Source organism: Oscillibacter hominis, from assembly GCF_014334055.1.
Classification (GTDB): Bacteria; Bacillota; Clostridia; order Oscillospirales; family Oscillospiraceae; genus Oscillibacter; species Oscillibacter hominis.
The window spans coordinates 55,119-167,795 of record NZ_CP060490.1 but is presented as its reverse complement, the minus strand read 5'-3'; the positions used below and the strand labels follow the sequence as shown (position 1 = coordinate 167,795).

At 56.6% G+C, this 112,677-nt stretch carries 115 protein-coding genes and 2 tRNA genes (2 of these 117 running past the window's edge); 61 read left to right on the top strand and 56 right to left on the bottom strand.

Features of this window, described 5'->3' with window-relative positions; all coding sequences use genetic code 11:
- The 6 genes from H8790_RS00865 to H8790_RS00840 all read right to left on the bottom strand — a co-directional run.
- Positions 1–443: the beginning of an MmgE/PrpD family protein gene (locus H8790_RS00865; protein WP_187333225.1), read on the bottom strand. It extends 931 nt beyond the left edge of the window; the window shows 443 of its 1,374 coding nt (coding positions 1–443); its start codon is at positions 441–443; its stop codon lies beyond the left edge, outside the window.
- A gap of 10 nt (positions 444–453) precedes the next feature.
- The gene (locus H8790_RS00860; RefSeq protein WP_187333224.1) at positions 454–1,107 is read right to left on the bottom strand and encodes an RraA family protein; all 654 of its coding nucleotides are present in this window, start codon (positions 1,105–1,107) and stop codon (positions 454–456) included.
- A gap of 11 nt (positions 1,108–1,118) precedes the next feature.
- The gene (locus H8790_RS00855; protein ID WP_187333223.1) at positions 1,119–1,787 is read right to left on the bottom strand and encodes an RraA family protein; all 669 of its coding nucleotides are present in this window, start codon (positions 1,785–1,787) and stop codon (positions 1,119–1,121) included.
- 14 nt (positions 1,788–1,801) lie between these two features.
- The gene (locus H8790_RS00850) at positions 1,802–2,473 is read right to left on the bottom strand and encodes a 4-carboxy-4-hydroxy-2-oxoadipate aldolase/oxaloacetate decarboxylase (RefSeq protein WP_187333222.1); all 672 of its coding nucleotides are present in this window, start codon (positions 2,471–2,473) and stop codon (positions 1,802–1,804) included.
- Positions 2,474–2,571: 98 nt separating this feature from the next.
- Entirely contained in the window at positions 2,572–3,144 is a 573-nt protein-coding gene (locus H8790_RS00845) for a GntR family transcriptional regulator (protein WP_187333221.1), read from the bottom strand.
- Between the two features lie 255 nt (positions 3,145–3,399).
- Positions 3,400–4,584, bottom strand: a complete 1,185-nt coding sequence (locus tag H8790_RS00840) for an MFS transporter (RefSeq protein WP_187333220.1) — start codon at positions 4,582–4,584, stop codon at positions 3,400–3,402.
- A gap of 174 nt (positions 4,585–4,758) precedes the next feature.
- On the opposite strand from H8790_RS00840, the gene H8790_RS00835 reads away from it, so the two are divergent.
- The gene (locus H8790_RS00835; RefSeq protein WP_187333219.1) at positions 4,759–5,631 is read left to right on the top strand and encodes a LysR family transcriptional regulator; all 873 of its coding nucleotides are present in this window, start codon (positions 4,759–4,761) and stop codon (positions 5,629–5,631) included.
- Positions 5,632–5,739: 108 nt separating this feature from the next.
- Entirely contained in the window at positions 5,740–6,279 is a 540-nt protein-coding gene (locus H8790_RS00830) for a stage V sporulation T C-terminal domain-containing protein (RefSeq protein ID WP_187333218.1), read from the top strand.
- A gap of 56 nt (positions 6,280–6,335) precedes the next feature.
- Here H8790_RS00830 and H8790_RS00825 read toward each other — a convergent pair whose 3' ends face one another.
- The gene (locus H8790_RS00825; RefSeq protein ID WP_187333217.1) at positions 6,336–7,448 is read right to left on the bottom strand and encodes a TPM domain-containing protein; all 1,113 of its coding nucleotides are present in this window, start codon (positions 7,446–7,448) and stop codon (positions 6,336–6,338) included.
- The gene (locus H8790_RS00820; RefSeq protein ID WP_187333216.1) at positions 7,445–7,687 is read right to left on the bottom strand and encodes a helix-turn-helix domain-containing protein; all 243 of its coding nucleotides are present in this window, start codon (positions 7,685–7,687) and stop codon (positions 7,445–7,447) included. The genes H8790_RS00825 and H8790_RS00820 overlap by 4 nt, the downstream gene beginning before the upstream one ends.
- Before the next feature lie 69 nt (positions 7,688–7,756).
- Between H8790_RS00820 and H8790_RS00815 the strand changes: the two genes are divergently transcribed.
- Entirely contained in the window at positions 7,757–8,014 is a 258-nt protein-coding gene (locus H8790_RS00815) for a DUF6809 family protein (RefSeq protein WP_187333215.1), read from the top strand.
- Here H8790_RS00815 and H8790_RS00810 read toward each other — a convergent pair.
- The 17 genes from H8790_RS00810 to H8790_RS00730 all read right to left on the bottom strand — a co-directional run bounded on the left by H8790_RS00810 (position 8,011) and on the right by H8790_RS00730 (position 25,496).
- On the bottom strand, positions 8,011–9,189 hold the full coding sequence (locus tag H8790_RS00810; protein WP_187333214.1) for a toxic anion resistance protein: 1,179 nt from the start codon (positions 9,187–9,189) through the stop codon (positions 8,011–8,013). The genes H8790_RS00815 and H8790_RS00810 overlap by 4 nt on opposite strands.
- Positions 9,190–9,224: 35 nt before the next feature.
- The gene (locus tag H8790_RS00805) at positions 9,225–9,920 is read right to left on the bottom strand and encodes a 5-bromo-4-chloroindolyl phosphate hydrolysis family protein (RefSeq protein WP_187333213.1); all 696 of its coding nucleotides are present in this window, start codon (positions 9,918–9,920) and stop codon (positions 9,225–9,227) included.
- 107 nt (positions 9,921–10,027) lie between these two features.
- Positions 10,028–10,567 (bottom strand): DUF6512 family protein, encoded by a 540-nt coding sequence (locus H8790_RS00800; protein ID WP_187333212.1) that lies wholly within the window; start codon positions 10,565–10,567, stop codon positions 10,028–10,030.
- Positions 10,568–10,633: 66 nt separating this feature from the next.
- Positions 10,634–11,281 (bottom strand): MBL fold metallo-hydrolase, encoded by a 648-nt coding sequence (locus H8790_RS00795; protein ID WP_243208529.1) that lies wholly within the window; start codon positions 11,279–11,281, stop codon positions 10,634–10,636.
- A gap of 10 nt (positions 11,282–11,291) precedes the next feature.
- Entirely contained in the window at positions 11,292–12,197 is a 906-nt protein-coding gene (locus H8790_RS00790; protein ID WP_187333211.1) for a DUF4349 domain-containing protein, read from the bottom strand.
- 213 nt (positions 12,198–12,410) lie between these two features.
- Complete coding sequence (locus H8790_RS00785; RefSeq protein WP_187333210.1) at positions 12,411–13,703, bottom strand: MFS transporter; 1,293 nt, start codon at positions 13,701–13,703, stop codon at positions 12,411–12,413.
- A gap of 75 nt (positions 13,704–13,778) precedes the next feature.
- The gene (locus H8790_RS00780; protein ID WP_187333209.1) at positions 13,779–14,549 is read right to left on the bottom strand and encodes an acetoacetate decarboxylase family protein; all 771 of its coding nucleotides are present in this window, start codon (positions 14,547–14,549) and stop codon (positions 13,779–13,781) included.
- Complete coding sequence (locus H8790_RS00775; protein WP_187333208.1) at positions 14,540–15,343, bottom strand: acetoacetate decarboxylase family protein; 804 nt, start codon at positions 15,341–15,343, stop codon at positions 14,540–14,542. The genes H8790_RS00780 and H8790_RS00775 overlap by 10 nt, the downstream gene beginning before the upstream one ends.
- Positions 15,344–15,393: 50 nt before the next feature.
- The gene (locus H8790_RS00770) at positions 15,394–16,152 is read right to left on the bottom strand and encodes an acetoacetate decarboxylase family protein (RefSeq protein WP_187333207.1); all 759 of its coding nucleotides are present in this window, start codon (positions 16,150–16,152) and stop codon (positions 15,394–15,396) included.
- A 10-nt stretch (positions 16,153–16,162) separates the two neighbouring features.
- On the bottom strand, positions 16,163–16,960 hold the full coding sequence (locus tag H8790_RS00765) for a hypothetical protein (protein ID WP_187333206.1): 798 nt from the start codon (positions 16,958–16,960) through the stop codon (positions 16,163–16,165).
- 34 nt (positions 16,961–16,994) lie between these two features.
- A complete protein-coding gene (locus H8790_RS00760; protein WP_187333205.1) occupies positions 16,995–19,007 on the bottom strand; it encodes a TRAP transporter permease in 2,013 nt (670 codons plus the stop codon).
- Between the two features lie 98 nt (positions 19,008–19,105).
- A complete protein-coding gene (locus H8790_RS00755; RefSeq protein ID WP_187333204.1) occupies positions 19,106–20,368 on the bottom strand; it encodes a TAXI family TRAP transporter solute-binding subunit in 1,263 nt (420 codons plus the stop codon).
- Between the two features lie 64 nt (positions 20,369–20,432).
- Positions 20,433–21,860 (bottom strand): dihydroorotase, encoded by a 1,428-nt coding sequence (locus H8790_RS00750; protein ID WP_187333203.1) that lies wholly within the window; start codon positions 21,858–21,860, stop codon positions 20,433–20,435.
- Between the two features lie 83 nt (positions 21,861–21,943).
- Positions 21,944–22,840, bottom strand: a complete 897-nt coding sequence (locus tag H8790_RS00745; RefSeq protein ID WP_187333202.1) for an isocitrate lyase/PEP mutase family protein — start codon at positions 22,838–22,840, stop codon at positions 21,944–21,946.
- A gap of 32 nt (positions 22,841–22,872) precedes the next feature.
- The gene (locus tag H8790_RS00740) at positions 22,873–23,355 is read right to left on the bottom strand and encodes a 3-isopropylmalate dehydratase small subunit (protein WP_187333201.1); all 483 of its coding nucleotides are present in this window, start codon (positions 23,353–23,355) and stop codon (positions 22,873–22,875) included.
- 1 nt (position 23,356) lies between these two features.
- Positions 23,357–24,574, bottom strand: coding sequence for an aconitase/3-isopropylmalate dehydratase large subunit family protein (locus H8790_RS00735; RefSeq protein WP_187333200.1), 1,218 nt, complete (start codon positions 24,572–24,574; stop codon positions 23,357–23,359).
- A gap of 109 nt (positions 24,575–24,683) precedes the next feature.
- Complete coding sequence (locus tag H8790_RS00730) at positions 24,684–25,496, bottom strand: IclR family transcriptional regulator (protein ID WP_187333199.1); 813 nt, start codon at positions 25,494–25,496, stop codon at positions 24,684–24,686.
- Between the two features lie 410 nt (positions 25,497–25,906).
- Between H8790_RS00730 and H8790_RS00725 the strand changes: the two genes are divergently transcribed.
- Positions 25,907–26,926, top strand: coding sequence for an alpha-hydroxy-acid oxidizing protein (locus H8790_RS00725; protein WP_187333198.1), 1,020 nt, complete (start codon positions 25,907–25,909; stop codon positions 26,924–26,926).
- Between the two features lie 57 nt (positions 26,927–26,983).
- Here H8790_RS00725 and H8790_RS00720 read toward each other — a convergent pair whose 3' ends face one another.
- From H8790_RS00720 to mtaB, 4 genes are all read right to left on the bottom strand, one after another.
- Entirely contained in the window at positions 26,984–28,342 is a 1,359-nt protein-coding gene (locus tag H8790_RS00720) for an APC family permease (protein ID WP_187333197.1), read from the bottom strand.
- A gap of 71 nt (positions 28,343–28,413) precedes the next feature.
- Positions 28,414–29,130, bottom strand: coding sequence for a cysteine hydrolase family protein (locus H8790_RS00715; RefSeq protein WP_243208528.1), 717 nt, complete (start codon positions 29,128–29,130; stop codon positions 28,414–28,416).
- Between the two features lie 263 nt (positions 29,131–29,393).
- On the bottom strand, positions 29,394–29,969 hold the full coding sequence (yfbR, locus tag H8790_RS00710) for a 5'-deoxynucleotidase (protein ID WP_187333196.1): 576 nt from the start codon (positions 29,967–29,969) through the stop codon (positions 29,394–29,396).
- Positions 29,966–31,252: a tRNA (N(6)-L-threonylcarbamoyladenosine(37)-C(2))-methylthiotransferase MtaB gene (gene mtaB, locus H8790_RS00705; RefSeq protein WP_187333195.1), complete on the bottom strand. Its 1,287-nt coding sequence runs from the start codon at positions 31,250–31,252 to the stop codon at positions 29,966–29,968. The genes yfbR and mtaB overlap by 4 nt, the downstream gene beginning before the upstream one ends.
- A 248-nt stretch (positions 31,253–31,500) precedes the next feature.
- On the opposite strand from mtaB, the gene H8790_RS00700 reads away from it, so the two are divergent.
- From H8790_RS00700 to H8790_RS00690, 3 genes are read left to right on the top strand one after another with little or no spacing between them, the layout of a single operon-like run.
- Complete coding sequence (locus H8790_RS00700) at positions 31,501–32,634, top strand: cysteine desulfurase family protein (RefSeq protein ID WP_187333194.1); 1,134 nt, start codon at positions 31,501–31,503, stop codon at positions 32,632–32,634.
- 43 nt (positions 32,635–32,677) lie between these two features.
- Complete coding sequence (locus H8790_RS00695) at positions 32,678–34,066, top strand: MATE family efflux transporter (RefSeq protein WP_187333193.1); 1,389 nt, start codon at positions 32,678–32,680, stop codon at positions 34,064–34,066.
- Positions 34,063–34,884 (top strand): putative RNA methyltransferase, encoded by an 822-nt coding sequence (locus tag H8790_RS00690; RefSeq protein ID WP_187333192.1) that lies wholly within the window; start codon positions 34,063–34,065, stop codon positions 34,882–34,884. Before H8790_RS00695 ends, H8790_RS00690 begins: the two co-directional genes overlap by 4 nt.
- Positions 34,885–34,931: 47 nt before the next feature.
- On the opposite strand, the gene H8790_RS00685 is transcribed toward H8790_RS00690, so the two are convergent.
- The 4 genes from H8790_RS00685 to H8790_RS00670 form a co-directional block, all read right to left on the bottom strand.
- On the bottom strand, positions 34,932–35,645 hold the full coding sequence (locus H8790_RS00685; RefSeq protein WP_187333191.1) for an SGNH/GDSL hydrolase family protein: 714 nt from the start codon (positions 35,643–35,645) through the stop codon (positions 34,932–34,934).
- A 108-nt stretch (positions 35,646–35,753) separates the two neighbouring features.
- Positions 35,754–37,583, bottom strand: a complete 1,830-nt coding sequence (gene typA, locus H8790_RS00680; RefSeq protein ID WP_187333190.1) for a translational GTPase TypA — start codon at positions 37,581–37,583, stop codon at positions 35,754–35,756.
- A 227-nt stretch (positions 37,584–37,810) separates the two neighbouring features.
- Positions 37,811–38,071, bottom strand: coding sequence for an HU family DNA-binding protein (locus H8790_RS00675; RefSeq protein WP_187333189.1), 261 nt, complete (start codon positions 38,069–38,071; stop codon positions 37,811–37,813).
- A gap of 164 nt (positions 38,072–38,235) precedes the next feature.
- Complete coding sequence (locus tag H8790_RS00670) at positions 38,236–39,066, bottom strand: response regulator (RefSeq protein ID WP_187333188.1); 831 nt, start codon at positions 39,064–39,066, stop codon at positions 38,236–38,238.
- A 291-nt stretch (positions 39,067–39,357) separates the two neighbouring features.
- Between H8790_RS00670 and H8790_RS00665 the strand changes: the two genes are divergently transcribed.
- Positions 39,358–39,434: transfer RNA gene (locus tag H8790_RS00665), tRNA-Arg, on the top strand.
- Positions 39,435–39,675: 241 nt separating this feature from the next.
- Positions 39,676–40,560 (top strand): MurR/RpiR family transcriptional regulator, encoded by an 885-nt coding sequence (locus H8790_RS00660; protein WP_187333187.1) that lies wholly within the window; start codon positions 39,676–39,678, stop codon positions 40,558–40,560.
- Between the two features lie 149 nt (positions 40,561–40,709).
- On the opposite strand, the gene H8790_RS00655 is transcribed toward H8790_RS00660, so the two are convergent.
- The 8 genes from H8790_RS00655 to htpG form a co-directional block, all read right to left on the bottom strand.
- Positions 40,710–41,810 carry a glycerol dehydrogenase gene (locus H8790_RS00655; protein WP_187333186.1) on the bottom strand — a complete coding sequence of 367 codons (1,101 nt, stop codon included), beginning with the start codon at positions 41,808–41,810 and terminating at the stop codon, positions 40,710–40,712.
- A 100-nt stretch (positions 41,811–41,910) separates the two neighbouring features.
- Positions 41,911–43,407: a Na+/H+ antiporter NhaC gene (nhaC, locus tag H8790_RS00650; protein ID WP_187333185.1), complete on the bottom strand. Its 1,497-nt coding sequence runs from the start codon at positions 43,405–43,407 to the stop codon at positions 41,911–41,913.
- Between the two features lie 46 nt (positions 43,408–43,453).
- Entirely contained in the window at positions 43,454–44,575 is a 1,122-nt protein-coding gene (locus H8790_RS00645) for an ATP-NAD kinase family protein (protein WP_187333184.1), read from the bottom strand.
- A gap of 2 nt (positions 44,576–44,577) precedes the next feature.
- Positions 44,578–46,140 (bottom strand): aminomethyl-transferring glycine dehydrogenase subunit GcvPB, encoded by a 1,563-nt coding sequence (gcvPB, locus tag H8790_RS00640; protein WP_243208527.1) that lies wholly within the window; start codon positions 46,138–46,140, stop codon positions 44,578–44,580.
- A 1-nt stretch (position 46,141) separates the two neighbouring features.
- Positions 46,142–47,530 (bottom strand): aminomethyl-transferring glycine dehydrogenase subunit GcvPA, encoded by a 1,389-nt coding sequence (gene gcvPA, locus H8790_RS00635; protein WP_187333183.1) that lies wholly within the window; start codon positions 47,528–47,530, stop codon positions 46,142–46,144.
- A 76-nt stretch (positions 47,531–47,606) separates the two neighbouring features.
- The gene (locus H8790_RS00630) at positions 47,607–48,014 is read right to left on the bottom strand and encodes a Tim17/Tim22/Tim23/Pmp24 domain-containing protein (protein WP_187333182.1); all 408 of its coding nucleotides are present in this window, start codon (positions 48,012–48,014) and stop codon (positions 47,607–47,609) included.
- Between the two features lie 81 nt (positions 48,015–48,095).
- A complete protein-coding gene (locus H8790_RS00625) occupies positions 48,096–49,094 on the bottom strand; it encodes an aminopeptidase (protein ID WP_187333181.1) in 999 nt (332 codons plus the stop codon).
- Between the two features lie 478 nt (positions 49,095–49,572).
- Positions 49,573–51,456, bottom strand: coding sequence for a molecular chaperone HtpG (htpG, locus tag H8790_RS00620; RefSeq protein WP_187333180.1), 1,884 nt, complete (start codon positions 51,454–51,456; stop codon positions 49,573–49,575).
- 161 nt (positions 51,457–51,617) lie between these two features.
- On the opposite strand from htpG, the gene H8790_RS00615 reads away from it, so the two are divergent.
- From H8790_RS00615 to H8790_RS00585, 7 genes are all read left to right on the top strand, one after another.
- Positions 51,618–52,028: a hypothetical protein gene (locus H8790_RS00615; RefSeq protein ID WP_187333179.1), complete on the top strand. Its 411-nt coding sequence runs from the start codon at positions 51,618–51,620 to the stop codon at positions 52,026–52,028.
- A 456-nt stretch (positions 52,029–52,484) separates the two neighbouring features.
- Positions 52,485–53,924, top strand: a complete 1,440-nt coding sequence (locus H8790_RS00610; protein WP_187333178.1) for an aldehyde dehydrogenase family protein — start codon at positions 52,485–52,487, stop codon at positions 53,922–53,924.
- A 201-nt stretch (positions 53,925–54,125) separates the two neighbouring features.
- Complete coding sequence (locus H8790_RS00605; RefSeq protein ID WP_187333177.1) at positions 54,126–55,775, top strand: sodium:solute symporter family protein; 1,650 nt, start codon at positions 54,126–54,128, stop codon at positions 55,773–55,775.
- Between the two features lie 87 nt (positions 55,776–55,862).
- The gene (locus H8790_RS00600) at positions 55,863–57,287 is read left to right on the top strand and encodes an FAD-dependent oxidoreductase (protein ID WP_187334189.1); all 1,425 of its coding nucleotides are present in this window, start codon (positions 55,863–55,865) and stop codon (positions 57,285–57,287) included.
- Positions 57,280–57,729, top strand: a complete 450-nt coding sequence (locus tag H8790_RS00595; RefSeq protein ID WP_187333176.1) for a 4Fe-4S binding protein — start codon at positions 57,280–57,282, stop codon at positions 57,727–57,729. The genes H8790_RS00600 and H8790_RS00595 overlap by 8 nt, the downstream gene beginning before the upstream one ends.
- Positions 57,730–57,749: 20 nt before the next feature.
- A complete protein-coding gene (locus H8790_RS00590) occupies positions 57,750–58,031 on the top strand; it encodes a (2Fe-2S)-binding protein (protein WP_207724194.1) in 282 nt (93 codons plus the stop codon).
- Entirely contained in the window at positions 58,028–59,176 is a 1,149-nt protein-coding gene (locus tag H8790_RS00585; RefSeq protein ID WP_187333174.1) for an NAD(P)/FAD-dependent oxidoreductase, read from the top strand. The genes H8790_RS00590 and H8790_RS00585 overlap by 4 nt, the downstream gene beginning before the upstream one ends.
- Before the next feature lie 736 nt (positions 59,177–59,912).
- Here H8790_RS00585 and H8790_RS00580 read toward each other — a convergent pair.
- The 3 genes from H8790_RS00580 to H8790_RS00570 form a co-directional block, all read right to left on the bottom strand.
- Entirely contained in the window at positions 59,913–60,116 is a 204-nt protein-coding gene (locus tag H8790_RS00580) for a helix-turn-helix domain-containing protein (protein WP_187333173.1), read from the bottom strand.
- Complete coding sequence (locus H8790_RS00575) at positions 60,088–60,546, bottom strand: RNA polymerase sigma factor (RefSeq protein WP_187334188.1); 459 nt, start codon at positions 60,544–60,546, stop codon at positions 60,088–60,090. The genes H8790_RS00580 and H8790_RS00575 overlap by 29 nt, the downstream gene beginning before the upstream one ends.
- Before the next feature lie 252 nt (positions 60,547–60,798).
- Positions 60,799–61,659 carry an SDR family oxidoreductase gene (locus H8790_RS00570; RefSeq protein WP_187333172.1) on the bottom strand — a complete coding sequence of 287 codons (861 nt, stop codon included), beginning with the start codon at positions 61,657–61,659 and terminating at the stop codon, positions 60,799–60,801.
- 120 nt (positions 61,660–61,779) lie between these two features.
- Here H8790_RS00570 and H8790_RS00565 point away from each other — a divergent pair, with 120 nt between their 5' ends.
- The 23 genes from H8790_RS00565 to H8790_RS00455 all read left to right on the top strand — a co-directional run bounded on the left by H8790_RS00565 (position 61,780) and on the right by H8790_RS00455 (position 80,816).
- Positions 61,780–62,196, top strand: a complete 417-nt coding sequence (locus H8790_RS00565) for a MerR family transcriptional regulator (RefSeq protein WP_187333171.1) — start codon at positions 61,780–61,782, stop codon at positions 62,194–62,196.
- A gap of 493 nt (positions 62,197–62,689) precedes the next feature.
- Positions 62,690–64,138 carry a ParB/RepB/Spo0J family partition protein gene (locus H8790_RS00560; protein WP_187333170.1) on the top strand — a complete coding sequence of 483 codons (1,449 nt, stop codon included), beginning with the start codon at positions 62,690–62,692 and terminating at the stop codon, positions 64,136–64,138.
- 283 nt (positions 64,139–64,421) lie between these two features.
- Positions 64,422–64,763, top strand: a complete 342-nt coding sequence (locus H8790_RS00555) for a DUF7768 domain-containing protein (protein WP_118533151.1) — start codon at positions 64,422–64,424, stop codon at positions 64,761–64,763.
- Positions 64,763–65,476, top strand: a complete 714-nt coding sequence (locus H8790_RS00550; RefSeq protein WP_014080243.1) for an antirestriction protein ArdA — start codon at positions 64,763–64,765, stop codon at positions 65,474–65,476. Before H8790_RS00555 ends, H8790_RS00550 begins: the two co-directional genes overlap by 1 nt.
- 43 nt (positions 65,477–65,519) lie before the next feature.
- The gene (locus H8790_RS00545) at positions 65,520–65,999 is read left to right on the top strand and encodes a PcfB family protein (RefSeq protein ID WP_404821723.1); all 480 of its coding nucleotides are present in this window, start codon (positions 65,520–65,522) and stop codon (positions 65,997–65,999) included.
- Positions 65,986–67,821, top strand: coding sequence for a VirD4-like conjugal transfer protein, CD1115 family (locus H8790_RS00540; protein WP_187333168.1), 1,836 nt, complete (start codon positions 65,986–65,988; stop codon positions 67,819–67,821). The genes H8790_RS00545 and H8790_RS00540 overlap by 14 nt, the downstream gene beginning before the upstream one ends.
- Positions 67,822–67,916: 95 nt before the next feature.
- Positions 67,917–68,129 (top strand): Maff2 family mobile element protein, encoded by a 213-nt coding sequence (locus H8790_RS00535; protein ID WP_044963257.1) that lies wholly within the window; start codon positions 67,917–67,919, stop codon positions 68,127–68,129.
- 11 nt (positions 68,130–68,140) lie between these two features.
- Positions 68,141–69,007: a VirB6/TrbL-like conjugal transfer protein, CD1112 family gene (locus H8790_RS00530; RefSeq protein WP_055228200.1), complete on the top strand. Its 867-nt coding sequence runs from the start codon at positions 68,141–68,143 to the stop codon at positions 69,005–69,007.
- A gap of 15 nt (positions 69,008–69,022) precedes the next feature.
- Complete coding sequence (locus H8790_RS00525; RefSeq protein ID WP_187333167.1) at positions 69,023–69,754, top strand: septation protein SpoVG family protein; 732 nt, start codon at positions 69,023–69,025, stop codon at positions 69,752–69,754.
- Positions 69,744–70,523 (top strand): DNA-methyltransferase, encoded by a 780-nt coding sequence (locus H8790_RS00520; protein WP_187333166.1) that lies wholly within the window; start codon positions 69,744–69,746, stop codon positions 70,521–70,523. The genes H8790_RS00525 and H8790_RS00520 overlap by 11 nt, the downstream gene beginning before the upstream one ends.
- 17 nt (positions 70,524–70,540) lie before the next feature.
- Positions 70,541–71,095: an MT-A70 family methyltransferase gene (locus tag H8790_RS00515; RefSeq protein ID WP_118544540.1), complete on the top strand. Its 555-nt coding sequence runs from the start codon at positions 70,541–70,543 to the stop codon at positions 71,093–71,095.
- Positions 71,096–71,098: 3 nt separating this feature from the next.
- Positions 71,099–71,488 (top strand): PrgI family protein, encoded by a 390-nt coding sequence (locus tag H8790_RS00510; RefSeq protein WP_187333165.1) that lies wholly within the window; start codon positions 71,099–71,101, stop codon positions 71,486–71,488.
- Positions 71,445–73,805 (top strand): VirB4-like conjugal transfer ATPase, CD1110 family, encoded by a 2,361-nt coding sequence (locus tag H8790_RS00505; RefSeq protein ID WP_173765246.1) that lies wholly within the window; start codon positions 71,445–71,447, stop codon positions 73,803–73,805. Before H8790_RS00510 ends, H8790_RS00505 begins: the two co-directional genes overlap by 44 nt.
- On the top strand, positions 73,786–75,504 hold the full coding sequence (locus H8790_RS00500) for a C40 family peptidase (protein ID WP_187333164.1): 1,719 nt from the start codon (positions 73,786–73,788) through the stop codon (positions 75,502–75,504). The genes H8790_RS00505 and H8790_RS00500 overlap by 20 nt, the downstream gene beginning before the upstream one ends.
- Positions 75,505–75,518: 14 nt before the next feature.
- Positions 75,519–75,770 (top strand): DUF4315 family protein, encoded by a 252-nt coding sequence (locus H8790_RS00495; protein ID WP_015563850.1) that lies wholly within the window; start codon positions 75,519–75,521, stop codon positions 75,768–75,770.
- A 2-nt stretch (positions 75,771–75,772) separates the two neighbouring features.
- Entirely contained in the window at positions 75,773–76,522 is a 750-nt protein-coding gene (locus H8790_RS00490) for a DUF4366 domain-containing protein (protein WP_187333163.1), read from the top strand.
- 29 nt (positions 76,523–76,551) lie between these two features.
- Positions 76,552–76,695: a hypothetical protein gene (locus tag H8790_RS00485; protein ID WP_187016090.1), complete on the top strand. Its 144-nt coding sequence runs from the start codon at positions 76,552–76,554 to the stop codon at positions 76,693–76,695.
- 4 nt (positions 76,696–76,699) lie between these two features.
- Complete coding sequence (locus tag H8790_RS00480) at positions 76,700–77,053, top strand: cysteine-rich VLP domain-containing protein (protein WP_055228207.1); 354 nt, start codon at positions 76,700–76,702, stop codon at positions 77,051–77,053.
- A gap of 179 nt (positions 77,054–77,232) precedes the next feature.
- On the top strand, positions 77,233–78,192 hold the full coding sequence (locus H8790_RS00475; protein ID WP_187333162.1) for a hypothetical protein: 960 nt from the start codon (positions 77,233–77,235) through the stop codon (positions 78,190–78,192).
- A gap of 13 nt (positions 78,193–78,205) precedes the next feature.
- Complete coding sequence (locus H8790_RS00470) at positions 78,206–78,790, top strand: defense against restriction DarA-related protein (protein WP_187333161.1); 585 nt, start codon at positions 78,206–78,208, stop codon at positions 78,788–78,790.
- A 12-nt stretch (positions 78,791–78,802) separates the two neighbouring features.
- Positions 78,803–78,967 (top strand): hypothetical protein, encoded by a 165-nt coding sequence (locus H8790_RS00465; RefSeq protein ID WP_182437657.1) that lies wholly within the window; start codon positions 78,803–78,805, stop codon positions 78,965–78,967.
- A complete protein-coding gene (locus H8790_RS00460; RefSeq protein WP_119246116.1) occupies positions 78,964–79,311 on the top strand; it encodes a plasmid mobilization protein in 348 nt (115 codons plus the stop codon). The genes H8790_RS00465 and H8790_RS00460 overlap by 4 nt, the downstream gene beginning before the upstream one ends.
- 158 nt (positions 79,312–79,469) lie before the next feature.
- Positions 79,470–80,816 carry a relaxase/mobilization nuclease domain-containing protein gene (locus tag H8790_RS00455; protein ID WP_187333160.1) on the top strand — a complete coding sequence of 449 codons (1,347 nt, stop codon included), beginning with the start codon at positions 79,470–79,472 and terminating at the stop codon, positions 80,814–80,816.
- A gap of 201 nt (positions 80,817–81,017) precedes the next feature.
- Here the strand turns inward: H8790_RS00455 and H8790_RS00450 are convergent, their stop codons facing one another.
- Positions 81,018–81,377 carry a helix-turn-helix domain-containing protein gene (locus tag H8790_RS00450; protein WP_054754179.1) on the bottom strand — a complete coding sequence of 120 codons (360 nt, stop codon included), beginning with the start codon at positions 81,375–81,377 and terminating at the stop codon, positions 81,018–81,020.
- Positions 81,378–81,549: 172 nt separating this feature from the next.
- Between H8790_RS00450 and H8790_RS00445 the strand changes: the two genes are divergently transcribed.
- The 13 genes from H8790_RS00445 (at position 81,550) to H8790_RS00385 (ending at position 96,109) form a co-directional block, all read left to right on the top strand.
- Positions 81,550–82,515 (top strand): helix-turn-helix domain-containing protein, encoded by a 966-nt coding sequence (locus H8790_RS00445; protein WP_187333159.1) that lies wholly within the window; start codon positions 81,550–81,552, stop codon positions 82,513–82,515.
- A 146-nt stretch (positions 82,516–82,661) separates the two neighbouring features.
- Positions 82,662–83,264 carry an MptD family putative ECF transporter S component gene (locus H8790_RS00440; RefSeq protein ID WP_161128824.1) on the top strand — a complete coding sequence of 201 codons (603 nt, stop codon included), beginning with the start codon at positions 82,662–82,664 and terminating at the stop codon, positions 83,262–83,264.
- A 113-nt stretch (positions 83,265–83,377) separates the two neighbouring features.
- Entirely contained in the window at positions 83,378–84,151 is a 774-nt protein-coding gene (locus H8790_RS00435; RefSeq protein WP_187333158.1) for an energy-coupling factor transporter transmembrane component T family protein, read from the top strand.
- Positions 84,152–84,153: 2 nt separating this feature from the next.
- On the top strand, positions 84,154–85,620 hold the full coding sequence (locus H8790_RS00430) for an ABC transporter ATP-binding protein (protein ID WP_404821690.1): 1,467 nt from the start codon (positions 84,154–84,156) through the stop codon (positions 85,618–85,620).
- Between the two features lie 15 nt (positions 85,621–85,635).
- On the top strand, positions 85,636–87,420 hold the full coding sequence (locus tag H8790_RS00425; RefSeq protein WP_187333156.1) for an ABC transporter ATP-binding protein: 1,785 nt from the start codon (positions 85,636–85,638) through the stop codon (positions 87,418–87,420).
- Entirely contained in the window at positions 87,421–89,169 is a 1,749-nt protein-coding gene (locus H8790_RS00420; protein WP_187333155.1) for an ABC transporter ATP-binding protein, read from the top strand.
- 18 nt (positions 89,170–89,187) lie between these two features.
- A complete protein-coding gene (locus tag H8790_RS00415; protein ID WP_156703868.1) occupies positions 89,188–89,553 on the top strand; it encodes a metal-dependent transcriptional regulator in 366 nt (121 codons plus the stop codon).
- Between the two features lie 464 nt (positions 89,554–90,017).
- Complete coding sequence (locus H8790_RS00410) at positions 90,018–90,428, top strand: sigma-70 family RNA polymerase sigma factor (protein ID WP_015563840.1); 411 nt, start codon at positions 90,018–90,020, stop codon at positions 90,426–90,428.
- Positions 90,429–90,897: 469 nt separating this feature from the next.
- Positions 90,898–91,164 (top strand): DUF6870 family protein, encoded by a 267-nt coding sequence (locus H8790_RS00405; protein ID WP_007884026.1) that lies wholly within the window; start codon positions 90,898–90,900, stop codon positions 91,162–91,164.
- Between the two features lie 118 nt (positions 91,165–91,282).
- Positions 91,283–92,965, top strand: coding sequence for a recombinase family protein (locus H8790_RS00400; RefSeq protein WP_187333154.1), 1,683 nt, complete (start codon positions 91,283–91,285; stop codon positions 92,963–92,965).
- Between the two features lie 104 nt (positions 92,966–93,069).
- The gene (locus H8790_RS00395; protein WP_187333153.1) at positions 93,070–93,327 is read left to right on the top strand and encodes a hypothetical protein; all 258 of its coding nucleotides are present in this window, start codon (positions 93,070–93,072) and stop codon (positions 93,325–93,327) included.
- A gap of 4 nt (positions 93,328–93,331) precedes the next feature.
- Entirely contained in the window at positions 93,332–94,984 is a 1,653-nt protein-coding gene (locus tag H8790_RS00390) for a DUF4368 domain-containing protein (RefSeq protein WP_404821689.1), read from the top strand.
- A gap of 243 nt (positions 94,985–95,227) precedes the next feature.
- Entirely contained in the window at positions 95,228–96,109 is an 882-nt protein-coding gene (locus H8790_RS00385; RefSeq protein ID WP_187333152.1) for an AraC family transcriptional regulator, read from the top strand.
- A gap of 37 nt (positions 96,110–96,146) precedes the next feature.
- Here H8790_RS00385 and H8790_RS00380 read toward each other — a convergent pair whose 3' ends face one another.
- From H8790_RS00380 to H8790_RS00345, 8 genes are all read right to left on the bottom strand, one after another.
- The gene (locus tag H8790_RS00380; protein WP_187333151.1) at positions 96,147–97,061 is read right to left on the bottom strand and encodes a LysR family transcriptional regulator; all 915 of its coding nucleotides are present in this window, start codon (positions 97,059–97,061) and stop codon (positions 96,147–96,149) included.
- A 175-nt stretch (positions 97,062–97,236) separates the two neighbouring features.
- A complete protein-coding gene (locus tag H8790_RS00375) occupies positions 97,237–97,959 on the bottom strand; it encodes an amino acid ABC transporter ATP-binding protein (RefSeq protein ID WP_187333150.1) in 723 nt (240 codons plus the stop codon).
- Positions 97,946–98,707 carry an amino acid ABC transporter permease gene (locus tag H8790_RS00370; protein ID WP_187333149.1) on the bottom strand — a complete coding sequence of 254 codons (762 nt, stop codon included), beginning with the start codon at positions 98,705–98,707 and terminating at the stop codon, positions 97,946–97,948. Before H8790_RS00370 ends, H8790_RS00375 begins: the two co-directional genes overlap by 14 nt.
- Before the next feature lie 68 nt (positions 98,708–98,775).
- Entirely contained in the window at positions 98,776–99,606 is an 831-nt protein-coding gene (locus tag H8790_RS00365; RefSeq protein ID WP_187333148.1) for an ABC transporter substrate-binding protein, read from the bottom strand.
- 297 nt (positions 99,607–99,903) lie between these two features.
- Positions 99,904–101,664, bottom strand: a complete 1,761-nt coding sequence (locus H8790_RS00360) for a Na/Pi cotransporter family protein (protein ID WP_187333147.1) — start codon at positions 101,662–101,664, stop codon at positions 99,904–99,906.
- Between the two features lie 164 nt (positions 101,665–101,828).
- Positions 101,829–102,542 (bottom strand): HNH endonuclease, encoded by a 714-nt coding sequence (locus H8790_RS14025; RefSeq protein ID WP_187333146.1) that lies wholly within the window; start codon positions 102,540–102,542, stop codon positions 101,829–101,831.
- Positions 102,543–102,951: 409 nt separating this feature from the next.
- Positions 102,952–103,043 (bottom strand) — tRNA-Ser (locus tag H8790_RS00350).
- Positions 103,044–103,187: 144 nt separating this feature from the next.
- Positions 103,188–103,370: a hypothetical protein gene (locus H8790_RS00345; RefSeq protein ID WP_187333145.1), complete on the bottom strand. Its 183-nt coding sequence runs from the start codon at positions 103,368–103,370 to the stop codon at positions 103,188–103,190.
- A 200-nt stretch (positions 103,371–103,570) separates the two neighbouring features.
- On the opposite strand from H8790_RS00345, the gene H8790_RS00340 reads away from it, so the two are divergent.
- From H8790_RS00340 to H8790_RS00325, 4 genes are all read left to right on the top strand, one after another.
- The gene (locus tag H8790_RS00340) at positions 103,571–104,689 is read left to right on the top strand and encodes a bifunctional histidine phosphatase family protein/GNAT family N-acetyltransferase (RefSeq protein ID WP_187333144.1); all 1,119 of its coding nucleotides are present in this window, start codon (positions 103,571–103,573) and stop codon (positions 104,687–104,689) included.
- Between the two features lie 77 nt (positions 104,690–104,766).
- Positions 104,767–106,863: a YgiQ family radical SAM protein gene (locus H8790_RS00335; RefSeq protein ID WP_187333143.1), complete on the top strand. Its 2,097-nt coding sequence runs from the start codon at positions 104,767–104,769 to the stop codon at positions 106,861–106,863.
- Positions 106,864–107,003: 140 nt separating this feature from the next.
- Positions 107,004–107,954 (top strand): calcium/sodium antiporter, encoded by a 951-nt coding sequence (locus H8790_RS00330; RefSeq protein ID WP_187333142.1) that lies wholly within the window; start codon positions 107,004–107,006, stop codon positions 107,952–107,954.
- A 128-nt stretch (positions 107,955–108,082) separates the two neighbouring features.
- Positions 108,083–108,274 carry a hypothetical protein gene (locus H8790_RS00325; protein WP_187333141.1) on the top strand — a complete coding sequence of 64 codons (192 nt, stop codon included), beginning with the start codon at positions 108,083–108,085 and terminating at the stop codon, positions 108,272–108,274.
- A gap of 49 nt (positions 108,275–108,323) precedes the next feature.
- Here H8790_RS00325 and H8790_RS00320 read toward each other — a convergent pair whose 3' ends face one another.
- Entirely contained in the window at positions 108,324–108,767 is a 444-nt protein-coding gene (locus H8790_RS00320; RefSeq protein WP_187333140.1) for a hypothetical protein, read from the bottom strand.
- 165 nt (positions 108,768–108,932) lie between these two features.
- Between H8790_RS00320 and H8790_RS00315 the strand changes: the two genes are divergently transcribed.
- Together H8790_RS00315 and rbr are read left to right on the top strand one after the other, a co-directional pair.
- Positions 108,933–109,325 carry a Fur family transcriptional regulator gene (locus H8790_RS00315; protein WP_187333139.1) on the top strand — a complete coding sequence of 131 codons (393 nt, stop codon included), beginning with the start codon at positions 108,933–108,935 and terminating at the stop codon, positions 109,323–109,325.
- A gap of 59 nt (positions 109,326–109,384) precedes the next feature.
- Positions 109,385–109,918: a rubrerythrin gene (rbr, locus tag H8790_RS00310; protein ID WP_241426567.1), complete on the top strand. Its 534-nt coding sequence runs from the start codon at positions 109,385–109,387 to the stop codon at positions 109,916–109,918.
- A 51-nt stretch (positions 109,919–109,969) separates the two neighbouring features.
- Here rbr and H8790_RS00305 read toward each other — a convergent pair whose 3' ends face one another.
- Positions 109,970–110,794 (bottom strand): MerR family transcriptional regulator, encoded by an 825-nt coding sequence (locus tag H8790_RS00305; RefSeq protein ID WP_187333138.1) that lies wholly within the window; start codon positions 110,792–110,794, stop codon positions 109,970–109,972.
- A 161-nt stretch (positions 110,795–110,955) separates the two neighbouring features.
- Here H8790_RS00305 and udp point away from each other — a divergent pair, with 161 nt between their 5' ends.
- The 3 genes from udp to H8790_RS00290 all read left to right on the top strand — a co-directional run bounded on the left by udp (position 110,956) and on the right by H8790_RS00290 (position 112,560).
- Entirely contained in the window at positions 110,956–111,723 is a 768-nt protein-coding gene (gene udp, locus H8790_RS00300; RefSeq protein ID WP_187333137.1) for a uridine phosphorylase, read from the top strand.
- Between the two features lie 205 nt (positions 111,724–111,928).
- Positions 111,929–112,132 carry a helix-turn-helix transcriptional regulator gene (locus tag H8790_RS00295; protein ID WP_187334185.1) on the top strand — a complete coding sequence of 68 codons (204 nt, stop codon included), beginning with the start codon at positions 111,929–111,931 and terminating at the stop codon, positions 112,130–112,132.
- Positions 112,129–112,560 carry a hypothetical protein gene (locus H8790_RS00290; protein ID WP_187333136.1) on the top strand — a complete coding sequence of 144 codons (432 nt, stop codon included), beginning with the start codon at positions 112,129–112,131 and terminating at the stop codon, positions 112,558–112,560. Before H8790_RS00295 ends, H8790_RS00290 begins: the two co-directional genes overlap by 4 nt.
- Positions 112,561–112,597: 37 nt before the next feature.
- Here H8790_RS00290 and H8790_RS00285 read toward each other — a convergent pair whose 3' ends face one another.
- A protein-coding gene (locus H8790_RS00285) for a mechanosensitive ion channel family protein (protein ID WP_243208526.1) crosses the window boundary here: on the bottom strand, positions 112,598–112,677 show its 3' portion. It continues 733 nt past the right edge of the window; only the last 80 of its 813 coding nucleotides appear in the window; its start codon lies beyond the right edge, outside the window; the stop codon is at positions 112,598–112,600.

The window sequence follows — 112,677 nt, the reverse complement described above, 5'->3', positions numbered from 1 at the left end:
TAGTGGGAGGGCATGACGCTCATGCCGATCCGGACCGCGATCTCAAAGCCGATCACCGCCGCCAGGATCAGGTCCTTGCCGGTGCCGCCCACCTCCTCCACAATGGCCAGGGCCGAGGCCACCACGGAGGCGCTGGTGTGGCAGAGAGACTCCTTGTGGGTGTCGTCGAAATCCAGGCCATGGGTCAGTGTGGCGTTGGCCATGGCGGCAAAGGGGGCGGGCATCTTTTTTCCGGTGACCACCGCGGTGGCCGCCGGAGCCCCGCCGTAATGCTCCACCGTGTCCCAGATGGCCCTTGCATCCTTTGGGGAGACGTGGGTGGTACCCACGGCCACGGACAGGGCATCCATGATCATGTTCTTGGCGGCCAGCACCACCTCCGGCGGCAGGTCCTCATACTTCAGGTTGTAGACAAATTGCGCGATATGTTCTGTTCTGGTCATGACGTCCTCCTTATTCCGCCGGCTTGGTCTGCAGGTGATGGTATCCGGTCAGCTGCCGGGCCTCTTTCAGTGACTTGCCCTCTTTCACCAATGCGATGATGGCCGCCTCCTTGCGGTCGATGTCCTCGGCGATGGCCGCGGCCTCCTCCGCCCGCTCCTGGGGGATCGCCACCACGCCGGTGTCATCGCCCAGCAGGATGTCGCCGGGGCAGACCTTAACGCCGCTGACGGCAACGGGGACGTTTACCGCGTCCACCTCCACCCGGTCCTTTCCGGTGGCCATGTACCAGCCCTTGGTGAACATGGGGTATCCGCTCTCCCTGACCGCCGGGATATCCCGGCACACGCCGTCGATGACGGTGCCCTCGACGCCACGGAGCTTGGCGGTGACGGCCATGATGTCGCCCCACACGGTGCAGTAGTCCCGGCCGGCGTTGTCGATCACCACCACCTGCCCGGGCTGCACATCGTCCAAAAAGTCACCCACCGTGCCCTTCACCTGGCCGCAGGGCACATAGTGCACCGTAAAGGCCCGGCCGCAGATCTTCTTGCCCGGGAGCACAGGCTTGATGTCCAACAGCGCGCAGGGTACGCCCATCTTATCCAGTGCGTCGGACACGCAGGTGGTGTCCAGGGCCCTGAGCCGCTCAACCAGTTTGTCCATACTCTTCTCCCTCACTTTTGCAGCATTTTGTTGTAGTTGTACTTTGCGTCCACCTCTAAGATATCGGCCCCGGCCTTGATCTCCGCCACCATGGCCTCCTCCTTTTCATAGAGCTGCTCCGCCTTGGCCAGCACCTCTTCCACAGCCTCCTGGGGTACGATCACAATGCCGCTGGAGTCACCCATGACGATGTCTCCGGGCCGGACCTGCACGCCGCCAAACTGGATCATCTGGTTGGTGCTCTCCTCAATGACGCGGCCCCGGGCCGTGCACACCACGGCGCCCCGGGCATAGACGGTGTAGTCCGCCTCCACACAGTCGTCCAAATCCCGGCAGCAGCCGTCGATTACCGTGCCCGACACGCCCTTGGTCTTGGCGGCGTTGGCCAGGATGCCGCCCCAGCAGGAGGTGTCCATGCGCCCGCCGTTGTCTATGACGATCACGTCGCCCGGCTTTGCCGAGGCGATGGCGTTCATGCCCAGATGGTGTTTTTGGGGCGTCTGGCCGGCGGCGGTCATGCGCATGGTGACCGCGGGGCCCACGATCTTGTTCCACCGCTCGATCATGGGACGGATGCCGCAGGTGGATCCCTTGTAGCCCAGCGCGTCCAGCGCGTCGGACACGTTGGTGGAAGAGAGCTTTTCAAAGCGTGCGCGGTACTTCTGGTCAAATTCGTTCATTTCAAATTTCCTCCTTATTCTTCCTCGCAGCCCAGTGCGTCGAATACCTTCTGATAGCCATAGATGTCAAAGAGGGACTCCCCCGCCCGCAGACGCTCCATCACCCTGGCCTCCTTGGCCGTTCTGGCGTTGGCGGCGGCCAGGGTCTTCTCCGCCTCGTCAAAGGGGATCACCACCACTCCGTCCCGGTCGCCCAGCACCACGTCGCCGGGGTATACCGTCACGCCGCCGCAGACCACCGGGTGGTTGATCGTTCCCTTGGTGGCCTTGGCGGTGCCGAACACGCTGACCCCGGCGGAGAACACCGGGAAGCCCATATGGGCAATGGCCGCAGTGTCCCGGACGGAGCAGGTCACCACCAGCCCCGCCACCTTTTTGGTCTGGCACTCCACGGCCAGCACCTCGCCGAAGGGGCCGTTGTCCACAATGGGCCCCATGTCCGCCACCACCACGTCCCCCGGCCGGGCCATGCTCACGGCCTTGATCAGCATCAGGTTGTCGCCGGGGTGGCACTTCACTGTCAGCGCCCGGCCGCACATCCGCATGGCTGGCTCCACCGGCTTGATCTCATGGGTCATGGCCCCCCGGCGCCCCATGGCCTCATGCACGGTGGCCACGTCCTGCTCCGCCAGGGCCAGTCTCAGCTCCTCGGGGAGCACGGGTCTGGCTTTTACCACATCCTTCATATTACATCACAATCCTTTCCAATTTTAGTCGACTATTAGAGTTTTAGTTGTCGACAATTTATTCTCAAAGTTATGGGTGCCCCTGCACCCATAACCTCTTATGACGAATATTTTCCGTTGACCTCGTTGTACTTTGCCGATTCGATGGCGGAGTTGGCCACCGAGCGCAGATGGGCACGCAATGCGCGCAGGCTCTTCTCCCGGTCTCCCGCCCGGATGCAGCGGATGATCTCCAGGTGCTCTTCATAGGAAAGGCTGCTGCGGTTCTTATCCAGGGCGCTGGCGGAACGGATCCGCTCGATCTGGGCATTGAGCACGCTGATAAACTCCAGCAGCCGCTTGCTCCCCGCCTTCTCCGTGATCAGGCCATGCAGGCTCCGGTCCGCCTCATGGAGCAGTTCCCAGTCGCTGCGCTCATAGCCCTGGCGGAACATCTCCTCCAGGTGGTCCAGCTCCGCAGGTGTGATGCGGGAAAAGCTTCTGCCCAGCGCCCAGACCTCCAACAGCACCCGCAACTCGTAAATCTCCTCCACATCATAGGGGGTGATGGGCGTCCGGCTCATGCCCAGCTCCTCTGAGACCGCCATTTCGGAGATCGGCGCGTTTTGCGGGTAGCGGTTGGTCACGATGGCATTTCTCAGATAGCGGTACGCTTCATCTTTTCTGCTCAAAACAATTACCTCACACCAATTGTATACAATCTGTATCCTGTTTTGAGCATAGCATTGTGCCATCGCTTTGTCAACCTTCTCCGGTTCACTTTTTGGGCTCTCAGAGAAATTTGTCTATTTTCACCATATGCGCGGCCCATCAAAACATGCCCGGGTTCTTGATAAACCGGCCCACGAGAGCAGCGGGCTATGGCGTTGAAGGAATGGTTCTCCAACACGCATCCCTCCCTTTCAGCTAAGGCGGCTTTCGGGGCATCAGCAGGCCCGCGTTCTCTCCCCCGCTCCCCGGAGCGCGTACTGGCGCTGGACGATGGCCAGGATCACCAGAGCACCCACGGCGTAAATCCCATAGGTCAGGGCATAGCTCCCGGACCAGTCCGCAAGAAGCCCAGGCAGGAAGGAGGTAAACAGATTGCCCACCACGTACAGGGTCTGAAACCGCTCCATCATGATCTCCTGCTGCTCCTTGGAGGAGAGGTCCATGGCCCAGACCGTCAATCCCACCGTGGCGGGCGGGAAGCCGAACCCCACCAGGGCAGCGCCGCCGAACATCATCCATGTGCTGCCCGCGGGCAGCAGGGCGCACACCGCCATGCCTGCCCCCATGGTAACCAGGAACAGCGCGTTGGTGCGCCGGGCGCCCCAGCGGTCCGTCAGCAGCCCGTAGACGCATTTTCCGATCATCAGCAAGCTGCCATAGGTGGAGATGGCGTAGGCGGACAGGGTGGGACTGAACCCTTTCTCCTGAAACCGGATGGCAAAGTAGGAGGGCCCATTCCCTCCCGCGCTGCCCAAAATCATCACAGCCAGGGCCATCCACCAAAATCCGGGCCCGGCAAGGGCTTCCCCGCGCCCTTCTTCCAGGGCCGCCTCCCCCGCTTCCTGGCAGTTCTCTCGGCCATCCGGTTGGGGAGCACTGCGCACCAGGAGAAAGATCAGCGCCGCAATCCCCACCGTTCCGATCCCCTCCAGGAAAAAGACGGCGTAAACGCTGTGCCGCTCCAGGAGGGAGGCCAGCAGAGGAGTAACCAGCACGGAGGCCACTCCGCTCCCTGTGGTGCAGACCCCCAGGGCAAAGCCCTGCCCCTGATCAAACCAGCGGCGGATCAGAAGGGACACCGGCACCATGGTGCCGAATCCGTAGGCCGCACCCAGCAAGATGAAGCCCACGCAGCCGCCCCAGTAGGTGGGGACCGCGGCAAAGGAGAAGAACCCGGCGGCCAGCATGAGGACGGCCAGAGTGGAACCAAGGCGCAGAGAAACCCTCTGATAGTACCGCTCCACCGCCAGCATGGAGACCGTCGAGGCCACGCACCGGACGGTGAGCAGCAGGGAAATCTGGGTGTTGGAACTGCCGTATCCCTCCCGGAGGTAGGGCAGGTACACGGAAAACCCGCTGGTGATCAACCCGTTGCAGAGCATCAGCAACAACCCGGCCAAGCAGATCACCCATTTGTACGGTATCTTTTGGATCGGAATCACCGCCCGTCGTTTTTCTCCATTATAAGCGGGCGGGAATATATTGTAAAATGAATTATTTTGCTTTATAATATAGAATAATTCTATATTTATTATCTGCAATTCCAGAGCTGGAATCAAAAGGAGGGTTATCGCATGAATATCCAGGCCATTGAGGCGTTTTTGGCCGTGATCCGCACCGGGTCCCTCACGGAGGCCGCACGGCAGCTCCATCTCACCCAGCCCACCTTGTCCCACAGGCTTCAAACCCTGGAGGCGGAGTTGGGGGCGACCCTTCTGATCCGGGGAAAGGGCCAGCGCCGCATTGAACTCACGGACGCGGGGCGGGACTTCGTGCCCCTGGCTGAGAGCTGGCGGCGGCTTTGGAGCGAGTCGCTGCGGATCACCTCCCGCCCCGTTTTCCGGGTGGCCGCCACCCAGACGCTGAGCAGCTCCATCATGCCGGAGGTCTATGCAGGCTTTGCCCGGCGGGGCCTTCCCACCGCACTGGACGTCAAGACGCTGCACTCCCAGGAGGCGTACGGCGCCGTGGAGCAGGGCGAGCTGGACGCGGCCTTCATCGCCAACACCATGTTCTCCAAGCGGGTCTCCGCCATCCCCGTCCTGGAGGAGCGCATGGTGCTGCTGTGCGGAGGGAAAAGTACTCTGGACGGCCCAGTCCGCCCCGCGGACCTTCCCGCAGAAAAAGGCGTTTTTTTGAGCTGGACCCACGAATTCACCCACTGGTATGAGTACTGGTTCGGCCTGAACCGCCATGTGCTGGAAGCGGACAACATGAGCCTGGTGGAGCCCATCCTGGCTTCCTCCGACCTCTGGGCCATCGTCCCTGCCTCCGCCGCGGTGTGGGCGTCGCGGGAGGGGCGTCTGCGCTGTCTCGAATTGGTGCAGCCCCCGCCCGACCGGGTGGTGTACCTGCTGACGCTGGAGCCGCCCAGCCCCTACACCTCGTACCTGCTGGAGGAGTTCCGCGCCGCAGCCGGCCGGATTCCCGCCCCGGCCTTTGATTGATTTTTGACTGTTACCAATGAAACCCAGCTCAAATTTTGCATATCGTTCCAAATCCTGCGGATAATAGCTTTGTCAACAAAAATTAGCACCGCAGGAGGAATTTGATATATGAAAGCCACAGGAATTGTCCGGCGCATTGACGACCTTGGACGAGTCGTCATCCCCAAGGAAATCCGCCGCACAATGCGTATCAGAGAGGGCGACCCTCTGGAAATCTACACCAGCCGCGACGGGGAGGTCATCTTCAAGAAGTATTCCCTGATGGGCGGCCTGGAGGAATTTGCATCCCAATTCTGCGACACCCTCAGCAAGAGCACCGGCCACATCTGCGCCGTCAGTGACCGGGACACAGTGATCGCTGTGGCTGGCGGCGGCAAGCGGGAGCTGATGGGAAAGTCTGTCAGCGCCGATCTGGAGCAGATCATGGAGGAGCGCAAAATCTGGCAGCACGCGGAGGGGCAGCGGGGAATCCCCGTCTCCGACAGCAGTGACAAGCTCTGTGCCACCGTGGCAGCCCCCATTTTGTCGGAGGGCGACGTGCTGGGCCTGGTTCTGTTCATCGGCGAGCCGGGCGAGGTGGCCGGCGAAACAGAATTCAAGCTGGCCCAGACCATCGCGGCCTTCCTGGGCCGCCATATGGAGAGTTGATGCTCCCCCCAGGGCAAAATAGAAAAGCAGGCAGCATTGCTGCCTGCTTTTTTTGATTACCGGCGGCCGCCGCGTCCGCCTCCAAAGGAGCCTCCGCCGCCAAAGCCACCGCCGCGGCTTCCGCCAAACCCGCCGCCGCGGGAACCACCGAAGCCACCGCCAAAGGACCCGCCACCGCCGAACCCGCCACGGCTTCCGCCAAAGGAGCCGCCGAAGCTTCCGCCAAAGGAGCCGCCGCGGGAACCGCCGGGCCGTGCGCCGCCGTGTCCGCCGTTGAAGGAGCCGCCGCCAAACCCGCCGCCGGAGGGCGGACGCGGTCCGGGGCCCCGGGGCGGACGGGGAGGCCGGGGCGGGCGGGGCCGCCTGGGCCGGCCCCAAAAAACCGGGTAATAGAGCACGGTGGGAATCCCCATGCCGGGCCGCATATACCGCCGGCGATAGCGCCTCCAGCGAAAGGCGTCCAGGATCATCCACACCACAAACAGCATGACAATCAAAGCCACCGCATTTCCGATCAGCTGTCCAGCCGTGGGCGCAAAGTAGCCGGTGGACTGGGTGTAGTACCCGCTGCCCGTCTCAAAGGTCTGGGGCACGGCGGGGATATAGTTCTCCCTGACGGTCACATCGTAAAAATCGGCAAACCACGCCATGAAGGCATCCACCGTCTCCCGAACGCCCTTGTCGTAGTTTCCGGCGGCAAAGCTGTCTTCCATGTAGGCATAGAGGATGCTGTTTAAGGAGTCCTCATAGCTGTGGAGCCCCAGCCCCGGCACCTCGGCATAGTCGCCCACCAGGCCGCCCTGGGAGATGTTGTTCAGCGCCAGCACCAGCACAATGCCGTTGTTGCGCTCCTTGTCGCCGATGCCGTACTGGTTGCCCATGCGCTCGCCGTAGGCGATGATGTCCTCTCCGCCGGTATCGTCCACTGTGACCACCATGATCTGAGCGCCGGTCTGGGCAAAGAGGGAGGCGTTCATGGCGTCGATATGCTCCATAGTGTCATCGGAGAGCACGCCGGCGTAATCGTAGGCGTAGGTATAGGTACCCACGATCTTTGTGCTGGCCTCCTGGGTGGTGTCCGGCTTTTTTGCCTGACCGATGAATAAGCCCAGTCCCACCGCCAATACCAGAACCAGGGCGGCAACGCTTCTTTTCTGGAAAAATTTCATAGATTCGATTCCTTCTTGCTCTTCCCGGTGCATTTGCCGTCCGTACGGCCCACCAGGTAGTCGATGGATACGTCAAAATAATCTGCAAGGGCGATCAGGGTCTTCAGCTTTGGCTCGCTCTGATCTGTCTCATAGCTTTGATACCCCCGCAGGGAAAGCCCCAGCAACTCCGCCATCTCTTTTTGATAGAGCCTGCGGCCCTCCCGCAGTTCCTTCAGCCGCTGTGCCAGTATCTGCATACTCCACCTCTTGACATACATTTATATTGTATGTTATAATACATTTAAAATGTTTAAGGAGTGATCCTCATGACCGATCCCCTCCAGCTCCTCTATGACGAGGCCCTTGCCACCGGCATCTGCCCCTATCTGAGCGCGGGTAGCTACCGGCGGGCGGCAGACGATGCGGAAGAAGCCCTTGACGCGCTGGAGGCTATGCTGGACCCCCAGGCCCTTAACCTGCTGGAGCAGTACCGGGAGGCCCGCTTCCAGACCCAGGGCATGGAGCTGGAGGCCATGTTCCGCTCCGCCTTCCGCATGGCCCGGGAGCTTTTCACGCAGGTCTAATTCCGCAGCTCCATCAGCTTTTGCTTGAGCTCGCCCTCGATCTTGCTCAGCTCCACCTCCGCGGCCTGGCGCTTGGCGGCGCCGTCGCGCTGGATGTTCAGCACCTCGTCCAGCGTGGAGATCAGCTGCTCGTTGGTGTGCTGGAGCGTCTCGATGTCCACGATGCTGCGCTCCGCCTCCCTGGCGGCCGCCACGGTGCCGGTCTTGAGCAGGTCCGCGTTCTTTTTCAGCAGCTCGTTGGTCATATTGGTGACAGCGCTCTGGGCGGCGGTGGCCTGACGGGCATGCTCCATGCCCAGGGCCAGCACCATCTGGCTCTTCCACAGGGGGATGGTATTGACCAGCGAGGACTGGATTTTCTCCACCATCAGCGTGTCGTTATTTTGCAGCAGCCGGGTCTGCGGCCCCATCTGGACGGAGATCATCCGGGTCAGCTCCAGGTCGTGGAGCTTCTTTTCAAACCGCTCGCACATCTGGACCATGTCGTTGTACTTCTGGGCGTCCTCCTGGGCGCCTGAAGTCTCCGCCTGCTTACGCAGCGCGGGCAGTTCATTTTCCCGTACGCCCTTCAGCTTCCTCTTGCCGGCCAGGATATACATGGTCAGCTCTTTATAGTATTTCAGGTTCAGCTCGTACATCTGGTCAAACATGGCCACGTCCTTCATCAGCGTCACCTGATGCTGCTCCAGCTCCCGGGCAATCTTGTCCACGTTGGTCTCTACCTTGGAGTACTGGGCTTTCATGACCTCCAGACGGTCCCTGCTCTTTTTGAACATGCCGAAAAGGCCCTTTTTCTCCTCCTCGCCGGCGCCGAACTGCTTCAGCTCCACCACCAGCTCGCTGAGGGCCTCGCCCACCTCGCCCAGGTCCTTGTTGCGGACGGAGCTGAGGGCGTTTTCCGAAAAGCCGGCCACATTCTTCTGGGCCGCGGCGCCATACTGTAAGATCAGGTTGGAGTCGGTGATGTCGATCTTTTTGGAGAACTCCTCCACCGCCTTCTTCTCCTCCTCGCTGAGTAGCCGTTCGTCCATCTCCACGGGGGGCGCCTCTTTCTTGGGTTCCTCCGGGGCGGCGGCCTGGGGCGCGGCCCCGTCCAGCGTCAGCTCCGGCATGGCGGCAGCCGCGGCCGCCTGGGGCTCCAGCGTCAGCTCAGGGATTTTGTTGCTCTCATCCATATCGTTCGTCCTTTCCTGCGCCTCTATCCGGACGCTTAAAGTTCCAGTTTGAAGTCCCCGTCCTCCTTGGGCACGGACTCTGCCTTCAGGGGGCTCTCCGTCAGCCCCTCCCGGGCCATCATGTTCTCCAGCACGGTGATATCGGTGGAGATGTCCAGGGCCTCGCTGCCGAAGAGGGCGTCCAGCTGCTTTTCAAAAGCGGCCACGATGGTCTTCATCATGCCCTCCACCTTGTGCAGCGTGGCGTTGATGTTTTCCCCGCTGACGCCGACGCCCGCCGCCCGGTCATAGGCGTTGAGCAGCTTCAGCGTGGTGGGCAGGTAGTAATCCATAAACTTGCGGATCTGAGGGAGCTTTTTGGGATCCTGGCGGACCTGATCGAAAATCTTCTCCGACACCTGCTCCAGACGCACAATGTCGGCGGAAATCTCCTCGTCGGCGATGTTTCCGTCCAGGCGCTTCATCTCGGCGATGGCCAGCCTGCCGTCTTTGAGCATCTTGTCCAGCTCCGGGTTGCCGGTGGGCTTCTCCTCCGCTTTTTTCTCCTCCTTCTTCTCGCTCTGCCCCACTGCGCCGCCGCGGCACAGCAGCGACGCCACGGCAAACACAGCCGCGGCAGCGGCAGCGGCAATGGCATAGTGCAGCGGCGCATACAGCGGGAAAATCAGCGCATAGAGCAAAAAGACAACCGCGGCCGCATAAAAGGGCGCCACAGGTTTGCGCTCGGTCATGGCAAGGCCTCCTTATTTTCAAAACGATCTTAATATGTCATTATACTGCATCCCGGGTGCACGGTCAAGAAAAACCGCCCCTGCGGCAGAGCCCGCAGGGGCGGTTTTCAGGGCCTCGCAATGCCATAGTGAAGGGTCACCGGATCCTGGAATACCGCGAGGTGCGGCGGGCGGAAGGTAAAGAAGATGAAGGCGAACAGCAGCCCCCACAGTACGATCACCCCCAAAAGCTGGAGGAAGGGGGAGGACAGCCTCCCACGGCGCAGCAACGCGTAGTCCAGAAGAAAGGCAGCCGCAGCAGAGAGCACAAAGACGGCGATGTCCGCCCACATCGCGTCTTTGCCCCACACGCCGGTGTAGGTGTAAAAGAGCACCGGGATCAGCGCCGTGCCCACCAGCGTGGAGAGGCCCCGCACCGCCGGCAGGTTGGGGTAGGTCTTCCAGAGGAAGATCACCTGGATCAGGGAGAAGAAAAACAGGGGGATAAACAGCAGCTTCATATGTTCCCAGGTGGATTCGTTGACTGCGGAAAAGGCAGCCGCCGCCTTGCTGCCGCCGCTCCACTCATACAGAAAATGCAGCAGCGTCCCCGCCGCCACAGTGATCAGGAAGCCCAGCAGCTCCCAACGGATCAGTTTCCTCCGCATTCCAACACCTCACAAAAAAAGGATACGGCTTACGCCGTATCCTCAGTTTATGTGGAAAATTCCGGATTATTCAGCCCGGTAACGCAGGACCAGCACGGGCGGCAGCGGCTCCGCCGTGACGGCAAAGCGGTTGGACCCGGCCCACTCCACCTCTTCTTTCCCATAGAGGGCCGCAAAGCGCTCCACGCCGTCCACCGCGCTGAGTCCATAGGGCGCGTGGCGGTAGTGCATGGGCACAATGCAGCGCGGGGCGATCTGCTCCGCCACCGCCTTGGCGGCCGGAGCGTCCACGGTATACACCCCGCCAACGGGAAGGAGCAGCACGTCGCATGGGCCGATTTCATCCACCTGCTCCGGACTCAGCAGATGGCCCAGATCGCCCAGGTGCACCACGGTGACGCCGCCGGCGGTGAAGCAGCGGATTTTGTTGGCTCCCCGGAGCGCCCCTCCCCGGTCGTCATGAAAGCTCTCAATCTCCCGGACGGTGAAGGGGTTCGCCTTTCCGCCCAGCAGCGTGACGCCGCCGGTGTAGCTGTGGTCGTCGTGACCGTGGCTGCAGTAGACCGCATGGGCCCTGGCATGGAGATCGCCGTAGCCCTCCACGCCGCGGTAAGGGTCAACCAGCGCAAGGAACCCATCCTGCTCCAGGAGGAAACAGGCGTGGCCCAGCCAGGTGATGTTCATCGACTCACGCTCCTTTTCCATTTTCTCCATGGTAGCAGATTTACTCCGGTTTGTCATCCTTCTTCTCCGGTTTTCCGGTGATTCTCCCGGCGCCGCAGCGACGTCTGCGCAGCCGCCGCAGCACTACCGCAGCCGCGGCAATGAGCACCACCACCCACACCCAGCTGTAGGCAAGGGCCACCGCCAGCGATTCCAGGAAGCCGGTAAAGTTCTTCCAGCCGGAGGAAAAGGCCGTGCCAAGCCGTCCGCCCAAGGTGGTAACCGGCTCCTCCACGCTGGAAAGGCGGTACACCTCGTCCAGGGACAGGTACACGGTGGAGTAGTCCACCAGGTAATCATAGTGCTGCAGTTCGCCGGAGAGGGACTCGATCCGGGCCTCAGTCTCGGAAATGGCCGACTCCACCGTGATGATGTCCTCCATGGTCTCCGCGCGGCTCAGCAGCTCCTGGAGCCGCTCTAACTTCACCTGCTGGGTCTTCAGCCGTCCGGAGGTATCAAAATAGACCTCTGTCACGTCTTCTGTGCTCTGGCTCTGGTAGGTCACGTGGCACAGTGTTCCCACCCGGGAGAGAAAGGTGGAGTACTGGTCCGCCGGGACGCGGACCGTGTAGCTTCCATAGCGGTAACCGGAACCGGAGCTGCTGACGCTGCTGTTTTCAAACCAGCCGCCCAACTCCTCCGCCAGCTCCGCTATCGACGACGCGGCGGAGTCAAACTCCGTGGTCTCCATCTGAACCTCGGCGGTGTAGATGCGCTTGGCATCCTCCTGCACGCTCTGCAGCGCTGCCGGCGCCATGTCGCCGCCCGCCGTACTCTCCATCTGCGTATCGTCTCTCATCTCTCCGTTTCCTGCCGCGGCGGTGGAGCCTCCGGAGCTTCCGCAGGCCGTGAGCAGCGACAGAATCATCATGCCGGACAGTGCAAGGGCAAAGAGCTTCCGTTTCATAGTCCATCCTCCCTTTGAACAGGTTTTGTATCAGGTTGGACGGAGAATTCTTCCAAGATGTTGCAGGATTATATCACCATTCCTTCATTTGAGTCCGAATCCGCCGGGTATCCGCCCATGTGACGCCGAGGCAGAGGCAATCGTCCAGGGGTTATCCGGTGCGTTCACTCCGCAGCTCCCCTGTTCACAGTGCGGTCCCGATCGGCGCGTATGTCATAAAAAATCCTCATGTTCATCCACGCCAGGGCGCGCCCTTCCCCCTGTTTTCTCCCGGAAAAAATTGGCTTCTCTCAGCATCCGGGTCATCATGACGGCAAAAGCAGCCAGCAATCCGACGGCGATGTTCATCACTGTGTCAAAGGACCCAACGGCGTTATAAAGCGTCCTGATCAAAGGCATCCCGACCAGTGAGCAGCAGCACATCAGCGTCTGGGAAAAGCCGATGTACTCGGAGAGATACCGCTTCCCAAAAAGGCTGATGGAAGCCGTGACTCCGTAGAGCACGCACATCGTCGGCCAAAAGCCCAGCAGCGCCGAAAACAAGACCGCGCCCACCGTCCCGTCCACCACGCGAATCAGGAGGAACGCCAACGCCGTCGCCCCGGCGCAGTAGAGCGTCACTATCCTGAATCCGAACCGATCGGCGATGATGCCCGCACTGGCCTTGCTGCACATGTCAACCACCGCAAAGACAGAAAGGCATGCGGCGGCCACCGCTTCCGGCACCCCCCGTTCAATCAAAATCGTCGATTGGTACAGGGAGATCATCTGGTAGACCACCGCCACAACGCTCATGCCGCCGGCAAACAGCCAGAAGGCCGGCCGTTTGATTCCCTCTCTCAGCGGGCAGCCGCCTCCCGGAGTCACAACCATTTCGCCCTTTACCGCGCCCTGGCTTTCGCCGTACGGCGCCAGCCCGACGCAGCCCGGCTCCTCCCGGAACAGCAAAGCGATCTGGACACAGACAAATACCGCCACCAACGCTCCGATGGCCACGCAGGCGGCGCGCCAGCCCAGCGCGTGGATCATCCAGCCCACAATGGGGCTTCCCACCGCCGTACCGACGCCGCTGGCGGAGGCAACCAAGCCGGTTATCTGGCTGCGCCGCTCGGAAAACCAGCGGGCGATGGCCATCTGCACGGCTGCTGTACCGGAAAAGACCGTGGACGCGCCGATCAGCACGCCCCCCAAGAACATGGCCTCGAGGCGGTCGGAGCCGGCAAACACAAAGTACCCGGCCGCGCTGATCAAGCCGCCGGACACGATCAGGGATTTCAGCGCAAAACGCTTGAGCAGACTGTGGAAAAAGGCCGCGGCGGCCGCGCTGCCGACTCCGTAGAAGACATACAGCATTGCAAAGTCGCCGCTGCTGATCCCAAAGCTTCTTGTGATCGGCGTCACAAACAGCGAAAGACTATAGAACCCCAAGCCGCAGTTGAACATCATCACCAGAAACAAAGAGGCCGCTATGATCCAATACCACTTGTTTGAACCCTGCTTATTCATGACTTTCCTTTCTCTGGCGTCCGCCGTCTGCAAAGGCGCGGAGGGCAGCCTGCCCTCCGCGTCCCCGAACGATCTCTATCCCCGCTGCTGTTTCAGATCTTTCAGCACTCTCCAGCCCGACGTGGAAAAGCCGATCTCAAAGTAGTAGGCGTCGATGATCTCATAGTCCCAGTCCTTCATAAACCCGCCAAGCCTCAGATGGCCGACCCCCTTGAACACCTGGCCCTTGATTTCGGAATCGTGGTACTCGATCAGGATATCGTCAATGAGCTTTTCTCCCTCCGGGTCCAGCATATCCTCGATCTGGCGGCGGCCATAGCAGACCATGTACTCCTCCTCGGGATAGCTGACCTCCTCCGTCAGTTCAATCCACCCTGAGATCAGGTTGTCTCCGTTTTGCCGGACAACGCCTTTGATCTTGCTTCCCACATGGGGCGCGTAGAGCTTGCGCAGCCTGCCGGGAAAGCGGTTGATGTGAACCTCGGCCAGCTCTGTGTTGTAGCCCAGCATCGGGCCCCGCTGTACGGCCCAGTCCCGGTCCTGCCAGATCCTGGCAAGGTAATTGCCGGGCTTTCCCTCAAACTTGCAGGGGATGCTGATGAGCCCCTCCTGCATGGTGGTGTAATAGGGATAGACAAACTTTGCTGCGGCCTCCGCCTTGTCCACCATGTCCTCATCGTGGCCGTAATAGTCGGCAAGCATCACCGTGAGTTCGCCTTCCCGGTTCGGCTCAAAGGGAGCCGGAAGATACTGGGCGGCGATCCGGGGGTCTATCTTCAGCCGCATGGAGATGATATTTTCCGCCACATGGCGGCGGGCCGCCGTCCTTTCTTCCTTTAAAACCATTTCCAATCCCCCTTTTCCTCAACGGGCGTAACCTGCGAGTCGCTGCCGTAGCAGTAGCCAAAGTTGTAGAAGAAGCCCTCCAGAGGTTCAATCTCCCCAAGGTCCTTCCATTTTCCGTAATAGTCACCGCCGAATTCCAGCGTGGTTCTGCCCTTCCAGCAGTCCACGCCGTCCAGGCCGTTGGTGAATTCGAACAGGGGAATATCCTTGATAAAGGGCTCATTGTGGTTGGCCGGGTCTTTCAGATACCGGGCGTGGGCAAATCTCCTGCATCCGACGGGGAGTTTCTCAAAGTCGTAGGGTTCGGTCAGTTCAATGGAGACCTTGGCGACCAGCTCCCCGTGGGGGCGGTTGGAAATGCCGTAGAGCTTCGTGCCTGCCTGGAGGGCATTTCGTCCCGTCAGCAGAGGCTGGATGTCCGTCATCTGGGTATAGGTGATGTTGCGCAGGATTCCCCGGCGCAGTCCGGCGGTCTGCCGGTCCAGGCAGACCTGGGACATGTAGCCAAACTCATACCCGTTGTAAATCGCCGGCATGCCGATGGCCAGCTCGTGGAACTCCGTCATGTCCGGGTCGGGCGGCTCGCCTTCGGCCACCTCCCGCAGCCCGGGCATCGCCGTATCCACCATGAAAACCCAGCCGATGTCGCCGTCCCCCACCGGCTCCAGAGGCTTCGGCAGCATGCGCGAGCGCAGCTTTTGGGGGTCCGCCCGGAACGGAACCATAATGAGGCTCTGGGTCATCACATACTTTTCGCCAGGTGCCGGGTTCACCTTTGTATTCAGTTCAGGCATCTGTTGTTCCTCCCTTTCTTGCATCCTCTCCGCTCCTCAGCCTCCGCGCATCAGAGCACCTCGATCCCCCCGGCCTGATACCCCATCATAAACCAGAAGGCGTTCTTCACCTCATAGGAGAATGTGCCGACCGCCTTTTCGTCGAAGATCAGCTGCACGTCTCTGCCCCGCCAGCACTCTCCGTAGCGCGTTTTCGTGATGAGCTCGCGGGTGATGTCGTCGCACACGCTCTCGCCTTTGCGCTCCTCCACCAGCTGCACCACCTTGCGCAGCCCGATGCGGTTGGTGAACAGGAAATCAAAATTCACCCCGCCGACGATCTGATCCGCATCAAAGCCCAGGCTGATGGGCCTGGTGCCCTCGTCGGTGGCCACCGCCTTCAGGCGGCTGCCCTCCTGGATGTGGTAGAAGTCGATCATCTCCGTAGGGAAGCGGGTGGTGCGGATGTGGGCATAGAAGGCGTCAAAGCCCTTGGCGCGGCTCTCCATCACAGCCCAGTCCCTGTCGAAATAGCGCAGGGCATAGGTCCAGCCCCGGTGGCCCCGGGCCTCCGCCTCCACCAGGACGCCGGCGGAATAGTATTGGGAGTAGATGGGGTTGATGAAGTCGTAATCCTTGCTCTTCTCATCCCGCAGCACCGCCTCCGTCATGACCACGTAAGCCTTGTCGGAGACAACCTGAAAGCCCTCCGGGACGCGGGAGGCAAACTCGGCGGGATTCACGGCAAGTTCGGCCAGGAATACGGTCTCGCCCACCTTGCGGATGTTTCCCACAATGGGCTCGTAGGGCACATATCGAAAATTCTGCATATTTCCCTCCTCACTTTGCGTCGCACAGGAACTCTTCGCTGCCATAGGTATAGGCAAAGGTCACAAAGAACGCGCGCTTGACCCGGATCTCTCCAAGGTCCTGAAAGAGCCCGTACATCGTGTCGCCAAAGGCCAGTTTGCCGTCGCCGGAATACACCTTGCTCACCTCGAATTTGGAGGGGAAGTGATAGAGCGACGCCTGGTGGATGAGGGGCCTGACATCGTCGCCATGTGCCATGTCCGGCAGATAGCGGAGCTGGCCCCAGTCAAAGAAGTGCTCATCCAGCCAGCTGGGGTCGTGAACCTCCTTTACCTGCAACGAGCCCCTTGCATACAGGGCGCCGTCGTTGGTGCAGGTGGCGAACATCCTGCTGCCGATGCCGATGTGCTCCTCCCCCTCCAGCATGGGGTGGTTGCGGGTGCGGGCAAAGCTGTCGATCACGCTGCGGTTGAAGCCCCGGCGCAGCGCCCCGGCGTAATGGTCCAAGAGGATCCATGTGTTCATGATGCTGGGCTTTCCGTTGACCGTGCAGGACATGCCCAGCGCGCACTCGGAGAATTCCGTGGCGTTGGGATCCGGAATCTCGCCGTCCACCTCCCGCATGGGCGGGAAGGCGGAATCCACGAATCCGCAGGTCAAAATCACATCCCCATCCTCGTCCATCCTTGGCTCAAGCGGCGCGGGCAGGAACATCTTTTTTGCTGCCTCCAGGTTGGAGACGGTAAAATCGAAATTGATGAAGTTCTGAATAATGGCATGGGGACAGCAGGATTCACGGGGCTTCATCCCCAGGGTGTTGATTTCCATAGTTCACCTACTCTTTCTTTCAATACCGGGAGCGTTATGAAATGATCTGAGGCGCGCCGGGTCCGCCGGCGGACCTCTTGGCGCTGACTCTGTGCAGGACAAAGCCGGCAATCATAAAGGCAAGGCCGATCAGGGTGATGTCCGTCCGCGGGAAGGCGATCAGGATGCCGCCCAGACAAAAGAGCAGCCGCTCAAGCATGCCGTACATCTTGCCCAACTTGATCATGTACCCGCCCAGCCCGCTGGCGAGGACAAAGGTGCCCAGCGCCACAAAAGCCATATGGTACAGGCTCAGCATCAGGTTTCCGCCCTGCAGGAGGATGGCGGGCTCATAGAGGAAGTAAAGGGGCAGGAAATAGACCACGCAGCCCAACTGACACGCTTTCCAGCCGGTCTTCATGGCGGGCGCGCCCGCCACCGAGGAGGCGACGAAGGCGACGGTGGCGACCGGCGGGGTGATGACCGCAAGCAGCGGATAGTAGATCAGGAACAGGTGGACCGCCATTTTGTCAAGCCCCGTGCCCACCAGGGCGGGAGCCACCGAGACGGCGAAGAACATATAGGCCACAATGTCCATGCCCATCATGCCCATGAGGTAGCAGGCGATGATGGTCAGCGCCACCACGGCAATGATGTTTTCACCGCCGAGGCGGGTGATGCTGGTTGCAAAGGAAGCTGCCATGCCGGTGGTGATCAGTCCGGCAATGGTGAAGGTAAAGGGCAGCATCAGCGCGCAGATCTGCGTAATGGCCTTGCCGATCAGGGCGCAGGCCTTATAGAGATTTTTGGGCGTGAGGCGGTTTTTGGGGTTCTTGTCAAACCAGGACAGGACGATCAGAAGGCCGGAGGCATAGTAGGGGGTGATTTCGCCCCAGCGGAAGAACACCAGCCCTACGCACAGGAAGATCAGCACAACGATCACGTACCAGCCCCGTTTCAAGACCTCCCCCACCTTCGGGCACTGGTCCGCGCTCAGTCCCTTCATGCCCCGGTTGGCGGCGTAGGCGTCCACCTGAAGCAGCAGCCCGCCGTAATAGCACAGGGCCGGGAAAATAGCCGCCACCATGACCTGCGCATAGGTGAAGCCGGACATGGCAACCATCACAAAGACAATGGAGCCCATGACAGGAGGCATCAGGATCCCGCCCGTGGCGGCGACCGCCTCGATTCCGCCGGCATAGACGGCGTCGTAGCCGGACTTCTTCATCGCGGGAATCGTGATGGAGCCGGAGGAAACGACGTTGGAGATGGGGGAACCGGAGAGCATGCCGAAAAAGGCGGAGGTCAAAACGGCCACCTTGGCGGTGCCACCCCGGTACTTGCCGCACAGGGCCTGGGCCAGATCGATGAAAAACGGGCCCGCGCCGGAGCAGATGAGCAGGTTGGCAAACATCAAAAAACCGATCAAAATGGTGCCGGTGATGTTGCCGGGCAGGCCTGCGATGCCCTCTGATCCATAGCAGTAATAGCTGAACAGGGTCTTGATGTCAAAGCCGATGCCGGCCAGCATGCCGGGCAGGTGTTCGCAGACCAGGGGGTACAGGCCAAAGAACACACAAATGCAGAAAAATGCCTTACCGGCGCCGCGGCGGACCATCTCCAGCAGCATCAAGGAGTAGATCACCGCCAGGGCCAGCTTAAAATTGTCGGGGGCGGGGACCCAGCCCACCATATTGATCTCCATACCGTGGACCGCGAAGTACAGCGGTATGGCCAGCGCCAAAAGCGTCAGCACATAGTCAAACCACGGAATGTAGTGCTCGTATTTCTTGGTGGCCGGGGTCAGCAAAAAGGCGCTGCAGCCAAAGACCGCGAAAATGGTGTAGTAATAGGTGGTCGCGGACATGACGCCGAACCAGCGCAGGTGCATCATGTAGTAGCATGCGATGAGAATCCCGATGATGGAGATGATGGTAAACCCGTGCCTGACCAGTGGGGGCATGACCCCAAGGCGGGAGTTGTCCTTGTTGACCTCTTCCTCCGCCTCAGCCTTCCGCTTTTCATCCCTCAGCTCTTCCTCTTGCAGCTTTTTATCGTCCAAATCCATTGAGAAACCCTCCTAATTGATCTAAAGGGATGCAGTGGGCAGAGCGCAAAGCATGCGCTCTGCCCACGTTGCCGTTTGTTATCTGACAGGATTTTCAGCTAAAAGCCTGCGGCCAGGGCCTCGGCGATTTCAGCGTCGCTCATGATGACGACCGGGGGCAGCTCCAACTTCTCCTTATACGCCTCCCAGTAGTCGAGCCACTCCTGATCCTGGGTGTCGATTTTCATGCCGTCGGCGTGGGCCGCGTCAAGGCACTCGCTGTAAGCGGCGGCATACTTATCGATCAGCTTGATGTTGTATTCCTGGCGGGCGTCGTCGGCCTCGGTCCACTTGCCGATCTCCTTAAAATACCGGATGGTGCCCTCCGCGATCGGAACATAGGCCCGGTCCATGACCTCGCGGGCATAGTCCACGGACCAGTAGTAGGAATACGTCTCAAATGCACCCTGAATTTCCTCCTGGTTTTCCGCAAAGAATTTGACCATGTTGTAAATCAAATCTTGATCCGCGTCCGCGGAGGAGACCCATCCGCCGTCAGAGCCCCAGCCATGCTTGCCAACGGCCGCCTCATTGCCAAAGGTGATCTCATTGAAGCTGTATACAGGCTGCTTGGACTGGAACGCCTCGCACCAGTCGGGATAGAGCTCGGGGTTGAAGTCCATCACCTTGATGCCCTGTGGAGCGGCGGACGCCTCGATGATGGAACTGGAGGTCGGCGTGACATAAGCGCACAGTTCCGCGGCGCCCGTGGTGACCAGCTTGGGCATTTCGCCGTAGGAGGAGCAGTAGATCCAGTTCATTTCGTCCACGCCCACACCTGCGGCGGCGGCGAGGGATGCCTTCACGTTCTCCATGGCGGAGTCGATCGTGCAGGCGATGGGGGTATCCTTGGTGATGTCCGTGGGCTTTTCAATTTTGGAATCGCCCCGGACAAACATGACGCTGTTGGAGGCAAAATCGGGCCAGACCCAGCGCACCTGGTAGGGGCCTCCGTCTTCCGTCGCATAGCCGAACCTGGCATTGATCAGTGTGGCGACGTCGCCCATGGTGTCATAGGTCATAAGGGTCTCTCCGTTTCTGACCCGTTGGAACTTGGTGGCGTTGGAGTCCTCCGGAAGCAGGCGGACCTTGGTATAGCCGGTGCCCTCCAGGATATTGGACCAGGCAAGGGTCCCGGCGTAAGCGGTGGTGCCGCTTCCGGTTATGCTCAGCTTGACCATATTGGGCCACTTAAAGTCGCCCGCAGCCGTCTGGGCGCCGCTGCCGCCGCTTTCGGGAGCGGAGGCATTCCCCTTCTCCCCACAGGCTGCAAGGGAGAGAATCAGGGCAAGGGAGAGGATCAGGGGCAGAAACTTTTTCATTTTTTTCTCCTTCCTAATCTTGTGATCTGTAAGCTGCACTGCAGCGCCGCATCAACGCTGGTGCTCAGCAGGGGCGCTTGACATATTCACCTGTGGCGCCGCCGACGATCTTACCGTTCTCATAGACTTTCCGGCCCCGCAGAATGGTGATGACGGGCCAGCCCTTGAGGGAAATGCCCTCAAACACGTTATACTCCTGGGCGGAGAAGTCCTCGCCGGCGTGGACGGTCTTTTCCAAATTCAGGTCAATCAGGGCAAAGTCCGCGTCCGCCCCCACCTCCATGCTGCCCTTCCTGGGCCAGGCGGCATGGGCCTTGGCCGGGTTGGCGGAGACCAGCTCGGCAATGCGGGGCAGGGACAGACCATGCTTGAAGTGGCCCTCGGAGATCATGAACGGATAGATGAGGGAGGTGCCGCCAAAGCCGCAGCAGGAACCCCACATATCGTCCTTGAGCTTCAGGGCGATCGGCGTATTGGCGTGGTCGGAGCCGACCCAGTTGATCTCGCCCTTTTCCAGCGCCTCCCAGAGCGCCGCATTGTCCTCGGCAGTGCGCAGCGGCGGGTTCACCTTTGCGCAGTTATTGCCCTGGAGCATCTCGTAGGTGAGCCCCAGCGCGTGCAGCGTGCACTCCCGGCGGAGCTTGATGTCCGGGTAGATCTTGAGCAGGTCCCGGGTGGCCTGCATGGCCTCTGCGCTGGTGATGTGCAGGACGTTCAGCTTGGCGCCGGTTGTGTTGGCCACGCTGCCGGCCTTCAAAATGGCAATCCGCTCAGAGAGCGGGGGCCGGGCCTCGCAGTAAGCCTGCAGCCCCTTCAGTCCCGCCGCGTTGACCCGCTTGATGAAGCTCTTGATGATCTCGTCGTCCTCGCAGTGGACGCTGACGGAGACTGGCTCATGTTTGAGCAGGGTGTTCAGCCGGGCGGCTTCGGCCATGATGTTGTAGAGGTGTCCAAGGTCGTAGCAGTCGGACATGGTGGGGGAAACCGTGGAGTTGGCGCCCAGGTTCAGGCCCTTATAGAACATGAAATACTTGAAGGTGACAACGCCCTGCTCAACGAGCCACTCCATCTCCCCCACCTGCAGATCGTCCATGGGAGCCAGGTGGAAGCAGTAGTCGCAGTAGGCATTCCCGGAGGTGAGCTCCAGCGCCTCCTTGAAGATCTCATGGTAGGGGCCGGTTTTGTTCATGTAGTGGGCGCCGGTGCGGAAATACGACATCATTGTGGTGACGCCGCCGGTCAGCGCCGCCTTGGTTTCGCTTGCCGTGTCCGCATCCAGCGGCGCGTAAATGCCGAGGTGGGTGTGGCAGTCCACAGCGCCGGGCATGACGGTGAGCCCCTTGGCGTCCAGCACCTCCGCCGCCTCGCCGTCGTCAATGGGGACGGTGCTGAGGGCCGCGATCCTGCCGTCCTTTACCGCAATGGTGCACGCTTCCACCTTGTCGGCAAGGACGACAGCGCCGTTTTTGATCAGGAGATCGTACTTTTTCATAGTCTTGCTTCCTTTCATCATTCGCAGATTTATGATGGGTTTATAGTGCCAGCATTTTAGCTCCATTTGCCGCCTTTGCAGCCTCAGCGGTGATAGCGGGCGTCCAGCTCGGCCGTATCCAGGAACAGCCGCTCCAGCTCCTGAATCTCCGGCAGGCCGACCAGATCTGTAAACTCCTGAAACGCGAAGATTTCACCGTCCATGGCTTCAACGTCGTCCTTGGCAACTGCGGTATAGGCCCGCTCCAGCGCCCGGGCGGCCGCAAAGAGGGGCATGACGGGTACGCTTACCCGGGCCGCGCCCCACTCCTCCAGCTGCCGGATGGAGATGGCGGGCGTCTTAGAGCCCTTGGCATAGATCATATTGATGCTCACCGGCGCCTCAATGGATTCGATCACCCGCTTCACATCGTCCGGGTTTGTCGGTGCCTCCACAAAGACAAGATCGGCGCCTGCCTTGGCAAAGGCGTTGCCCCGGCGGATCGCCTCCTCGACTCCCGCGACCGCGATGGCGTCGGTGCGGGCGTTGATGACGAAGTCCGGGTCCGTCCGGGCCGCGGCGGCGGCTTCGATCTTTTTTACCGCCTCTTCAAAGGGGATGATCTGCTTTCCGCCCATGTGGCCGCAGCGCTTGGGGAAAAACTGGTCCTCCAGGTTGATGCCCGCAGCGCCGGCCGCTTCAAAGTCCCTGACGGCGTAATAGAGGTTGATTGCATTGCCGAATCCGGTGTCCCCGTCCGCCATCACGGGGATGCTGACGGCGCGGCAGATGTTGCGGGTCAGATCGACCATCTGCGTCTTGGTCATAATCCCCACGTCAGGAAGGCCCAAATTGCTGCCCGCCAGGCCGTATCCGGTGACCTGCACCGCCTTTACGCCGCACTTTTCCGCAATCTTTGCGCTCAGCGCGTCGTAGACGCCCGGCATGACCAGGATTTCCCGGGCGCGGATCAGCTCTTTGAGCCGAGTCGTACGATTCATCTTCTACTCCCTCCCAAGTTCAATTTTTTTATTCAAAGGACAAAGTCACCTTTTTCCTTCAAATATGAGGCCAGCCCGCCGCTTTCCAAAATGCGCTGCATAATGGGGGAAAGGGCCTGGCAAGCAAGCTCCTGTTCGCCGTTGACCACCACTTTCCCCTCCTCCATATCGATCCGCACCAGGTCTCCCTCCCGAATGGAGGAGGTATCGCAGATCAGGACGGGAAGCCCCACATTGATGGCGTTGCGGTAGAAAATCCGGGCAAAGGATTTTGCCAGCACCGCACCTACTCCCGCATACTTGAGGGCGATCGGAGCCTGCTCGCGGGAGGAGCCGCACCCAAAGTTGCTGCCGGCTACCAGGACGTCCCCCTTCTCCACGCGGCGGCCGAAGTCCGGGTCCAGGTCCTCCATGCAATGGGCGGCCAGGTCGTTAAAGTCCAGTGTCTTGGTGTATTTCCCGGCGATAATCAAGTCGGTATTGATGCTGTCTCCATAGACCAGTGCCTTGCTCACTTCAGATCACCTCCCTGGGGTCTGTGATTGTGCCCGTCAGCGCGGAGGCCGCCGCAGTCGCGGGGGACGCCAGGTAGATGAGGGCATTTTTGTTCCCCATCCGCCCCTTGAAGTTGCGGTTTGTGGTGGAGAGGACCACCTCCCCATCGGCAGGCACGCCGCCCAGTGTTCCGACGCACAGGCTGCACCCCGGGGTGGAGATCGTTGCGCCGGCCTCCAGAAACTCCCGGATATACCCTCGGTCAATGGCCGCTAACAGCACCTTTGTGGACGCGGGGCAGACCGTCATGCGGACCGACGGCGCAATTTTCTTCCCCCGGAGGATGTCCGCCGCAGCCGCCAGATCGGAAAGCCGTCCATTGGTGCAGCTTCCTATGTAGACCATGTCGATCCTCTGGCCCGCCGCTTCTGCGGCCGTGCAGACATTGTCTACCGCGTGGGGCCTTGCCACCATGGGGACAACTGCGGCCGCATCGTACCGGAGCACCCTCTTGTAGACTGCGTCCTCGTCCGGCATCAGGTCGGGCCTTTTCAGCGCGCTGAGGAAGACGCCGTTCTTGCCTCCCATCTCGATGACCATGTTGCAGACCGTGGCGGCCTCATCCTGGGTGAAGCGGGCAAACCCGTCTCCGGCAAATTCCACCGATTCATAGCTGACGCCGTCGCTGCGCAGATCCCCGATCATCCGGAGGGTCACATCCTTGGCACAGACACCCTTTGGCAGATGGCCGGTCAGCTCGATGCGGCTTGTCTCCGGCACGCGGAGCCATGTCTTTCCGGTCAGCAGCGCGGCTCCCAGGTCCGTGGAGCCGACGCCTGTGGAAAACGCGCCCACCGCGCCATAGGAGCAGGTGTGGGAGTCGCCCCCCAGCACAAGATCGCCCTCCCCCACCTCATCGTTTTCCAGCATGACCTGGTGGCAGACGCCCCAGTTCTGGTCGTACAGCACACAGCCCTGTTCGCCGCAGAAGCGGCGGATCATACTGTGCAGCGCCGCAATGCGTTCATTGGGGCAGGGCGTTGCGTGGTCAATGACAAACACCGTTTTCTTCGGCTTCGCCACCCGCACGCCGCCCATCTCCTGGAAGGCCCGGATCGTCATCGGGCCCGTGGTGTCACTGGCCATCATAACGTCCACATTCACCACAACACAGTCATTGGCATGAACCTCATGCCCTGCATGGCCCGCTATGATCTTCTCCGCAAACGTAAACCCCACTGTCTCTCATCCTCTCCTTCTCCGCCGCAGCCTAACGTTCCATACAGCGGAACTTTGTTCCAATTTTTGATTAACAACAAAAGCTTCCAACAGAAGCCTTTGTTGTCTCTTATTCGATTAGGATGGGCTGGCTGCACCGATAGCCTAATTTCCGGGAGATACGGCCCGCCGCCCGCTGAAGCTCCTCCAGGTAGCTGGCCACCTTCTGCTCTTCAAAATAGTAAACCGGGCCGGAGACCGTGATGGAGGCCACAACATGCTGGGTGTAATCAAAAAGCGGCACGGACACCATCGCCGTGGAGGCGTCCCGCTCCCCGCGGGTCACGGAGAACCCGTCTCGGCGTATCTGCTCCAGCTCGCGCTCTAACTGCGCCCGGTCCGTGACCGTGTGTTCGGTGATGCGCTCCAGCTTGACGGATTCAAAAAAGCGGGACTGGAACTCCTTGCCCGCATAGGCCAGCAGCAGCTTGCCCGCCCCGCAGTAAAGCGGGTGGCGCGCGCCAAGGTAGGAGTAGCGCCGGACATATTGGGCGCCCATGACCTGCGCGATGCACAGCCGTTCGAACCCGTCGCGGACATAGAGATTGCAGGTCTGCTCCGTGACGCGGGAGATTTCCTCCATCTCCGCTGCGGCGGTTCTTTTGAGCGAGTTGCTCTCCTGGGCGATGGCGCCCATCTTGATGATCTCATAGCCAAGGCGATACTTTCCGGTCTCCGGATGCTGCACGATCAAGTTGTTCTGCTCCAGCGTGGCCAAAATGCGGAACACCGTTGTCTTGGGCAGATTGGTCTGGGCGCAGATCTGCGCAAGGGTATGCTCCGGATCCTCAAATGTAAATACCTGCAGGATTTCAATTGCCCGGTCCACTGCCCGGACAGAGTCCTTCTGGATAGTAGTCGTTTGATTTTTCCCTTTGTTCATGTTCCGCTCCTTGGAACTACGTTCCTTTTAATGAAATTCTATGGTTCTTTTTGCCTGTTGTCAAGAGATTTTACGCTCTGTATGGCAAGTTCTACAATTTTATCTCATTCATCGTTTGATTTTAGTGGTTTTGCACAACAGCTATGCATATCCTTTTTGTCGGACCGGGCGGCTGAGCACTGTCCGTCGATAGGCAGCCTTCACGAGTCCCTTTCCGGCCTGTCCTTCCCCTATGTGCAGTATTGTAGCATACGGAGCGAAAGGTTCCAAGGTCTGCCGCACTTTTTCACCTGCCGGTCGCCGGATGTCCTGCGGCGCTGAGCGCGGCTTGTTTTTTCTCAGGGATTGGAGTACAATCGTGGCGAGTGGGAAGCGGGCGGACCTGCCCGCATATGAAAGGAGATTTACATATGACGTATCAGGAAGTGCTGGAAAACGCCCGCACCTGTATGGGCCCCTACTGTAAGGCCTGCCCTGCCTGCAACGGCATGGGCTGCCGCAACACCATGCCCGGCCCCGGTGCCAAGGGCATCGGCACCGGGTTCATCCGCAACTACCAGAAGTGGCAGGAGCTGTGTGTCAACATGGACACCATCTGCGAGAATAAAGAGGTGGACACCTCCTACGAGCTCTTTGGCCACCGGTTTGCCCTGCCTGTGTTCGCCGCGCCGGTGGGCGCCATGCAGCTCCACTACGGCGACAAATACGACGACCTGCAGTACAACGACATCCTGGTTTCCGCATGCGCCAAAGCGGGCATCGCCGCGTTCACCGGCGACGGAACCAATCCCGCCGTCATGGAGGGCGCGGTACAGGCCATCCGGGCGGCCGGCGGCGCCGGCATCCCCACGGTAAAGCCCTGGAACATGGAGCTGATCCGGGAGAAAATGGACGGCTGCAAATCCTCCGGCTGCTTTGCCATCGCCATGGACATCGACGCGGCCGGCCTGCCCTTCCTGAAAAACCTTCAGCCCCCCGCCGGAAGCAAGACGGTGGAGGAACTGCGCCAGATTGCGGACTACGCGGGAGTTCCCTTCATCCTCAAGGGCATCATGACGGTGGAGGGCGCCAAAAAGGCCCTGAAGGCCGGTGCCAGCGCCATCGTGGTGTCCAACCACGGCGGCCGCGTGCTGGATCAGTGCCCGGCCACGGCGGAGGTCCTGCCCGCCATCGCCGATGCGGTGGGTGGAAAGATGACCATTTTCGTGGACGGCGGCATCCGCACCGGAATGGACGTATTCAAGGCCCTGGCCCTGGGCGCCGACGCGGTGCTCATCGCCCGCCCCTTTGTCACCATGGTCTACGGCGGCGGTGCCGAGGGCGTCCAGGTGTACGTGGATAAGCTCACTGCCGAGCTGAAGGACGCCATGGCCATGTGCGGCGCCCACAGCCTGAAGGAGATCAATCCCTCCATGCTCTTCTCCAAGTGACCGCCGCTGCAAAAAGACGCTCCGCCAAATTGGCGGAGCGCCTTTTTGCAGGATTGCTTATTCCGCCTCTTCCTTCACTGTGTCGGGGGAGGGGATGAAGGTGGTCCAGTTGGCCGGGTCACGCTTTTGCCGCACCTTGGCATAGATGTACAGCACAGCACCCACGGCAAAATACACCCCCAGGGCCACCCAGGTAGCGGCGTCCATGGCGATGACACACTGGTACAGGCAGTAAATGCAGAAGAGGATGGACTCAACTCCCATGAACCAGGCGGCCTTGCACTTATAGGGTCTGGGCCACTCGGGATGGGTCTTGCGCAGCTTCAGGAAGGACAGTGAAACGCACAGATACACCACGCCGGCGGCGCCCACGGTGATGGTGAAGATGTAGTTGATCCACGCATCGGGGGCCATCAGGCAGAAGTACAAAGAGCAGATGTACACCACCGTGTTGGCCAGCCAGGGCTGGCCGTGCTTATTGAGGGCTGCCAGCCTCCGGGTCACCTGGCCCTGCTGGGCGGCGCCGAAAATGGTGCGGGAAGCGGCCAGCCAGAAGCCGGAGAGCGTGGTGATGCAGGTCACGGCGCCCATAATGATGATCACCAGGGCCAGCCAGTGCATCCCCAGGATATCGGCCACCCGGGGATCCACGATGTCCGTCTGGGCGATCCACTCGTTGGACACGATGCCGCCCACTGCAACCACAGCCAGGCCGTAGACCAGGAAGGTACACAGCATGCTGCCGATGAAGCCCCAGATGATCTTCTTGCGGGGGAATTTGGACTCCTCCACCAGCTGGGGAATCAGGTCAAAGCCGATGAACTTGAACATCAGCAGCCCAAGGCCCGCGGAGAAGCCGGCGGCTCCCTTGGGGAACCAGGGGGACAGGTTGGAGAACTTCCACTGATCGCTGAAGATGAAGATCAGGGAGGCTCCGACGGAGATCACCAGGGTGCTCCAGAACATGAAGTTCTGAACCTTGGCCAGGTGCTTGATTTCCAGGTTCACCATAACGAACCAGACGGTTATGATCACACAGGCCAAAATCTTCAGCTGTGTGAAATCCAGCGGCACCAGATATCCCACCATGGTGGAGATGCCGATGGTCACGTTGGGCATGGCGGACAGATACAGCAGGAACAAAAACCATCCTACCACCCAGCCCAGATCCCAGTTGAAGGCGTTGGTGGTCCAGATGTTTTCGCCGCCGGCATAGGGCAGCATGCCCGTCATCTCCGTATAGATGAGGCACAGCGGCAGCAGAATCACGCCGCAGGCAAACAGGCAGACCAAAGAGCCGGGGCCGGTCATCTCAAACCAATACTTGATCTCCACCATCCAGGCGGCAATCATGCCGCCCGCCGCCATGGCGATGATCTGGGACAGGGACAGTTCCTTTTTCAGTTTATTACCCATATTTTGTTACTCCTTTCGCGCACACACTTATTTGGATAAGGGCCACAACTCCCTTTCCAATGTCCCAATCCTCAGTTCTCCTTGGCCCCTTCTTCGATCAGGGCAATCACGTCGTCGCACTCCAGCACATTGCAGTAAACGATGTTCATGATCTTCAGTTCCATGTCGTGCAATTCCATATCAGGCGCGGCGCAGCAATCCTCCACACAGATCACCCGGAAGCCGTGGTCCGCCAGCACGCGCACCGTGCCTGCCACACACTGGTCCGTCACCACGCCGGTGACAATGATGGTGTCGATGCCCATGTTGCGCATCAGCTCCGAATAGTTGGTCCCCAGGCTGACGGAGTCAGTGGTCTTGTTGACCACAATCTCATCTCCCACCGGGGCGATTTCGTCCATCATGGCCACCTCGGGGTTGCTGATGGGCAGCAGGATGTTGTTCCAGCCCACCGTGCTCTGCACCAGGCAGCGATCGGAACCGTCGTCCTTCAGGCATGCAATGCGGCCGTAGGTCACTTCCACGCCGTTTTTGCGGCAGCAGTCGATCAGACGCTTGTTGTTGGGTACGGTGACTTGCTCAATGCGGTCAAAATAGGGTTCCCACCGTTCCCATTGACCCGCCGCCTTGAAGGCCCTGGCATCCGCTCCATCCTTTGCCAGGAAAAACTTCTGCATGTCCACTACCATCAGAGCCGTCTTCTTCAGATCCAGCTTCAGATCCAGGACCTGATCCGCCATCTCCTCATAGTAAAATGACAGATACTTTTTGTTGAGCTTCAGTTTCATTTCGTGCCCTCTTTCTCTATTCTTAGATTGCAGCCAAACAGGTCTGCTTTGATTGATATAGCAACATTCGTGCCAAAACGGAACAATGCAAGTTGATATTTGCTAAAAATCCATCAGATTCCCTGTCATTCAAGTGCTTTCAACAGTACCCCTCTCCCCTAATAAATGGTATTTTTTTACAAAAATCAAGACTACTTTCCACAAAATGCGCCTCGGTTTTGCCATATCTGTCATGACTGCTGTCAATTTGTCACGGTACGCCACTACCTCAGTTCGTCCAAAGTCACGCCAAAGGTATTCCCAAATTTCTCCAAAAACCAGGCCACCTCCGGCATCCGGTAGCTCTGGAGGGTGGACATGATCTCCAGCGCCGCCTGCTCAAATTCCTGGTTGCCGGCGTGGAGCTCCTCCTGACACTTGAGATAGGCGGAGAGCTTGTCCGCCGCCTTGACGATCCTGCGGATTTCCTCGTCTTCTTCGTGGAGGATGGGCGTATATGACCTTCGCAGCTCCTCGGGCAGCCCCTGGAGCAGCTTGTCCTGGGCCACCACCTCCAGGGCCTTGTAGGCCTCCTGTATGGCCGGGTTGTTGTATTTCACCGGCGTGGGCAGGTCGCCGGTCAGAATCTCCGATGCATCGTGGAACAGGGCCGCCGTGGCACAGGCGTTGGGGTCGGCCTTTTTATGGAACACGTCCCGGCGGATGGTGGCCAGTGCGTGGGCCAGGACCGCCACCTGGTGGCTGTGCTCCTGCACGTTCTCCGGAAAGCTGTTGCGCATCAGCGCCCAGCGGGCAATGAAGCGCATGCGGAAAATGTAGGCAAAAAAGTAGTGTTTCATTCCTCGATCTCCCCTGCGAGCCCGTCTCCCTCCACGCCGGTGATGCGCACCATGCGCACCTTGTTGTGCAGGTCGGAGCCCTTTGAGTACACCTCCATGTAATTGGGTGCGTGGCCCACGAATTTCCCATTCTTCTCCTGCTCAAAGAGCACCGGATACCGCTCCCCCACGCAGCCGGCCAGGTACTCACGGTGCATCTCCGCCGCCGCTTCGGCGGCGGCCGCCGCCCTGGCCTCCTTCACCCGGGCGCTCACCTGGGGCCGCTCCGCGGCCGGGGTGCCGGGCCGGATGGAATAGGGGAAAATGTGCATCTGGGCAAAACCGCAGCTGCGGATAAACGCTATGGTCCGGGCAAACTCCTCCTCCGTCTCCTCCGGGAAGCCCACGATCAAATCCGTGGTGAGGGCGGGACGGCGGAAGAAGCGGCGGAGCAGCTCCGCCGACTCGGCGTAGCGGGCGGTGGTGTACTTACGGTTCATGCGGCGCAGCGTGTCGTCGCACCCGCTTTGCAGCGAGAGGTGGAACTGGGGGCACAGGTTCTCAAGGCGGGCGGCGCGGCGGCAGAACTCCTCCGTGATGGTGCGGGGCTCCAGGCTTCCCAGCCGGACGCGGCACTCCAGCGCCGCCGTGCAGACGGTCTCAATGAGGTCGATGAGGCTCGCCCCGTTTTTCAGGTCCTGGCCCCAGGAGGAGATCTCAATGCCGGTGAGCACGATCTCCCGGTAGCCCTCTTTTTGCAGCCGGGCCGCCTCCCGGGCCGCGTGGTCCAGCGTCAGGGACCGGACCGGTCCCCGGGCATAGGGGATGATGCAGTAGGAGCAAAAGTTGACGCAGCCGTCCTCCACCTTCAGCATGGCCCGGGTCCGGTTGGGCAGGCCCCCGGCGCTGAGCAGTTCAAAGGTCCTGCGATCAAAGCTGCGGTCCAGGGACTCCAGTGGACGGCGGTCCTCCATCTCCTGCTCCAGCAGGTCAAGAAAGCCCATCCGGTCGCCGGTCCCGGCGATCAAGTCCACCGGCAGGGCCCGCACATCCTCCGGGTGGGTCTGGGAATAGCAGCCGCAAATGGCCACCACCGACTCCGGATGGGTCCGCCGGGCACGGCTGATAACCTGGCGGGACTTCTGGTCGCTCACCGCCGTCACCGAACAGGTATTCACCACATAGGCGTCAGCGTCGGCGGTAAAGGGCACCACCGTGTGCCCGCGGCGCCGGAGCTCCTGTTCCATGGCCTGGGTCTCATATTGATTCACCTTGCAGCCCAAGGTGTAAATCGCCACTTTCATACGCTTTCTCCTTGCTATTTTCAAGAAACTCCTCTATAATAGAAAAATTGTGGAGATTTTCCGCACTTTTTCTTCCATTCAGCCAGTTTCCTCTGTAATTATCCTATTATACTGTGCTTTCCCCCCTGGGGCAAGCCGCATTTTACCGCCGCGCAAAATTTTTGCGACCCGAACCCGGAACAGCCTCCCAAAAGGCCCGGATTCCCCTGGCGGAACGCTTTCAACCAATGGATGTCAGGAGGGTTTTTATGATTTATCTGGATCATGCGGCCACCACCCCGGTGCCCAGGGCCGTGGCCGACGAGATGTACCGGGTGCTGACGGAGGAGTATGGAAACCCCAGCTCCCAATATCCCCTGGGCCGGCAGGCAGCCGCCGAAGTGGCCCGGGGCCGGCAGGTCGTCGCCCGGGCCTTGGACTGCGCCCCGGAGCAGCTGCGGTTCACCTCCTGCGGCACGGAATCCGACAACTGGGCCATCTCCGCCGCCCTCCATCAAAACCGCCACGTGGGCAAGCACATCATCACCACCGCCATAGAGCACAGCGCCGTGCTGGAGCCCTGCCGGCGGCTGGCGCAGGAGGGGTATGAGCTCACCGTCCTCCAGCCGAACCGCCGGGGCATCATCACGGCGGAACAGGTGGCCCAGGCCCTGCGGCCGGACACGGCACTGGTCTCCATGATGCTGGTGAACAACGAGCTTGGCACCGTGTGCCCCGTGGCCGAGGTGGCCGGGCTGCTCCGCGGCAGCAAGAGCCGCGCCCTGCTCCACACAGACGCGGTCCAGGGCTTTCTGAAGACAGAATTTCCCCTGACGGAGCTGGGCGCAGACCTCATCTCCATCTCCGCCCACAAGATTGGAGGCCCCAAGGGCGTTGGCGCTCTCTATCTGGGCCAGCGGCTGCGCAATCCCCGGCCCCTGCTGCCCGGCGGCGGGCAGGAGGGCGGCCTCCGCTCCGGCACCGAGGCCACGGCCCAGATCGCCGGGTTTGCCAAGGCGGTGGAACTGTGGCAGGCGGAGCTTCCCCAGCGGCTGGACCATATGGCGCGGCTGCGGCGCTACGCCCAGGAGCAGCTCACCGCCATCCCCGGCGTGCAGCTGGTGGGGGATGGGGCCGCGCCCCATGTGCTGTGCGTGTCCATGGAGGGCTACCCCAGCCAGAACGTGGTGGAGGATCTGGGCGCCCAGGGCATCTGCCTCTCCGCCGGCTCCGCCTGCCACAAGGGCCGGCCCAGCCATGTGATCTCCGCGCTGAACTTGCCGAAAAAGGTGGCCGCCGGCGTGCTGCGCTTCAGCTTTGGACCGGAGACCACCTTCGAGGAGATCGACGCCGCTGCTGCCGCGCTGCGCCGCCACCGGGAAACCCGGTTTCCCATGCTGTAAAAAAGCCTGGCCCAATGATAGGCAGGCTTTGGAAAGGACTACTATGTTTCAGAGTCTCCGCCGTGAAAAAGGCTTTTACCGCCGTGTCTGGGCCCTTGCCCTGCCGCTGATCCTGCAAAACCTGATCACCACCTCCCTGGGCTTTGTGGACACCTTCATGGTGGGCCTGCTGGGTAATGCGGAGATGGCCGCCGTCACTGCCGCCAACTCCCCCATCTTCCTGGTTCAGGTCGTCATTTTCGGGCTCATGAGCGGCCTCACCGTGTTGGTCAGCCAGTACTGGGGCAAGGGTGACGCGGATAACATCAACCGCTGCATGGGCGTGGCGCTGTACCTGGGCGTCATTTTGTCCTCCGCGGCGGCGGCCGCGCTGCTGCTCTTCCCGGCAGGTGTGCTGAACCTGGTTACCGACAACCAATCCCTCATCGTATTGGGCACCCCTTATATCCGCATCGTGGGCATCTCCTATATCTTCAACAGCATCAGCTCCGTCTACGTGGCCATGCAGCGCAGCACCGAAAACCCCGCCTTCGGCATGAAGGTGTTCTGCACCTCCATGCTGGTGAACACCGGGCTCAACTACCTGCTGATTTTCGGCAAGCTGGGCTTCCCTGCCCTGGGGATCACCGGCGCCGCCATTGCCACCCTTTCCTCCCGCGTGGTGGAGTTTCTCATCGTCGCGGTATACAGCGTTTTGAACAAAAGAATCCCCCTGCGCCTTTCCCGGGTGCTCCATCCCGGCGGCGAGATTCTGCACAGCTTCCTTCACTACGCCACCCCGGTCATCTGCAACGAGGCCCTCTGGGGCCTCGGCACCACGGTCCTGACGGCCATCATGGGCCACATGACGGTCAGCACGGAGTTTTTGGCCGCTTACGCCATCATGGGCAACATCGACAAGTTTTCCACCGTGGCCTGCTTCGGCCTGGCCGGCGCCACCGCTGTCATCGTGGGCAAGCGCATCGGCGAGGGCGCCGGGAAAGAGGAGGTCTACAGCCTGGGAATCTGCCTGCTGGCCCTGGCCACCGCCGTCGGCGTTGTGATCGCCGTGGCCCTTGGGATATTGCTGCCCACCTTCTTCATTCCGGTGCTCTACCCGCTCTTCAAGCTCACCGAGACCGCCATGGAGATCGCGGTCACCATGTGCATTGTCTACATTGTGGTCATGCCCATGCGGGCCTTTGACATCTCCAACATCACCGGGCTGCTCCGGGCCGGGGGTGACGCCCGGATGGCCTCGGTCATCGACCTTGCGCCCCTGTGGTGCTTCGCCATCCCCCTGACCGCCCTGCTGGCCCTGGCCCTGAACGCGCCCATCCCGGTGGTATGCCTCTCGCTGCAAAGCGAAAACTTCAGCAAGATGCCCCTTGGAGTGCTGCGGCTGCGGAGCCGGAAGTGGATCAACGACATCACAAGAGGGGACCAGCCATGAGCCTGTTCTGCTGTCCGGTCTGCGGCCAGCTGCTGGTCCGTGGCCCGTCCGCCTACTGCTGTCCCAAGGGCCACAGCTATGACATCTCCCGGGAGGGCTATACCCACCTGCTGATTGCCAACCGCAAGCACTCCGCCGCTCCCGGAGACGACAAGGGCATGGCCGCCGCCCGGCGGGAGTTCCTGGCCAGGGGCTACTACCGTCCCCTGCTGGACGCGCTGTGCGGCCTGGCCATTCGCCATACGGGTGATGCCCCCCGGGTGCTGGACGCGGGCTGCGGCGAGGGCTACTACACCTCCGGCCTTTTCCGCGCCCTGGCCCAGGCCGGGAAAGCGCCCGTCATGGCGGGCATCGACATCTCCAAATCCATCCTCCGCTCCGCTGCCCGGCGGGAGAAGGCGGTGGAGTTTGCCGTGGCCTCCTCCTATCATCTGCCGCTGCAGGACGGCTCCGTGGACCTGCTGCTGGACTGCTTCTCCCCCCTGGCCCTGGAGGAGTTCACCCGCGTCCTGCGCCGCGGCGGCTTCTTTTTCTACGTGGTACCCGCCGCCCATCACCTCTATGAGATGAAGCAGGTGCTCTACGACGATCCCTACCCCAACGAGGAGAAGGAGACACCTTACCCCGGCTTCACCTACGACTCCATTGTGCCGGTGGACTTTACAATGACCCTGGCCTGCCGGCAGGACGTTCACAACCTCTTCCAGATGACGCCATACTACTGGAAGACGCCGAAATCCGGCGCGGAGCGCCTGGCGGCGCTGGACACGCTGACCACCCGGGCGGGCTTTCGCATCCATGTCTTTCGCAGAAACTGAACATACGAAAAGGCCGTGGACTTTCGTCCACGGCCTTTTTCTACCTTTTACGCTTCCAGCAGTTCCCGCTTCCTGTACTGAACGGCGAACTCCTCAAAGGCCTCTGTGATCAGCTGCTGGCCTTTGGAGTTGGGATGGGTCCCATCGGCGCAGATCAAATCGCCGATGCGTCCGTGGTGCAAAAATGCCCGCCGGATGTCCACCAGCGGAACCTGCTCCATCCGGGCCACATCTTCCACCGCCCGGGAGTAGTTCTCTTGGTGGGCGTAGATATTCACCACGCCGCCCATCCAGCGCAGAACATTTTCCTGATTGAGGCCGCCGCACCACCAGTCAAAGAAGCGCTGGGGCTCCAAGGGCGGCAGTGTGGTGAGGATGGGCACGATGCCCCGCTCCTTCAGCTTGCCGATCACCTTCCGGTACTGATCCACAAACTCCCCTAAGGGCACCGCCGGAAGGTGGATGCCGTCGGGGTTCTCCGCGATCTCAGGCCATTTGTAGTCGCAGTCGTTCCCACCGAAATCCATCACCACCGCGTCGCACGCCATCCCCCGCTCCAGCATCCGGTCCAGCAGCTTTGCGCCCTTGGTGATGGTGCAGCCGAAATGGGAGTGGTTTTCAATCTCCAGCGCATAGTCCTGCGCAATCCGGCGACTGTCCATTTCGTTCTTTGTGATATACTTTCCAGTCTGCGGGTCCACCTGAATCCCCTTCAAAATGGAGTCGCCCAGCACCTGAATGTCATGCAGCTGCTTGATCATGCGTTTCACCGCTCCTTGAAATATAGTTTTAATAACCATATTATATGCTTACATAAATTATATGTCAAGATAAAGGGCGCGCACCGGAACCGATGCGCGCCCTCCTTATTATTTTTTCCCGCCGTGGATGGATTTCATACGCTTCTCATGATCCAGGATGCGCTTACGGATCCGCAGGCTCTGGGGCGTCACCTCCAGCAGCTCATCGTCCGCCAGGAACTCCAGGCACTGCTCCAGGCTCATCTGCTTGGGCGGAACCAGGCGCAGCGCGTCGTCGGAACCAGAGGCCCGGGTGTTGGTCAGCTGCTTCTTCTTGCAGACGTTCACCGTGATGTCGTCCGACTTGGGGGACTGGCCCACCACCATGCCGCCGTAGACCGGCACGCCGGCCCCGATGAACAGCGTGCCGCGCTCCTGGGCGTTGTAGAGGCCGTAGGTGATGGACTCACCCGTCTCAAAGGAGATGAGGGAGCCGGTGCCCCTGCGCTGGATATCCCCCTTGTAGGGGGCATAGGAGTCGAACACAGAGGCCATGATGCCCTCGCCCTTGGTATCGGTGAGGAACTCGTTTCGGTAGCCGAACAGCCCCCGGGCGGGGATCAGGAACTCGATCTTCATCCGGTCGCCAATGGGCGTCATCTCCGCCATGTCGCCCTTGCGGGAGCCCAGCTTCTCAATGACGCTGCCCACATAGTCGGAGGGCACGTCCACCACCAGGCGCTCAATGGGCTCGCAGGTCTTCCCGTCGATCTCCTTATAGAGGACGCGGGGCGGGGACACCTGGAACTCATAGCCTTCACGGCGCATGGTCTCGATGAGGATGGACAGGCTCATCTCGCCCCGGCCGGCCACGTTGAAGGAGTCGGTGGATTCCTCGATCTCGCTGACCCGCAGCGAGACGTCCTTCAGCGTCTCCCGGAACAGCCGGTCCCGGATCTGGCGGGAGGTGACGTACTTCCCCTCCCGGCCGGCAAAGGGCGAATCGTTGACGGAGAAGGTCATCTCCAGGGTGGGGGCGGAGATCTTTACAAAAGGCAGAGGCTCCACGCAGTTTGGTACGCAGATGGTGTCGCCGATGGTGATGTCGCCGATGCCGCTCATGGCGATGATGTTGCCGGCGGTGGCCTCGGTGATGGGCTTGCGGCCCAGGCCCTCGAACTCGTACATGGAGACGGCCTTGGCCTTCTTGGCCGGGGCGTCCGGGTCGTGGTAGTTGCAAACGGCGATCTCCTGATTCTGCTTCAGGGTGCCACGCTCCACCCTGCCGATGGCGATCCGCCCCACAAAGTCGTTGTAGTCAATGGAGGACACCAGCATCTGGAAGGGCTGGTCCACATCAGCTTCCGGCCCTGGAATATACTCAAGGATGGTCTCAAAAAGAGGCGTCAGGTCTGTGCCAGCCACGTCGGGGGAGTAGGAAGCCGTGCCATTGCGGCCGGAGCAGAACAGCATGGGGGAATCCAGCTGCTCGGGAGTGGCGTCCAGGTCCATCAGCAGCTCCAGCACCTCGTCCACCACCTCGTGGATGCGCTGGTCCGGGCGGTCCACCTTATTGACCACCACGATGACCCGGTGGCCCAACTCCAGGGCGCGGCTGAGCACGAAACGGGTCTGGGGCATGGGCCCCTCGGCGGCATCCACCAGCAGGATGACGCCGTTGACCATCTTCAAGATGCGCTCCACCTCTCCGCCGAAGTCGGCGTGGCCCGGGGTGTCCACCACATTGATCTTTACATCCTGATACGCAATGGCCGTATTCTTAGCCAAAATGGTAATGCCCCGCTCCCGCTCCAGGTCGCCGGAGTCCATCACCCGGTCCACCATTTCCTGGTTTTCCCGGTAGGCGCCGCCCTGCTTGAGCATCTCGTCCACCAAGGTGGTCTTTCCATGGTCAACGTGGGCAATGATGGCAATATTTCTCAAATGTTTATTCTGCAAAATAGAAGCCCCTTTCTCTATGGCTTGCTGATCCGTCCGGCCTGCGGCAGTCCGTCCGAACCTCAATACCGACGAAATATTATATTCTATTATCCGCACTTTTTCAAGCGTAAATTCCCGCTTTTTGGAAATAATCGCAGCTTTTTTCCGTTAGTTTGATAAAATACGGCTTTCGTATCCCAAAACACAGAAGAGGGGACGGCGATTGATCGCCATCCCCTCTTCTTTTACCCTGCGATCTTCGCATTGCCGGCCACGTTTTTCAGCCGCTTGCGCAGCGTGCCCGACGGCCGGAAGGTGATCTCTTTCCGGCGGTCCTGCTTCTCTTTGACCACCAGACTGCCAAGACAGCTGTCCAGCGGAATAAACCGTTCGGTCTGCGTCGCTTCAGCAATGGTGTCAAACAGCGCGGACATCATCTTCTCCACCTGCTCCGGGCTGGAATCTGTTCTCTCTGCCACGCGCTTCACCAGATAGTCAGTGCCCATGGTTCAGCCCTCCTTCTTTCCTCATATGCGGCATGAGGCAAACTTTTACGAGGTAGAGTATAGCAGGCCGATGGTAAAAATGGCGTAAATTGACCCGAGCGCAAGCGTAAACGATGCGTAAATCATCCGTAAATATACCAAATTTTTGTATACTTTGACGGGAACTACTCCTTTTGGTGGAGCACCATTAATTTGATCTGCTTAAACTCCTGCATCTGAAAGATCATCGGTTCGCTCCAGCTGTACTCCGACATGAATTCATCCCGGAAGCGATAAAGCGCTTCCTCGTCGCCTCTCCAAAAATCGTAGAGGTCGCAGCTGACCTCTGAGGCGCGGATATAGCAGGACTGCCGCTCCCGGACAAAAATCCGCTCCACACCAAGCTCCTGCAAAAATTCCCTCAGTTTCTTGACGGTCATCCGGTAGTTGGCAGCGGTGGAACTGCGGTTTTTGGAGCCGGCCCAGATCTTGTCAATGGCCTCGGAGCTGGAAACCTCGCCGCCCTCCCTGCTGACGCACAGCGCCAGAAGCTCTTTGGCTTTTGCGCTGCGAAATACCACCAGCTGGCCGTCTATGTACATGTCAAACCGGCCAAAGGTGCGAAACATCACTTTCTTGCCCAGGCTGCCCGGATACTCAGATTGGCCCAGGGCCTTTTCCAGGATCTCCAACACATCCTGCCGGTTGTAGGGCTTACATAAAATATAACCTGCCCGCTGATGCAATGCTTCAATGGCACAGTCGTCATAGGCAGTCAAGTAGATGAGAATCACATGAGGATTCAATATTTTCAGTTTTTCGCCCAACTCCAAGCCGGACATCTGCGGCATCGACAAGTCAAGGAAGGCCAGTTCCACAAAGTTTCTCCGGGCATACTCCAGCGCCTCCAGTGGAGAGGTAAATACCTCCATACTCTCCACTCCAGGCAGATTTGCACAAGCCGCTTCGAAAAACCGGACCATCAAGGGCTGATCATCCACCATAATCGCCTTCATGTTCTCTCCTCCTTTGCCTAATCCTCCGGTAGTCCTCTCTCCGACAGGCAGCAAAGCCTTTGCGCTCTATATGTTTTTTCGTATCATACCTTATTTGTTTAAATTCTGTCAACCTCGCCGATTCCAGCATTTTCGCGTCAAAAGCAATGATTTTCCTTGAAATGGCATGCTTTTTATGCTATAGTAGCAAAGTATTCGATTGCTTTGTTGAAAACTGCGTCAAAATCCGTCAGACGAAAAAATTTCCGATTCGTTGGAGTTTGCGCTTGCTTTCCCAACATCGAGTTCTATGCGCCCGTAGCTCAGCTGGATAGAGCGACCGCCTCCTAAGCGGTAGGCCGGAGGTTCAAATCCTCTCGGGCGTGCCAAGGTTGGAGCAAGCGACAAATCGCTTGCTCCAACCTTTTTTACAAGGGGCCGCACGCGCCTGTCCGGCTCCGGACCGGATGCCTCCTGGCTGTGTATTCCCGCCTGACGTCTCCTTTTCAGAGATCAAAAGCATTCGAACTCGTTTCCCACGGCTCTTGCAAAGCCGTCCAATTATGTTATTATGAAGATAAAAAATAAGAAAAACACGATGTGTTGTCGAACCATTGTGGGGAGGAATTTATGAATCACAACTCTATTTATCCTCCGGAATATGAGGCCTCCTTAAATCCATTGGATCGCATCCGGTTTTACACACCGCAGCTGAGCAAGACCCACAAAAAAATCGGGCGTTTCATTTTGGAGAATTACGAAAAAGCCACCTTCCTGACCTCCGCAAAGATGAGCCAGCAGTGCGGCGTCAGTGAATCCAGTGTGATCCGCTTTTCCACCGCCTTGGGGTATTCGGGTTATTCGGAGATGCAGCGTGAGCTGCAGGAAATCCTCAAGCGCCGGCTATCCCTGAGCCAGCGGCTGGAGCTGACCACAGAGACCAACAGCGACAGCAACAGCATCATGCACAATGTGATGATGCAGAACATCAACAGCATCCGGGAGACCATGATGAGCCTGGATGAACGCAGCTTCCAGTCCGCGGTGGAGCTTCTTTCCCACGCGGACCGGGTCTTTCTGTACGGCCAGCGCAGCTCCTATGCCCTGGTCTACTTCCTGGGCCTGGAGCTCCGATGGATCCGGGACAACGTGGTGATCATCAACGGCCACGCCCAGGAGCTGGACGCCCTCTCCACCATTACCAAAAACGACGTCTTCCTGGCCATCAGCCTGCCCCGGTACCTGAAGGCCACCACCAAGGTCGTGCAGTTTGTGTGGGAGCGGGAGATCCCCACCATCGTCATCACCGATACCAAAACCTCCCCCCTGATCCCCTATGCCACGGTTTCCCTGCTGGCCAACAGCGAGATTTACTCCTATTCGGACAACATCGTCCCCATCGCCAGCACCATCACCGCCCTGCTCAACGCCATCGGCGCGGCCACCCAGCCGGCCAGCAACGAAATGCTGGCCCGCAACGAGCAGCTCTGGAAGTCCTTTGATCTGTATATCTGAACCCCGCGGTTTGTTCCGGCGCATCCTGTGACAGGATGCGCCGGAATTTTCCTGTGCTGTAAACGCAGAAACCGGGCCCCGCTTTTACGGAGTCCGGTTTCTGCTGCCTATCTGAATGCTGTTTGCAGAGAGTGCTTCCTTCACTTGGCTCAGTCTCTTCCGCCGTAGTAGCCGCCCAGCGTATCCGCCGCCAGGATCGCGTTGTAGATCAGCTCGGGTGTGGCCTGGAAGGGCTCGTTGGACATGATCTTGCGGCCGCAGGCGCGCTCGGCGGCCAGCATCAGCCGGTCGCGGTCCGCCTTGTCGATGCCGAAGTCCCTCAGGCAGACCGGCAGGCCCAGCGCGTTGGTCAGCGCCACATAATTCTTGACCTCGTCCGCCGGATACTGGCCCAGGACGATTTCGCCAAGGGTGGTAAAGGCCACGATCTCACCGTGTTTGAAGGACTGAAGCTCCTCAAAGGTGTTCAGCATGCCGGTGTCGATGGCATGGGCCGCTGCGCAGGAGGGGCCCTCAAAGCTCAGGCCAGCCATCAGCAAAATGGCCTCCACCACCCGCTCAAAAGCGGGCGTGACCACCTTGGTCTCGCAGGAGCGGCGTGCCTCCAGGCCGTATGTAAAGAGGGTCTCCTTACATGCCCTGGTCAGGACGGAGATCGTATGGGTGCGGGCGCCCCCGTCCACCACCTTGGCCCTGGAGTGGTCGCATGCCTCGCCCTCGTACCAGGCCGCCAGCGCATCGCCGATGCCCGCCATCAGGTGGGCCGTGGGCGCGGTGACGATCAGGTCCGTGTCCACCAGCGTCAGGTGGGGGTTGGCGGGAAATTCCAGCTCCACATCAAAAGTGTGCTGCTCCGTATAGACCACGGAGGAAGACGAGATGGGAGCGGTGCTGCTGACCGCGGTGGGCACTACCACCAACCTGCAATTGCACTGGAAGGAGGCCGCCCGGGATGCGTCCACCACCTTGCCTGCGCCAAGGCCGATGATGGTGTCCCGGTTTTCCTCCTTGGCCTGTTCGGCAATCCTGGCAATCTCCCGGTGGGTGCACTCTCCGCCAAACCTCATTTTGACGCAGTCCACTCCGTGATCGCTCAAGCTCCGGCAGATGGTATCGGCGCCCAAGGAGAACGAAATCTCATCCCCTACCAGAAGGGCCCGCTTGCCAATCTGCTCCACATAGTGGCCGATCTCCTTCAGGGCGCCCTGGCCCTGGATATACTTGGGGGGAAATACGATAGCATGTAACATAAATGATTCCTCCTATACCCGTTTCAACCCGCGGCCAGTCCGGCTGATCCCAGCTCCGCCCAACCGCTCCCATCCGGCGATACGCCACCGGGGCATCCTATTATACCTTTTCCAGGCGCTGGACCGGCTTGCTGATCCACGGCGTGTGGATTTCCTTGGGCTCCACAAAGTCGGGATCGTCGATCTCCTTCAGCAGTTCATCCGGGTCCTTGCGGGCAATGGTGAAGCCCGTGTAGCCGTAGATGATGGAGAAAATCCCGCAGGACCAGTTGAGGAAGCAGTAGGGCCCGTAGACCAGCGGCCCCACGCCAAGAAAGCCTGTCATGATGATGGCACAGGTGTTCCAGGGCACCAGGGGCGATGTGATGGAGCCCACGTCTTCGCAGATCCGGGAGAGGTTCTGCATCATCATGCCCCGCTCGGCAAAGGGCCTGCGGTACATTCTGGCAGTCATCACGATGGCCACATAGTTGTCGGCGGCCACGATGTTCAGCAGCAGGCAGGTCAGCGCCGCGCACAGGTACACAGTGCCGTCACGCCGCACGCGCTTCAAAATCGCATTGATGATGGTGCGCAGCATGCCGGACACATCCATGATTCCGCCAAAGGCCAGCACGCAGATGATGAAGGACACAGTCCACATCATGGAATCCATGCCGCCGCGGGTCAGCAGAGTGTCCACGGCCTCGATGCCGGTCTCGCTCACGTAGCCGTAGTGAAGCGCGTCGATGATATCCGCCAGGCCGTGGCCCTGGATAATGGAGCAGACGGCGCCCAGGACGGATACGCCTAAGATGCCGGGCAGCGCGGGGACCTGGAAGATGATCATCAGGACCACCAGTGCCATGGGCAGCAGCAGCCAGGGGGAGAGCTGGAAACTGCCGGCAATGCCGTCCAGCATGGCGTCGATGGCACCCATCTCCAGCGTACTGGTGGGAGCGTATCTGAGGCCCAGGACGGTGAACATCACCCAGGAGAACAGTACGGACGGGGTGACTGTCCAGACCATGTGGCGTACGTGGACAAAGATGTTGACCTTGTTGACGCCGGAGGCCAGGCAGGTGGTGTCGGACAGGGGGCTCATCTTGTCGCCGAAGTAGGCGCCGCAGATGACCGCGCCGGCCGTCATTCCCGGAGGAATGCCCAAAACGGAGCCCATGCCCATGGCCGCGATGCCCATGGTCCCGGCAGTGGTGTAGGTGCTTCCGGTGGAAAGGCCGGTGATCATGCAGATGATGTTGATGGTGAGCAGGAAGAACTTGGGGTTGATGATCTTCAGCCCGTAGTAGATCATGGCGGGCACAACGCCGCCCTGAATCCAGGAGCCGATGACCATGCCGATGACCATGATGACGATGAGGGACTGAAGGGCCGCGGAGATGGTGTTGACAATGCCGGCCTCCAGCTCCGCCCAGGTCATTCCGGTCCTCAGGGCAATGATTGCCGCGATGGCCGTGGCCGCGATGAAGGGCATCTGGGCGTCTCCCTTGCCCGCCATGATGACATAGGAGACCATCACCATCATGGCAAGCATTGCGATTGTGGATTCCAGCAAGGTTGGGTCTCGTCGAACTCGTGCCTTTTTTTCTTTCGCCATGGTTCTTTTCCTCCTCATATAGCACACTTTATCTGATTGGGTCTGCCTATGCCTGGACGGGATAGACCAGCGCCTGGCGGTATCCCGTGACGACACGGATATGGCCGGAAAGTCTCTGGCTGGCCGCCCCATCGTCCAGGTCGACAAAAAAGGGCGAACCGTTTAAATCTACTATTTTCTGCAAGGTCGCGATGACGGTGATATGCTCTGGGCCCACCATCTGGATGACGCGGCTGCTCAGCTGCTGGTTGCCCCGTCCAAAGAGGCAGCCCTGGCCGCCGATGGGCGTGATGATCAGCTCCGCCCGCTTGCCCTCTATCAGGCGCAGCAGCTCTCCCTCCCCCACATCCCGGGCCACGATCCGCCGGTTTTGGATGACATCCACGCCCAAAAGCGTCTTTTCCAGCCCCAAATAGTCGGTGACGCACCGGGTGGTGGTGCCGGCGCCCAGGATATACAGGCAGTCCGGCTCCATGTGCTCCACGATCTCCGTGGCGATGGCGTTGAGGGCAGAGCGCTCGTTGGAGCTGCCGGCCTTGAGCTTTTGCACCATCTCCTCGGCAAAGGGCACCGGGAGGTACCCATAGAGCCTTGCGCTGACACGGCCGCTGCGGTAGGCCTCCTCGTCGATGTCCATTACCTCCAACTCCCGCAGGGCGGTGATACGCCCCTCCAGGAACTGCGCGGCCAGGCGTCCGGCGCTCCGGGGGTTTTTGGCAAATACGGCGGAGTGGATTTTGACCCCGGCGGGAATCCCGATGGCCGGGACCTTCCCGCCGGTGGCCTCATAGATGTTGCGGGCCGTGCCGTCCCCGCCGGCAAACAGCAGCAAATCCACGCCCTCTTCCATCATTGCCCGGGCCGCCGCCTCCGTATCCCGGGGCGTAGTGGGATGGCTCAGCGCAAGGGGAAGCACCTCCGCTCTGAGCCCCGCGCCCAGGCATTCACTCTGCCCCATCTGGCCGGGACAGGTGAGTACCCGTGCCCTTGGCGCTCCGGATGCCAGCGCCTGGAGCGCCGTCAGCGCCCGCCGCGGGGACTCCTGCGCCGCGCCCCGCTCCCAGGCCAGGCGCTGGATTTCAGGGCCGTCGCTGCCCTTGAGCCCCACCCTCCCCCCGATGCCGGCAAGGGGGTTGACGATGACGCCGACCTTCTTCCCTTCCTCCATTGCTATCTGGTCTTGGCCACCTTCTTCTGATACATTTTCCAGGTGAAGGCCCACTTGCTCTCGTCCTTCATGCCGCTGTCGTCCCCCTGGGCAATGGTGCTGTTGTGGGGCGCAGTGCGGATGATGTCCGGGTTGGTGCGGGCTTCGTGGAAAAGTGTCTCAAAGATGGCGGCGTACTCATCCAGGTCGTGCTTGGAATAGGTCTCCGAGGGCTCCAGGGTAAAGGGCTGGGGCACCAGCCAGGGATGATGGCTGGTATAGAAATCGGTGACGCCGTAGTCCACAATCCGCCGGGAAAGGTCGTCGCTGGTGATGCCGGTCTCCTCGTACAGCTTCTGCATACTGTAGCGGACCTGCTCCACCCGGTGGTGTCCCTCGGAATAGGGGACGGTGACGCCGTCAATTTTGCTGATCAGCGTCATCAGGTAGTTGTTGTTCAGCGTGGCGGTCTCTCCCACCTTTTTGATCCCCTCGGCGCCTAAGTTCATAATCCAGGCGTAGGACTTGAGGACAATGTTGACGTTGCCCATAAAGCCCTTGATCTTGCCGATGCTTTCGGGGCGGTCGTAATCCAGGCCATAGCTCTCCCCGTCAAAGGTGACCACGGGGACGGGCAGGAACTTTTCCAGCTCCTTTTTCACGCCTATGACGCCGCAGGCGGGGCCGGAGCCGCCGTGGGGGGCGGCGAAGGTCTTGTGCAGGTTGAAGTGGCACAGGTCGAAGCCCGCTTCCCTGGCCCGGGCGATACCCAGGATGCCGTTGGTGTTGGCCTGGTCGTAGGCGCACAGCCCGCCCACCGAGTGAACCAGGTCTGTGAACTCCTTCATGTGGGGATTGTAGATGCCCGTATCCTCCGGGTTGGTCATCATCAGGCCCGCCGTGCGCTCGGAGAGCACGGACTTGAGGGCCTCCACGCTGGGGTAGCCGTTCTCATCGGGGTACAGGGTGATCACCTTGAAGCCCGCCACATTGGGGGTGGCGGCGTCGGCCGGGTGGGAAAAAATAGTGGTGATGATCTCGTCGCGCTGCGCCCCTTCGCCCCTTGACTCGTGGTAGGCCCGGATGATACAGGCATTGGTGAAGATGCCGGCCGTACCGCCGCTGGGATGGAAGGAGAATGCGTCCATGCCGGAGATGGCGTGGAACAGCTCCTCTGACCGGTGGACGATCTCCAGCATGCCCTGGACCGTGGACTCATCCTGGGCGGGATGGAGCTCCGTGACCTTGGGGGACTTCGCCAGCTCCTCGTCGATCTTGGGGTTGTATTTCATGGTGCAGGTACCCTGGCCCAGGTCGATGTTCAGGTCGTTGCCCAGGCACATCTGGGAAAGGCGCATATAGTGGCGGATCACCTGGGGCTGGGACAACTCCGGCAGGCGGGGCGCTTCCTTTCGCACCACGGCCTCCGGCAAAGCCGCCAGCACATCGCCCACCTCCTGGGCCACCGCCTCCTCCGTCCGGGGGACCAGGATACCCCGCTCGCCGGGAGAGGACAGGTCGAAGATCACAGGCTCATGCCAGGAAGCGGCGTGAAACTCCCGATTGATTCTTATATTGTGCATCATTTTATTTCACAGCCTCCTTCAGTGCGGCCGCCAGCTGTTTGAGGTCGGCCGCGCAGTGGACTTCAGTGATGCAGTAGAGCGCCGACTGCCCCAATTCGGGGAACTCCCCGGACAGGTCCTTGCCGCCGAATACGCCCTGCTCCAACAGAATTTGGTTGATTTCCCTCACGCTCTTTCCCGTGGCGTTGAAATCCACGACAAATTCGTGGAACATGGGGCCGGAGAAGACATCCGCCTTCACGCCGGGAATCTCGCCGATCAGCTGTTTGCCGTAGCGGGCGCGCTCCATCATGGTCTTGCCGATCTCGAACATGCCCTGGGGGCCCATGGTGGCCAGGTAAACGCCTGCGGTGATGCTGGAGAGGGTCTGGAGGCTGCCGGTAAAGTCCGGAGAGGTCTCACGCTTGATGTAGGAGCTGAACTGCTTGGTGGGCTTTCCAAAATAGAGGTCCCCGTTTTCCTCCGGGAACACGCTCAGCGGAGGAGAGGGGTGCTGAATCAGGAAGCACTCGTCGTCGCTGGTGGAGATAAAGCCGCACAGGCCGCCGCCATAGTTCATGTGGAGGCCCAACGGCTGCACATCGCCGCAGAGGATGTCCGCCTGATAGGATTTGGGGCTTGCAAGCACGCCCAGGGAGATGGGGTTCACGCCCACCACCACAAGGGCTCCCTTTTCATGGGCCAGGCGTGCAATCTCCGCGCCCTGGGTCTCGATGACGCCGAAATAGGACGGGCACTCAAAGTACACGCAGGCGGTCTCGCCGGTGAGCTGGGACTTCAACTCCTCCAGGTCCAAAAGCCCGGTCTCCCGGTCATATGCCAGTTCCTTCAGGTCCATGGCCGGACGGCAGAAGTTGTGCATGTGGGAGCGCTTGTCAGCGCTGATGCTGCGGGCAATCAGGGCCTCCTTGCGCCCTGTGATGCGGGCGGCCATCAGCAATGAGCTGCTGGCCGCTGCCAGGCCGTCATAGGTGATGCTGACCACATCCGTGTCCAGCAGCTCCGCCATCATGCTCATGTACTCGAACATGGCCTGATACTTGCCCTGGTCGGCATAGTAGCCGGCGTCATAGGCGGTGACGAACTCGCCGCGGCCGGCGATCTCGTTGCACACCGCGGGCACATGGTGCTGATAGCATCCGCCGCCCAAAAAGCTCAGGTTCTCTCCGCAGGTCTTGTTTTTTGCCAGGATTCTCTCCACATGCTGCTTGAGCTCGCACTCGGAAAGGAAGGGCTCGGGCAGGTCCAGCTCCTTTTTGAACCTGACCTCCTCCGGGATATCCTCATAGAGCTCCTCAATGCTTTTGATTCCAATGGTGTCCAGCATACTCTCCCTGACATCCTCCACTGAGTTTGGGATGTAGGGGTGGACAAGGGGTCTGTTTTTCATCGGTACTCCCTCCTTTGAACATTACCTCCACTGACATTCACATACCTTGGCCCGCAGGCTGCAAAGCAGTCTTACATCATGGCCGCCTTTTCCGCCGTTTCCTGCTCAGGCCAGCGCCCGGGCGGCGCGGCTCCCAGGCCCCCATGGCCGATCTCTCTTCCTCAACCTCCTTTTGAAAGTCTTCATACCACTTTTGATCCTCATCGGAAACCGGCTTTCGGTCCAGATGAATGATGTGCTCCACGATGAATCGTTTGGACCCGAACCCGATCAGCACCACGGCGGCCAGGGCCCCGGCGATTCCCGCCGGATCCCCCCACCGCATGCCGGCGCAATGGAACACGGCTCCGGTCACAAGCCCGGCAAGGGCAAAAAAGCAGAGGACCGCTCTGTCGATCTTTTTGATCCGGATGTAATCGATGCCGCTTCCGATCAATGCGAATCCCAGCATCCACAGGGAAATCGGTATTTTTTCCGCCAGCATGGCGCCCCCTTCCCGCAGTTCCGTAAATCCGGACTGCTGCCGATCCCCTCCTTCAGGAAGGGTGAATCCGCGTTCCGCTTCTTACTCGCCCAGGCAGACCATCCGGCCGTCCTTCACGATCGGCACATCGTCAAAGGTGATGGTGGGGTTATACTGCACCATGTCGATGTGCACCGTGGACCGGGCGGGCTGACCATAGTAGAAGCCGTTGCCCATTGCGATGTGGCAGGTGCCCCGGGCCTTCTTCTCCTCTTCAAAGTCCCCGTTGAAAAGGCACGCAGGATTCAGCCCAATGCCGATCTCCGCAATGTTGTCAGAGTCCTGGACCTCGCTGATCTGGCGGCGGATCTCGCGGCAGATCTTGGCGTCGCCGCCGACCACCTCCACAATGCGGCCGCCCTCCACCCTCAGCTCCACCGGCGTGGCGGGGCAGCCATAGTAGCAGATGGGCCCATCGATCACCAGCTTGCCATGGGTGGTGCCGATCACGGGCCCCAGGGAGACCTCGCCGTCGGACCAGGCCATGGCATCGCCGGGATTGCGGGCAATGCCGCACTCGATGATGGGCTCCATGTCGTTCATTTCCATGTACAGATCCGTGCCGGCCGGAGTGGTGATATGCGCCTTCTTATGTCCCCGCCAGATGGCCTGGAGCCGCTCGCCGTCGGCGTGTACCCTCTCATAGTCCGCAAGGGCGCCGCCCCGGGTGAAGTTATCGATGCTGCGCAGGCAGATGGAAACCTCGCGCAGTTTCTTCTCGTTGATGAGCTCCTTCAGGCGGTTGTTGTAAATGGCGGCGCCTGACGCCGTGGTCATACCCACGAATACGTCGCACTCCTCCATGGCCTTTTCCAGCGTCTTCGGGAAAATGGTGGCCTTATCCTTTCCACGGATGGGCATCATGCTGATGTTGTACTCCGCACCGCATTTCAGCGCGGCCGCAGCAATGGCGTTGGCCATGCGCATGTCGGTCTCGGGATCAATGGCGATGAGGACCTCCTCACCGGGTTTGACCGCCATCAGGTTGGAGAGCAGGTAATCCGCCCGCTCCATGCATTCAATGATTCTGTTGTCTTCCATCAGTATCTCCTCCTTGCATCCCTGCCTCGTCTCGGCCGGTTGTTCAGCCGGCTGTAATTTCAGTATACTGCCAATTTGGATATTTTCAACCAAATATTTATATTTTACGGAGTAAAACCGCCATTTTCTATACAACCATATAATTTGACATGCAAAACCGTCTTCTGTGCAAAGATGTACCGGTTTTATCCGGTGTTTTCTTGTGCAACTTGACCACTATTATGGATTAAATAATCCAAATGCAAGGGTGCGTTTGTGCGCTGCAGTTCTTCTTTCTTCACATTGAAAAATGTACAAAATTATAAGGTTTTTCGATGGTCATATATTTTTATCGCAGGAAATTCGCCCATTTCCGTCAAAATCGGGCTGTCCGGATACTATTATCGTACCCGTACAGCCCGTCTTTCTCTGCCGCATTTTGGCAGATGGGGAAAAAAACTGCGCCTTCCTACAGGAAGGCGCAGTAAAATGGGAGGAATTACTTCATCAGTTCGCAGACAAAATCCGTATAGGCGGAAGCATCCTCCAGGGGAAGCCCCGCAATGAGCAGAGCCTGGTCAAAGAGAAGCCTTGCGTACTTTTTCCCCTGTTCCGGATCAGAGGACGCGGCACGCTCCAAGGCCTCAAAGGCAGGATGGGCGGCATTGAGCTCCAGAATGCGGTCGGCCTTCAGCGGCCGGTCCGGCTGGACGGCGGCAAAATACTTCTCCATCTCAAAGCTCAGCCCGGGGCCGGCCGTGAGGCATACGGGATGGGATTTGAGTTTTTTGGAGAGCTTGACCTCTTTCACCTGGTCCCCCAGGGCCTCTTTCACAAAATCAAGGGTCTCCCGGTGGGCGGAGTCATCCTCCTGCTCCTTGTCCTCACCCTCCAGCTCCAGGTCGCCATCCACCACAGATCGGAACTCCTTATCCTGATACTTGCCGATCATCTGGATGGCGAACTCGTCCACCTCATCCACAAAATAGAGCATCTCATAGTTCTTCTCTTTGAGCAGCTCCGTCTGGGGCAGCTTATCCACGGCGGACAGCGTTTCGCCGGCGGCATAGTAGATCAGCTTCTGCCCCTCTCCCATCCGCTCCACATATTCAGCCAGTGTGGTGGGCTTTTCCTGGGTGGAGGAGTGGAACAGCAGCAGATCCTGGAGGCTCTCCTTGTTGGCGCCGTAGTCCGCCACCACGCCGTATTTCAGCTGGCGGCCAAAGATGGAGAAGAACTTCTCATACTCCTCCCGGTCGTTTTTCAGCAGCTTCTCCAGCTCGGAGCGGATTTTCTTCTCCAGGGACCGGGCAATGATCTTCAGCTGCCGGTCATGCTGGAGAAGCTCCCGTGAGATGTTCAGCGACAGGTCCGGGGAGTCCACTACGCCCCGGACAAAGCGGAACTGTTCCGGCAGCAGGTCCGCGCACTTATCCATAATCAGCACGCCGTTGGAATAGAGCTGCAGCCCCTTTTCAAACTCTTTGGAGTAGAAATCGTAGGGAGCGGCTGAGGGTATGAACAGCAGCGCCTTATAGGTCACGGCGCCTTCCAGGTCTGCGGTGATGACCTTCAGCGGCGGCGCATAGTCCATAAACTTGTCCCGGTAGAATTTTGCGTACTCGTCCTCACTCACCTCGGAGCGGCTGCGCTGCCACAGGGGCACCATGGAGTTTAGGGTCTCCACCTCCCGGTAGGTCTCATACTCCGGCTTGTCGTCCGGGGAGCCCTCCTTGCGGCGGCTCTTGGATACCTCCATTCGGATGGGGAAGCGGATATAGTCGGAATACTTTTTCACCAGGCCCTGGAGGCGGTAGCTGTCCAGGAATTCGCTGTACTGCTCCTCCTCGGCGTCGGGCTTGATGTGCATGATGATGTCGGTGCCGTGGCCCTCCTTTTCACATTCGTTGATGGTGTAGCCGTCGGCGCCGGAGGACTGCCAGCGGTAGGCCGCATCCTCGCCAAACTTCCTGGTGACCACCGTAATGCGGTCCGACACCATAAAGGCGGAGTAGAAGCCCACGCCGAACTGGCCGATCACATCCGTGTCCGCCGCACCCTCTCCAAGCTCCTGCTTAAACTGGAAGGATCCGGAGGAGGCGATGACGCCCAAATTGTTCTCCAAATCCTCCTTGTTCATGCCGATGCCGTTGTCCGACACGGTGATGGTGCGCGCCTCCGGGTCCACACTCAGTTCAATCCGAAAATCTTCCCGGCTCATCCCTACCTGATCGTCGGTCAGGCCGCGATAGCACAGCTTGTCGCAGGCGTCGCTGGCGTTGGAGATGATCTCCCGGAGGAAAATCTCCTTGTGGGTGTAAATTGAGTTGACCATCAGATCCAGCAGCCGCTTGGACTCTGCCTTGAACTGCCTTTTTGCCATAAAATGACACTCCTTTTTTCTCTTTTGTTTTGTTCAATGAGGATTATAGCACCCATGGAGAACGAAATAAATGTCCAATTTGTAAATTTACCCCAAAAGCTGTTTACTGTAAAACTTTTTTCAAGTAGAATAAGTACAATTGAGAAAAGGGGTCTTTTTACATGAAATTCCTGCAAAAAATCGGCGCCGGTTTTGCCCGCTTCATGTATGGCCGCAACGGCATGGATCACTTGAACCTGGCCCTGGTGTGGATGTGTCTCATTTCCAGCCTGCTCTCCAGCCTGCTGCGCATCGGCATTCTCTACTATTTCAGCATGGCGCTCTGGTGCATCGCCATTTTTCGCATGTTTTCCAAAAACGTCTACAAACGCCAGGAGGAAAACAGCAAGTGGTGCTCCTTCTGGTTTGGCTTGAAGTCCTCGCTCCGCAGCGCAAAAGAGCGCAGGCAGGACAAGGACCACAAGTATTTTGTCTGCAAAAACTGCAAAACCATCTGCCGCGTTCCCAGAGGGAAGGGGAAGATTGAGATCACCTGCCCCAAGTGCGGTACTAAAATCCATGGAAAGTCATAATGCCAAAAGCGCCAGCCGCATGCGGCTGGCGCTTTTTTTGCGGCCGCTGCATAGACTGTTTTGGGAGACTCGCCTCCTGCATGGCAGGCCGGGCTTCACCCAACAGCCGGGGAGGGCCGCTCCCTGACAGCCGAACCACTCACCTTGTTCAGCAATTGCGCCGCGGCAAAACTTTCCCATCCGAACAGGCGGCAAGTCTCAAATCAAAAAACGCGCGGGCCCGAATTCAGTTGGGCCCGCGCGTTTTTCTGTTCGCAGTTATTCATACGGAAAAGGTATGACCTCTCTTCCTAACAAGTATTGGACACACGAAAAAAGTTGCACTGTTCTATAAGAAATTCATGTTTTCCAAATATTTTATTTTACAAAGTTGCATATTTTAAAACAAGCGTTCGTTTAAACAGCTGTTTAACATGGGCCTTGCAAGCCCTGACAAGCGAAAAGGAGGAAGAACATATGAAAATGATCATCGGGGGCCAGAAGGTGGATTCTTCTGACGGCAAGACTATGAATGTGATCAATCCCGCCACTCAGGAGGTGATTGACACGGTTCCCATGGCCACACGGGAGGATGTGGACCGCGCGCTGGACAACGCGGTGCGCGGCTTCCACGAATGGTCGGCAGTTCCCCTGTGGCGCCGGATCGAAATCGCCCGCAACTTCGTGGACCTGTGGGTGGAAAACGCGGATGAATTGACGGATTACCTGATCCGCGAGTGCGGCAAGCCCTACAAGGCCTCCAAACGGGAGATCGAATTCTACACCAAGCAGTTTTTTGAGGAGTACATCGAGGCTGCCCGCTTTGTAGGCGGCGAAACCGTACCCGTGGCCAACCGGGTCAACACGGAAAACCATCTGATCGCCACCGTTCGGGAGCCCTTGGGCGTATTTGTGGGCTTTTTGCCCTTCAACTATCCTGCCAGCCAGGTGCCCCACAAAGCCATGGCCCCCCTTCTGATGGGCAACTCCGTCATCCTGAAGCCCTCCTCGGAGACGCCTCTGGCCCAGATCCGCATGGTGGAGCTGTTCCTTGAGGCCGGCGTGCCGGCCAACGCCATCCAGATAGTCACCGGCAGCGGCTCCAAGATCGGGCCCTGGCTCTCCGGTGATCCGCGGGTGGCCATGGTCAGCCTCACCGGCAGCACGGAAGTGGGGATTGAAATTGCCAAGGAGGCGGCCAAACATCTGGCCCATGTGCAGTTGGAGTTGGGCGGCAACGATCCCCTGGTCATCCTGCCCGAGTGCGATTTGGACTACGCCGTGGAAGAGAGCGTCACCGGCCGCAGCCTCATCAACGCGGGCCAGGCCTGCTGCTCCACCAAGCGCTTCGTAGTCCCCAACTCGCTCAAGGAGGAGTATCTCCGCAAACTGATCGCAGCGGTCAAGGACAAAAAGGTGGGCGACCCCGCCAGCGAGGAAACGGAGGTCGGCCCCGTCATCTCCGTGGCCAAGGCAGAAGAGGCGGTCGGACACATCCGGCACACCGTGGAACAGGGCGGCAAGCTGCTCTTAGGCGGCGGGCGCAGCGGTGCGTTCGTGGATGTCACCGTCATGGACGTCCCCAAGACGGCGGACACCGCAAAGGACCTGGAGCTGTTCGCCCCGGTGTACACGGTCATCGGCTACGACACGCTGGACGAGGCGCTGGAGATCGCAAACCAGACCTGCTACGGCCTCAGCTCCGGCGTGATCGGCAACAATCCCCAGGAGATGCTCTATGTGGCCAAACGGCTCCAGGCCGGCGCGTGCATCGTCAACGGAAACAGTGACATGCGCACCTTTGACCAGCAGTTCGGCGGCTATAAGATGACGGGCATCGGCCGCGAGGGCGCCAGGATTACCCTGGAAGAGTGCTCCCAGGTAAAGACCCTGGTCTTCAAAAACCTCTATCAGTAATATCCGATCCATGCGTGGCAACTCCATCCCCATCGGCGCGCAGCCTATTTACATTGCAAAGGAAAGCGAGATGATCCCTCTATTTTTTCTTCCGATGAGTGAACTGCATTCAAATAAGTGAAAATAGTAATTGCATCTGTTTCCACCTTTGCGATGGTTCTCCACATTTTATCGTGGTCATACAGAAAGTGAGGATGCAATATGTCACTGAATTTCAGCACACTGGATATGATCGTCATCGCCATTTATTTTCTGGTTCTCGCCGCCATCATCTATTTCAGTTCCCGGGGGGCCAAAACCGGTGAGGATTTCAACCTGGGGCGCAACAAGTTCGGCACGCTGGCCATCATGGCCACCCAGGGCGCTTCCATGAAAGGTTCCGGCTCGCTGATCGGCTACATGGGCGGCGCCTGGACCAAAGGCGTGGGCGTGCTTTTTTCCAGCCAGTGCTACAACATCGGCGGCTGGGTCGCCATTTTGCTGGGCCTTGCCAGAAAGCTGAGAAAAGCCGCCGACTCCATCCATATCACCAGCTTGGGCGACATCTATTATCACCGCTATCACTCACAGAAAAACAGGCCCTTTACCTGTCTTGCCAGCGTGTGGCTGGCGCTGTCCCTGATGGCCAGCCAGTGCGCGGCCATCGGAATCCTGCTGGAAATGGCGTTTGGCAAGTACGGCCTCACCTATGCCCAGGGAGCGGTGATCGGCACCATTGCCGTGCTCCTTTGCACCATGGCCGGTGGATTGACCTCCGTGGTGTGGACGGACACCTTCCAGTGGTTCGTCATGACCCCCACCATTTTCATCATCATTCCCATCTTCTGCGTCATCAACGGCGCATCCCCGGAGAACATCCGGGCCACGCTGGACACGGCCCAGTTTTTTGACCTGCGCCCGGATATCTCCTGGCTGGGCTATCTGATCTCCGGTGTGCTCTCCTGCACGGTGGACATCACTTACCTGACCCGCTTCATCACCTCCAAGGATGAGCGGACCGCGGTCAGCGGCTCCACCTACGGCTTCCTGTACACGACGCTGTGGGCCGGCCTGGTGGTCTTTTTCGGCATCGCCGCAGCCATCATTGTTACCCCTGACATGGTCACCAGCTCCGACCAGGTCATGTACACCCTGTTGGGCAAAATTCTGCCGTCCGGATTGTTGGGCCTCTTTGCCGCCGCGCTGCTGGCCACCACCATCTCCACCTTTGACTCCTATCTGCACATCGGCGTGGTGGCCATCACCACCGACATGTCCGCCCTGTTTCGGAAGAAAAATCTTGGCAACAGCATCAAGTTTTCCCGCCTGATGACCCTGCTGCTGGCTGTGTTCTGCGTCATCTGGGTGCTGACCTCCCAGGGCATTGTGGCCATTTTGAATCTGGGCCTGAGTATCTATGCCTCTGCGGAGTGCGCGCCGGTGCTGGCCACCCTCTTCTGGAAAAAGTCCGACGAATACGCCGTGATCGTGGGCCAGATCGGCGGAGCCCTCGGCTTTGTGGTGGCCCAGGTCATGGGCCTCACCCTCCCCATCCTCTGGGGCGTGGGCATTTCCCTTCTCCTGGTGGTGGGCATCTCCCTGATCCGCAACAAGACCAGCGACCTGCTGCCCGGCTTTGACGGCAAGGACGTCAAGGTGATCCGCGGCCTGAAGCAGGACACCTGGATCATGCTGGGCGGCATCGTGGGCTGCGCCGGAGCCCTGATCCTCTCCGTAGGCATCGGCATGTGGGTCAACTGGGCCTGTATCGGTATCGGCCTCGTCGTGCTGTTTACAGGTGTCAAGATGATCTCCACCGGCGTTCCCAAGGAACCCGCTCCCGCTCAGTCTCCCACCCAGAGCAGCACCTGAGAGCAAGCTGCCTGCCGGCGAACCCGGCCGGCAGGCAGAATCCCAAATCTCAAATCATAACGGACAACGGAGGAAATGATTGTGTCAATGCGAATTGAATCACACCCCGTTCTGGACTTCGCTCAGCGGCCGTCCTTCACCTTTTTGTACAACGGCCGGGAAATCGAGGCCAAGGAGGGGGAGACCGTAGCCGCGGCGCTGTGCGCGGCCGGGATTTCCAAGCTGCGCGACAGCACCCGCTCCAACCGGCCAAGAGGCCTCTTCTGCGCCATCGGCGACTGCTCGTCCTGCGCCATGGAAGTCAACGGGATCAGCAACGTACGCACCTGTATCACCCCGGCAGAACCCGGCATGGTGGTCAACACCATGGTGGGCGACACAAAACTGCGGGATCTGGAAACCGCCATCCCCACGCCCCAGCTCATCGAGGCCGATTTAGCCGTCATCGGCGGCGGCCCAGCCGGGCTGAAGGCGGCTCTTGCGGCCGCCGACCTGGGGGCCAGCGTGGTGATCGTGGACCAGAACTACATGCTGGGCGGCCAACTGGTCAAGCAGACCCACAAGTTTTTCGGCTCCGTGGAGTACTATGCCGGAGTCCGGGGCGTACATATCGCCAAAGAGCTGATCGAACGGGTGGAGAAAAATCCCCGCATCCAGGTCATGCTCAACAGCACCGTCACAGGCTTCCTGGAGGACCATCTGCTCCAGGTCAACGCAGGCCACGGCACCAAGCTCTACAACATCGCCTGTAAAAAGACCGTGGTGGCCTGCGGCGCCAACGAGGTCATGCTGGGCGTGCCCAAAAACGACCTGCCCGGCGTGTACGGCGCGGGCGCCATCCAAACCATCGTCAACGTCCACGGCATCAGGATCGGCAAGCGGGTGCTGGTGGTGGGTGCGGGCAACGTGGGACTGATCCTGGCCTACCAGCTGCTCCAGGCGGGCATCGAGGTGGCCGCGGTGGTGGAGGCGGCGCCCCAGATCGGCGGCTTCACCGTCCATGCCAACAAGATCCGCCGCCGCGGCATTCCCGTCCTCACCTCCCACTCCGTGGTTGCCGTCGAAGGAACCGACCGGGTCAGCTCCGCCACCATTGCCAAAGTGGATGAGAAGTTCCAGCCCATCCCCGGCACCGAGCAGACCCTTGAGGTGGACACGGTGGCGTTGGCCGTGGGCCTGCAGCCCAACTACCGCCCCTGCAGCCAGGGCAAGTGCGATGTGGCCTATGCCCGTGAGCTGTGCGGCTTTGTGCCCATGCGCAACCGCTGGATGGAGACCAGCAAGGGCGACATCCTCACCGCCGGAGACTGCTCCGGCATCGGCGAGGCCACCACCGCCATGATCGACGGCGAGCTGGCCGGACTCCAGGCCGCCATTGCCCTGGGCTATGGCACCAATGCGGCAAAAGCGCGCCAGGAGGAACTCATCGCCGTGGGCCATGAGTTCCGCAGCGCCGGTAAGAAAGGCGCCATCATTTTGAAAGGATTGGAGAAGGTGAGCATCCATGAGTAACTGCACGCTTCCCCCGCTTGATGCGCTGAGCGGCCCGCACGCCGTGGCCATTGTGGAGTGCCCGGACTGCATTGCCTGCAACCCGTGCAGCACGGTCTGCAAATTCGGCGCCATCACCACCGCCTCCGTGGAGGACATCCCGGTCATTGACTATGAAAAATGCCGAGGCTGCGGCATGTGCGTTCAGATCTGCCCCGGCCTTGCCATCTATATGATGCGCCTCAGCGGCGACAGGGCCGAAATCACCATCCCCTATGAGTTTCTCCCCTTCCCCGCCCCCGGCGACACCGTGGACGTGCTGGACCGCGAGGGCAGGAAGCTCTGCAAAGGCACCGTGCTGCGCACCATCTCCCGGGAGAAGTCCATCGGAGACACTCCCACGGTCACGTTCGAGGTCGATGCCGCCATGGCCGCCGAGGCCCGCGACATCTCCTTTGCCTGATGCCGAGAAAGGAGTTGAATATGGATTCGAAAGACGTAATCATCTGCCGCTGCCACGACATCACGGAGCAGGACGTGCGGGACGCCATCCACGATGGGTTTGACGAGCTGGAACTCCTGCGCCGCTATCTCCACCTGGGGATGGGGCCCTGCCAGGGCCGGGTCTGCATCAGCATGGTCCAGCGGATTTTACAGGAGGAAACCGGAAAGCCCATCGACCAGATCGGCTTCCCCACCGTCCGGCCTCCCATTTCCAACATGCCGGCAAAGCTGCTGGCATTCAAAGAGGAGGTGTCCAAGTGAAGACTGCGGAATACGTTGTGGTGGGCGGCGGCGTCATGGGGATGTCCACCGCATATAACCTGGCGAAAAAAGGCGCAAAAAACGTGGTGCTGTTAGAGCAGAAGTACATCGGCTACGGCTCCTCCGGCCGTAACGGCTCCGGCATCCGCCAGCAGTACGGCCGTCCGGAGCGTGTGGTCATGGGCCGGGAGGCTGTGAAGCTCTGGTGCGGCCTCACCGAGGAGCTGGGCCACGACTGCGGCTTCGTCCAGAGCGGATACGCCTACGCCCTCTATGATGAGGACTGGATCGACCGTTACAAGGGCTTTGCCGCCATGCACCGCTCCCTGGACGTCCCCACCCAGGTGATCTCCGCCCAGGAGCTCAAGGAGATCGTCCCCCTGTTCAACACGGACGGTGTCATCGCCGCCACCTACTGCCCCACCGACGGCAAGGCCGATCCCTTCGGCACCCTCTGCGCCTACATGATCGGCGGCCGGCGCCTCGGCGTGGAGTACATGCAGTACACCCAGCTCTTAGGCGCCAAGCTGCTGCCGGGCGGGGACTGGCTGCTGGAAACCAACAAGGGTCAGATTACCGCCGCCAATTTGATCGTCACCTCCGGTTCCTGGAGCTGCCTGATCGGTGACATGGTGGGTGAAAAAATCCCCGTGGTCCCCTATGTGGAGGAGGTCATGGTCACCGAGCCGGTGGAGCCGGGCTCCATCAATCCCCTTTTGAACCTGAAGTCCCCCAAGTACAATGACTTCTGGCTGACCCAGACCACCGTCAACGGCGGCGTCATCTTTGGCTGGGGCCATGCCCAGTTCGCCACGGACGACCGTCCCACCTATGATATGACCACCAGCCAGGCCTATGCCCAGATCGACGCCTGGAACCTGGTGCGGGCCTTCCCCTCCTTTGCAAACGTCAACATCGTCCGCCACTTCTCCGGCTTCTACGATGTGACACCGGACCGGGAGCCCATCATTTCCCAGATCGGCTCCAACCGCTTCTTTGCGGGCCTGGGCTGCTCCTTCATGCACGGCCCCATCGGCGGCCAGGCACTGGCGGAGCTGATCCTGGATGGAAAGATAACCTGCGTCTCAGAGGAGTTCTGCAGCATTGAGCGGTTCCAGCATCCTGTCGAAATCGTGGCATACTGATCTCTTTTTCCTCACGCTCCTTATCTCTCAGGGGCGGCCTCCGAAAAATCCCCGAATGCTTTAGTTTTACAGTGATAAGGAAGTATTTACAACAAATTATCACTAACGCTGACAAACAGGATTGCAAACAGAAACAGAGAGTTAATCACTTTCAAAAGTGGTTGCTCTCTGTTTTTCTATCTCTGCATTGTTACGCAGTAGAACCCCGTTTTTGAGGGAAAAGGTATAAATCCCTTACCCTTGATGTTTTCGTGTCTGTAAGCCGCTTAAATCAAGGCTATTTCGCCCTCTACTGCGTAACATTACTATGACAATTCATGTAACTGTTTGCATGGAACAAAACTTGTGATAGTTTCAGCTTCCGATATTGGATTACCCGATATTGGATTACCCGATATTGGATTTTCCGACATCGGATAGTCCGACGTCGGAAAATCCAACGCAATTAAATAAAGATATATAAAGTAAAGATTAAAGAATTACGGATTTAATCAATTATCTATTCCATTCCTTTCCGTCCCTCATTGCTTCCTCTACCCATACGCTGCCGGAACGGAAGCGAAAGGAAGCGGAAATACAAAAGTGATTATCCGTTAATAAATTCCATAATTCATAGGGAGCGCAAGCGGTCTATCCGATTGCGCTCTTGGCTGCTACATAGCAAGGACAGGGAAAACCGTCAAGGACGCGAAGCGCGAAGTTTATCCTTGACGGCTTTCTCTGGCTTTGCTACTCGCTACCTGTCAAAACGGAATTGCAGGATAGCTTTGATAAGCTGTGCTTTCAAACGGTCTTGAATATCGTCATTGATATGTCCACGGTATTTGGACAGATACTTAATGCGCGGGCTGTAATGCTGTAAAACTGCGTTTACGGCTTCCGGCTCTCCAGAGACTGCCTTTTCAATGACTTCAAAGGGTATCAGTTTCTTGTTCCTCATGTTCTAATCTCTCCATTTCTTTTCGTAACTGTTTTAATGCTACTAATTTCCAGTAATTCGCTGTACTTCTGCTTCTTCCATACTTTTTTCCGATTTGAGCGTCGGTATAACCGAAGAAAAAGTACAAAAATAAAACATTGCGTCTTTGCTCGGTCAATTTCAATAGTGCGTCGGCTAACCGCTTACTTGCGACAACAAACTCCTGCCCTTTTACAACAAAGACAGTCGGTTGGTCGTACTGCTCAAAATAAGTATCCGTTGTGAATGGTTCAAGTGGCGTTTCGGATATTAAGTATTCAAGCGATACTTCCCGTTTCTGTTTCCGTCCGAAATCACGGTATGCACTCATAGCCGCATTGTGGAGAACAACCTTGCAAAAAGCAGCAAAAGTGTACTCGATATGCTCCTTGTATTCTTCCGAATAAATCATCAAACTCACCCCCTTTCTTCCCAGTAGGGGGCTATTACAGCAAACGCCTATGTGGTCGCAAAACCACATAGGCGTTTGGTAATATGAATTATTTAAGCATATATATTGATGTGTGTATTCATACTGACAGCCGGAATATTCCGTTGAATGGAACAGGCTTTTTTTGATGATTGAGAAGTGTCAATGATATAGAAAAAAGACATGGTAATAACTTCATAAGATACCACCATGTCTTTTCCACCCATTCCTATTCTATTTTTTATCCCGAACAAGGTTTCTCCAGTTTGAATGCCCCATGAAATGATACATTTCATTCATATAATCAACATCAGTCTTAGACCAGCGAATACCTATAAGCATTTCAGCGTCCGGACCGGCAGGATAACGGAGTTTATCACTTTTATCACAAGCTGCTGTATATATTTGCTCTGCAACTTTATTTACATCTGCAACCCCAGATGGAGGGGCGTCCTGTACGGTCATAAAGAGGCTTTGATATGGTTTGTAACTCGGCGGTACAGGAATTTCATTGTCAGCGTGCTGCGCGGCAGGACTTGTCATAAAATTTGTGGTAGTCATAAATCCCGGCTCGACAAGCCTGACTAAAATATTCTGTGATTCTAATTCATAAAACAAAGATTCCGTCAATCCCTCAACCGCAAATTTTGTAGAAGCGTAAGCGGCTCGCAATGGTGCGGCCACAATTCCTATCGAAGAACTAACATTTACAATCGTACCGCCGCCCTGTTCACGAAAATACGGAATGATTGCTTGAAGCACATTGATAACGCCAAATACATTGGTTTCAAAAATGGCGCGAATATCCTCTATGGGTGTAGCCTCAAAAATTGCTCCGAAGCCATATCCGGCATTGTTAATAACAGCATTGATTGTTCCAAAGTGCTTGATACCTTCATCAATAGCGCTGCGAATGGTTTGAGGTTTTGTAACATCGAGCGCAGCAACTTTTATCTGCTTGGGAAATTCTTTTTCAAGGCTATCATTTGGTTTACGCATCGTGGCGATTACATTCCACCCCTCTTTCGCAAACTTTTTAGCGGTAACATTGCCTAAACCTGTGGAACATCCTGTAATCAAAACAGTTCTCTGCATATCCATTTCCTCCCGTTGAATTTTAGTTCCTTTTGGACTATAATCAGTATAAGACTAAAGTAAACTTTACAGTCAAGGCATATTTTGATTTTAATGATGTAAAAGAAATGAGGTCGCTATATGAACTACACAATTAAAGAAGTTTCCGAGATGATGAATTTATCCATCCCCACATTGCGCTATTATGACAAAATGGGATTGTTGCCCGGATTGGGGCGCAAAGAATCGGGGTACCGTATATTTTCTGAGGGCGATATTGAAATGTTGAAAATTATAGATGCTTTTAAAAAGGCAGGTTTGAAGATAAAGGATATGCAAAATTATCTTGCCCTTGCATATAAAGGAGAAAGCACATTAGAGGAGCGTTACAAAATTTTTTTGAAACAGGAGAAAGTTCTTAAAGAAAAGATTTCAGACTTGGAACAGGCTTTAGAAGTAACACGCAAGAAAATCGCTTACTATGAGGTTGCCATTCAAGCCGGAACAGAAGCAGCCTTGCCCCCTGCATTTTGCCTGCAAGCAACCAAAGAACAGTAAAAGATATATTTATAAATTGCAGCTGCCTGTGCTGCAATTTTTTTGTAAATTTCTATTTTCATTTGGCATTTTGCAGTTTTGTCCGTAGTAGGAAGTGAAACGGGAAATCTCAAACATTTTTGAAAAACTCTCTCAAATCTTCGTCAAAATCGCGCTGTGTGGTGTTGTAGGTAGTGAGAGGAAAATCAGAGGGTTTGGGAAACTTCCCAACAAGCAAAAATCGCCCGCTGTCGGCAGACAGAAAACGGACGATTTTACGGAAAGGGTACCCCTTTCCTATGATTACTTCCTATTAGGAACACTGTAAATACAAGGCTTTTCGGAGCCTACAAACCAGAAAAAATAATATTTGATCTATCACATTACGCAAAAAGCCGTCCGGTATGAAAAACGGGCGGCTTTTTTGCGTGGATAGACGGAAAGGAGGCACAAAAATAACTACAAAATTTTAGCGTTCAAATTTGTGCAACTTTAACGAAAAGGAGGATTGTAAATGGCCGATGAAAAACTGAATACTGGCCCTGCGGAGAATATTTCCCCGGAGGCCGCCGAGCCTATCACCACACCCGAACAGGCCGCAGCGTCTGAGCCCCAGCAGGAACAGACCGGGCCTGCCATACCTGAGTCCGGCGATGTGGTTGTGTCCTTTGACAAAATCAATGAACTTATGGCGGAAAAGAGGCAGAACGCCCGCGCCGAAGTCGAAAAGTCGGACCCCCCCGAAACGCCAGAGGCGGCAGCCCCCGGAGAAACACCGCAGCCCGCCAATACGGAGGAACCGAAAAAGCCGCGCCGTGGCCGTCCGCCGAAAGCGGAAAAGGCTGCGACTGAAAATCAGAAAGCGGAGAAATCGGCTGGGGCCCGCAAGGGCCGCCCACCCAAGGCGGATAAGACGGCCCCTGACAAGCCCAAGCCGTCCAAACGAGACAAAGTGTCCCGAAGTGACGGAAAGGCCCCGGATGCCAAGGAGCCCGTAAAGCCCACACAGGATACGTCACCGAAGGAAACTGCTACTGCGGAACAGACAACTCCCGAGCCGACCACACCGCCCCGCCCGGTTGAGGAAGGCAAGCTGGTTTATCTGAAACTTTCCGAGGTTCATCCGTTTCACACATTCCGTCCGCACCCCTTTAAGGTACGGGACGATGCAAAGATGCAGGAAATCGTTGCTTCTATCCGCGTAAACGGTGTAATGGTTCCCGGTCTTGCCCGCCCGGAAAAAGATGGAAACGGCTATGAAATTGTAGCGGGCCATCGCCGTACCCACGGCAGTGAACTGGCGGGGCTGGAGGAAATGCCCTTTATCGTCCGTGAAATGACCGACCACGAAGCGGTTCAGGCCATGAAGGACAGCAACAAGCAGCGTGACGGGATGCTCCCCAGCGAATTGGCCGCGCTGCTGGAACTCGAAGTTGAGGACATCAAGCATCAGGGCGGGCGGCTGAAAGGCGTTGCGGAAGGCGATGTCGGAAAACGCTCGGTTGAGATTGTGGGCGAGGCGCATGATATGAACTATAAAAAGGTCATGCGCTACTTGCGGCTCAACTCCCTTGTGCCGGAGCTTCTGGATAAGGTAGACGATAAAAAGATGGGCTTCATGCCTGCCGTGGAGCTTTCCTACATCAAACCGAAAAATCAGAGGCTTATTGCTGTTTCCATTGACGGGGAGCAGGCTTCGCCCTCGCTGGCCCAGGCTAAACGGCTTCGGGAGCTGGATAAGGAAGGCAAGCTTAACGGCGATGTCATTGACGGTATCTTATCAGAACAGAAAAAGGAGGATCGAGGCGTGATTATTTCTACTGCGGAACTGGAAAAGTATTTTGGCAAGGAGGTCACTCCCGCCAAAATGAAAGAACAGATTATGTCCCTGCTGGATGACTGGAAAGAAAAACAGCCGCCGGAGCTGGCAAAAGCCCCGAAAAAGCAGGAACTTGACAAGTAACAACTTCGAGACACTTTGTCCCGAGGGCCCCGCCCTCGCGCAGAGGCTCTGGTGGTATATATCCCCCGTCGCCGCCTGTTTTTTAGTACAGCCGGGAGTGGGCCGTCAAGGGTGCAGCGCACCGCCGTTTTCGGCGGCTCGCCCTTGACGGTCTGCCCCGGCTGTGCTATTTCCCCGGCAAGCGGCGGGGGTATATCCTCCAGAGCCGCCCCCTTTCCCAAGACTGGGAAAGGGCGTGGGGTTTGGGTTGAACTTTCTTATTAAAATATCGGAGGTATGAACGATGAAACGACCCCTTGCTTATATCACCGCTGCATGGCTCGGCGGCGATAGTGAAAACGCAGAACTGGCGGCGCAGTATTGCCGCACCGTGTATGAGGCAGGCTTTTCTCCTATTTGTCCGCCTTTGTACTTGCCCCTGTTTCTCAACGATGCTGTTCCCGAGGAGCATAAAAGCGGCATCGACATGAGCCGTGACCTGCTCCGCCGTTCTCATGTGCTGGTTGTCTGCGGGCACAGTATGACCGAATCCATGAAAAATGATATTGCCGTGGCCCAGCGGCTGGGAATTACGGCAACAACCCTTGAGGGTATCCTGACCGTCAAGGGGCAGGGCCGTCGCTGATGGCGACCCTGTTTGAAGCCTACGTTACCAACGCCGGAAAGTACAGCGAGGGCCAGCTTGTGGGTGAAACACTGAAATTTCCCACAACCGCCCAGGAGGTGGAGGCTCTCTTGAAACGGATCGGCGTGGATGGCGTCCGCTATCAGGAAATTTTTATTACCTCTTTCGATGGGGATGTGCTGGGGCTCTATGACCATTTGAGCGAGTATGAAAATCTGGACGAGCTTAATCATCTGGCCTGCCTGCTTTCCGAGCTTACCTCATCGGAGCTGGAAACACTGGAGGCCGTCCTCGACAGCGGCGATCACTGTTCTTCGGTGCGGGACATCATCAATCTGACACAAAATCTGGACTGTTACGGCTTTTACCCCGGCGTATCCGATGAGGAAACGCTGGGGCGTATTTATGTGGACGATCTGGAAATGTTGGATGTGCCGGATCAGGTAAAACCGTATTTCGATTATGAGGCGTATGGCCGGGATGCCTGCATCCACGAAAACGGCCATTTTGCCCCGGGCGGCTATGTTGTCAAAGAAAGCGATCATTTCGTGGAAGTGTATCACGGCTTGCAGGATATTCCCAAGGAGCATAAGGTGTTCTCTTTCCCGAAGCTCTCTATCCGGGAGCAAATGGCCGCTTATCAGGAAATCATAGACGGTTCTTCTTTGGAGGGCTACCGTCAAATGCAGAAAAAAGACCGTGGGGATCGGTGATGGCACTTCGAGACAAATTGTCCCAAGGAAGGAGGCGGTGTAACTGATTGATGAAGATATTTCCCGGCGCACGATAGCCATATCCGTAAAAACAACCAAGCTGACGGCGCGGGGACTGGCGTATGTGCTGGGCATGGTGGGCCGGAAGATCCGCAAGGCATACCGTGGGCGGCAAGTACCGCATGGAAAACAAAGTGTGCGAAAGCTCATGGCCCACGGTACAGCCACCAACAGCATTGAGCTATCCGGGGATGCCAAGTCCTTTGACCGCGTGGCCCGGAAATGGAATGTAGACTATGCGTTCTATAAAACCGGGCCGGACAAATACCTGCTGTTTTTCAAGGCTGGACAGGCAGACGCAATGACCGCCTGCTTTTCTGAGTATTCCCGGAAGGTGTTAAGCAAAGCAAAATCGAACCGTGTTCCCATCCGGGAACAACTGCAACAGTCGGCAGATCAGCTTTCCAAAGAAAAGCCGAAGCAGAAAGAACGTGCAAAGGAGGTGGCCCATGAGGACAGATAAGATCAGAAAATATCTCATTCCGAACATTCCCTATCTATTCATCCTGTGGGCGTGCCTCAAGCTGGGAACGGCCTACCGGCTGGCGGCGGGGAACGATTTTGCACATAAGCTCATCGGGCTGGGCCAGACGATTGGCCCGGCCTTTGCTGACTTTGCACCCAGTCTTGCTCCGCTGGATTGGCTTGTTGGTATTGTAGGCGCAGTTGGTTTCCGGCTGCTGATCTATTTCAAAAGCAAGAACGCTAAGAAGTTTCGGCGGGATGCAGAATACGGCAGCGCCCGGTGGGGAACGGAAAAAGACATCAAACCGTTTGTCGATCCGAAGTTTGAAAACAACGTGATTTTGACCGGGACAGAGTTTCTCACGATGAACACCCGTCCGAAAATTCCCGCAAATGCCCGAAACCTGAATTGCTGCATTATCGGCTCGTCCGGCTCCGGCAAAACCCGCTTCTGGCTCACGCCCCAGCTTTTACAGGCTCATTCCTCTTATGTGGTGGTCGATCCGAAAGGTGGTGTGCTGGGACAGGTCGGGGGTTTCCTGCAAAAACGCGGGTACAAAATCAAGGTATTCAACAGCATAGATTTTTCAAAATCCATGCACTATAACCCGCTGGCGTATATCCGCAACGAGGCCGATATTCTGAAATTCGTGGATGCTCTGATTTCCAACACCAAGGGCGAAGGCAAGGAAGGTGATCCATTCTGGACAAAATCGGAAACGCTTTTGTACTGCGCCCTGATTGCCTACATCATTTTCGAGGGGCCTGCCGCGGATCGGAACATGAATACCCTTGTGGATATGATTTCCGGCATGGAGGTCAAGGAGGATGACGAGGATTTTATGAACGCGGTGGACTATATGTTTGCCGGGCTCGAAAAGCGTAAGCCGGATTGCTTCGCGGTCAAACAGTATAAAAAGTACAAATTGGCCAGCGGCAAGACGGCAAAAAGCATTTTGATTTCCTGCGGTGCGCGACTGGCTCCCTTTGACATCCCGCAGCTTCGTGAAGTCATGGCCTATGACGAATTGGAGCTTGACCGCATCGGAGATCGGAAAACGGCGGTATTCTTCATCATTTCCGATACAACGCAGACCTACAACTTTTTAGTGGCGCTTGCATTTTCGCAGATGTTCAACCTCCTGTGTGAACGGGCGGACAATGTTCACGGTGGCCGCCTGCCGCACCATGTACGGGTGCTGTGGGACGAGGCAGCCAACACGGGACAGGTGCCCCAGCTCGAAAAGCTGGTCGCGGTCATCCGCTCCCGTGAGGTGAGTTTGTGCTTGTTGTATCAGCAGTTGGCACAATGCAAGGCCATTTACGATAAGCACGCCGAGACAATCCTCGGCAACATGGACAGCGTGGTGTTCCTTGGTGGCCGCGAAGCCAGCACCATCAAGGAAATATCCGAGAACTGGCTGGGAAAAGCCACAATCAGTATGCAGACCGACAGCCGCTCCCGTGGTCAGTCGGAAAGCTACAGTCAAAATACCCAGCGGCTGGGCCGGGAACTGATGACCCCAGCCGAACTTGCAACCATGCCGGGAGATAAATGTATTTTGCAGCTTCGGGGCCTGCCCCCGTTCTTCTCTCCCAAGTATGATCTGAAACGGCATCCGAACTACCGCTATACGGCGGAGGCCGATAAACAGAAAAACGCTTTTGACCTCGACAGGCTCATTAACCGCCGCAGGCGGCCCGGTCTGAACGAGGCGTGTACGATGTATGAGGTGACTGTGCCGGACGATGCACTCACGGAAGAGGACGAGGACATCCTCAACTATGATGACATCGACGATCCAGACGCCTTTGCATAAACGCTTCGAGACAAAGTGTCCCGAAGTTTGTAACCTGCCGCCTGCAAGGGCGGCTTTTTTGTTACCGGGAAAATCCCGGAGAAATGGAGGCTTATATGGCATTTTTCTCATCTGCAATCGACACTTTACAGACCCTCGTTATTGCTCTCGGTGCTGGCCTTGGCGTGTGGGGCGTGGTTAATCTGCTGGAGGGCTACGGCTCGGATAACCCGGGCTCCAAGTCCCAGGGCATGAAGCAGCTCATGGCGGGCGGCGGCATCATCGTCATTGGCACCACACTGATCCCTCTGCTGTCTGGCCTGTTTTAAGGTAGGCGCTTATGGATTTTCTCACCGACTGGCTCACAAACTGGCTCAAAGAGCTTCTGATTGGCGGGATCATGGGGAACCTCGAAGGTCTTTTTGATACTGTCAATACCCAAGTCGGAGAGATTGCGGCACAGGTAGGGACTACCCCGGCGGCGTGGCACGCCGGGGTTTTCTCCCTGATCCGACAGCTTTCCGAAACGGTGATCCTGCCGATTGCCGGAATGGTGCTGACCTTTGTTGCCACTTATGAGCTCATACAGATGCTTTTGGAAAAGAACAATATGCACGAGGTTGACGTTGCGAACCTCTATAAATGGATGTTCAAAACAGCCTGTGCAATCCTGATCCTGTCAAACACATTCAATATCGTTATGGCCGTGTTCGATGTCTCGCAGAGCGTCATCGCGCAGGCAGGCGGGCTCATTCAAGGCTCTACCGATGTTTCGGCGGATATGCTTGCTGAACTGGAAACCTCGCTGGAGGCGATGGACTTGGGGCCGCTTTTGGGGCTGTGGCTGCAGTCTGCGCTCATTGGCTTCACAATGAAGGCGATGGGAATTATCATTTTCGTTTTGGTGTATGGCAGGATGCTGGAAATCTATCTGCTGACCAGTCTGGCCCCCATCCCCGTTGCTACGCTTTCCAACCGGGAGCTTGGCGGCACCGGGCAGAACTACATCAAGTCCCTGTTTGCCGTGGGCTTTCAAGGGCTGCTGATCCTTGTATGTGTTGCAATTTACGCAGTGCTCATTCAAGGCATCGCAACAGGCGGCGATCCCATTGGGGCGATTTGGGGAACTGTGGGCTACACGGTTCTGCTTTGCTTCATGCTCTTTAAGACCGGGAGCATTGCCCAGCGTATCTTTGGCGCTCATTAACAGGAGGTGGTGCTTATGCCGAGAAGATACGGGGCAGACGGAACGCGCTTATGGAATGGAAAAACGCCGGAGGAGTTTACTGAGGCAGACGCTTACCGCTTTATGGCGGAAACAGAGGCCGTCCTGCAAAGAAAAGAGTTGATGGACGACCCCACCCAGCCTGCTCCGGCAAGCGGAAAGGAGGAATTTTATCTGAGTAAGAAAGACGATGTATTGCTGACCCCGGAGCAGATTGCTGCGGAGGAACGGCGCTGGCTGTTTGATGCTCCCATCGCGGAGCTTGCGGAAGTCAAGGGCGTTAGCATTGATGAGGCAGTAAAAATGCGGACAGATGCTGTCTTGCAGGAGGCGGTTGTTCCGATCACGGTATCTGTCCGCCCGATTGAGCCGCAGGGAAAACTGATCGGCTTCGCCAGCGTCAATTTTGGCGGTGTGGTCATCGACGATTTTAAGGTTGTGGACGGGAAAAACGGGATTTTCCTCGGCGCTCCCTCTAAACCCGATCCTGCCAGCCGGACGGGATACCGGGCTACGGTTCGGATTCCTGACCGCGCCACACAGGAGCGGATCAATGCGGCTGGTGTGGAGGCGTATCATGCGGCGGTGGAACAGCTTGTTGCACGGGCCCAGGCGGTACGGCCTGCCCCGATCAAGGAGCAGATGGCCGAGGCCGCGAAACAAGCTGGAAAAGAAAATGCCGCCCGGCCTGCACCTGCCAAAGCAAAGGAGGCCCGCAATGACCGATAGCCGCACTTTGGGACAAAGTGTCCCGAAGGAGGGCTTGTTTCTCATGGACGGCATCGAGGGCCTGCGTTCTTTGCCAAAACATAGCGTGGATATGCTGCTGACTGATCCGCCCTACGGCACAACCCGGAATTATTGGGATGTGCCCCTGCCGCTCCCGGAGCTGTGGGAGGCGGTGAAATGGGCGGTCAAGCCGAATGGCGCAGTGCTGTTTTTCGCACAGTGCCCCTTTGACAAGGTGCTGGGCGCATCCAACCTCGCCATGCTCCGCTATGAGTGGATTTGGTACAAGGAGCGCGGAACGGGCTTTCTCAATGCAAACCGGGCTCCACTGAAAAAGTCCGAGAATATCTTGGTGTTTTACCAGAAGTCCCCGGTCTACAATCCGCAGTTTACTTATGGCAAGCCTTATGCCCGCGTACATTCCCGAAGCGGTACAAGCTCCAACTATGGAAAATTTGAACGGCAGGGATCGGAGCCCAACGATGGCCGCCGCTATCCCGGAAATGTACTATTTGTGCCTACGGTGTCCGGCGGCATCCACCCCACGCAGAAGCCCGTGGAGCTCTGCGAGTATCTGATCCGCACCTATACCCATCCCGGAGAACTGGTCGCGGACATTTGCGTTGGCTCCGGCACAACCGCGATTGCAGCTATCAACACAGAACGTCGCTTTGTATGCTTTGAAACGGCCCCGTCCTTTTATGCCGCCGCCAGTGAGCGCATCCGTGCGGCGCAGGCAGTAAAAAGTTCTGGCGAGAAAGGAGTGTAATTATCCAGCAGTATTCTATCATTTACGCCGATCCCCCTTGGCGCTACTCGGCTAAGAAAGTACAGGGCGCGGCGGAAAACCATTATCCCACTATGAGCATTGAGGAGTTATGTGCGTTGCCTGTGGCTGATCTTGCAGCCCCGGACAGCGCACTCTTTTTATGGGCCACTTTCCCGCAGCTCCCGGAGGCGCTCCGGCTGATCGAGGCTTGGGGCTTCACCTATAAATCCGTTGCTTTCGTCTGGCTGAAAAAGAACAAGAAGGCGGATAGCTGGTTTTACGGCCTTGGCTTCTGGACAAGGGGCAATGCAGAAATCTGCCTGCTGGCAACCAAGGGCCACCCAAAGCGGCAGGCTGCCAACATTCATCAATTCATCATTTCCCCGATTGAAGCCCATAGCAAAAAGCCGGACGAGGCCCGCGCCAAAATCATTTCCCTGATGGGCGATCTGCCCCGCGTGGAGCTCTTTGCCAGGCAGACCCCGCCCGGCTGGGCTGTATGGGGAAATGAAGTAACACCAACCATCCCGGACTTTGGGACACATTGTCCCGAAGTACAGAAAGGAGTGTGATCTATGCCCTATGTAAACGTACCAAACGATTTATCCAAAATCAAAACAAAGATGGCTTTCAACCTCACCAAACGCCAGCTTGCCTGCTTCGGCAGCGCGGGCGCAGTGGGGATTCCGGCCTATCTGCTGACCCGTGGCACCCTCGGCAATACCGGGGCGATGTTTCTCATGCTGGGAATTATGCTCCCGGCGTTCCTGCTGGCCATGTATGAAAAGGACGGCTTGCCCTTTGAAAAGGTTGTGCGAAACATCATCCGGGCCAAGTTTCTAAGGCCGGGGATCAGGGCCTACCGAACCGAAAACATTTATGCGCCCTTTGCCGGGCCGGGCGCTGGAAAGGAGGATGTGATTGAAAAACACAAAGAAGAAAAACGGAGCCGCCGCCAAGGGTAAAGGCCGGGCGACCCTGTCTGCCCAACAGACAATCCCGTATCTGTCCATGCACCCGGACGGTGTGTGCAAGCTCCCGGGTGGGCTCTATACAAAAACTGTGGAATATGAGGACATCAATTACTCCGTGGCATCCACCGAGGATCAGACTGCCATATTCAGCGGATGGAGTTCATTTCTCAACTACTTTGACAGTTCGCTGCCGTTCCAGCTTTCCTTTATCAACCGTCGTTCCCATTCCCGCAGCCGCTATCAGGTCAATATCCCGAAAGCGGATGACAACTATAACAGCGTCCGGGACGAGTTTACCGGGATGCTGAAAAATCAGATTGCCAAAAGCAATAACGGCATTGAACGCTCAAAATACATCACCTTTGGCATACCCGCCGAGGGGATTGCGGAGGCACGGCCCCGTCTGGAGCGTGTGGAGGCTGATGTCATGGGAAACTTTAAGCGGCTGGGCGTTCCCTCGGAGCCTATGGACGGGCGGGCCCGCCTTGCGCTGCTTCATAGCCAGATGCATCCGGGGAGCCGCGAGGCGTTCCGCTTTTCGTGGAAAGACATCCCGCAGACCGGGCTCGGCACAAAAGACTTTATTGCCCCGGACAGTCTCGACTTCCGCCAGTCCCGAACATTCCGTATCGGCCAGTATTGGGGCGCGGTGTCCTACTTGCAGATTATGGCATCAGAGCTTTCGGATAAGCTGCTGGCGGAAATCTTGGAGCTGGATGCAGAAATGACTGTGACCATGCACATTCAGACCGTGGATCAGCTCAAGGCAATCAAGACCATCAAGGGGAAAATCTCGGACATCGGAAAAATGAAAGTAGAGGAACAGAGAAAGGCTGTGCGCTCCGGCTATGACCCGGATATTCTTCCCCCTGACCTGATCACATTCAGCAAGGACGCAGCGGAGCTTTTGGCTGATTTGCAATCCCGCAATGAACGAATGTTTCTGCTGACCTTTACGGTGGTAAACCTTGCCCCTACTCGCCAGCGGCTGGAAAACGATGTGTTTACCGTGGGCGGCATCGCGCAGAAATACAACTGCGCTCTGCGCCGTCTGGACTGGCAACAGGAACAGGGATTTGTTTCTTCGCTGGCCCTTGGTTACAACGAGGTAGAAATCCAGCGCGGTATGACAACCAGCTCCACAGCCATCTTTATCCCCTTTATGACAAGGGAGCTCCGCATGGCGGGGCAGGCCCTCTACTATGGCATGAACGCACTTTCTCACAATGTCATCATGGCTGACCGCAAAAAGCTGAAGTCGGCAAACGGGATGTATTTGGGTTCTACGGGCTCCGGCAAGAGCTTTGCTGCAAAGCGTGAGCTCTTGAATGTGTTTCTCACCATCCCGCAGGATCGGATCATCGTGGTTGACCCGATGGGCGAATACGCTCCGCTGGTGCGAAGGCTGGGCGGCCAGGTGATCGAGATTGCCCCGGACAGCCCGCACCACCTCAATCCGATGGATGTGGAGCTCAATATGGCCGCCGGAGAAAGCCCGCTTTCCATGAAGGCGGATTTTCTTTTGTCCCTGTGCGAGCTGGTGGTCGGCGGCAAGGAAGGCTTGCAGCCCATTGAAAAGACGGTCATTGACCGCTGTGTGCGTTTGGTGTACCGGGAACAGGCGCTCGGACTGGAAACTGCAAAAACACCGCTGTTGCAGGATTTGTACGAAGAGCTCTTACGCCAGCCGGAGCCCGAAGCCCGGCGCGTGGCAACTGCCTTAGAGCTTTATTGCACAGGCTCCCTCAATCTCTTTAACCATCCTACCAACGTCAAGACGGACAGCCGTGTGGTGTGCATCGTTCTGAAAAACATGGGCGAAAACCTTAGAAAGATTGCAATGCACATCACAAATGAGTTTGTTTCGCAGGCGGTGGATCAGAACTTCCACGAGGGTGCGGCAACTTGGTGCTACTTTGACGAGTTTCATATCCTGCTCCGCGATCCGCTGACAGCCAGCTACTTTGTGGCAGTCTGGAAAATGCTGCGTAAAAAAGGATGTGTGCCGTCTGCTTTGACGCAGAACGTCAAAGACCTTTTGGCCAGCCGGGAAATCGAGAACATTCTGGACAACACGGATTTTATGATTCTGCTTTCGCAGGCGCAGAGTGACCGTACCATTCTGGCAAAACAGCTCGGTATTTCCGAGCATCAGCTTTCCTATATCACACACAGCAATTCCGGCGAGGGGCTGTTGTTCTATGGAAATGTAACCATTCCGTTTGTGGATCGGTTCCCTCGCGGAGAAATCTATGACCTGCTGACTACCCGCCCGGAGGATATGAAGAATGAAACGAAAAACGAATAAGACCAAGGAGGAGGCTTGGTCGCAGACCGCCCACGCCCCTGACGGGGAACAGCCCGGGCCGGAGGCTTCCGACACTTCGGGACAAAGTGTCCCAAAGTCCAAGTTCCGCAAAAAGAGCCAGCAGGAACAGGCTGCGGCGGCAAAGCTCCGTATGGAGTCCCAAGGCGAAAAGCTGGAACAGGCCCGGGAGAAGCTGGCAAAACAAAAGCCGCCGAAAAAGCCCGGCCCGGTAAAACGCATAGGCCGTGTTGCCAGTGGTTCCGTTCACAGCTTCGTGCATGGCAAGATTTTTGAAGTGGAACAGGAAAATGTCGGCACAGAAGGCGCACACCGTTCTGAGCTTGTGGGAGAAACCGCGCTGCGGCACGGCTCCCGCTTTGTGCGCCGTAAAGTCCGGGAACATCCGGCAAAAGTGGTACGCAAGGCCGAGGCCCGCTATACCAAGTACACGGCGGACTACCATTTTCACACCGCCGCACAGGAGCACCCGGAGCTGACGAAAAATGCCCTTACCCGCTACTGGCAAAAGCAACGGCTTCGCAGGCAATACCGCAAGCAGGCAAAGGAGGCTGCAAAGCAGGGCGCGGCTGCGGCTGGGAAAACTGCCACAGCCACAGAACACCTGACCGCCCGGGCAGTGGAATTTGTCAAAAGTCATCCCGCAGGTGCCGTGGTTGCGGTGCTCTGTGTGTTACTCCTGTTTGCTATGCAGTCCTGTTCCTCTACCATGCTTATGCTGGGGAACGCCGGGGCCGGTGCATTAGGGGCCAGCACCTATCCTTGCGAGGATCGGGATATGCTGGCCGCCGAAGCTGCCTACTGTGCGCTGGAAGATGATTTGCAGCATTATCTGGACACCTATGAAAGCACCCATGACTATGACGAATACCACTTCGATCTGGACGAAATCGAACATGACCCCTATGTGCTGCTTTCTCTTTTGTGTGCGCTCCATGAGGGGCAATGGACAATAGACGAAGTACAGGGAACGCTGCAAATGCTGTTTGACCGCCAGTACATTCTCACGGAGGATGTAGTGGTGGAAACCCGGTATCGCACGGAAACCGACACATGGACGGACGCGGACGGCAACTCCCATACGGACACCTATCAGGTGCCTTACGACTATTACATCTGTACGGTCACGCTGGAGAACTTTGATTTATCCCATGTGCCCGTATATGTCATGAGCGAGGAGCAGCTTTCACGGTATGCCATCTATATGGCAACGCTGGGAAACCGCCCCGATCTGTTCCCAGATTCTCCCTATGTGAACAAGTATATTACCGGGAAACCCGGTGATTACGAAGTGCCCGGAGAATATCTGGACGATGAAACCTTTGCCGCGATGCTTGCCGAAGCGCAGAAATACATCGGCTATCCCTATGTGTGGGGCGGCAGTTCTCCCGCCACTTCCTTTGATTGCTCGGGGTACGTTTCGTGGGTTATCAATCACTCCGGCTGGAATGTGGGCAGGCTGGGAGCCCAGGGGCTCTATAACATCTGTACGCCGACCAGTTCTCCCAAACCCGGTGATCTGGTGTTCTTCAAAGGCACCTATGACACGCCGGGTGTGAGCCATTGCGGGATTTATGTCGGCGACGGGAAAATGCTGCATTGCGGAGATCCCATCGGCTACGCAAATTTGAATACAAGCTACTGGCAATCTCATTTTTACGCCTACGGGCGTTTACCGTGACAGGAGGTTTTGAAATGGCAACTACCAAAAGCATGAAAATTCAGGCCGAGATTGATAAGGTCAAGGCCAAAATCAGTGAACAGCAGGCCCGGCTCAAGGAGCTGGAGCAGAAAAAGCTGGAGGCGGAAAACAGCGAGATCGTGGACATTGTGCGCGGTATGAGCATTTCCCTTACGGAGCTCCCGCTGCTGTTTGAAAAGCTGAAGGACGGAGGTACTTTGGGACAAAGTGTCCCGAAGTCCGAAGAAGAAAAGGAGGAAAACTGAATATGAAACACTTTCGTATGTTGGCGGCGGGGCTTTGTTCCGCCGTTCTTTTATGCGGCTTTGCAATCCCGGCCTATGCCTATTCGGACGGTGGGAATGAGGAACCGCCTGTTGTGGAAGAAACTCCGGCCCCGGAGCCAGCGCCTACCATTACCCCGGGCGAGGGCTTTTCGGAGGATGGAAACCTTGTGACCCGCGATCTGCTCTACGATGCTGCAACCAACAAACAGTTCATCACGGTGGAAACCAGCGGCGGCAACACCTTTTACATTGTCATTGACTATGACAAGCCTGTGGACGAGGACGGCGAACAGTATCACACCTACTTTTTGAACATGGTGGATGAAGCCGATCTGCTGGCGGCACTGGAGGCCGCTGGCGGAGAACTTCCGGCCTGCTCCTGCACAGAAAAATGTGCGCCCGGAGCCATCCATACGGATTGCGCGGTCTGCGCGGTCAACATGACCGAGTGTGCTGGCACAGCTCCCGAACCCGCTCCGGTGACGGAACCTGCGGAGGAGCCGGAACCCGAGCCCCAGCAGAAAAGTAATACCGGGACGCTTCTGCTGATTTTGGCAGTGGCTGTTCTGGGCGGCGGTGCAGGCTGGTACTTGAAAATCTACCGCCCGAAGCATGAAAAAGCTGCTGTACCCGAAGAGGATTACAGTGAGGAACTGGCTGATTATGACGATCCCGAGGACGATGGGCCGCCTTGGGACGAGGACGATACCGAAAGCGAGGATAATGAATGAGATTTACCAACAACCCCTATGAGGGATTTATGAAAGAAAAAAGCTACTTTAAGGGTGTGCCGCCCAGCCTGCCGCCGAAGGGCTCCCGTTGTGACGGCTGCCCTTACTGGCGCGGGATCGGCTGCGTGTTCTGCTACCGGGAGCAGCTCAAACCACCGGGCAACGGGAGGTGATGCTGTGGGCCGAGAACTGACCCGGACAGAAAAAGCGGCAATCCGCAGGCTGGTGTCAAAATGGTGTGCCAACTATGACCGGGACTGCGGCTGCCTGCCGCTGGATTGCGAGTGCTATATGTTTGGGAAATGCTGGACGGGGGCTTATTGCCGCTACTTCCGCGAGGCAGTTCTGCCCCTTGATCCGGCGCTGGAGGCTGCGTTGCTGACAGAGGGGCCAAGGCCGGATTTCAAGGCTTGCCCGGTATGTGGCAGAGCCGTGGCTCCTGATGGACGGCAAACCTATTGTTCGGCGGCCTGTGCAAAGGCGGCACACCGCAGACAGCAGCGGGAATATATGCGGAAAAAACGGGGCTGATGTGTTGACAATTAGGCCAGCCTAAACCCGCTTATGACAAGGCTTTTTAAGGCCCTTTTCTGCGGGAGGTGTATGTTTCTATGTCTGGCCCTGTTTCCGTGAGATGCTGTCAACATTTTAGCTGCCGGGGCTTTGGGACAATTTGTCCCAAAGTTCCGGCTTTTGTGGAAGGAGGTACTATGCCGAAATATTATCCGATCAATGAAGAAGCCGCAAAGCGGGCAAAGGATATGAACAGCTTTTCCGACTATCAGCCGGGCTCCGCTACGGCGGGCTACCGGGCAATGGTCGATGAAGCGTATGCAGCGGCGGAACGCCAGAAAGCGCGTGTCGATCCCATGTACCATGATAAGATTGACGCGCTGGTGGATCGCTATGCCCGGAAACTTGCTGAAAATCTGAATGAATGCAATGTGATTGATGCCCGGGTGCCCTCTATTCTGATCTCCGGGGGCGGTAATTTCCCTGTGGCAAAAAAGCACAAGCAGAACGCCGCCCGGGATCGCAACTATGGAGAGTATGCGGAGATTTCAAAGCTGCTTGAGAAAATCCGCTCTGTTGGTATGGGCGGGATCAGCGCAGACGATGATCTGGCCGTGGAAAAGCTGACAAAAAAGCTGGAGGGGCTGGAGTCCCAGCAGGCCACCATGAAGGCGATCAATGCGTATTTTCGGAAACACAAAACGCTGGATGGCTGCCCGGAGCTTACGCCGGAGCAGGCAGAAAAGCTCAAAGCAGATATGGCGCAGTCATGGCACTTGGACAAAAGCAAGCCGTATCCCGCCTATCTGCTTTCCAACAACAACGCCAACATCCGCCGTGTGCGCCAGCGCATTGAGGAACTGAGCAACCGCTCCGAGTTTGCAGGCTGGACATTCCCCGGAGGCGAGGCAAAAACCAACGAGGCTGAAAACCGTTTGCAGCTCATTTTCGAGGAAAAGCCCGATGCCGATCAGAGGCAGGAACTGAAAAGCAACGGCTTTAAGTGGGCTCCCAGCCAAGGGGCATGGCAGCGGCAGCTTAACCAGAACGCCATCCGTGCTGCAGCCCGGATAGACTTTCTGCGGCCCGAGGACGGTACAAGCCCCTATCAGCTCCAGCCGTTTGCGAAAAGAGAAAACAAAGAAATGTCTCGATGATGGGAGGTGTACTATGGACAAAAATCAAGGTTATGCTATTTTGAAGGCGGTCATGCTGGAAAATGGACGGGGATTTGCATTGGGCGAACATCCCACCGCGCCATCCCGCTATGTCACATGGGCCTGCTATGATGACAAGGACGGCCAGCGGCAGTACGAATGGGGTCACTATGGAAATGACCGCACCGCGATGGAACAGGATTTCACAGACCGGGTGCAGGACTATCAGCGTATTTATAACGTGGGGCTCAGGCAGACCGAGGCTCCCGGCCTTTACAAGTATTATTCGACCCAGCGGCCTGTGGACATCGGGACATTTCCGAAGCCGCCCTATAACAAGCCGGATGAAATTTTCAATTACGATCAGCGCGTCCCGGTGGAAAATGGCTCGTTCTTGGCTTGGGGTTATCTTACCTACACCCGTCCGCTGACGGAAAAGCAGGCATCCGACTATGAACTGCGGCCTGCGCCTGATAATCCCGACAGGCTCCGTCCGATTGCCGAGCAGATGAAAAACGCGGCAAAGTTGGCGGAGGCAGATCGCGGCCCGGAGGCTCCGGCTCCCCAGCGCAGGCAGCCCGACCGTGGCGATAGATAAGGAGGAGCGTATATGGAAAAGAAACATGAACAGAAATTGTCTGTACTGGAGGCGCTGCGCCTGCACCGTGAATTTCATTTGCCGCACCCCATTTCGGCAGACGAACAGGAAAAGCCGCTGGATAAGGTAAAGGAGCCGCCCCGTGCCTGCCGCAGCCGGGAGCGTGAGGAGCGATGACAAAGAAGCGCCGCCGTCCGATCCATCTTCATGTGATGGTGTCGGAGGCGGAGCAGGCCCTGATTCAAGAACGTATGGCGGAGGCTGGCATCCGTAACATGGGAGCCTATATGCGAAAAATGGCCCTGAGTGGGTATGTGCTTCATGTTGACCTTTCGCCTGTTCGTGAGCTGGTTTCGCTCCAGCGGCGATGCTCCAACAATCTGAACCAAGTGGCAATTCAAGCCAACACTTACGGCGCAATTTATCCCGAAGAACTTGCGACCTTGCAGCGAGACTATGCCGCCTTATGGGGGCCGCTGTCTGATCTCTTGAAACAGCTCTCCGCGCTGGTAGAGCTCTGACCCGTCCGGGGAGTGGTTGATACCGCTCCCCGGTTTTTCCTACTTCGGGACAAAGTGTCCCAAAGTAAAAATACTGTTTGCCGGAAGGAGGGATTTCTACGGCGACCACCTACATCCGCCCTTATAAAACAGCGGCAGGAAAAAGTGCAATTCAAACGATGGAGGATCGTTTCACCTATGGCCTGAACCCAGAAAAGCTGGGAGCCGTATCTTCCTATCTCTGCGATCCGAACACGGCTCCCGCCGAGTTTCTTCTGGTAAAAAGTCAATACCTTGCAGAGACAGGCCGGGCCGTATCTCGCGGGGCACTGTTCTTTCAGATCCGGCAGGCGTTTCTGCCCAGGGAGGTTACGGCGGAAGAAGCAAACCGTATCGGTTATGAAACGGCGATGCGCTGGACAAAGGGAAAGTATCAGTTCTTCGTCTGCACGCATACCGACAAGGCCCATATTCACAATCACATTTATTTCAATGCAACGGCCTTTGACCGCTCCCGGAAATTTCATAATTTCATTGGTTCGTCCTTTGCCCTGCGGCGGCTTTCTGACCGCGTGTGCATCGAACATGAGCTGTCGGTTATCCAAAACCCGCGCCAGCACAGCAAGGGCCGCTTTCTTCACTATGGCCAGTGGATCGGGGAAAAGCCGCCCTCTGCCAAGCGGCGGGTGCAGCTGGCTGTTCTCGCCGCTTTGGAGAAAAAGCCCACGGACTTTGCCGACTTTCTTCGTCTCATGGAGGAGTCCGGCTTTGCCGTAAAACAGGGGCGCGGCGGTGTCATCTCATTCCTTGCGCCCGGACAGGAAAAACCGACCCGGCTCCGGGCTTCTACACTGGGAGCCGGATTTGACCCGGAGGACATCAAGGCGGTAATTGCTGGGGAACGTCCGCTCCCTGAACTACCAGAGGAGCCCACGGTTCCGCCACGGCGAGTTAATCTTATCATCGACATTCAAGAGCGTATGGCCCAGGGCAAAGGCCCGGCCTATGAACGATGGGCCAAGGTCTACAACCTAAAACATATGGCTGCCGCGCTCCAGTATTTGCAGGAGCATCATCTGACAGACTATGCGGCGCTGACGGCCCGCACCGAGGCTGCTGTGGATCACTTTCACAAGCTGTCTGACGAGCTCCGCACAACGGAGGAGGCCCTTTCCAAAACCTCGGAGCTGATGGCTGCCACGGTGGACTATGCCAAGACCCGCCCGGTGTTCGATGGGTACAAGGCTGCGCGGTACAGCAAAAAGTATCTGGCCCAGCATGAAATGGAGCTTGCCACTTACCGGGCGGCAAAGGATACCATGAACACCATACTGAACGGCGCAAAGCTCCCTAAGATTGAAGCACTAAAAAAATCCCGCCGTGAGCTGGCGGGACAAAAGAAAGAGCTTTATGCAGAATACCGGGATGCCCAGCGGCAAATGCGGGAGGCCGTGGCAATAAAAGCGAACATTGATCATCTGCTCGGCATAACGGACGAGCGTGAGAATAAGGCACAGGAACGATAGTGACGGGCCGCAGACTACGGTGCAGCGCACCGGGACTTTGGGACAATTTGTCCCGAAGTACAGCGGGTTTGGGGAGCTCCCCAACAAGCATTTTTGCGGGCCCTGCGCCCTGCAAAAATTTCGGAGTGTGGCCACACCCGAATTGCTTGCCAAAACGCGCAACCCGCAACATGGCGCAAAAAACGGAGGTTACGCTTTCTTTTACGTTTCCTCCGTTTCTTTCGATGCTTTCATCGCTTGGATTGTAGCTTCAACGATTTTCAATTCTCTTTCGTCCAAGGCGTTCAACATGGCATCAATCCGCTTCCTGCACTCGCTCCCGCTATTCTGGGACGGGTAAAAGTATTGATCCACCGATATATCAAACATTGTGACCATCTGATAAAAGGTGTTGAAGCTTGGATGCTGACCATCATTTTCATTATACATAATGGTACGCGGAGCGCGGTCAACAATATAGGCCAGTTGCTCCTGTGTCATGCCGCTGGCTTCTCTTGCACGCTTGATGGCGAGCCCTATATCGTGAAAATCAAAGCGTCTTTCATCTCGTTCTATCTTCATAACATCACCTGATATGATTTTACATTTCATGTGATATTATTTGAACGACTATCTATTTCATACTACTGACTATTTAATTTCACTTTAGCAATTGGCGACCCTACCTTGACTGCCATCAAAATATAAAGTATTATATGCTTAGCCTTGGCTAACCCAGAAAGGAGGGCGCACGATGACAAACCAATACATGACGAAGCTGTACCATGATCTGCTCTCCAACTCTCCGCAGACAGTGACAATAGATATTCCGGCTGATATGGGAACAGGCCAGATTTCACAGGTTGTTACAAAGCAAGGAGCTGTTGTATCAGACTGGAAAATGAACTATTTTTCTGATATGAATGTGCAGGGTGTAAGCTGCGAAGATTATATTCAACTTTTATTTTGCTTCAATGATGGCGTATCGTGGAATATTGCAGATGCACGTCAAAGTGTCAGCATACAGAAAGGCGAATCTTGTATTTATCGAGGACATGGTAAGATGGAATATCTGTGTTATTCCGGGAAAACAGACTTCCTTTTCAAAAATATAAAAATTCCCATGCCCTATTTTCACAAAATCTTGAATGACTACTTTGAAGATAGTGAGATAGATGCTTATGAGAAGAAGTTATTGACTGGCATTTCAAAAGTGAACATTACCCCGTATATGGAGCACATTTTTGCGGAGGTAAAAGATTTTACGCAATACCGGGGCGGTTTAGGGTATTTATTTCTGGAAAGTAAGGTTTTTGAATTGCTGTCCGTGTATTTGAGTGAAGTATTGGAACTTAGTATTCTTTCATCAAGCTATATCAGTATTTCTAAAAGTGACAGGGACTCGATTACTGAAGCAAAACGGATCATCGACAGCCAGCTTGCTTTTGCACCAAGTTGTGAGGAACTGGCGAAAAAGGTAAATATCAGTGTTTCCAAACTGACAAAGGGATTTAATTCTTTATTTGGGACATCTGTTCACGCATATATCATAGATCAAAGACTGGAAAAGGCAGCCGGGCTACTTTTGGAAAGCGACTTGAACGTAAGCCAGATTGCAACGCTGGTTGGATATTCAAAACCAAGCAATTTTGCGGCTGCGTTCAAAAAGAAATATGGAGTAATACCTAAGAACTATAAAGATGAAAATACGATTGGCTAAACCTAAAAAATACCGATTTTGGGTAGAATGAAATCGGGTTTGGGTTGGATGTAACAACGGAAATTGGTACAATTTGCGATGTGGTTAGAGAACATTAACCACATCGCATTTTTTATTTTCCAAATAAAGTGAGGAGGAATAAGAGTATGAAACAAAAGCTAAATGCGAAAGATTTTATTCTCATCGGTGTTTTAACGGCCCTCATGTGGATTATCTGCATGGTTATCAGCACCATTATGAGCGTGGCTGGCCCGGTGACAAACGTATTTTATCCGTCCGTTGTTGCGATCCCGAATGGCATCGTTATGATGCTCCTGCTGGCTAAGGTTCCGAAGAAAGGCGTGTTTACCATTTGCGCCGCAATTCAGGCCATCCTGTTCCTGCTGGTTGGTGCTTTCTGGTTTATTCCTATCGGCTTGGTAATTGGCGGTATCATTTGCGATTTTCTGGTTATGAGCCGGAATGAAATCACAATGAAGTCCATGATGGCAGCCTATGCACTGTTCAGTGCTATCTTCGCTTTTAGTGCTATCTGCCCCATCAAATTTCTTCAAAGCGCATTTGTCGGAGCAATGGAGAAAAACAATATTGCCCCGGAGTACATTCAGGGAATGTTGAGCATTACTTCCGTTCCCATGCTGGTAGTCATTGTTGCTGCCGGATTGGTGGGCGGTCTGATTGGTGGCTTTATCGGTCAGAAAGCATTGAAAAAACACTTTATCAAAGCTGGACTTGTTTCAGTAAAATAACAGGATCAGCCCCCTGAAACTTTATCAGGCAATACAGGCAAGCGGGCTGCCTGACTTCAGAGCGTGGGGCTGAGAACCGTCCCGCGCTTTGATTTTTATAGGGAGACATTTGAATGGAAGAAGCACAAATTAAACAAATAATTGAGCGCCAGCCCCTACATGGCTCTGCGCTCCTCGACCCACGCTGCAAGATACTTCTTTTGGTCTGCATTGGTTTTGTCAGTTATTTTCTGGCCGGAGAAGTTGTCAGTCTCGCGCTCATGCTGGTTTATGGGCTGTTTATTGCCTTGGGTAACGGTGGAAAATGGGCTGTCAAAATGATAGTGACCTATATTATTGTTGCTTATCTCAATGCCCTGCTCCGTTATGTCCAAGTTCCGGTTTTAAGTGTGATTATGAGCGTGTTCGGCGTGACGGTCTTAAAATTGATCCCTATCATGATGATGGGACTTTGGATATTGCGAACTACATACATGGATGACTTAATGGTGGCACTTCAACGGATGCGGCTGCCCCAGGCAGTCACAATCCCCCTTGTTGTTATGTTCCGCTATATCCCTACTTTACGGATTGAATACCGACAAATCCGAAGCACGATGGATATTCGCGGTATCAGTGATACCGTGTGGAAACGGGTATCCCATCCGTTAGCAACCATAGAATATATTTTGATACCTCTGCTGATGCGGTGCTTGAAAGTCACTGATGAACTGGCAGCATCCGGCACAACACGCGGTCTGGAGTTGGAGTGCAAACGATACGCGCTGCGGCCAATCCGTTTTTCGTGGCCGGAAATCGTGGTATCGCTGTTTGGTATCCTCTTTTTGGTCGGTTTGCTTTTTATCGATCAGACTAAAATCGGGGAAATCATTTTGTGGAGGGTATGACGATGATCTCATTTCTGAATTTTAGCTTTCGTTATGAAGAAAGCAAAGACTTCACCCTCCGTGGAATTGATATGACCGTACAGACGGGTGAGTTCATTCTTCTGACAGGGCGAAGCGGCTGCGGCAAAACAACCCTGATCCGCTCACTCAACGGTCTGATTCCGCACTTTTATCCCGGAGAAATCCAAGGCGATCTGCTCATGGATGGTCATTCGCTGCTGGAAATGAAGCCGTCTGAATTAGCCGGACAGGTTGGAACGGTATTCCAAGACCCACGCTCTCAATTCTTTATGACGGATACCACGCGGGAACTGGCTTTCGGCTGCGAAAATCTCGGACTACCCCGCGAGGAAACGATTGATCGCATTGCAAAAGCGGCGAAAGAGTTGGAATTGGTAAACTACTTGAACAGAAGTATCTTTGCATTATCCAGCGGGGAGAAGCAACAGATCGCAATCGGTTCTGTCTATGCACTGGGGCCAAAAGTATATATTTTTGATGAACCATCGGCAAATCTGGACTATGCCGCTACCAAACGGTTGGCAGAAATTATGGGAAAACTGAAACACGCTGGATACACAATTTTTGTGGTAGAGCATCGTTTTTATTATTTGCGCGATCTGATTGATAGAGCCTTTTTGATTCAGAACGGAAAAATTGAGCATGAGTTCACAGGGGAACAGTTTTGCTCTTTGCCCGAAGAAACACGAATTTCTTATGGTCTGCGGACAGCATACCCGGAACGCGATGCAGAACATTATCAGGAAAGGCCGCACACAAAGGATGAGACACATCGGCTGAATGTTCACAATTTAGGCTTTGCCTACAAGAAGGGGCCGGATATTTTTCAAAATGTCAGCTTTGAAGCTCATGCAGGAGATGTGATCGGTATTCTGGGCCATAACGGGGCTGGAAAAACAACCCTCTTATCTATTTTAACGGGTTTGCTAAAGCAGCAGCGCGGCGAGGTCTGCTTTGACGGAAAAAAACTTACACCACGCCAGCGGCGGTCACTTTCCTATCTTGTCATGCAAGATACGGATTATCAGCTTTTTGCCAGCAGCGTGGAGGAAGAACTATCCCTTGGAATGAGGGACGATTGCAAAGAAAAAGTGGATGAAACACTGAAAGCACTGGAACTATCAGATTACCGGGAACGGCATCCGGCATCCCTTTCAGGAGGTCAAAAGCAACGGGTTACTATCGGTGCGGCAATCGTAAAGGGCAGCCCGGTAATCTACTTTGACGAGCCTACCAGTGGTTTGGACTATGATTCTATGGTGCGTGTCAGCAAACTGATCGAACAGCTTTCAAGCTCTGGTGTGATCGTGTTTGTGGTGTCCCACGATTTTGAGTTTATTGTCCGTACCTGTACGGAGGTGGTTCAGTTGGATGATGACGGGGCTATTCAAAATCAAAGGCTTTCACCAGAAATTTTGAAAACGCTGTCCGAAAAATATTTTACCTGATAGGAGGTTGGAATTATGTTTCAAAAAGTATTTGAGTATGCAGGGCCTCATAAGAAGGGGCTTTATGCAGCAACGGCCATCGTGCTGGTCAGCGTCCTGATGGGTGTCTTGCCCTTTGTGCTGGCTTATCAGGTGATCGCGCCGCTGGTCATGGGTGAATCTATTGAAGCATCCTTTATCATTTTGCGTGTGGTTCTTGTCTTGGCGTGTCTGGTTCTGCAAGCCCTTTTCTATGGCTGGGGACTGAATCTTTCTCACAAAGCCGCTTACGACACGCTGCTCCGTCTGCGGACGGCACTTCAAAAACGGTTTGAAAAGCTGCCCCTCGGTGTCATTCAGGATAAAGGCACCGGCACAGTCAAAAAGCTGTTCGTGGATGATGTAGACAGTCTGGAAGTTTTGCTGGCTCACTCCATGCCGGAGGGAATTGCAAACCTGATGATCCCTATTGCGGTTTATGTGGCAATGTTCTTTGTGGATTGGAAACTGGCGCTTCTGTCGCTGGCATCCATTCCGATCAGTCTGATTGCCATGATGACGATGTATTCCGTTGGCATGAAGAAAATGGGGCCTTACTACATGGCCGGACAAAAGATGAACAATACCATTATTGAGTACATTAACGGTATGGAAGTTGTTAAGGTATTCAATAAGGACGCAGATTCCTATGAGCGGTTCCGCAAAGATGTATCAGATTATCGGGACTATACTCTGGCGTGGTACAAGGCGGCGTGGCCGTGGATGGCAATTTACAGCAGTCTGCTTCCATGCACCATTATTCTGACTTTGCCTGTTGGCGCATGGTTCGTTCTCTCTGGCTGGTCTACTCTGCCTAATTTGATCTTGGTACTGTGTCTTTCTTTAAGTATTGGTATGCCGCTGCTGAAATCTCTCGGTTTCCTGCCTACCATGCCCCAGCTTAACTATAAAATTTCTGCATTGGAGCAGGTGTTGGATGCGCCGGAGCTCCAGCAGACAGAAGATGCGTTCCACGGGAAAGATGACACCATTACTTATGACCATGTTTCTTTCGCTTATCAGACCACACAGCCCGGCCCGGATGGAAAGCCTGTTGTAATTGAGGATGAAGTTCTCCATGACATTTCCTTTACGGCAAAAGCTGGACAGAAAACAGCCCTTGTTGGTGAATCTGGCTCCGGCAAGAGTACATTAGCGAAACTGCTGATTCACTATTATGACCCACAGAAAGGCAGTATTTCCATCGGTGGGCAGAAACTATGCGATATGAGTCTTGAAGCACTCAACAGCCGTATCTCCTATGTGGCACAGGATCAATACCTGTTCAATACCTCTCTGCTCGAAAACATTCGGCTTGGTCGGCTGAACGCAACGGATGAAGAAGTGGTGGAGGCCGCAAAGAAAGCTCAGTGTATGGAGTTCCTTGAGAAACTTCCGCAGGGTATTCATTCGATGGCTGGTGATGCAGGAAAAATGCTCTCCGGCGGTCAGCGCCAGCGTATTTCTCTGGCAAGGGCAATCTTAAAGGATGCTCCTATTGTGGTGCTTGACGAGGCAACTGCCTATGCCGATCCTGAAAACGAAGAAAAGATGGAGGCCGCCATTGCAGAGCTTGTAAAAGGTAAGACCCTTGTGGTTATTGCACACAAATTACCAGCCATTATGAACGCAGATCAGATTTGTGTTATGGATCACGGAAAACTGGTTGCAACGGGCAGACATCAAGAGCTGATCCAGTCCTGCCCTGAATATCAAAAGTTGTGGAAAGCGGCACAAGACAGCGCCGAGTGGAAAGTACACACTGCAAAGGAGGGAAAATAAATGTTTGCTTTGTTTTCAAGAATATTGAAACTTTCCGGCCGTTATAAGAGCCGTATTCAGGGCGCATTTGTTTGTGCGTTTCTGGAATCCATTCTGTCCAAAATGCCGATTTTTCTGGCCTTTGTGGTTTTGAGTGGATTTGCAAACAAGACCATTACCGGGCAGACTTGCCTTTATGTGGGACTTGGCCTTGCCGCTATTGTGCTGGTTCAGATGCTCGTCCATTATCTTAGTGACAGCCTGCAAAGTGCAGCGGGATATTTGATGTTCGCTGACAAGCGTATCGAATTGGGCGGCCATCTGCGGAAACTTCCGATGGGATATTTCACTTCCGGCAATATTGGCAAGATCAGTTCTGTCCTCAGTACCGACATGGTGTTCATTGAAGAAGTCGCTATGAGTACGCTGGGAAACATGATGAGCTATCTGCTGTCCTCGCTGGTTTTGCTGGCGTTCATGTTTTATCTGAATTGGCAGCTTGGCTTGATCGCTGCGATAGTTACTATTTTGGCATGGCTGGTATCTAAGGGAATGAACAAAGTTTCCCTACGAGAAGCAGCAGGCCGTCAGGAGCAGAGTGAACGGCTTACCGATGCGGTGCTGTCTTTTGTGGAGGGCATTGGTGTTATTAAGAGCTATAACCTGCTTGGAGAAAAATCCGAAGAACTGTCCGGCAATTTCAAGCGTTCCAGAAATACATCGCTTGACTTTGAACGAAAAATGACCCCGTGGACAATGGGGCTGAATATCCTTTACGGTATTGGTATTGCGGCAATTTTCGGCCTGTCTATTGTGTTGGAACAGAGCGGTGCGCTTTCTTTGGCTTATGTGTTGGGTGTTCTACTATTTGTATTTGATCTTTTTGGCCCGTTGAAGGCTCTCTATGGAGAAGCATCCAGACTAACCGTTATGAACGCTGCCCTTGATCGTATTGAAGCGGTATTGGATGAACCGGAACTTTCCGACAACGGAAAGCAGCATATTCCGGCTCAGGCACAGCCGGGACAGCCGGAAGTCCTGTTCAACGATGTTACATTTGCTTATCAGGATAAAGAGGTTCTGCATCATATCGGTTTTGCCATGAAGAAAAATTCTATGACAGCGCTGGTTGGACCGTCCGGTAGCGGTAAGTCCACCATTGCAAACTTGCTGGCGCGACTTTGGGATGTAAAATCCGGCAATGTGACGATAAGGGGCGTGGATATTCGCAATGTACCTCTGTCGGAATTGATGGATCAGATCAGCATGGTATTCCAGCGCGTGTATCTGTTTCAGGACACCATTTACAACAATATCATCATGGGAAAGCCGGATGCCACGGAAGAAGAAGTCTATGAGGCTGCCAGAAAAGCCCGCTGCTATGATTTCATTATGGCTTTGCCCGACGGATTCCAAACGGTGGTTGGTGAGGGCGGTGCAACACTTTCTGGCGGCGAAAAACAGCGTATTTCGATTGCCCGCTGTATTCTGAAAGACGCGCCTATTGTCATTTTGGATGAAGCTACCGCAAGTGTAGATACGGACAATGAAAGCTATATTCAGGAGGCTATTTCCGAATTGGTGAAGGGAAAGACCCTGCTTGTAATCGCTCACCGCCTAAATACCATCCAGAACGCCGATCAGATTTTAGTTATAGACAACGGCCAGATTGCACAGCAAGGAACCCATGAGGAACTTTTGAAACAGCCTGGTATCTATCAGGATTTTGTCAATATCCGAAAGAGTGCGGCTGGCTGGAGTCTTGCTTAATGACGAAAGGAGCTGCCTATGAAACTTCATACTGCCGGAGAGGATTATTTGGAGGCCGTGCTTATACTTCAAAAGAAGCTCGGTATGGTGCGTTCCGTGGATGTTGCTCGGTACATGGAGGTTTCAAAACCCAGCGTTTGTTACGCAGTAGGAACTTTACGAGAGGGCGGCTTTTTGACAACAGACGAAAACCATTATCTACACCTGACCGATCTTGGCCAGGAGGTGGCTGAAAAAATCTACGAGCGCCATTGTTTTTTAACGAAGCAACTTATATCTATAGGCGTTGATCCTGAAACGGCGGAGGCTGATGCCTGCCGGATTGAACATGATATTAGCGCAGAAACCTATGAACGGCTGAAAGAATTAGTCACGAAAGAATAATTAGATAGCGTATGAACCTGCCCCGACTACGGGGAAAGAAAAAAACCGTTGGTTGGGGCAGGTGATTTTGCGCGCCTATTTTAAGTTATTACCCTAACGGCGGTTTTGAGAAATCAGAGCCGCCGTTTCTTTGCGTTTACACAAACCAATGACGACTTGCGGGGACACGGTAGCCGATGGGAGGTTATTTTGCCGTGTCCTTTTCTCTTTTTCGCAGCATCCATGATCTGCACCAGCTAAAAAAAGCGTAGCCCCTCCATTGGAGCAGTCCGGCTTTGAAAGTGAAATTAAACAGTACATAACCGATAATATATTTTCGTGCGCTTGTGCGGCCTTGTGTCGCGCAGGCGCATTTTGCTTTCCAGACTTCGAGACAAAGTGTCCCGAGGTGCGGTGCCGTTCTCCGCCGTTACTCCATTTCGTTTCCGACCAACCCCGAACAAACTGAAATGGAGGATTTTACGATGACTACTATCAATTTGAAAGATATTTATTATTGGTACACGCAGGATCAGCTTATCGAAGTTTCTGACGAGGTGGCCGAGGTATTCAAGGCCGATGCCCGCTATGAGATGGCCTATCAGCGGCGGCTCTCCCGGCACAAGGCACAGTATTCTCTGGACTGCGATGACGGGATTGAATATTCCGCTTGCCTGCATGAGCCGACCCCGCAGGAGCTCCTTGAACGAATGGAAACCTTTCTTCGTCTGTGGAACGCTCTCAATTCTCTGCCGGAGATCCAAGGCCGCAGAATTGACGCGCATATCATTCTTGGCAAGTCGATTAAGGAAATTGCCGAGGCCGAGGGCGTACATGAGGAGTCTATTCGCCAGTCGATCAAGCGTGGCCTTGAACGCATGAAAAAAACTTTTTGATTTTTTCATCTTAACCCACTTGGAATTGATGAAAAAATGTCTCGGTTTATGAGAGGAGGTTTTCTTCCTAACGCAAGGGAATAACGGCAGCCCTGAGTAAGTACGGGGAGCCAGACAGTGGGTGCGCGGTGACATCTCCTAAAAGAGATTGAACGAACAACACCAACACTGTAAATGGGCCCGGTCATCCCAAGTCCATGATCCGGCGCTGAACAGGTTGGCTGCCTGTTCCTCCGGGCTTGTCGCTTTACTTGCGTTGAGAGCGCCGCACAGAAAATAACGATTGTCTTTGGACAGGCCAAGTAAATATGTACGGCGCTCTCTAATATTCAAAAACTATAATAAACCTCGAGACAAAGTGTCCCAAGGTGGAGTAAGGCAACAGGCCAGCATCCCGGTGGTGCTGGCCTGTTGCGTTTCCCCACCAAACAGCGGGGGGCGTTCTATCAATCTGCGAAGGAGGTTTACCGTGAAATTAACTACACAGGAACTTGAACAAATGAGAAGCGTTGACATTGGCGCGGTGGCTGCCGAGTCCCTGCCTGATGTGAGCGGTATGACCTTTGACAATGCGCTTTCCCGAAAGGAGCGCATCTCTCGATTTTTGCAGACTGTCAAAAATCCATACTGCTTTTGCATCGGTGGCGTTGGCGTGAAAATTGAATTTGCTGAAAGCGGGCCATCTCTCCAAGATAAGCTGACAGATTTCCTGCTGCGGCAAAGAAGCGGGCTGTAACTTCGGCTACAGCTCGTTTTGCTTCTTCGAGACAAAGTGTCCCGAAGTGGAGGCATCCTTGTTGTCCTCCCCGGACAGAGTTATAATATAAGTGTAATGTGATAGGGAAGGAGGAACAATGGCACGAGCAAAAAACAGAGGGTATCAGCAGAGTTTCTCTCCCTCTTACACAATCCGCCGCTGGCGGCTGGGCATCTATATCCGGCTTTCAAAGGAAGATTTGAAAAAAGGAAAAGACGATAGCAACAGCGTAAAGAACCAGCGTGACCTACTGAACGATTTTTACCGACGAAACATTGACGAGTTTGAAAGCATCACGGAATATGTGGATGATGGTCATACTGGAACGGACGCCAACCGTGAAGATTTTCAACGGCTCTTGGCGGATGTCATGAGTGGTAAAATCAACTGCGTTATAGTAAAAGACCTGTCCCGCTTCGCACGAAATTATAGCGATGCCGGAAGTTTGATCGATAACCTGTTTGTTCAAATGGGTGTTCGCTTTATCAGCCTTGCTGAGAATGTGGACAGCTACAAGAACCCCGACAGCGTTTCAAATATCATCGTTCCCATTACAAACGTGATGAACGATAATTACTGCTATCAGACTTCCAAAAAGATCCGGCAGGTATTTGACTACAAGCGGCGCAACGGCCAGTATATCGGAGCATTTGCTCCTTACGGCTATGTAAAGCACCCAAAGGACAAGCACAGGCTGATTGTTGATCCCGATGCTGCTGAAAATGTCAAACTCATTTTCACAATGCTTATTCAAGGGTCATCAAAACGTGCTATCGCGCTGTACCTGAACGAACACGGCGTACCGAGCCCCTCGGCTTACAAGGTACAAAAGGGCTTGCCTGTTTCGACAAGAGGGTATGACGATCCTATGTGGGGAGCCCGCATGATCCACTCCATTCTTACCAATCCGACCTACACCGGGGATTTAGCCCAAGGCCGGAGCCGGGTGAAAAGCTACAAGGTACACCAGATTGAAGCTGTTCCCCGCGAGGAATGGGTGGAAGTGGCTGGAACGCATGAGGCCATTATCGACTATGAAACTTTCGACAAGGTACAGGCTCTCTTACAGCGTGATACCCGTACTTCCCCGAAAGGCCGTGAGGTACATTTATTCAGCGGCTTTCTGAAATGTGCCGATTGCGGGCGGGCCATTACCCGATGCGTTGGCAAGAACAACAATGTATATTATTCTTGCTCAACCTACAAGAACCGTTCCCGGACGGCCTGCACCATGCACTCAATCAAGCATGAGCGGCTGGAGGCTGCTGTTCTGTTCGCCGTACAGCATCAGGTGCATTTGGCTGTTTCCTACTCGGAAATCGTCACACAGATCAATTCCGCTCCAATCAAAAAAAGCCAGTCTTACCGACTGGACGATCTGATAGCTGCAAAAGAGCGGGAACTGACAAAGATAACACGCTACAAGCAGTCTCTTTATCAGGACTGGAAAGACGGTGAAATCACCCAGCAGGAATACCGGGATATGAAGGCCGACTATGAACGGCAGATTTCTGATATTTCCGCAGTGCTTACCCGGCTGAACGCTGAACGCGCAGAACTGGCAAACGGTGTGGACAACGAGCATCCTGCACTGGTAGCCTTTATGAAATATCAGAACATTGAAGCCCTCAACCGTGAAATCTTGGTTGAACTTGTGGATTATATCAAGGTCTATGAAAACGGCAATATCAGCGTGAAATTCAAATTTGCTGACGAGCTCCGCAAGATTGCCGAGTACATTGAAATCAACACTACGGAAGATACCGCAGTAGCGGGCTAACCCCCGCTACAAACCCCTTTGACAGTGTGTTTTCCTAATAGGCGCTAATCATATGCTTGCTATTCAGTTTTCACTTAGGCAAACTACGAAAGGACGGGAAAGGAATGGAAATGGAACATGATATTGAAAACAGCGGATTTATGTCACAAAAGCGCAATCCCACACATGAAACAGTCACTTATAAAATCGGCGGCACATTCTATGAGGTGTCCACCTCTTGCGGTGGTTCGGAGCTGCTCTATGACAAGATGAAGCGGCTCATAAAAGCGGAATCCGTCAAAACGCCTACTGACAAAGAAAGAGAAGTCCGCTATAATGAAGATAGCAACCTGTTTGTCGGGCGTTCATTACAGGAGGAATGAACACATGACAACAAATACATATATGCCCGAACAGATAACAGCATTATACGCCCGTTTAAGTCAAGAGGACGCATTGGACGGGGACAGCAACAGTATCGTCAATCAGAAAGCGTTATTATCCAAATACGCTACCGACAACGGCTTTTCTAATCCGGTATTTTTCATTGATGACGGTGTTTCCGGCGTAACCTTTGACCGCCCGAATTTTAACCGCATGATAGCAGAGATTGAAGCCGGAAACGTGGGAACAGTCATAGTCAAAGATATGTCCCGCTTGGGGCGTGACTATCTGAAAGTCGGTTACTATACGGAAATCTTTTTTGTAGAGCGTGATGTACGCTATATCGCTATCAATGACGGCGTAGACAGTGCCAAAGGCGATAACGATTTTACCCCGTTCCGCAACTTATTCAATGATTTTTACGCAAAGGACACAAGCAAAAAGGTACGGGCAATCAAGAAAGCGCAAGGCATGGCAGGAGAACATCTGACAAAGCCACCTTATGGCTACAAAGTTGACCCAGCCGACAGGAAAAAATGGATTGTGGACGAAGAAGCCGCCACTGTGGTAAAGCGAATTTTTGATTTATGTGTTGCCGGTAAAGGACCTATGCAGATAGCAAAAATTCTGACGGCTGACAAAATACTTACTACCAAAGCCCACTATGCAAAGCAAAAAGGCAAGGTGCTTCCGGAAAATCCGTATAGTTGGAATGAAAGCACGATTGTTGGGGTTTTAGAGCGTATGGATTACTGCGGACATACTGTAAACTTCAAAAGCTATTCAAAATCCCACAAGCTGAAAAAGCGTATTCCTACCACAAAGGAACAACAGGCGATTTTCCGCGATACCCATGAAGCGATTGTGGAAGAAGCTGTCTTTGAACGGGTACAGGAATTGAGGGCAAATAAACGCCGCCCCACAAAAGCAGAGCGACAGGGAATGTTCTCCGGCTTGGTGTTCTGTGCCGACTGCGGAAGTAAACTACATTTTGCCACTTGCAAGAGTTTTAATGGCTCACAAGACCATTACCGCTGTGCAAGATACAAAAGCAATACGGGAGATTGTACCGCACACTTCATCAGAGAGGAAACATTACAGCAGATTGTCCGGCAGAGAATATTTGCCGTAACTGCACTGTTCTTTGACGATATAACCGCTTTTATGGATTTGATACGCCAACAGCGGTTTGATGAAACAGAAAAAGAGATGAAGCGCAAGCGGCGTGAGGTCGGACAGGCAAAGAAACGGATTGCAGAACTTGACCGGATTTTCAAACGGATTTATGAGGACGATATAAACGGCACAATCAGCCATGAGCGGTTTTTGAAACTGTCCGCAGAATACGAAGCAGAACAACGGGAATTGACGGAAAAGGTAAACGCTGAACAGAAAGAAGTCGATACTTACGAGCAGGACAAAAACGACTTTGACAGCTTCGCCGCCATTATTCGCAAGTATGTAGGGATAACAGAATTAACGCCTACAATCGTCAATGAATTTATCAAGAAAATCGTTGTCCATGCGCCGGAGAAAATAGACGGCAAGCGTTTTCAGAAAGTGGATATTGTCTTTAACTTTGTTGGAGAAATCCATTTGCCGACTGACCCGCAGACGGAACAAAAAGAAGCCACTAAACAGGAAAAGACGGCATAGCCCTTGAATGGGGCTATACCGCCTAATCGGAAAATAATACTTCCTTGTAACCCGAAACCCTTTGCCTTCGGGGATTTTTTCGCTCCAAGAGAAAAGATATGGCATACCCTGCAATCCATCACAGGGTGGAACCCTGCCGGCATTTCTGGTAGGATAAGAAATTGCCCATCACCACTGCGCACAAAAAGTCAAGAGCAACCCCGGCAGAGCTGATAGAATCATGCATATGGAGGGACTTGGAACATGGATTGGATTACAGGAATACAGCGGGCGCTGGACTACGTCGAGGCGCATCTGACGGAGAAAGTTGACTACGAGGCGGCGGCAAGAGAGGCCTGCTCCTCCACATTCCACTTCCAGAGGATGTTCAGCATGCTCTGTGGGTTTTCACTTGGCGACTATATCCGGATGCGCCGCCTTGCTCTTTCGGCGGAAGAGCTGACACGCACCGGCGGCAAGGTCGTCGATATCGCCCTCAAATACGGCTACGACACCCCGGAGAGCTTCTCCCGCGCGTTCCTGCGGTTCCACGGCATCTCCCCCACCGACGCCCGGCGGGGAGGGACCGTAAAATCCTTTTCCAGGCTGTCCGTAAAATTAATTCTATCAGGAGGCAGCACCATGGATTACAGGATTGAGAAAAAAGGCCCGTTTCAAATCATCTGCAGGAAAAAGCAGGTCGCAAAGCCCCAGGGAGAAACCGCCGCGGAGGATATCGCGCCCTTCTGGGCCCAGTGCCGAACCGACGGCACCATCCAGGAACTCTGCAGGTGCGGCCGGTTTGACAGCTTCGGCGGCATTCTTGGGGTCTGCTTCTCCAACGAGATGGCGGAGTCCGGATTCCCCTACGGTATCGGTGCGGAGTACAGCGGCGTCCCCTCCGGCGCCGAGGGGCTGGACATTGTGGACATCCCCGCCCACACCTATGCGGTCTTTCCGTGCAGGGGCAGGATGCCCGACGCGTTCATAGAGACCTACCGGAAGATCTGCACAGAGTTTTTCCCCCAGAGCAACTATGCCTATGGCAGCGGGATCGAGTTGGAGGTCTACCCTTCCGCTGAAGTGCAGGACCCCAACTACACCTGCGAACTCTGGATCGCCGTCAACGAAAAGGAGCCGCGTTGACGCACGGCACAGGGCCATCATATCAGGAGGCAGCCGATCATGTGTCGGCTGCCTCCGATTGCTGTCCCTGTTTGGCCTTCCGGCGCACCAGGTTGATGAATTTCTCCATGTTGGGGGTGCAGGAGTCGAACTTGTTCCACACCATGACCCACCTATAGTCCTCTTTGCCAAATTGGATTTCACGGTAGCCGAAGGTATCCTGATCGATCAGCTGGATTCCCGATATGGGGCAGATCACCACGCCCTGCGCCGCCTTCATGAGGAAAATGGCACTGGTCAGGGTGGTCCAGGTGGCGGAGAGCCAGGGGGATATCCCCCAGGCGTTGAGCCAGCGGATGATATCGCCTGTCTGGAGGTTGTTGGCCGGAAGCAGCAGCGGAAGGTCCGCCAGCTCCGCCTGGGTTACCGGCCCGGTCTGCTCCGCCAGGGAGCTGCTCCTTGGGAACAGCACCACCCAGGGTTCCGCGTCCAAGACCACATGCTGGTAGAGGGCCATGGAGACCGGCTCCTTGACAAAGGCGATTTCCAAAAGGCCCTTGTTCAGCCGCTCCAACAGCTCCGCCGAGGTTCCGGCGCTCCAGGTGTGGAGCATGATTTCCGGGTTCTCGCCCCGGTACTCCGCAATCCACCCCGGTAAAAAGGAAACGGAGACCGACTCCAGCATGCCGATGCTGAGCGTCCCCCTGGTGGCGTTTCTGATCTGGCGCATCTCCCCCACCGTCTGGTCCATGAGGCGGGTGATCTCATAGCCCCGGTTCAGAAGGTACCGGCCCGCGTCGGTCAGGTACAGCTTCTTCTTCCTCCGCTCAAAGAGATCCACGCCCAGTTCCTCTTCCAACTGCCGCAGCTGCCGGCTCAGGTGCGGCTGCGCGATGTTCAGCTTTTTCGCCGCTTTGGAGATGTTTTCCTCCTCCGCAATGGCGATGAAGTGTTCCAGCTCCCGTTTGTCCAAGGTTTCATCCTCCTGCTGCGCACTGTATTCCGCCATTCCACACTACAGTCAGTATATAACATTTTCTTCTCTTGAACAACAAAATTGGAATTATATTTTTCTATCAAGAGGAGAAAAACTCCCCTCACGCTGTTACGCGGAGGGGAATTCAAATCGCAGGCAGGAACGCGAAGCCTTATAACACTTTGGCCAAAAAGCCCTGAAGCCTTTCGCTCTCAGGGTGGTCGAACAGCTGGCGGGGCTCATTCTGCTCCACAATGCGGCCCTCGTCCATAAACAGGACCCGGCTGCCCACCTCGCGGGCAAAGCCCATCTCATGGGTCACCACCACCATGGTCATGCCCTCCCTGGCCAGCTGCTTCATGACTTCCAGCACCTCGCCCACCATTTCCGGGTCCAGGGCCGAGGTGGGTTCGTCAAAGAGCATGAGCTTGGGCTTCATGGCCATGGCCCGGACAATGGCGATGCGCTGCTTCTGCCCGCCGGAGAGCTGGTTTGGATAGGCGTCGGCCTTATCCGTCAGCCCCACCCGCCCCAGCAGCTTCACTGCCTCGGCATCCGCCTCCTCCGGCTTCATCAGGCCGGTGCGGACCGGGGCCAGGGTGATGTTTTTCCGGATGGTCATATTGGGGAAGAGGTTAAAATGCTGGAACACCATGCCCATCTGACGGCGCACCGCGTCGATGTTGACCTTGGGGTCCGTAATCTCCTTGCCGTCGAAGGTGATGGTGCCGGCGGTAGGGGTCTCCAACAGGTTCAAACACCGCAGGAAGGTAGACTTTCCAGACCCGGAGGGGCCGATGATCACCACTTTTTCACCGGGTGCGATGTGCTCGGAGATGTCATCCAGCACCAAGTGGTCCCCAAAGGATTTGGAGAGGTGTTTAACGTCGATCACTTTGACGCAGCCTCCTTTCCAGCTTGCCCAACAGGTAGGTGAAGATCATCACCAGCACGAGATATATGGCGGCCGCCCCGAAGAGGGGGAACATCTGCTCGTAATTGCGGTTGGCGATGCCCCGGGCGGCATAGAGCAGCTCCTTGCCGCCAATGACGGTGAGCAGCGAGGTATCCTTCAGCAGCATGATGAACTCATTGCCCAGGGAGGGGAGAATGGCCTTTACGGCCTGGGGGACGACCACAAAGCGCATGGTGTCAAAATAGTTCAATCCCAAGGAGCGGCTGGCCTCCGACTGACCGCCGTCCACAGCCATCAGACCGCCCCGGATGATTTCAGAGACATAGGCGCCGGAGTTGATGCCCAGGCCGAACACGCCCACAGCAGTGGCGTTGCGGCTCCAGGTGAAGACCACGAACATCCAGATCATCAGCTGAAGCATCATGGGGGTGCCCCGGATTACCGTGACATACACCTTGGCCACAGCGTTGAACAGCCCCAGCACCGGGTTGTGGTGGCCGGGACGCTGCTGGTCGTGGGCGGTGCGGATCACCGCCACCAACAGCCCCAGCGCCACGCCCAGGAGCAGGGCCAGGGCGGTGGCCAGCAGGGTGGTGCCCACTCCGGTTATGTACTGCTGCCACCGGTCCTCCAGCAAAAAAGCCCGATAAAACTTCAAAAAGAAGTCCTGCCAAGCGGTGAGGTCCGCGTTCGCAATGGCGGAATACTGCAAGAAGAGTTGCTCCATGGGGCGGCTCCTTTCCTTGGTGGGATGGGAAAAAGGGCGGCGTTCCGCCGCCCTTTTTTAGGTATCGATTATTCCGCGGCGATATACTTGTCAAGGATAGCCTGGACGGTGCCGTCCTCGGTGAGCTCAGCCAGCGCGCCGTTGACAGCCTCCACCAGAGCGGTGTTGCCCTTGGCAAAGCCGATGGCGTAATCCTCGTTGGTATAGGCGGTATCCAGGATGGTCAGCCCGGCGTTGGCCTTCACAAACTCCTGGGCAGGAGCGTTGTCGATGACCACACAGTCCACCTGGCCGTTCACCAGGGCCTGGACCGCGGTGATGCCGTTGTCATAGGGCACCACATGGTCGGAGCCGTAGTCGTCGGTGCAGTAGGTTTCGCCGGTGGTGCCGCGCTGGGTGCCGATGAGCTGATCGCCCAAGTTGTCCAGGGTCACATCGGAGCCCTCTTTTACAATGATGACCTGGATGCCGGTGGCATAGGAATCGGAGAAGTCCATGACGGCAAGGCGGTCTTCATCCACGGTCAGGCCGGCCATGCAGATGTCGCTCTTGCCCTGCTGGACAGCCACCTGGGCGGCGTCAAACTCCATGTCTTCAATGACCAGCTCCAAGCCCAGCTTCTCGGCAATGGCGCCGGCGATCTCCGGGTCGATGCCGATGACCTTACCGCTGTCGTCGGTCATCTCATAGGGAGGGAAGGCCGCGTTGGTGGACATGATCAGCTTGCCGGACTCCACAGTGGTGAAGGAGGCCTCGCCGGAGGAGGAACCGCTGCCGGAGGCGGAACCGCCGGCGCTGGCGGAGCCGCTGCCGGAGGCGGAACCGCTGCCGCTGTTGCCGCAGGCGGCCAGAGACAAGACCGTCAGCACAGCTACCATAACTGCAAGAAACTTTTTCATTTCAATCTTCCTTCTTTAAAACTTAGATTTATGCGCCTAAAAAAGGAAGCGTCCTTCTCGGAACGCTTTCTTTCAGGAGCAAAACTAAGGATAGCATTCCAAGGTGGCAAAGTCAATAGTTTGCCAGAAAAAGATGCATAAATATTTGCATTGATCTCGATGGGTCCAGTGACATACTATATAAATTTCAGAATTTTTCTTATATTTTTCCCCGATTCGTGCTATTCAAATGCATATCTATTGAATATTCATTCGTATTATGCATGCAAAAAAGGAGGCCGCGGCCTCCTTTTTTACTCAGTGCGCGGCCGGGAGCTCCGGCAGCTTGTATTTGGTCAGGTAGCTTTGGACGTTGGTGGTGAATTCCTCGCCGGTCTTGACATCGTGGAGATAGGCATGGGGATTGAGGCCGGTCTGCTCCGTCTCCAGCACACAGATGGCCAGGTTGGAGCAGTGGTCGGAGATGCGCTCATAATTGGTCAGCAGGTCGTTGAGCACAAATCCCAGCTGAATGGTGCATTTCCCCCGCTGGAGGCGGTTGATGTGGCGCATCCGGATCTCCTCGATCAACTGGTCGATCACCTCTTCCAGAGGCTCCACCGTGGAGGCCATGGCGCAGTCGCTGGTCTCAAAGGCCCTGACGGTCAGGTTGAGAATCTCAATCAGGGCGTCGGTGAGTACCTTCAGCTCCGCGTTGGCTTCATCGGAGAAAGAGAGCTGCTTTTCATGGAGCTCCCTGCCCGCCTCCATGATGTTGAGGGAGTGGTCGCCGATGCGCTCGAAATCCCCGATGGAGTGGAGGAGCTTGGAGGCGGAACGGCCGTCGGCGGCGGAGATGCCCTTTCGGGACGCCTCCACCAGGTAGCCGCCCAACCGGTCCTCATAGATATCCAGCTTGTCCTCGTTCTCCGTAATCGTGGAGTCCCGGGCGCTCTGGTAATCGGAGAGCTGGTCGATTGCCATCAGGACATTGTCCCGGGCCAGCTCACCCATTTGGATGGCCAGGTTGCCGCACTCCGCCACGGCAACGGCAGGTGTGCGGATCAGCAGCGGATCCAGGAACGCCACCGTATCGGTGCCGGACTCGCTGCGCACGAGGACAGTGGCCAGCTTTTCCAATTGGCGGGCAAACGGCAGCAGCATGGCCGTCGTCGCCACGTTGAATACCGTGTGGCAGAAGGCCACGCCCACGGCGTCGATGGGCGCGTCCACAAATTGGAACTGGAAGATGCCGTGGGCAATATAAAAGAGAGCAAGGCACACCACCGTGCCGATCACGTTGAAGGAGATATGAACAGCCGCCACGCGCCGGGCGTTGCGGTTGACACCAATGGAGGAGAGCAGTGCGGTGACGCAGGTGCCGATGTTCTGGCCCATGATGATGGGGATGGCCATGCCGTAAGAGATGCTGCCGGTCAGGGCCAGGGCCTGCAAAATACCCACGGAGGCCGCGGAACTCTGGATGATGCCGGTGAAGACCGCGCCCACCAATACGCCCACCAGCGGGTTGCGGAATGCCGTCAGGATGCCGGCAAACTCCGGCATATCCGCCAGGGGGCTGACCGCGTTTTTCATCAGGTCCATCCCGTACATCAGCACGGCAAAGCCCAGCATGATCCGGCCGATGTCCCGATGCCGCTGCTTTTTGGAGGACATGAGCAAAATCACGCCGGCCAGGGCAATCAGGGGAGAGAAATTCTCCGGCTTGAGCATCTCCACCAGCACGTTTTCACTCTGGATTCCGGTCAGGGACAAAATCCACGCCGTCAGCGTGGTTCCAATGTTGGAACCCATGATGACGCCGATGGTCTGCCCCAGCTCCATAACGCCGGAGTTGACCAGGCCCACCAGCATGACCGTCATGGCGGATGAGGACTGGATGGCAATGGTGATGCCCGCACCCAAAAGCAGGCTTTTCAATGGGTTGGAGGTCATCTGCTTCAAGGTGCGCTCCAGCCGGCCGCCGGCCATTTTTTCCAGGCTGTTGGACATGGTGTTCATTCCGTACAGGAAAAACGCCAGACCTCCACAAAGGGAAAAAATAGAGAAAATATCCATGTACTCTCCTCGCGTTCTCATTTGTTCCGGGACATCCGTTTTGCATCCCATTTAAATCGCATACGAATTCATTATACGATAAAATAGAGAAAAGGGAACTCTTTTCTTGCGGAAAACTTGCATAAACTTGTAGAAAACAACCTGGTTTTTTCTCTATTTTTCAGTCAGGTAACAAGGCGCCGCACATGCGGATGCGATTCGCCGGATTTGGCCGCCGACAATAGCGCCTCCCGATCCTCCTTCCGGTTCAGGACGTGCATCTTCCTGTGGCAGTTGGGGCAAAGAGCCACCGTGTTGTCGATCGTATCGCCGCCGCCCTTTGAAAGCCATACCACATGGTGGGTCTCCAGATAGGGCGACCCGGCCTTGTCCATAAAGGGGGCCTCCTTGGCACAGAGCTGACAGACGCCCTTAGCCCTGCGTTTGGCATATTCCGAGACGAAAGCATTCCGCTCATATGTATTGGTACTGGCAATCCGGCTCTTCGGATGTTTTGTCTCTTTGGAGAGCGCCTTTTTCTTCAGCTGCGCATCGGAGAGAGCTTTTGCCCGATGCTCGTCAATCCTGTATTTTTTGTCCAGGACGTCTTTGGTCATCGGTCGGTTTTCCCTGGGCCTGTATGGCTCCCGGATACCCCAGACCCCTTTGCCTTTTCCCTGCGCGGAATAGAAGATATCCTCTTTCCCGGTAAATGCTTTTGAATCGCTGGAAGAGCGCTCTATGGTACTTCTTACGGCAGCCGTCCAAGTTTTATTCTCTTCAAAATTCATAATCCCACGATCCTGAATCCTTTGAAAAATCTTATTGTAGTGCGCCTGATCCCCCAACTCGTGGAGCGCGTCGATGACTTCCTCCAGCCAACTTCTCGGCTGTGCCATATGGCATCCCCCTTCCTGTTCAGATGAATTGCATACAGTTTATCACAGCCTTCGACTTCTTTCCACAGAGGAATGCTGTCAAGTCAAGAAACCCGATACAAAAACTCACCGCAAGCGCGACCGCGCTTGCGGTATTGCTTCCATGCGGCAAAGGCGATATCGAACCCCCATGTATCGGTCCGGGGCAGAGCAGCCTCGGGACAGGCAAAAAAAGGACCGGTCCGAAGACCGGTTTTCCAGAGCGCAATGTGCTCCGATGCGACTGGGTTTTCCTATGGACGCCGCACTTCCATCTTCTTGTAGCGAATCCCAGCGCAGCGGGTTCAGCGCGAAACAGTGGCGCAACAAATTGAACGTGCTCCGACTTTTAAAAAAAGTCGGAGCAAACGACAAACCGTTTGCTCCGACGTGGCGGAGAGAAAGGGATTCGAACCCTTGAGACCTTTTAAGGGTCTACACGATTTCCAATCGTGCGCCTTCGACCAGCTCAGCCATCTCTCCACGGCTTTGCGCTCGATGCAGCAGAAATAATTATACCAAAAATTTTTCTGAAGTCAATACAAAATCGGCACTTTTTTCAGAATCTTCCCCACGGGGCCTCAGCGGCCCCCAAAGACGACGGGAGGGCGTTTGCCCTCCCGTTCTTTACTTCTCCATCGCGGTGATGAAACTGTCCATGGCATGGTCCATGGCGGCGCCGGCCTTCTGCATGGCTTTCCCCACCGGTGTCTTCATGGACTGCTGCCTGGAACCCGCCATCATAGCGACAGCGGCGCCGGCCACAATGCCGGTACCCATACCACACCAAAATGCGGTGGTGTTCATCATTCATCCACTCCTTTACTGCACGGGAATAGTATGCCCGGTTTTCCCCGGATTCCCCGCACACTGCATGGAACAATCTGATGGTTTTTCCAGATATTTCACAACAGGAAAGGGAAATGCCTTTCCTGTTTTCTATTTGCGAAATGGGGCGATACCATATATAATAAAAACAATGACATTTTGATGAGTTGAGAGGAATCCACATGACAAAGCTATATCTGGTCCGCCATGCCGAGGCGGAGGGAAATTTGTACCGAATCGCCCACGGGCAGTACGACAGCATGATCACCGACCGGGGGTACCAGCAGATCGAGGCGCTGCGCCAGCGTTTCCAGGACATCCACGTGGACGCGGTCTACTCCAGCGACCTGCGCCGCACCTGCATCACCGCCACCGCCGTCTATGTGCCGAGGCACTTGCCCCTTAACAAGCGGAAGGATCTGCGGGAGGTGGGAATCGGCCGCTGGGAGCAGATGTCCTGGGGCGAGATCGGCCGGGAAGAGCCGGAGCAGATGCTCAATTTTACCAAACATATGGAGCGCTGGCACGTGGAGGGCGCCGAGACTGTGGCTGAGGTCCGGGACCGGATGCTCCGGGCCGTGCGGGAGATTATCGCCGCCCACCCCAATGAGACCGTGGCCGTCTTTTCCCACGGCATGGCGCTGCGCATCCTGTTGGGCACGCTCCAGGGGCTTACGCTGGAGCAGTTAGGCCAAACCTCCCACGGGGACAACACCGCCGTATCCTTATTGGAGGCGGAGGACGGTCACATCAAGGTGGTTTTCCGGGATGACAACTCCCATGTGAAAAATATCTCCACTTTCGCCGGACAGACCTGGTGGAAACGGCCCAACGGCATCGAGCCGGGCCTTGCCTTCAGCGATTTGGACCTTGCCTCGCAGGGGGAATTCCTCCATCGCTGCGGATGCGACATCTGGAAGCTGACCTCCATGCCCGGGGATTTTGACGGCGACGTACTGCTGCGGGAGGCAAGTGAACGGCCTTGCCTGATTGCCAGTTTGGAGGGCACCCCGGTGGGCTGCCTGGAGCTGAACCCGGAGAAGGAGGCTGATCAAAACCACGGCTGGATCAGCTTCTACTACATGACGCCGGAGTACCGCTGCCAGGGATACGGAATCCAGCTGCTGGGCCAGGCGGTGAAGTTCTACCGCCCCCTGCAGCGCCACACGCTGCGCATCGCCCTGAGCCCGCAGGCCCAGCAGGCCTATCGTTTCTTCACCCGTTACGGTTTCCAAAGCACCGGCTCCACGGAGGATGGACGCGACATTTTGGAAAAAGACATCCGTTTACTGGATATTTGATTGTATTTTGTATTATTTGGCAATTAATATACGAACAGGAATCGAAATTACTGGAACATGTGGAAAGGAATCGGACTATGGGTGAATTTTTGCCAGTCTCCCGCCAGGAGATGCGGGATCGGGGCTGGGACGGATATGACTTCTTGGTGGTCACAGCCGACGCCTATGTGGATCATCCCAGCTTCGGCACCACCATCATTGCCCGGGTACTGGAGGCGGAGGGCTACCGGGTTGCCATCCTGAGCCAGCCGGACTGGCACAGCGCAGCGGCCTTCCAGCGGATGGGCCGCCCCCGGTGGGGCGCGTTCATCGGCGGAGGCAACATCGACTCCATGGTGGCCCACTACACGGCGGCCAAGAAGCGCCGCAGCCGGGATCAGTACAGCCCCGGTGGAAAGATGGGCCTGCGGCCCGACCGGCCCACCATTGTCTACGCCAACCGCTGCCGGGAGGCCTTTCCCGGCCTGCCGGTGGTCATCGGCGGCCTGGAGGCCTCGCTGCGCAGGTTTGCCCACTACGACTATTGGGACGACAAGGTCCGCCGCTCCATCCTCTTTGACGCCCAGGCAGATCTTATGGTCTACGGCATGGGGGAGCGGGCCACCCGGGAGATTGCCGGGCGCCTCGCCGCAGGCACGCCGGTGGAGGAGATCACCGACGTGCGGGGAACGGCCTATGCCGCGGACTCCCCCGCCCCCTGCCCCTTCTCCAAAACCACCTGCGCCTCCTATGAGGAGGTATGTGCCGACAAGAGGTCTTACGCCCAGGCCACCAAAGTGGAATACGATGAGCACGACCCCGTCCGCGGCAGAGCCATTCTCCAGCGCCACGGCGCCAAGTGGCTCATCGTCAATCCCCCCTCCGCGCCCCTTTCCACAAAGGAGCTGGACGCGGTGGCGGAACTCCCCTATGTCCGGGAGGTCCACCCCATGTACGATCAGGACGGCGGCGTACCCGCCATCGAGGAGGTGCGCTTCTCCGTCACCCACAACCGGGGCTGCTTCGGCGGGTGCAACTTCTGCTCCCTGGCCTTTCACCAGGGCCGCATGATCACCTCCCGCAGCCATGAAAGCTGCATCCGCGAGGTGACGGAGATGACCCACGACCCCAAGTTCAAGGGCTATATCCACGACGTGGGCGGCCCCTCGGCCAACTTCCGCCACCCCTCCTGCCAGGAACAGCTCAAGCGGGGCATGTGCAAGAACCGCAGCTGCCTGGCCCCCACGCCCTGCCGCAACATCGACCCCGACCACTCGGACTACACAAAGCTCCTGCAGGAGCTGCGGGCCATCCCGGGCGTGAAGAAAGTCTTTGTCCGCTCCGGCATCCGCTATGACTATCTGCTGGCGGGCCGCAACGACGAGTTTTTCCGGGAACTGGTGAACCACCACATCAGCGGCCAGCTGAAGGTGGCTCCCGAGCACTGCGTGGCCCATGTGCTGGACTACATGGGAAAGCCACATTTCGACGTATTCGAGTCCTTTTGGGACAAGTATCAGACATTCAACCGCAAAGAGGGCCGGGAACAGTACCTGGTGCCCTACCTCATGTCCTCCCACCCCGGCTGCACCCTCAGCGACGCGGTGGAGCTGGCGGAATTCCTTCACTCCACCGGGCACCAGCCGGAGCAGGTACAGGACTTCTATCCCACGCCGGGCACCCTCTCCACCTGCATGTATTATACGGGCATCGACCCGCGGACCATGCAGCCGGTCTATGTCGCCACCGACCCCCACGACAAGGCGCTTCAGCGGGCACTGCTCCAGTGGCGCAAGCCGGAGATGCGCCGGCTGGTGGTGGAGGCGCTCCACAAAGCCGGACGTGAGGACCTCATCGGCTACGGCCCCCAGTGCCTGATCCGTCCTCTGCACGGCGGACGCAGCCCGGCCGCAGAGGCCGGCGGCGGCCAGCGCCGGGACAAGGGGAGGCGCGGTGCGTCCACCCCACGGCAGGGGGAGGCCAGCCCCCGGCAGGCTGACACGGGAAGAAGCGGGCCAAACCGGGGCATATCCGATCCGCGCAAGCGGCAGGGGAAGCCAGGCACCACCGACCCACGGCGGGGTGAAGCAAAGGACATGCCTCGGGGCGGGATCAAAGCGGCCTCTTCCGCCCAGCAGCCCCAGAAGCCGCTGAAGCGGAAAAAGGGCTGGGCAAAACCCAAAAAGAGGAAATAACCAAAAGCGCCTGATTTCGATTGACACTGCCAGCACTCCGTCCTATAATGGAGCCGCTTTGCGGGACGCTCGTCCCGCTTTTGCCGCTGAATACCGGACATTCGGCAGCGTCTGCCGGTCCGATTAAAATGGGGGATTGTATGGAAGGATTGGTCACCGCGGCCCTATTTTTACTGGGGCTTTTGCTGATCGTCAAGGGCGGAGACTACTTTGTGGACGCCGCCGTCTGGATGGCGGAGATCTCGGGTATCCCCCAGTTCATCATCGGCGCCACCGTGGTCTCCCTGGCCACCACGCTGCCGGAGCTGATGGTCTCCGTCATGGGTGTGCTGCAAGGTGAGGTGGACTTGGCGGTGGGCAACGCCGTTGGCTCAGTCACTGCCAACATCGGGCTGATTATGGGCCTTTCCGTGGTCTGCATCCCCTCGGCCGTCAAGCGCGGGCAATTCAGTTTAAAAGCCATCCTGATGGCTGCGGCCGCGGCCCTGCTGCTGGCCCTGTGTCGGGGCGGAGAACTGCCCCTGCTGCCCTCCATGGGGCTTTTGGTGATTTTTTCCGCCTTTGTCTGGGCCAATATCCGGGACGCCAAGCAAAGCATCAGCCAGCGGGACCCACACAGCCGCCGGGATATCTCCCGCCGCCGCGTCTTCATCATGACCTGCAAGTTCATCTTGGGCGTGGTGGGCATCATCGTGGGCTCTGAACTGCTCATCAACGAAGGAAGCGCCATCGCTGTCTTTTTGGGCGTGCCCGCCAGCATCATCGGCGTCACCATGGTGGCCGTCGGCACCTCGCTGCCGGAGCTGGTTACCACGGTCTCCGCCATTGTCAAGCGGGAGTCCTCCATGTCCATCGGCAATATCATCGGCGCCAATGTGATCGATTTGACCATGATCCTCCCCGTCTGCTCCCTCATCTCCGGCGGGCGCCTTGCCATCTCTCCGCAGACAGTGCTCCTGGACCTGCCGGCCTGCCTTTTGCTGGTGGTCACCGCCATCCTGCCCCCGCTGTTCACCGGCCGGTTCTACCGTGCCCAGGGCGCGCTTATGCTGCTTCTTTACGCGGGGTATGTGGTGCTTTTGATTTTGTGAGGGAAAGAGCGGGAACAATTCCCGCTCTTTTTTGTTACTGAATTGTGACCGTTTGCCTCTTGATTTTCTGTACTGACTGTACTAATATAGTTGACACAGTTGGAATGCGGCAAGGAGGCGCTCACTTTATGAGAGTTCGGGTCATTTTATGTATTTGTCTGGTGCTTTTGTCTATGGCGTCGGTAGCTGTCTGCGGACATGCCCTGGAGCGGGGCGGCCACAGGGAAAAAAGCGGCACCTGCCGGCTGCTGATCGTGCGGGGTCTGACGGAGGATGAGGTCCAGATTGCAGAAACCGTATACTCCCTGCCTCTCATATAAATATTGAAAAACCGCCCGTGGAGAATTTCCACAGGCGGTTTTCCTCTTTTTAGTGAACGATTCCGGGGGTCACTGCGTTTTCACCGTCAGTCAGGTCGCCGTCGGTATCGTGAATCCGGGCATTGTGCAGCATCTGCTCATAGGTGGCGGAGCGCACAATGGGCTGGCCGCCGCGCTGGGCGGAGGCGCCGCTGGCCGAGCCGGCGCTGCCGGAGGCATTGCCGCCGCCGGTGCCGTTCACAGTGCCGTTGTTGTCAAGGGCGCCACTTTGGCTGCCGGTGCCCTCGTTGCCAAGGACGCCGCCGTTGGATCCGCTTTCATTGCCGGTGGTGCCGTCGTCGGTGCCGCCGTTGGCGGAGTTGTCACCAACGCTGGTGGAACCGGAGCCCTGTCCGGCATTGGGGTTGTCTGCATTATTCGTAGTTCCGCAGGCTGTCATGGAAACCATCATCACAGCCGCAAAGACCAGGGGCAGGATTTTGCTTTTCATCATTCTTCCTCCTTATTTTAAAACACGGGTGGATTTACCCGCAAGTTAGTATTTGCAACTTATACAAATTTAGATCGGAAAATTTTACAAATTCCCCCTTGCTTTTTCCAGTTTTACCCCCTATACTATACATTAATGATAATAATTATTATTTAAGGAGGAATTGCTATGCGTCCGCAGAGGTATTCTGTCCGGCGGGAACGCATTTACGAAGCCGTGGCCGCCTCCTGTGAGCACCCTTCTGCGGAAATGATTTACAATCAGCTGAAGACAGAGCTTCCGCAGCTGAGCCTGGGTACGGTGTACCGAAACCTGAACCAGCTGGCCGAGGAGGGGCGGCTGAGCCGGCTGGACTGCGGCAGCGCGGACCGGTTCGACGCCACAGTGGCGCCCCACACCCACTTTTGCTGCACCGCCTGCGGACGGGTGCTGGACCTGCCCGTGCCCTACGACCCGGTGCTGGACCGGGAGGCGGAGCGTTGGGGCTGTCAGGTAAAGGGCCACAGTTTGACGTTTCTTGGTATTTGTTCCGGCTGTGGTGGAAAGAATACAGTGTTGTGACGAGGAGCGGATACCCGCACTCTGCGCATAGAACAGAACATTGAAAGGAGCATTTGATTATGGAGTTGAAGGGCAGCAAAACAGAGGCCAACCTGCGCAAGGCATTTTCCGGCGAGTCCGAGGCAAGAAACAAGTATACCTATTTTGCCAGCGCGGCAAAAAAAGAGGGCTATGAGCAGATTGCGGCCATTTTCCAGGAGACCGCCGACAACGAGAAGGAGCACGCCAAGCTGTGGTTCAAGGCCTTGGGCGCCCTGGGCGACACCGCCCAGAACCTGCAGAACGCCGCCGACGGCGAGCACTGGGAATGGGACGAGATGTACAAGGACATGGCCAAGACCGCTGAAGAAGAGGGCTTTTTGGCGCTGGCCGCTCAGTTTGAGGGCGTGGCCAAGATTGAGAAGACCCACGAGGACCGCTATCTGAAGCTGTTGGAGAACCTCAAGAACGGAGAGGTCTTCAAAAAGGGCGAAAAGGTCATGTGGTTCTGCCGCAACTGCGGCCATGTGGAGATCGGCGAGTCCGCTCCCCAGGTCTGCCCCGTCTGCAAGCATCCCCAGGCGTATTTCCAGATCAAAGCCACCAACTATTAATCGCTCTGCAAAAGGCGCGGCGTATCCATGGATACGCCGCGCCTTTCCCGTTTAATGCCGCTCCGCCTTCTTCCGAACCGGATAGCACACCTCTGTGACCAGCTCGTCCGGGTTCTGGGTCTCATGGGGGCTCACATGGTAGATGCAGAAGGAGAGCCCGTCGAATTCATAGCCGTTGTCCCGCACCCAGGCGGCCACCGCGGCGTTCACCTCGTTCACCTTTTCGTAGCTGCCCGTATAGGTGGCGGAGGCCATCAGGATGGGCGGCACGGTCTTGAACTTCACATGCTCCGTATCCTCATAGGTACCCTTTACGGACATCTGGACCTCCACGTCCACGTCCCGCTCCCGGTAGTCGGTATCATGGTAAATGCCCAAGGTGCAGCAGGGTTCCGCCACCTGGAGGCGGAGGGGCGCCGTCTCCTTCATCAGCGTGTGCCACAGCCTTCCCTCTTCATAGTAGGAGGGCAGCACATCCCGTACACTGGCCACATACCGCTGGGGCAGCGTCTTGCAGGTGACTTCATAGTTCATTTCAAATACATCCTTTCCAATTCGCCTCAGGGCGCTTTCCAGGCGGGTGAGCTGCTCGTCGATTGCCTGGCTCTGGCTCAGCAGCTGCGTCCTCCGGAAGCGCAGCACCCGTTCCAGAGCGGCTTCGTCCCCGGCGATTGCCTCCGCGATGGCCTGGACGCCGATGCCCATGTCCCGCAGCGAGATGATGCGCCCTGCATCCGTCAGCTGCCGCTCCTGATAGTACCGGTAGCCGGTCTGCTCATCCACATGGTCCGGCGTCAGCAGCCCCATCTCATCATAGTGGCGGAGCATGCGGATGCTGATGCGGGACAGCCTGGAAAATTCGCCGATCTTCAGCATGGTCAAATCCTCCCACAGATCTGTGTTTTCTTGAGCTCGATGTCAGTATGGGGCCTTACACCGTGTGAGAGTCAAGCCCTTTTTATAAAATGGCCGGATTCGTTGAAGCGGACCCAGGAATGTGCTATATTGAAGCTATCATAAAAACGGAGGCGAGGACTATGCAAGCACTGGAAAAGCAATTTCACATTGACTGCGCGCCCGGAGACGTGGGCCGCTACTGCATCCTGCCGGGTGACCCGGGACGCTGCGCCTCCATTGCGGCGCTGTTTGACGGCGGGACAAAAATCGATCAGAACCGGGAGTTTGTCACCTACACGGGGACGCTGCTTGGAGAGCCGGTGTCGGTCTGCTCCACGGGGATCGGAGGGCCTTCCGCCGCCATCGCCATGGAGGAACTGCACAACTGCGGCGCGGACACCTTTATCCGGGTGGGCACCTGCGGGGGCATCGACCTGGACGTCCGATCCGGCGACATCGTGGTGGCCACAGGGGCCATCCGCTTTGAGCACACCAGCCGGGAGTACGCTCCCATCGAGTTCCCCGCAGTCTCCGATTTCTCCGTGGCCGGCGCCCTGATTCAGGCATCCAAGGCCATGGGCAAGCGGGTCCACTCAGGGGTGGTGCAAAGCAAGGACAGCTTCTACGGCCAACACAGCCCGGACAAGTCCCCGGTCTCCTATGAGCTGCTGCAAAAGTGGGAGTCCTGGAAGCGGCTGGGCGTGAAGGCCAGCGAGATGGAGTCCGCCGCCCTCTTCGTGGTGGCCGCGGCGTTGGGTGTGCGCTGCGGGGCGTGCTTCCACGTGATCTGGAACCAGGAGCGGGAGGCCGCAGGGCTGGATCAGGACATGAGCACAGACACAACCGCCGCCGTCCGGGTGGGCGTGGAGGCGCTGAAGCTCCTGATCGCCGCGGACAAAGCGGGCTGAGATTGGTGCTGAACAGTTTCCCGGGAGAATTCCCGGGAAACTGCTGTTCTATGGACGCAGGGATGCGGATAGGGCTCATCCCGGGCCTATCTCTCCGCTCATATTTTTTGCGGCATTATGGAAAGTATACTTGACATTTCCCCTTTGCCATGTTATCTTGTAGATGGAAAGTTTATTTTCCATTAGATCAGGAAGGAGGATGGCATTGAAGAACCGCCTGGAACAGATCCGAAAGCAGCGGGGCATTCGCCAGGAGGACCTGGCCGCCGCCCTGGAGGTCTCACGGCAGACGATTGGCTCGCTTGAAAACGGACGGTACAACCCCTCCATCACCCTGGCCTTTAAAATCGCCCGCTATTTTGGGTTGCAGATTGAAGAGATTTTCATTTATGAGGAGGAGCGTCCATGAAGAAGAATCATCTGGACTATGTGCTGGTGCTTGCCGGCGTATTGCTGCTGGGCACGGGCGTACTGCTGATCCGGCGCCTGGACCATCCGGAGCACATCATGCGCGCACTGCCCTACGTCTGCATCGGGGTGGGCTGCGGCACGTTTGGGCACGGCATGGGAGAGCTGATTTCCCGCCGGGCTTTGAAAAATGCCCCGGAGGCCGCGCGGCAGCTGGAGATCGACCGCAGAGATGAGCGCAACATCGCGATCGAAACCCGCGCCAAGGCAAAGGCCTATGACCTCATGACCTATGTCTTTGGGGCGGTGATGGTGTCCTTTGCACTGATGGGGGTGGAGCTCACCGCGGTGCTGATCCTTGTCTTTGCCTACCTGCTGGTCCACGGGTGGGGGATTTACTACCGCTGCAAATACGAACAGGAGATGTAAAAAAGCGGAAAGGGATTGTTCCCTTTCCGCTTTTCCCTCATTCGCCCTCCCGCATCAGGTGGACATTCAAATGATTGTATGTCATGGTGACCCCGGCGTCGTCAAAGGCCCGCTTGA

What these genes read in the sequence shown, in the direction of transcription:
- H8790_RS00855 (WP_187333223.1), bottom strand. Translation starts at nt 1,787, where the DNA reads ATGAACGAATTTGACCAGAAGTACCGCGCACGCTTTGAAAAGCTCTCT.
- nhaC (WP_187333185.1), bottom strand. Translation starts at nt 43,407, where the DNA reads ATGGCGAAAGAAAAAAAGGCACGAGTTCGACGAGACCCAACCTTGCTG.
- H8790_RS00470 (WP_187333161.1), top strand. Translation starts at nt 78,206, where the DNA reads ATGGACAAAAATCAAGGTTATGCTATTTTGAAGGCGGTCATGCTGGAA.
- H8790_RS00750 (WP_187333203.1), bottom strand. Translation starts at nt 21,860, where the DNA reads ATGAAAAAGTACGATCTCCTGATCAAAAACGGCGCTGTCGTCCTTGCC.
- H8790_RS00835 (WP_187333219.1), top strand. Translation starts at nt 4,759, where the DNA reads ATGAATATCCAGGCCATTGAGGCGTTTTTGGCCGTGATCCGCACCGGG.
- H8790_RS00850 (WP_187333222.1), bottom strand. Translation starts at nt 2,473, where the DNA reads ATGAAGGATGTGGTAAAAGCCAGACCCGTGCTCCCCGAGGAGCTGAGA.
- H8790_RS00625 (WP_187333181.1), bottom strand. Translation starts at nt 49,094, where the DNA reads ATGGAAGACAACAGAATCATTGAATGCATGGAGCGGGCGGATTACCTG.
- H8790_RS00330 (WP_187333142.1), top strand. Translation starts at nt 107,004, where the DNA reads ATGGAAGGATTGGTCACCGCGGCCCTATTTTTACTGGGGCTTTTGCTG.
- H8790_RS00395 (WP_187333153.1), top strand. Translation starts at nt 93,070, where the DNA reads ATGGAAATGGAACATGATATTGAAAACAGCGGATTTATGTCACAAAAG.
- H8790_RS00305 (WP_187333138.1), bottom strand. Translation starts at nt 110,794, where the DNA reads ATGCTGAAGATCGGCGAATTTTCCAGGCTGTCCCGCATCAGCATCCGC.
- H8790_RS00645 (WP_187333184.1), bottom strand. Translation starts at nt 44,575, where the DNA reads ATGGAGGAAGGGAAGAAGGTCGGCGTCATCGTCAACCCCCTTGCCGGC.
- H8790_RS00730 (WP_187333199.1), bottom strand. Translation starts at nt 25,496, where the DNA reads ATGAACAAAGGGAAAAATCAAACGACTACTATCCAGAAGGACTCTGTC.
- rbr (WP_241426567.1), top strand. Translation starts at nt 109,385, where the DNA reads ATGGAGTTGAAGGGCAGCAAAACAGAGGCCAACCTGCGCAAGGCATTT.
- gcvPA (WP_187333183.1), bottom strand. Translation starts at nt 47,530, where the DNA reads ATGAAAAACAGACCCCTTGTCCACCCCTACATCCCAAACTCAGTGGAG.
- gcvPB (WP_243208527.1), bottom strand. Translation starts at nt 46,140, where the DNA reads ATGATGCACAATATAAGAATCAATCGGGAGTTTCACGCCGCTTCCTGG.
- H8790_RS00605 (WP_187333177.1), top strand. Translation starts at nt 54,126, where the DNA reads ATGTCACTGAATTTCAGCACACTGGATATGATCGTCATCGCCATTTAT.
- H8790_RS00600 (WP_187334189.1), top strand. Translation starts at nt 55,863, where the DNA reads ATGCGAATTGAATCACACCCCGTTCTGGACTTCGCTCAGCGGCCGTCC.
- H8790_RS00425 (WP_187333156.1), top strand. Translation starts at nt 85,636, where the DNA reads ATGTTTCAAAAAGTATTTGAGTATGCAGGGCCTCATAAGAAGGGGCTT.
- H8790_RS00670 (WP_187333188.1), bottom strand. Translation starts at nt 39,066, where the DNA reads ATGAAGGCGATTATGGTGGATGATCAGCCCTTGATGGTCCGGTTTTTC.
- H8790_RS00770 (WP_187333207.1), bottom strand. Translation starts at nt 16,152, where the DNA reads ATGCAGAATTTTCGATATGTGCCCTACGAGCCCATTGTGGGAAACATC.
- H8790_RS00830 (WP_187333218.1), top strand. Translation starts at nt 5,740, where the DNA reads ATGAAAGCCACAGGAATTGTCCGGCGCATTGACGACCTTGGACGAGTC.
- H8790_RS00580 (WP_187333173.1), bottom strand. Translation starts at nt 60,116, where the DNA reads ATGAGGAACAAGAAACTGATACCCTTTGAAGTCATTGAAAAGGCAGTC.
- H8790_RS00360 (WP_187333147.1), bottom strand. Translation starts at nt 101,664, where the DNA reads ATGGATATTTTCTCTATTTTTTCCCTTTGTGGAGGTCTGGCGTTTTTC.
- H8790_RS00685 (WP_187333191.1), bottom strand. Translation starts at nt 35,645, where the DNA reads ATGATCAAGCAGCTGCATGACATTCAGGTGCTGGGCGACTCCATTTTG.
- H8790_RS00495 (WP_015563850.1), top strand. Translation starts at nt 75,519, where the DNA reads ATGGCAACTACCAAAAGCATGAAAATTCAGGCCGAGATTGATAAGGTC.
- H8790_RS00290 (WP_187333136.1), top strand. Translation starts at nt 112,129, where the DNA reads ATGAAGAAGAATCATCTGGACTATGTGCTGGTGCTTGCCGGCGTATTG.
- htpG (WP_187333180.1), bottom strand. Translation starts at nt 51,456, where the DNA reads ATGGCAAAAAGGCAGTTCAAGGCAGAGTCCAAGCGGCTGCTGGATCTG.
- H8790_RS00455 (WP_187333160.1), top strand. Translation starts at nt 79,470, where the DNA reads ATGGAGGATCGTTTCACCTATGGCCTGAACCCAGAAAAGCTGGGAGCC.
- H8790_RS00465 (WP_182437657.1), top strand. Translation starts at nt 78,803, where the DNA reads ATGGAAAAGAAACATGAACAGAAATTGTCTGTACTGGAGGCGCTGCGC.
- H8790_RS00450 (WP_054754179.1), bottom strand. Translation starts at nt 81,377, where the DNA reads ATGAAGATAGAACGAGATGAAAGACGCTTTGATTTTCACGATATAGGG.
- H8790_RS00445 (WP_187333159.1), top strand. Translation starts at nt 81,550, where the DNA reads ATGACAAACCAATACATGACGAAGCTGTACCATGATCTGCTCTCCAAC.
- H8790_RS00340 (WP_187333144.1), top strand. Translation starts at nt 103,571, where the DNA reads ATGACAAAGCTATATCTGGTCCGCCATGCCGAGGCGGAGGGAAATTTG.
- H8790_RS00675 (WP_187333189.1), bottom strand. Translation starts at nt 38,071, where the DNA reads ATGGGCACTGACTATCTGGTGAAGCGCGTGGCAGAGAGAACAGATTCC.
- H8790_RS00535 (WP_044963257.1), top strand. Translation starts at nt 67,917, where the DNA reads ATGGCATTTTTCTCATCTGCAATCGACACTTTACAGACCCTCGTTATT.
- H8790_RS00475 (WP_187333162.1), top strand. Translation starts at nt 77,233, where the DNA reads ATGCCGAAATATTATCCGATCAATGAAGAAGCCGCAAAGCGGGCAAAG.
- H8790_RS00590 (WP_207724194.1), top strand. Translation starts at nt 57,750, where the DNA reads ATGGATTCGAAAGACGTAATCATCTGCCGCTGCCACGACATCACGGAG.
- H8790_RS00420 (WP_187333155.1), top strand. Translation starts at nt 87,421, where the DNA reads ATGTTTGCTTTGTTTTCAAGAATATTGAAACTTTCCGGCCGTTATAAG.
- H8790_RS00825 (WP_187333217.1), bottom strand. Translation starts at nt 7,448, where the DNA reads ATGAAATTTTTCCAGAAAAGAAGCGTTGCCGCCCTGGTTCTGGTATTG.
- H8790_RS00550 (WP_014080243.1), top strand. Translation starts at nt 64,763, where the DNA reads ATGGCGACCCTGTTTGAAGCCTACGTTACCAACGCCGGAAAGTACAGC.
- H8790_RS00460 (WP_119246116.1), top strand. Translation starts at nt 78,964, where the DNA reads ATGACAAAGAAGCGCCGCCGTCCGATCCATCTTCATGTGATGGTGTCG.
- H8790_RS00315 (WP_187333139.1), top strand. Translation starts at nt 108,933, where the DNA reads ATGCGTCCGCAGAGGTATTCTGTCCGGCGGGAACGCATTTACGAAGCC.
- H8790_RS00630 (WP_187333182.1), bottom strand. Translation starts at nt 48,014, where the DNA reads ATGCTGGCGGAAAAAATACCGATTTCCCTGTGGATGCTGGGATTCGCA.
- H8790_RS00615 (WP_187333179.1), top strand. Translation starts at nt 51,618, where the DNA reads ATGAAATTCCTGCAAAAAATCGGCGCCGGTTTTGCCCGCTTCATGTAT.
- H8790_RS00485 (WP_187016090.1), top strand. Translation starts at nt 76,552, where the DNA reads ATGAAAGAAAAAAGCTACTTTAAGGGTGTGCCGCCCAGCCTGCCGCCG.
- H8790_RS00385 (WP_187333152.1), top strand. Translation starts at nt 95,228, where the DNA reads ATGGATTGGATTACAGGAATACAGCGGGCGCTGGACTACGTCGAGGCG.
- H8790_RS00410 (WP_015563840.1), top strand. Translation starts at nt 90,018, where the DNA reads ATGACTACTATCAATTTGAAAGATATTTATTATTGGTACACGCAGGAT.
- H8790_RS00660 (WP_187333187.1), top strand. Translation starts at nt 39,676, where the DNA reads ATGAATCACAACTCTATTTATCCTCCGGAATATGAGGCCTCCTTAAAT.
- H8790_RS00820 (WP_187333216.1), bottom strand. Translation starts at nt 7,687, where the DNA reads ATGCAGATACTGGCACAGCGGCTGAAGGAACTGCGGGAGGGCCGCAGG.
- H8790_RS00525 (WP_187333167.1), top strand. Translation starts at nt 69,023, where the DNA reads ATGCCGAGAAGATACGGGGCAGACGGAACGCGCTTATGGAATGGAAAA.
- H8790_RS00695 (WP_187333193.1), top strand. Translation starts at nt 32,678, where the DNA reads ATGTTTCAGAGTCTCCGCCGTGAAAAAGGCTTTTACCGCCGTGTCTGG.
- H8790_RS00815 (WP_187333215.1), top strand. Translation starts at nt 7,757, where the DNA reads ATGACCGATCCCCTCCAGCTCCTCTATGACGAGGCCCTTGCCACCGGC.
- H8790_RS00755 (WP_187333204.1), bottom strand. Translation starts at nt 20,368, where the DNA reads ATGAAAAAGTTTCTGCCCCTGATCCTCTCCCTTGCCCTGATTCTCTCC.
- H8790_RS00775 (WP_187333208.1), bottom strand. Translation starts at nt 15,343, where the DNA reads ATGCCTGAACTGAATACAAAGGTGAACCCGGCACCTGGCGAAAAGTAT.
- H8790_RS00400 (WP_187333154.1), top strand. Translation starts at nt 91,283, where the DNA reads ATGGCACGAGCAAAAAACAGAGGGTATCAGCAGAGTTTCTCTCCCTCT.
- H8790_RS00320 (WP_187333140.1), bottom strand. Translation starts at nt 108,767, where the DNA reads ATGATGAAAAGCAAAATCCTGCCCCTGGTCTTTGCGGCTGTGATGATG.
- H8790_RS00595 (WP_187333176.1), top strand. Translation starts at nt 57,280, where the DNA reads ATGAGTAACTGCACGCTTCCCCCGCTTGATGCGCTGAGCGGCCCGCAC.
- H8790_RS00325 (WP_187333141.1), top strand. Translation starts at nt 108,083, where the DNA reads ATGAGAGTTCGGGTCATTTTATGTATTTGTCTGGTGCTTTTGTCTATG.
- H8790_RS00765 (WP_187333206.1), bottom strand. Translation starts at nt 16,960, where the DNA reads ATGGAAATCAACACCCTGGGGATGAAGCCCCGTGAATCCTGCTGTCCC.
- H8790_RS00715 (WP_243208528.1), bottom strand. Translation starts at nt 29,130, where the DNA reads ATGAAACTGAAGCTCAACAAAAAGTATCTGTCATTTTACTATGAGGAG.
- H8790_RS00390 (WP_404821689.1), top strand. Translation starts at nt 93,332, where the DNA reads ATGACAACAAATACATATATGCCCGAACAGATAACAGCATTATACGCC.
- H8790_RS00805 (WP_187333213.1), bottom strand. Translation starts at nt 9,920, where the DNA reads ATGACCGAGCGCAAACCTGTGGCGCCCTTTTATGCGGCCGCGGTTGTC.
- H8790_RS00335 (WP_187333143.1), top strand. Translation starts at nt 104,767, where the DNA reads ATGGGTGAATTTTTGCCAGTCTCCCGCCAGGAGATGCGGGATCGGGGC.
- yfbR (WP_187333196.1), bottom strand. Translation starts at nt 29,969, where the DNA reads ATGAAACACTACTTTTTTGCCTACATTTTCCGCATGCGCTTCATTGCC.
- H8790_RS00810 (WP_187333214.1), bottom strand. Translation starts at nt 9,189, where the DNA reads ATGGATGAGAGCAACAAAATCCCTGAGCTGACGCTGGAGCCCCAGGCG.
- H8790_RS00700 (WP_187333194.1), top strand. Translation starts at nt 31,501, where the DNA reads ATGATTTATCTGGATCATGCGGCCACCACCCCGGTGCCCAGGGCCGTG.
- H8790_RS00435 (WP_187333158.1), top strand. Translation starts at nt 83,378, where the DNA reads ATGGAAGAAGCACAAATTAAACAAATAATTGAGCGCCAGCCCCTACAT.
- H8790_RS00690 (WP_187333192.1), top strand. Translation starts at nt 34,063, where the DNA reads ATGAGCCTGTTCTGCTGTCCGGTCTGCGGCCAGCTGCTGGTCCGTGGC.
- H8790_RS00720 (WP_187333197.1), bottom strand. Translation starts at nt 28,342, where the DNA reads ATGGGTAATAAACTGAAAAAGGAACTGTCCCTGTCCCAGATCATCGCC.
- H8790_RS00345 (WP_187333145.1), bottom strand. Translation starts at nt 103,370, where the DNA reads ATGATGAACACCACCGCATTTTGGTGTGGTATGGGTACCGGCATTGTG.
- H8790_RS00795 (WP_243208529.1), bottom strand. Translation starts at nt 11,281, where the DNA reads ATGGAGAAAATGGAAAAGGAGCGTGAGTCGATGAACATCACCTGGCTG.
- H8790_RS00655 (WP_187333186.1), bottom strand. Translation starts at nt 41,810, where the DNA reads ATGTTACATGCTATCGTATTTCCCCCCAAGTATATCCAGGGCCAGGGC.
- H8790_RS00800 (WP_187333212.1), bottom strand. Translation starts at nt 10,567, where the DNA reads ATGCGGAGGAAACTGATCCGTTGGGAGCTGCTGGGCTTCCTGATCACT.
- H8790_RS00785 (WP_187333210.1), bottom strand. Translation starts at nt 13,703, where the DNA reads ATGAATAAGCAGGGTTCAAACAAGTGGTATTGGATCATAGCGGCCTCT.
- H8790_RS00440 (WP_161128824.1), top strand. Translation starts at nt 82,662, where the DNA reads ATGAAACAAAAGCTAAATGCGAAAGATTTTATTCTCATCGGTGTTTTA.
- H8790_RS00760 (WP_187333205.1), bottom strand. Translation starts at nt 19,007, where the DNA reads ATGGATTTGGACGATAAAAAGCTGCAAGAGGAAGAGCTGAGGGATGAA.
- H8790_RS00510 (WP_187333165.1), top strand. Translation starts at nt 71,099, where the DNA reads ATGCCCTATGTAAACGTACCAAACGATTTATCCAAAATCAAAACAAAG.
- H8790_RS00560 (WP_187333170.1), top strand. Translation starts at nt 62,690, where the DNA reads ATGGCCGATGAAAAACTGAATACTGGCCCTGCGGAGAATATTTCCCCG.
- H8790_RS14025 (WP_187333146.1), bottom strand. Translation starts at nt 102,542, where the DNA reads ATGGCACAGCCGAGAAGTTGGCTGGAGGAAGTCATCGACGCGCTCCAC.
- H8790_RS00490 (WP_187333163.1), top strand. Translation starts at nt 75,773, where the DNA reads ATGAAACACTTTCGTATGTTGGCGGCGGGGCTTTGTTCCGCCGTTCTT.
- udp (WP_187333137.1), top strand. Translation starts at nt 110,956, where the DNA reads ATGCAAGCACTGGAAAAGCAATTTCACATTGACTGCGCGCCCGGAGAC.
- H8790_RS00610 (WP_187333178.1), top strand. Translation starts at nt 52,485, where the DNA reads ATGAAAATGATCATCGGGGGCCAGAAGGTGGATTCTTCTGACGGCAAG.
- H8790_RS00565 (WP_187333171.1), top strand. Translation starts at nt 61,780, where the DNA reads ATGAACTACACAATTAAAGAAGTTTCCGAGATGATGAATTTATCCATC.
- H8790_RS00790 (WP_187333211.1), bottom strand. Translation starts at nt 12,197, where the DNA reads ATGAAACGGAAGCTCTTTGCCCTTGCACTGTCCGGCATGATGATTCTG.
- H8790_RS00520 (WP_187333166.1), top strand. Translation starts at nt 69,744, where the DNA reads ATGACCGATAGCCGCACTTTGGGACAAAGTGTCCCGAAGGAGGGCTTG.
- H8790_RS00555 (WP_118533151.1), top strand. Translation starts at nt 64,422, where the DNA reads ATGAAACGACCCCTTGCTTATATCACCGCTGCATGGCTCGGCGGCGAT.
- H8790_RS00415 (WP_156703868.1), top strand. Translation starts at nt 89,188, where the DNA reads ATGAAACTTCATACTGCCGGAGAGGATTATTTGGAGGCCGTGCTTATA.
- H8790_RS00570 (WP_187333172.1), bottom strand. Translation starts at nt 61,659, where the DNA reads ATGCAGAGAACTGTTTTGATTACAGGATGTTCCACAGGTTTAGGCAAT.
- H8790_RS00780 (WP_187333209.1), bottom strand. Translation starts at nt 14,549, where the DNA reads ATGGTTTTAAAGGAAGAAAGGACGGCGGCCCGCCGCCATGTGGCGGAA.
- H8790_RS00575 (WP_187334188.1), bottom strand. Translation starts at nt 60,546, where the DNA reads ATGATTTATTCGGAAGAATACAAGGAGCATATCGAGTACACTTTTGCT.
- H8790_RS00860 (WP_187333224.1), bottom strand. Translation starts at nt 1,107, where the DNA reads ATGGACAAACTGGTTGAGCGGCTCAGGGCCCTGGACACCACCTGCGTG.
- H8790_RS00745 (WP_187333202.1), bottom strand. Translation starts at nt 22,840, where the DNA reads ATGAATCGTACGACTCGGCTCAAAGAGCTGATCCGCGCCCGGGAAATC.
- H8790_RS00540 (WP_187333168.1), top strand. Translation starts at nt 65,986, where the DNA reads ATGAGGACAGATAAGATCAGAAAATATCTCATTCCGAACATTCCCTAT.
- H8790_RS00365 (WP_187333148.1), bottom strand. Translation starts at nt 99,606, where the DNA reads ATGAAAAAGTTTCTTGCAGTTATGGTAGCTGTGCTGACGGTCTTGTCT.
- H8790_RS00500 (WP_187333164.1), top strand. Translation starts at nt 73,786, where the DNA reads ATGAAACGAAAAACGAATAAGACCAAGGAGGAGGCTTGGTCGCAGACC.
- H8790_RS00530 (WP_055228200.1), top strand. Translation starts at nt 68,141, where the DNA reads ATGGATTTTCTCACCGACTGGCTCACAAACTGGCTCAAAGAGCTTCTG.
- H8790_RS00430 (WP_404821690.1), top strand. Translation starts at nt 84,154, where the DNA reads ATGATCTCATTTCTGAATTTTAGCTTTCGTTATGAAGAAAGCAAAGAC.
- H8790_RS00725 (WP_187333198.1), top strand. Translation starts at nt 25,907, where the DNA reads ATGACGTATCAGGAAGTGCTGGAAAACGCCCGCACCTGTATGGGCCCC.
- mtaB (WP_187333195.1), bottom strand. Translation starts at nt 31,252, where the DNA reads ATGAAAGTGGCGATTTACACCTTGGGCTGCAAGGTGAATCAATATGAG.
- H8790_RS00370 (WP_187333149.1), bottom strand. Translation starts at nt 98,707, where the DNA reads ATGGAGCAACTCTTCTTGCAGTATTCCGCCATTGCGAACGCGGACCTC.